This is a genomic window from Buttiauxella sp. (assembly GCF_049686335.1).
GTDB lineage: Bacteria > Pseudomonadota > Gammaproteobacteria > Enterobacterales > Enterobacteriaceae > Buttiauxella.
The window spans coordinates 230,687-346,029 of record NZ_JBAVHX010000010.1 but is presented as its reverse complement, the minus strand read 5'-3'; the positions used below and the strand labels follow the sequence as shown (position 1 = coordinate 346,029).

General features: G+C 50.9%; 104 protein-coding genes and 2 tRNA genes (2 of these 106 running past the window's edge). 57 read left to right on the top strand and 49 right to left on the bottom strand.

The genetic code is table 11. From position 1 onward, the window contains the following. The 3 genes in view from xdhB to guaD are tightly spaced (each overlapping or abutting the next) and all read right to left on the bottom strand, a layout consistent with a single transcriptional unit that may run on beyond the window. On the bottom strand, nucleotides 1-1,793 hold the 5' portion of the coding sequence (xdhB, locus tag WBL83_RS10420; RefSeq protein WP_424589070.1) for a xanthine dehydrogenase molybdopterin binding subunit. Its footprint begins 553 nt before the window's first position; 1,793 of the gene's 2,346 nt are visible here — the first part of the coding sequence; the start codon lies at nucleotides 1,791-1,793; its stop codon lies off the left edge, out of view. Further along, nucleotides 1,783-3,219: a xanthine dehydrogenase small subunit gene (gene xdhA / locus WBL83_RS10415; protein ID WP_424589069.1), complete on the bottom strand. Its 1,437-nt coding sequence runs from the start codon at nucleotides 3,217-3,219 to the stop codon at nucleotides 1,783-1,785. The genes xdhB and xdhA overlap by 11 nt, the downstream gene beginning before the upstream one ends. Next, nucleotides 3,216-4,547: a guanine deaminase gene (gene guaD / locus WBL83_RS10410; RefSeq protein WP_424589068.1), complete on the bottom strand. Its 1,332-nt coding sequence runs from the start codon at nucleotides 4,545-4,547 to the stop codon at nucleotides 3,216-3,218. Before guaD ends, xdhA begins: the two co-directional genes overlap by 4 nt. 366 nt (nucleotides 4,548-4,913) lie before the next feature. Between guaD and ydfG the strand changes: the two genes are divergently transcribed. Both ydfG and WBL83_RS10400 read left to right on the top strand, forming a co-directional pair. After that, the gene (gene ydfG / locus WBL83_RS10405) at nucleotides 4,914-5,663 is read left to right on the top strand and encodes a bifunctional NADP-dependent 3-hydroxy acid dehydrogenase/3-hydroxypropionate dehydrogenase YdfG (protein WP_424589067.1); all 750 of its coding nucleotides are present in this window, start codon (nucleotides 4,914-4,916) and stop codon (nucleotides 5,661-5,663) included. A 93-nt stretch (nucleotides 5,664-5,756) separates the two neighbouring features. Next, nucleotides 5,757-6,443 (top strand): GntR family transcriptional regulator, encoded by a 687-nt coding sequence (locus WBL83_RS10400; RefSeq protein ID WP_424589066.1) that lies wholly within the window; start codon nucleotides 5,757-5,759, stop codon nucleotides 6,441-6,443. Nucleotides 6,444-6,561: 118 nt separating this feature from the next. On the opposite strand, the gene WBL83_RS10395 is transcribed toward WBL83_RS10400, so the two are convergent. From WBL83_RS10395 to WBL83_RS10375, 5 genes are all read right to left on the bottom strand, one after another. Continuing rightward, nucleotides 6,562-8,013: a mannitol dehydrogenase family protein gene (locus WBL83_RS10395; protein ID WP_424589065.1), complete on the bottom strand. Its 1,452-nt coding sequence runs from the start codon at nucleotides 8,011-8,013 to the stop codon at nucleotides 6,562-6,564. A 171-nt stretch (nucleotides 8,014-8,184) separates the two neighbouring features. Further along, nucleotides 8,185-9,588 carry an MFS transporter gene (locus WBL83_RS10390; RefSeq protein WP_424589064.1) on the bottom strand — a complete coding sequence of 468 codons (1,404 nt, stop codon included), beginning with the start codon at nucleotides 9,586-9,588 and terminating at the stop codon, nucleotides 8,185-8,187. A 62-nt stretch (nucleotides 9,589-9,650) separates the two neighbouring features. Beyond that, the gene (locus WBL83_RS10385) at nucleotides 9,651-10,664 is read right to left on the bottom strand and encodes a Zn-dependent oxidoreductase (RefSeq protein WP_424589063.1); all 1,014 of its coding nucleotides are present in this window, start codon (nucleotides 10,662-10,664) and stop codon (nucleotides 9,651-9,653) included. 14 nt (nucleotides 10,665-10,678) lie between these two features. Continuing rightward, nucleotides 10,679-11,893 (bottom strand): starvation-sensing protein RspA, encoded by a 1,215-nt coding sequence (gene rspA / locus WBL83_RS10380; protein ID WP_424589062.1) that lies wholly within the window; start codon nucleotides 11,891-11,893, stop codon nucleotides 10,679-10,681. Nucleotides 11,894-12,089: 196 nt separating this feature from the next. Next, nucleotides 12,090-12,416 (bottom strand): YnfA family protein, encoded by a 327-nt coding sequence (locus tag WBL83_RS10375; RefSeq protein WP_424589061.1) that lies wholly within the window; start codon nucleotides 12,414-12,416, stop codon nucleotides 12,090-12,092. 108 nt (nucleotides 12,417-12,524) lie between these two features. Here WBL83_RS10375 and WBL83_RS10370 point away from each other — a divergent pair, with 108 nt between their 5' ends. Further along, nucleotides 12,525-12,875 (top strand): DUF1283 family protein, encoded by a 351-nt coding sequence (locus WBL83_RS10370; RefSeq protein WP_424589060.1) that lies wholly within the window; start codon nucleotides 12,525-12,527, stop codon nucleotides 12,873-12,875. A 61-nt stretch (nucleotides 12,876-12,936) separates the two neighbouring features. After that, nucleotides 12,937-13,494, top strand: coding sequence for a spermidine N1-acetyltransferase (gene speG / locus WBL83_RS10365; RefSeq protein ID WP_424589059.1), 558 nt, complete (start codon nucleotides 12,937-12,939; stop codon nucleotides 13,492-13,494). Nucleotides 13,495-13,549: 55 nt separating this feature from the next. Here speG and WBL83_RS10360 read toward each other — a convergent pair whose 3' ends face one another. Continuing rightward, nucleotides 13,550-14,590 (bottom strand): oxidoreductase, encoded by a 1,041-nt coding sequence (locus tag WBL83_RS10360; protein WP_424589058.1) that lies wholly within the window; start codon nucleotides 14,588-14,590, stop codon nucleotides 13,550-13,552. 279 nt (nucleotides 14,591-14,869) lie between these two features. Here WBL83_RS10360 and ydgT point away from each other — a divergent pair, with 279 nt between their 5' ends. The 11 genes from ydgT to gstA all read left to right on the top strand — a co-directional run bounded on the left by ydgT (nucleotide 14,870) and on the right by gstA (nucleotide 24,669). Beyond that, nucleotides 14,870-15,085 (top strand): transcription modulator YdgT, encoded by a 216-nt coding sequence (gene ydgT / locus WBL83_RS10355; RefSeq protein WP_034495755.1) that lies wholly within the window; start codon nucleotides 14,870-14,872, stop codon nucleotides 15,083-15,085. A 93-nt stretch (nucleotides 15,086-15,178) separates the two neighbouring features. Further along, nucleotides 15,179-15,631, top strand: a complete 453-nt coding sequence (locus WBL83_RS10350) for a DUF2569 domain-containing protein (protein WP_424589057.1) — start codon at nucleotides 15,179-15,181, stop codon at nucleotides 15,629-15,631. An 80-nt stretch (nucleotides 15,632-15,711) separates the two neighbouring features. Then, the gene (gene rsxA / locus WBL83_RS10345) at nucleotides 15,712-16,293 is read left to right on the top strand and encodes an electron transport complex subunit RsxA (protein ID WP_424589056.1); all 582 of its coding nucleotides are present in this window, start codon (nucleotides 15,712-15,714) and stop codon (nucleotides 16,291-16,293) included. After that, entirely contained in the window at nucleotides 16,293-16,871 is a 579-nt protein-coding gene (rsxB, locus tag WBL83_RS10340; RefSeq protein WP_424589055.1) for an electron transport complex subunit RsxB, read from the top strand. The genes rsxA and rsxB overlap by 1 nt, the downstream gene beginning before the upstream one ends. Continuing rightward, nucleotides 16,864-18,831 (top strand): electron transport complex subunit RsxC, encoded by a 1,968-nt coding sequence (rsxC, locus tag WBL83_RS10335; RefSeq protein ID WP_424589054.1) that lies wholly within the window; start codon nucleotides 16,864-16,866, stop codon nucleotides 18,829-18,831. Before rsxB ends, rsxC begins: the two co-directional genes overlap by 8 nt. Further along, nucleotides 18,832-19,881, top strand: coding sequence for an electron transport complex subunit RsxD (rsxD, locus tag WBL83_RS10330; protein WP_424589053.1), 1,050 nt, complete (start codon nucleotides 18,832-18,834; stop codon nucleotides 19,879-19,881). Between the two features lie 9 nt (nucleotides 19,882-19,890). Next, nucleotides 19,891-20,517: an electron transport complex subunit RsxG gene (gene rsxG / locus WBL83_RS10325; RefSeq protein ID WP_424589052.1), complete on the top strand. Its 627-nt coding sequence runs from the start codon at nucleotides 19,891-19,893 to the stop codon at nucleotides 20,515-20,517. Next, nucleotides 20,514-21,200 (top strand): electron transport complex subunit E, encoded by a 687-nt coding sequence (locus WBL83_RS10320; RefSeq protein ID WP_424589051.1) that lies wholly within the window; start codon nucleotides 20,514-20,516, stop codon nucleotides 21,198-21,200. Before rsxG ends, WBL83_RS10320 begins: the two co-directional genes overlap by 4 nt. Then, complete coding sequence (gene nth, locus WBL83_RS10315; RefSeq protein WP_424589050.1) at nucleotides 21,200-21,835, top strand: endonuclease III; 636 nt, start codon at nucleotides 21,200-21,202, stop codon at nucleotides 21,833-21,835. Before WBL83_RS10320 ends, nth begins: the two co-directional genes overlap by 1 nt. A gap of 616 nt (nucleotides 21,836-22,451) precedes the next feature. Beyond that, nucleotides 22,452-23,957, top strand: a complete 1,506-nt coding sequence (dtpA, locus tag WBL83_RS10310; protein WP_424589049.1) for a dipeptide/tripeptide permease DtpA — start codon at nucleotides 22,452-22,454, stop codon at nucleotides 23,955-23,957. A 109-nt stretch (nucleotides 23,958-24,066) separates the two neighbouring features. Continuing rightward, entirely contained in the window at nucleotides 24,067-24,669 is a 603-nt protein-coding gene (gstA, locus tag WBL83_RS10305) for a glutathione transferase GstA (protein ID WP_424589048.1), read from the top strand. A 92-nt stretch (nucleotides 24,670-24,761) separates the two neighbouring features. On the opposite strand, the gene pdxY is transcribed toward gstA, so the two are convergent. From pdxY to anmK, 5 genes are all read right to left on the bottom strand, one after another. Continuing rightward, nucleotides 24,762-25,622 carry a pyridoxal kinase PdxY gene (gene pdxY / locus WBL83_RS10300; RefSeq protein ID WP_424589047.1) on the bottom strand — a complete coding sequence of 287 codons (861 nt, stop codon included), beginning with the start codon at nucleotides 25,620-25,622 and terminating at the stop codon, nucleotides 24,762-24,764. Between the two features lie 100 nt (nucleotides 25,623-25,722). Continuing rightward, on the bottom strand, nucleotides 25,723-26,997 hold the full coding sequence (gene tyrS, locus WBL83_RS10295; protein WP_424589046.1) for a tyrosine--tRNA ligase: 1,275 nt from the start codon (nucleotides 26,995-26,997) through the stop codon (nucleotides 25,723-25,725). Nucleotides 26,998-27,139: 142 nt separating this feature from the next. Then, nucleotides 27,140-27,796 carry a pyridoxamine 5'-phosphate oxidase gene (gene pdxH / locus WBL83_RS10290; protein ID WP_424589045.1) on the bottom strand — a complete coding sequence of 219 codons (657 nt, stop codon included), beginning with the start codon at nucleotides 27,794-27,796 and terminating at the stop codon, nucleotides 27,140-27,142. Nucleotides 27,797-27,853: 57 nt separating this feature from the next. Beyond that, nucleotides 27,854-28,177, bottom strand: a complete 324-nt coding sequence (mliC, locus tag WBL83_RS10285) for a C-type lysozyme inhibitor (protein ID WP_424589044.1) — start codon at nucleotides 28,175-28,177, stop codon at nucleotides 27,854-27,856. Between the two features lie 111 nt (nucleotides 28,178-28,288). Beyond that, nucleotides 28,289-29,413 (bottom strand): anhydro-N-acetylmuramic acid kinase, encoded by a 1,125-nt coding sequence (gene anmK, locus WBL83_RS10280; protein WP_424589043.1) that lies wholly within the window; start codon nucleotides 29,411-29,413, stop codon nucleotides 28,289-28,291. A 284-nt stretch (nucleotides 29,414-29,697) separates the two neighbouring features. On the opposite strand from anmK, the gene slyB reads away from it, so the two are divergent. After that, nucleotides 29,698-30,165 carry an outer membrane lipoprotein SlyB gene (slyB, locus tag WBL83_RS10275; protein WP_424589042.1) on the top strand — a complete coding sequence of 156 codons (468 nt, stop codon included), beginning with the start codon at nucleotides 29,698-29,700 and terminating at the stop codon, nucleotides 30,163-30,165. Between the two features lie 105 nt (nucleotides 30,166-30,270). Here slyB and slyA read toward each other — a convergent pair whose 3' ends face one another. After that, entirely contained in the window at nucleotides 30,271-30,705 is a 435-nt protein-coding gene (gene slyA, locus WBL83_RS10270; RefSeq protein ID WP_424589041.1) for a transcriptional regulator SlyA, read from the bottom strand. Between the two features lie 181 nt (nucleotides 30,706-30,886). Between slyA and WBL83_RS10265 the strand changes: the two genes are divergently transcribed. Genes WBL83_RS10265 through WBL83_RS10255 form a run of 3 tightly spaced genes read left to right on the top strand, consistent with a single transcriptional unit; the run spans nucleotide 30,887 to nucleotide 34,008 of the window. Further along, the gene (locus WBL83_RS10265) at nucleotides 30,887-31,123 is read left to right on the top strand and encodes a DUF1656 domain-containing protein (RefSeq protein ID WP_424589040.1); all 237 of its coding nucleotides are present in this window, start codon (nucleotides 30,887-30,889) and stop codon (nucleotides 31,121-31,123) included. A 3-nt stretch (nucleotides 31,124-31,126) separates the two neighbouring features. After that, nucleotides 31,127-31,978 carry an efflux RND transporter periplasmic adaptor subunit gene (locus tag WBL83_RS10260; RefSeq protein WP_424589039.1) on the top strand — a complete coding sequence of 284 codons (852 nt, stop codon included), beginning with the start codon at nucleotides 31,127-31,129 and terminating at the stop codon, nucleotides 31,976-31,978. An 8-nt stretch (nucleotides 31,979-31,986) separates the two neighbouring features. Next, complete coding sequence (locus tag WBL83_RS10255) at nucleotides 31,987-34,008, top strand: FUSC family protein (RefSeq protein ID WP_424589038.1); 2,022 nt, start codon at nucleotides 31,987-31,989, stop codon at nucleotides 34,006-34,008. Nucleotides 34,009-34,010: 2 nt separating this feature from the next. Here the strand turns inward: WBL83_RS10255 and sodC are convergent, their stop codons facing one another. From sodC to WBL83_RS10240, 3 genes are all read right to left on the bottom strand, one after another. Further along, nucleotides 34,011-34,532, bottom strand: a complete 522-nt coding sequence (gene sodC / locus WBL83_RS10250) for a superoxide dismutase [Cu-Zn] SodC (RefSeq protein WP_424589037.1) — start codon at nucleotides 34,530-34,532, stop codon at nucleotides 34,011-34,013. A gap of 82 nt (nucleotides 34,533-34,614) precedes the next feature. After that, complete coding sequence (locus WBL83_RS10245; RefSeq protein ID WP_424589036.1) at nucleotides 34,615-35,511, bottom strand: aldo/keto reductase; 897 nt, start codon at nucleotides 35,509-35,511, stop codon at nucleotides 34,615-34,617. 57 nt (nucleotides 35,512-35,568) lie between these two features. Then, nucleotides 35,569-35,808, bottom strand: a complete 240-nt coding sequence (locus WBL83_RS10240) for a DUF1289 domain-containing protein (protein WP_424589035.1) — start codon at nucleotides 35,806-35,808, stop codon at nucleotides 35,569-35,571. Between the two features lie 176 nt (nucleotides 35,809-35,984). On the opposite strand from WBL83_RS10240, the gene eptA reads away from it, so the two are divergent. The 5 genes from eptA (at nucleotide 35,985) to rnt (ending at nucleotide 40,860) form a co-directional block, all read left to right on the top strand. Then, the gene (gene eptA, locus WBL83_RS10235; protein WP_424589034.1) at nucleotides 35,985-37,613 is read left to right on the top strand and encodes a phosphoethanolamine transferase EptA; all 1,629 of its coding nucleotides are present in this window, start codon (nucleotides 35,985-35,987) and stop codon (nucleotides 37,611-37,613) included. 71 nt (nucleotides 37,614-37,684) lie between these two features. After that, the gene (locus WBL83_RS10230) at nucleotides 37,685-38,284 is read left to right on the top strand and encodes a TetR/AcrR family transcriptional regulator (protein ID WP_424589033.1); all 600 of its coding nucleotides are present in this window, start codon (nucleotides 37,685-37,687) and stop codon (nucleotides 38,282-38,284) included. A 54-nt stretch (nucleotides 38,285-38,338) separates the two neighbouring features. Continuing rightward, nucleotides 38,339-39,436: an alkene reductase gene (locus WBL83_RS10225; RefSeq protein ID WP_424589032.1), complete on the top strand. Its 1,098-nt coding sequence runs from the start codon at nucleotides 38,339-38,341 to the stop codon at nucleotides 39,434-39,436. Nucleotides 39,437-39,686: 250 nt separating this feature from the next. Beyond that, nucleotides 39,687-40,094 carry a lactoylglutathione lyase gene (gene gloA / locus WBL83_RS10220; protein WP_424589031.1) on the top strand — a complete coding sequence of 136 codons (408 nt, stop codon included), beginning with the start codon at nucleotides 39,687-39,689 and terminating at the stop codon, nucleotides 40,092-40,094. A 106-nt stretch (nucleotides 40,095-40,200) separates the two neighbouring features. After that, nucleotides 40,201-40,860, top strand: coding sequence for a ribonuclease T (rnt, locus tag WBL83_RS10215; RefSeq protein WP_424589030.1), 660 nt, complete (start codon nucleotides 40,201-40,203; stop codon nucleotides 40,858-40,860). Nucleotides 40,861-40,909: 49 nt separating this feature from the next. Here rnt and WBL83_RS10210 read toward each other — a convergent pair whose 3' ends face one another. Then, nucleotides 40,910-41,254 (bottom strand): Grx4 family monothiol glutaredoxin, encoded by a 345-nt coding sequence (locus WBL83_RS10210; protein ID WP_034495790.1) that lies wholly within the window; start codon nucleotides 41,252-41,254, stop codon nucleotides 40,910-40,912. 361 nt (nucleotides 41,255-41,615) lie between these two features. Between WBL83_RS10210 and WBL83_RS10205 the strand changes: the two genes are divergently transcribed. Next, a complete protein-coding gene (locus WBL83_RS10205) occupies nucleotides 41,616-42,464 on the top strand; it encodes a C40 family peptidase (RefSeq protein WP_424589029.1) in 849 nt (282 codons plus the stop codon). A 238-nt stretch (nucleotides 42,465-42,702) separates the two neighbouring features. After that, complete coding sequence (gene sodB / locus WBL83_RS10200) at nucleotides 42,703-43,284, top strand: superoxide dismutase [Fe] (protein WP_424589028.1); 582 nt, start codon at nucleotides 42,703-42,705, stop codon at nucleotides 43,282-43,284. A 164-nt stretch (nucleotides 43,285-43,448) separates the two neighbouring features. Here sodB and WBL83_RS10195 read toward each other — a convergent pair whose 3' ends face one another. After that, nucleotides 43,449-43,538, bottom strand: a complete 90-nt coding sequence (locus tag WBL83_RS10195; protein ID WP_034495793.1) for a YnhF family membrane protein — start codon at nucleotides 43,536-43,538, stop codon at nucleotides 43,449-43,451. A 419-nt stretch (nucleotides 43,539-43,957) separates the two neighbouring features. Here WBL83_RS10195 and purR point away from each other — a divergent pair, with 419 nt between their 5' ends. After that, nucleotides 43,958-44,983 (top strand): HTH-type transcriptional repressor PurR, encoded by a 1,026-nt coding sequence (purR, locus tag WBL83_RS10190; protein WP_424589027.1) that lies wholly within the window; start codon nucleotides 43,958-43,960, stop codon nucleotides 44,981-44,983. A gap of 59 nt (nucleotides 44,984-45,042) precedes the next feature. Here the strand turns inward: purR and punR are convergent, their stop codons facing one another. After that, nucleotides 45,043-45,954, bottom strand: a complete 912-nt coding sequence (gene punR, locus WBL83_RS10185; protein WP_424589026.1) for a DNA-binding transcriptional activator PunR — start codon at nucleotides 45,952-45,954, stop codon at nucleotides 45,043-45,045. Between the two features lie 115 nt (nucleotides 45,955-46,069). Here punR and punC point away from each other — a divergent pair, with 115 nt between their 5' ends. The 5 genes from punC to WBL83_RS10160 all read left to right on the top strand — a co-directional run bounded on the left by punC (nucleotide 46,070) and on the right by WBL83_RS10160 (nucleotide 52,700). Next, complete coding sequence (gene punC, locus WBL83_RS10180; protein WP_424589025.1) at nucleotides 46,070-47,263, top strand: purine nucleoside transporter PunC; 1,194 nt, start codon at nucleotides 46,070-46,072, stop codon at nucleotides 47,261-47,263. Between the two features lie 298 nt (nucleotides 47,264-47,561). Beyond that, nucleotides 47,562-48,710, top strand: a complete 1,149-nt coding sequence (gene cfa / locus WBL83_RS10175; RefSeq protein WP_424589024.1) for a cyclopropane fatty acyl phospholipid synthase — start codon at nucleotides 47,562-47,564, stop codon at nucleotides 48,708-48,710. 208 nt (nucleotides 48,711-48,918) lie between these two features. Further along, a complete protein-coding gene (locus WBL83_RS10170; protein WP_424589023.1) occupies nucleotides 48,919-50,238 on the top strand; it encodes a PTS sugar transporter subunit IIC in 1,320 nt (439 codons plus the stop codon). Between the two features lie 48 nt (nucleotides 50,239-50,286). Next, nucleotides 50,287-51,678, top strand: coding sequence for a glycoside hydrolase family 1 protein (locus tag WBL83_RS10165; protein ID WP_424589022.1), 1,392 nt, complete (start codon nucleotides 50,287-50,289; stop codon nucleotides 51,676-51,678). A 98-nt stretch (nucleotides 51,679-51,776) separates the two neighbouring features. Beyond that, entirely contained in the window at nucleotides 51,777-52,700 is a 924-nt protein-coding gene (locus WBL83_RS10160) for a LacI family DNA-binding transcriptional regulator (RefSeq protein ID WP_424589021.1), read from the top strand. A gap of 115 nt (nucleotides 52,701-52,815) precedes the next feature. On the opposite strand, the gene WBL83_RS10155 is transcribed toward WBL83_RS10160, so the two are convergent. Further along, a complete protein-coding gene (locus WBL83_RS10155) occupies nucleotides 52,816-53,457 on the bottom strand; it encodes a riboflavin synthase subunit alpha (RefSeq protein WP_424589020.1) in 642 nt (213 codons plus the stop codon). 351 nt (nucleotides 53,458-53,808) lie between these two features. Here WBL83_RS10155 and mdtK point away from each other — a divergent pair, with 351 nt between their 5' ends. The 3 genes from mdtK to WBL83_RS10140 all read left to right on the top strand — a co-directional run bounded on the left by mdtK (nucleotide 53,809) and on the right by WBL83_RS10140 (nucleotide 55,588). Beyond that, the gene (gene mdtK, locus WBL83_RS10150; RefSeq protein ID WP_424589019.1) at nucleotides 53,809-55,182 is read left to right on the top strand and encodes an MdtK family multidrug efflux MATE transporter; all 1,374 of its coding nucleotides are present in this window, start codon (nucleotides 53,809-53,811) and stop codon (nucleotides 55,180-55,182) included. 211 nt (nucleotides 55,183-55,393) lie between these two features. Further along, nucleotides 55,394-55,470 (top strand) — tRNA-Val (locus WBL83_RS10145). A 41-nt stretch (nucleotides 55,471-55,511) separates the two neighbouring features. Then, a tRNA-Val gene (locus tag WBL83_RS10140) sits at nucleotides 55,512-55,588 on the top strand. Between the two features lie 88 nt (nucleotides 55,589-55,676). Here WBL83_RS10140 and uraH read toward each other — a convergent pair. Then, on the bottom strand, nucleotides 55,677-56,087 hold the full coding sequence (gene uraH / locus WBL83_RS10135; RefSeq protein WP_424589018.1) for a hydroxyisourate hydrolase: 411 nt from the start codon (nucleotides 56,085-56,087) through the stop codon (nucleotides 55,677-55,679). 191 nt (nucleotides 56,088-56,278) lie between these two features. After that, nucleotides 56,279-57,187 (bottom strand): SDR family oxidoreductase, encoded by a 909-nt coding sequence (locus WBL83_RS10130; RefSeq protein WP_424589017.1) that lies wholly within the window; start codon nucleotides 57,185-57,187, stop codon nucleotides 56,279-56,281. A gap of 410 nt (nucleotides 57,188-57,597) precedes the next feature. Here WBL83_RS10130 and paoA point away from each other — a divergent pair, with 410 nt between their 5' ends. The 3 genes from paoA to paoC are packed head-to-tail and all read left to right on the top strand — an operon-like array spanning nucleotide 57,598 to nucleotide 61,322. Continuing rightward, complete coding sequence (gene paoA / locus WBL83_RS10125) at nucleotides 57,598-58,173, top strand: aldehyde dehydrogenase iron-sulfur subunit PaoA (RefSeq protein WP_424589367.1); 576 nt, start codon at nucleotides 57,598-57,600, stop codon at nucleotides 58,171-58,173. Beyond that, a complete protein-coding gene (locus tag WBL83_RS10120) occupies nucleotides 58,170-59,120 on the top strand; it encodes an FAD binding domain-containing protein (protein WP_424589016.1) in 951 nt (316 codons plus the stop codon). Before paoA ends, WBL83_RS10120 begins: the two co-directional genes overlap by 4 nt. A 3-nt stretch (nucleotides 59,121-59,123) precedes the next feature. Next, nucleotides 59,124-61,322 (top strand): aldehyde oxidoreductase molybdenum-binding subunit PaoC, encoded by a 2,199-nt coding sequence (gene paoC, locus WBL83_RS10115; protein ID WP_424589015.1) that lies wholly within the window; start codon nucleotides 59,124-59,126, stop codon nucleotides 61,320-61,322. Between the two features lie 43 nt (nucleotides 61,323-61,365). Here paoC and melB read toward each other — a convergent pair whose 3' ends face one another. Next, complete coding sequence (gene melB, locus WBL83_RS10110) at nucleotides 61,366-62,793, bottom strand: melibiose:sodium transporter MelB (RefSeq protein ID WP_424589014.1); 1,428 nt, start codon at nucleotides 62,791-62,793, stop codon at nucleotides 61,366-61,368. 84 nt (nucleotides 62,794-62,877) lie between these two features. Then, nucleotides 62,878-64,233 (bottom strand): alpha-glucosidase/alpha-galactosidase, encoded by a 1,356-nt coding sequence (locus WBL83_RS10105; protein WP_424589013.1) that lies wholly within the window; start codon nucleotides 64,231-64,233, stop codon nucleotides 62,878-62,880. A gap of 271 nt (nucleotides 64,234-64,504) precedes the next feature. Here WBL83_RS10105 and melR point away from each other — a divergent pair, with 271 nt between their 5' ends. Further along, a complete protein-coding gene (gene melR, locus WBL83_RS10100; protein ID WP_424589012.1) occupies nucleotides 64,505-65,434 on the top strand; it encodes a transcriptional regulator MelR in 930 nt (309 codons plus the stop codon). On the opposite strand, the gene WBL83_RS10095 is transcribed toward melR, so the two are convergent. Further along, nucleotides 65,429-65,590 (bottom strand): hypothetical protein, encoded by a 162-nt coding sequence (locus tag WBL83_RS10095; RefSeq protein WP_424589011.1) that lies wholly within the window; start codon nucleotides 65,588-65,590, stop codon nucleotides 65,429-65,431. The genes melR and WBL83_RS10095 overlap by 6 nt on opposite strands. 130 nt (nucleotides 65,591-65,720) lie before the next feature. Between WBL83_RS10095 and WBL83_RS10090 the strand changes: the two genes are divergently transcribed. Both WBL83_RS10090 and WBL83_RS10085 read left to right on the top strand, forming a co-directional pair. After that, nucleotides 65,721-65,969: a CsbD family protein gene (locus tag WBL83_RS10090; RefSeq protein ID WP_424589010.1), complete on the top strand. Its 249-nt coding sequence runs from the start codon at nucleotides 65,721-65,723 to the stop codon at nucleotides 65,967-65,969. 494 nt (nucleotides 65,970-66,463) lie between these two features. Continuing rightward, nucleotides 66,464-68,083, top strand: a complete 1,620-nt coding sequence (locus WBL83_RS10085; protein ID WP_424589009.1) for a phosphoethanolamine transferase — start codon at nucleotides 66,464-66,466, stop codon at nucleotides 68,081-68,083. Between the two features lie 77 nt (nucleotides 68,084-68,160). Here the strand turns inward: WBL83_RS10085 and WBL83_RS10080 are convergent, their stop codons facing one another. The 5 genes from WBL83_RS10080 to WBL83_RS10060 all read right to left on the bottom strand — a co-directional run bounded on the left by WBL83_RS10080 (nucleotide 68,161) and on the right by WBL83_RS10060 (nucleotide 73,677). Then, nucleotides 68,161-68,400 (bottom strand): DUF2164 domain-containing protein, encoded by a 240-nt coding sequence (locus WBL83_RS10080; RefSeq protein ID WP_424589008.1) that lies wholly within the window; start codon nucleotides 68,398-68,400, stop codon nucleotides 68,161-68,163. Nucleotides 68,401-68,556: 156 nt separating this feature from the next. Next, nucleotides 68,557-69,756: a c-type cytochrome gene (locus WBL83_RS10075; protein WP_424589007.1), complete on the bottom strand. Its 1,200-nt coding sequence runs from the start codon at nucleotides 69,754-69,756 to the stop codon at nucleotides 68,557-68,559. 5 nt (nucleotides 69,757-69,761) lie between these two features. Next, a complete protein-coding gene (locus WBL83_RS10070; protein WP_424589006.1) occupies nucleotides 69,762-71,654 on the bottom strand; it encodes an NAD(P)-binding protein in 1,893 nt (630 codons plus the stop codon). Nucleotides 71,655-71,763: 109 nt separating this feature from the next. Then, nucleotides 71,764-72,240 (bottom strand): ester cyclase, encoded by a 477-nt coding sequence (locus tag WBL83_RS10065; RefSeq protein ID WP_424589005.1) that lies wholly within the window; start codon nucleotides 72,238-72,240, stop codon nucleotides 71,764-71,766. Nucleotides 72,241-72,249: 9 nt separating this feature from the next. After that, nucleotides 72,250-73,677 carry a gamma-aminobutyraldehyde dehydrogenase gene (locus tag WBL83_RS10060; protein ID WP_424589004.1) on the bottom strand — a complete coding sequence of 476 codons (1,428 nt, stop codon included), beginning with the start codon at nucleotides 73,675-73,677 and terminating at the stop codon, nucleotides 72,250-72,252. Nucleotides 73,678-73,977: 300 nt separating this feature from the next. On the opposite strand from WBL83_RS10060, the gene WBL83_RS10055 reads away from it, so the two are divergent. Together WBL83_RS10055 and WBL83_RS10050 are read left to right on the top strand one after the other, a co-directional pair. After that, nucleotides 73,978-74,712 (top strand): FadR/GntR family transcriptional regulator, encoded by a 735-nt coding sequence (locus tag WBL83_RS10055; RefSeq protein ID WP_424589003.1) that lies wholly within the window; start codon nucleotides 73,978-73,980, stop codon nucleotides 74,710-74,712. A 37-nt stretch (nucleotides 74,713-74,749) separates the two neighbouring features. Beyond that, nucleotides 74,750-75,445, top strand: coding sequence for a cache domain-containing protein (locus WBL83_RS10050; protein WP_424589002.1), 696 nt, complete (start codon nucleotides 74,750-74,752; stop codon nucleotides 75,443-75,445). A 142-nt stretch (nucleotides 75,446-75,587) separates the two neighbouring features. Here WBL83_RS10050 and WBL83_RS10045 read toward each other — a convergent pair whose 3' ends face one another. The 3 genes from WBL83_RS10045 to puuE all read right to left on the bottom strand — a co-directional run bounded on the left by WBL83_RS10045 (nucleotide 75,588) and on the right by puuE (nucleotide 80,071). Next, nucleotides 75,588-77,066 (bottom strand): APC family permease, encoded by a 1,479-nt coding sequence (locus tag WBL83_RS10045; RefSeq protein WP_424589001.1) that lies wholly within the window; start codon nucleotides 77,064-77,066, stop codon nucleotides 75,588-75,590. Nucleotides 77,067-77,345: 279 nt separating this feature from the next. After that, on the bottom strand, nucleotides 77,346-78,794 hold the full coding sequence (locus WBL83_RS10040; RefSeq protein ID WP_424589366.1) for an NAD-dependent succinate-semialdehyde dehydrogenase: 1,449 nt from the start codon (nucleotides 78,792-78,794) through the stop codon (nucleotides 77,346-77,348). 11 nt (nucleotides 78,795-78,805) lie between these two features. Next, the gene (gene puuE, locus WBL83_RS10035) at nucleotides 78,806-80,071 is read right to left on the bottom strand and encodes a 4-aminobutyrate transaminase (RefSeq protein ID WP_424589000.1); all 1,266 of its coding nucleotides are present in this window, start codon (nucleotides 80,069-80,071) and stop codon (nucleotides 78,806-78,808) included. Nucleotides 80,072-80,181: 110 nt separating this feature from the next. On the opposite strand from puuE, the gene WBL83_RS10030 reads away from it, so the two are divergent. Together WBL83_RS10030 and zinT are read left to right on the top strand one after the other, a co-directional pair. After that, the gene (locus WBL83_RS10030; RefSeq protein ID WP_424588999.1) at nucleotides 80,182-81,654 is read left to right on the top strand and encodes a PLP-dependent aminotransferase family protein; all 1,473 of its coding nucleotides are present in this window, start codon (nucleotides 80,182-80,184) and stop codon (nucleotides 81,652-81,654) included. A 103-nt stretch (nucleotides 81,655-81,757) separates the two neighbouring features. After that, a complete protein-coding gene (gene zinT / locus WBL83_RS10025; RefSeq protein ID WP_424588998.1) occupies nucleotides 81,758-82,405 on the top strand; it encodes a metal-binding protein ZinT in 648 nt (215 codons plus the stop codon). A gap of 11 nt (nucleotides 82,406-82,416) precedes the next feature. Here the strand turns inward: zinT and WBL83_RS10020 are convergent, their stop codons facing one another. Further along, nucleotides 82,417-82,776, bottom strand: coding sequence for an iron dicitrate ABC transporter ATP-binding protein (locus tag WBL83_RS10020; protein ID WP_424588997.1), 360 nt, complete (start codon nucleotides 82,774-82,776; stop codon nucleotides 82,417-82,419). Between the two features lie 244 nt (nucleotides 82,777-83,020). Between WBL83_RS10020 and WBL83_RS10015 the strand changes: the two genes are divergently transcribed. The 5 genes from WBL83_RS10015 to WBL83_RS09995 all read left to right on the top strand — a co-directional run bounded on the left by WBL83_RS10015 (nucleotide 83,021) and on the right by WBL83_RS09995 (nucleotide 90,321). Continuing rightward, entirely contained in the window at nucleotides 83,021-83,515 is a 495-nt protein-coding gene (locus tag WBL83_RS10015; protein WP_424588996.1) for an SH3 domain-containing protein, read from the top strand. Between the two features lie 59 nt (nucleotides 83,516-83,574). Next, the gene (locus WBL83_RS10010) at nucleotides 83,575-84,528 is read left to right on the top strand and encodes a hypothetical protein (protein ID WP_424588995.1); all 954 of its coding nucleotides are present in this window, start codon (nucleotides 83,575-83,577) and stop codon (nucleotides 84,526-84,528) included. Between the two features lie 39 nt (nucleotides 84,529-84,567). Further along, nucleotides 84,568-85,953, top strand: a complete 1,386-nt coding sequence (locus WBL83_RS10005) for a serine/threonine protein kinase (protein WP_424588994.1) — start codon at nucleotides 84,568-84,570, stop codon at nucleotides 85,951-85,953. Nucleotides 85,954-86,098: 145 nt separating this feature from the next. Continuing rightward, nucleotides 86,099-87,805, top strand: a complete 1,707-nt coding sequence (locus tag WBL83_RS10000) for an alpha,alpha-trehalase (RefSeq protein WP_424588993.1) — start codon at nucleotides 86,099-86,101, stop codon at nucleotides 87,803-87,805. A gap of 338 nt (nucleotides 87,806-88,143) precedes the next feature. Further along, nucleotides 88,144-90,321, top strand: a complete 2,178-nt coding sequence (locus WBL83_RS09995) for a TonB-dependent siderophore receptor (RefSeq protein ID WP_424588992.1) — start codon at nucleotides 88,144-88,146, stop codon at nucleotides 90,319-90,321. 104 nt (nucleotides 90,322-90,425) lie between these two features. Here the strand turns inward: WBL83_RS09995 and WBL83_RS09990 are convergent, their stop codons facing one another. From WBL83_RS09990 to ebgR, 4 genes are all read right to left on the bottom strand, one after another. Continuing rightward, nucleotides 90,426-91,913, bottom strand: coding sequence for an amino acid permease (locus WBL83_RS09990; RefSeq protein ID WP_424588991.1), 1,488 nt, complete (start codon nucleotides 91,911-91,913; stop codon nucleotides 90,426-90,428). A 95-nt stretch (nucleotides 91,914-92,008) separates the two neighbouring features. After that, nucleotides 92,009-92,461, bottom strand: a complete 453-nt coding sequence (locus WBL83_RS09985; protein WP_424588990.1) for a beta-galactosidase subunit beta — start codon at nucleotides 92,459-92,461, stop codon at nucleotides 92,009-92,011. A gap of 10 nt (nucleotides 92,462-92,471) precedes the next feature. Continuing rightward, on the bottom strand, nucleotides 92,472-95,543 hold the full coding sequence (gene ebgA / locus WBL83_RS09980; protein WP_424588989.1) for a beta-galactosidase subunit alpha: 3,072 nt from the start codon (nucleotides 95,541-95,543) through the stop codon (nucleotides 92,472-92,474). Nucleotides 95,544-95,702: 159 nt separating this feature from the next. Further along, on the bottom strand, nucleotides 95,703-96,689 hold the full coding sequence (gene ebgR / locus WBL83_RS09975) for a transcriptional regulator EbgR (protein WP_424588988.1): 987 nt from the start codon (nucleotides 96,687-96,689) through the stop codon (nucleotides 95,703-95,705). Between the two features lie 371 nt (nucleotides 96,690-97,060). Between ebgR and ygjK the strand changes: the two genes are divergently transcribed. Next, nucleotides 97,061-99,433, top strand: a complete 2,373-nt coding sequence (gene ygjK / locus WBL83_RS09970; RefSeq protein ID WP_424588987.1) for an alpha-glucosidase — start codon at nucleotides 97,061-97,063, stop codon at nucleotides 99,431-99,433. A 197-nt stretch (nucleotides 99,434-99,630) separates the two neighbouring features. Here the strand turns inward: ygjK and WBL83_RS09965 are convergent, their stop codons facing one another. Continuing rightward, nucleotides 99,631-99,882, bottom strand: a complete 252-nt coding sequence (locus tag WBL83_RS09965; RefSeq protein WP_424588986.1) for a GlsB/YeaQ/YmgE family stress response membrane protein — start codon at nucleotides 99,880-99,882, stop codon at nucleotides 99,631-99,633. 230 nt (nucleotides 99,883-100,112) lie between these two features. On the opposite strand from WBL83_RS09965, the gene ycgR reads away from it, so the two are divergent. Beyond that, a complete protein-coding gene (ycgR, locus tag WBL83_RS09960) occupies nucleotides 100,113-100,844 on the top strand; it encodes a flagellar brake protein YcgR (protein ID WP_424588985.1) in 732 nt (243 codons plus the stop codon). 131 nt (nucleotides 100,845-100,975) lie between these two features. On the opposite strand, the gene emtA is transcribed toward ycgR, so the two are convergent. Further along, the gene (gene emtA / locus WBL83_RS09955) at nucleotides 100,976-101,584 is read right to left on the bottom strand and encodes a membrane-bound lytic murein transglycosylase EmtA (RefSeq protein WP_424588984.1); all 609 of its coding nucleotides are present in this window, start codon (nucleotides 101,582-101,584) and stop codon (nucleotides 100,976-100,978) included. A 113-nt stretch (nucleotides 101,585-101,697) separates the two neighbouring features. Here emtA and ldcA point away from each other — a divergent pair, with 113 nt between their 5' ends. Further along, nucleotides 101,698-102,636 carry a muramoyltetrapeptide carboxypeptidase gene (gene ldcA, locus WBL83_RS09950; RefSeq protein WP_424588983.1) on the top strand — a complete coding sequence of 313 codons (939 nt, stop codon included), beginning with the start codon at nucleotides 101,698-101,700 and terminating at the stop codon, nucleotides 102,634-102,636. 70 nt (nucleotides 102,637-102,706) lie between these two features. Then, nucleotides 102,707-104,437: a potassium/proton antiporter gene (locus tag WBL83_RS09945; RefSeq protein WP_424588982.1), complete on the top strand. Its 1,731-nt coding sequence runs from the start codon at nucleotides 102,707-102,709 to the stop codon at nucleotides 104,435-104,437. Nucleotides 104,438-104,528: 91 nt separating this feature from the next. Here WBL83_RS09945 and dadX read toward each other — a convergent pair whose 3' ends face one another. Together dadX and WBL83_RS09935 are read right to left on the bottom strand one after the other, a co-directional pair. After that, complete coding sequence (dadX, locus tag WBL83_RS09940; RefSeq protein ID WP_424588981.1) at nucleotides 104,529-105,602, bottom strand: catabolic alanine racemase DadX; 1,074 nt, start codon at nucleotides 105,600-105,602, stop codon at nucleotides 104,529-104,531. 20 nt (nucleotides 105,603-105,622) lie between these two features. Further along, entirely contained in the window at nucleotides 105,623-106,921 is a 1,299-nt protein-coding gene (locus WBL83_RS09935) for a D-amino acid dehydrogenase (protein WP_424589365.1), read from the bottom strand. Nucleotides 106,922-107,247: 326 nt separating this feature from the next. Between WBL83_RS09935 and WBL83_RS09930 the strand changes: the two genes are divergently transcribed. Further along, nucleotides 107,248-108,783, top strand: coding sequence for a SpoVR family protein (locus tag WBL83_RS09930; protein ID WP_424588980.1), 1,536 nt, complete (start codon nucleotides 107,248-107,250; stop codon nucleotides 108,781-108,783). A gap of 80 nt (nucleotides 108,784-108,863) precedes the next feature. On the opposite strand, the gene fadR is transcribed toward WBL83_RS09930, so the two are convergent. Further along, nucleotides 108,864-109,583, bottom strand: a complete 720-nt coding sequence (gene fadR, locus WBL83_RS09925) for a fatty acid metabolism transcriptional regulator FadR (RefSeq protein WP_120066807.1) — start codon at nucleotides 109,581-109,583, stop codon at nucleotides 108,864-108,866. Nucleotides 109,584-109,878: 295 nt separating this feature from the next. Between fadR and nhaB the strand changes: the two genes are divergently transcribed. Both nhaB and dsbB read left to right on the top strand, forming a co-directional pair. After that, nucleotides 109,879-111,444 carry a sodium/proton antiporter NhaB gene (gene nhaB, locus WBL83_RS09920; RefSeq protein WP_424588979.1) on the top strand — a complete coding sequence of 522 codons (1,566 nt, stop codon included), beginning with the start codon at nucleotides 109,879-109,881 and terminating at the stop codon, nucleotides 111,442-111,444. Between the two features lie 143 nt (nucleotides 111,445-111,587). Next, nucleotides 111,588-112,118: a disulfide bond formation protein DsbB gene (gene dsbB / locus WBL83_RS09915; RefSeq protein WP_424588978.1), complete on the top strand. Its 531-nt coding sequence runs from the start codon at nucleotides 111,588-111,590 to the stop codon at nucleotides 112,116-112,118. 48 nt (nucleotides 112,119-112,166) lie between these two features. Here the strand turns inward: dsbB and WBL83_RS09910 are convergent, their stop codons facing one another. From WBL83_RS09910 to WBL83_RS09895, 4 genes are all read right to left on the bottom strand, one after another. After that, nucleotides 112,167-112,403: a DUF333 domain-containing protein gene (locus WBL83_RS09910; RefSeq protein ID WP_424588977.1), complete on the bottom strand. Its 237-nt coding sequence runs from the start codon at nucleotides 112,401-112,403 to the stop codon at nucleotides 112,167-112,169. A 71-nt stretch (nucleotides 112,404-112,474) separates the two neighbouring features. Further along, nucleotides 112,475-112,651, bottom strand: coding sequence for a cold-shock protein (locus WBL83_RS09905; RefSeq protein WP_424589364.1), 177 nt, complete (start codon nucleotides 112,649-112,651; stop codon nucleotides 112,475-112,477). 261 nt (nucleotides 112,652-112,912) lie between these two features. Continuing rightward, a complete protein-coding gene (locus tag WBL83_RS09900; RefSeq protein ID WP_424588976.1) occupies nucleotides 112,913-113,293 on the bottom strand; it encodes a S24 family peptidase in 381 nt (126 codons plus the stop codon). A 317-nt stretch (nucleotides 113,294-113,610) separates the two neighbouring features. Further along, nucleotides 113,611-115,343: the 3' portion of a phage tailspike protein gene (locus tag WBL83_RS09895; protein ID WP_424588975.1), read on the bottom strand. It continues 631 nt past the right edge of the window; 1,733 of the gene's 2,364 nt are visible here — the last part of the coding sequence; its start codon lies beyond the right edge, outside the window — the gene reads right to left on this strand; the stop codon is at nucleotides 113,611-113,613.

Here is a 115,343-nt window from a genome sequence, read left to right as displayed (position 1 = left end):
ACCTGATTAAGCCACGCCAGATTTGCGATTTCACTAAAGGTAAAATGCCGCCCCGGGACTTTCACCACGCCGTTGCGAAACTCCACTTGTTCGGCTTCACAACCGTGCAAACCGCAGAGCATTTCCACCAGCCGCTGCTTAATGGTAAGTGCGGCGATTTCAGCCGCTTTACCGTTAAGATCCGCACCCGATGACGCCGCCGTCGGCGAAGTATTCGGGACTTTGCCGGTATTGGTCGCCGTGACCTGAATCTGCTCGACAGGGATTTGCAGCACCTGCGCGACGACTTGTGCCACTTTGGTATTTAATCCCTGGCCCATTTCTGTGCCGCCATGATTAAGCTGCACGGTACCATCGGTGTAAATCAGGATTAACGCTCCCGCCTGATTCAGGAAACTGGACGTAAACGAGATGCCGAATTTCACCGGCGTCAGCGCCAGACCGCGTTTGAGTACCGGACTGGTGCGGTTAAATGCGCTGATTTCCTCGCGACGCTTAGCGTAATTGGCACTCGCCTCAAGCTGGCAGGTGATTCCCGGCATGATGTTGTGTTCAACGGTTTGATGGTAGTGCGTCACGTTACGCCCGGTGTCGCCATAGTAATTGCGCTTGCGCACTTCCAGCGGATCAAGTCCTGACTCGCGGGCAATGTGGTCCATAATCTGCTCAATGGCCACCATCCCCTGCGGCCCGCCAAATCCGCGGTAGGCAGTATTGGATGCCAGATTGGTGCGACAGCGGTATCCGGTAATCCGCGCATCGCCAAGGTAGTAGGCATTATCGGCGTGAAACATCGCGCGATCGCAGATCGATCCTGATAGATCCAGTGAATAACCGCAGTTTGCCGCCAGATCGATCTTCACGCCATTGAGCATGCCTTCGTCGGTAAACCCCACGTCATAACGGACAAAAAAGGGATGGCGTTTACCGGTAATGCGCATGTCGTCGCGCCGTGAAAGACGCATCTTAGCCGGGCGACCGGTTAATGCCGCGACCAGCGCCGCGTGGCAGGCAATCCCTGCGGCCTGGGTTTCTTTGCCGCCAAACCCGCCGCCCATGCGGCGCATATCCACCGTGACTTTGTTCATCGTGACGCCAAGCACCGAGGCTACCAGCTTTTGCACTTCTGTCGGATGTTGGGTTGATGACCAGACCGTCACACAGCCATCTTCACCGGGTTGTACGACAGCAATCTGTCCTTCCAGATAGAAGTGTTCCTGGCCGCCAATATGAAACTGCCCCTGAATACGGTGCGCTGCCGATGCAAGCGCGCTATCTGCATCGCCACGTTGATGCACATGTGGTTCCTGCACATAGAGTTCGCGTCGCAAAGCCTCTTCGACATCCAGCACCGGTTCGAGCACTTCATATTCGATGACAGCGTTCTGTGCCGCCGCGCGAGCCGCTTCCGCGGAATCGGCCGCCACCGTCAGCACAACCTGGCCGTGATATTCAACCTTGTCGCGGGCAAACAGCGGGTCGCCGGGAGCCAGCGGGCCGATATCCAGTTCCCCTGGAACATCCTGCCAGCTGAAAACACGCACCACGCCAGGTACGGCATAACACGCGGCAGTATCGATGTTTAAAATTTTCGCATGGGCGTGCTGGCTGAGAACCGGGCACAGATAGAGCATTCCCGGTAACGTCAGTTTGTCGTCGATATATTCCGCTTTGCCGCTGACATGCTTATCCGCACTTTCATGTTTGCGACTGTCCCCTGCGCCGCCCTGCATTTTGCGGGCGAATTGCTCGATTAAAGCCTGTTCTGACAAGCGCACTGGATTAGTTGACATAATGTTGTACCTCCAGCGCGTGAGTCGGTTCGCCGTGTTGAAGCATCAGGCGTCGCAACAGATTTTGTGCGAGTTTCAGGCGATAAGCTCCGGAACCGCGGAAATCGGTTAACGGCTGGAAATCAGTCGCCAGCGCTTCACGGGTCAGCTCGATCGTCTGCTCATTTAAAGGCTTTCCTGTTAATGCAAGTTCGGCACTTTTCGCCCGCGCCGGGATTGCCGCCATACCGCCAAATGCCAGTTTTGCAGATCCCACTATTCCGTCTTTTACATGCAGATTAAACGCGCCAAAGACCGTCGAAATATCGTCATCCATACGTTTAGAAATCTTCCACGCGTTAAACGTCGGCGATATCGCCTCGCGTTCAATCAGTACCGCACTGATAAACTCACCCGCCTGCAAAGCAGTTTTGCGATAGCTAAGGAAGAACTCATCGAGCGGCAAAACACGGGTAGCTTCGCCACAGCGCAGTTCGAGGCTGGCACCGAGCGCCAGTAGCATCGGAGCACCATCACCAATCGGCGAGGCATTCGCCAGGTTGCCAGCAAGTGTTGCGTGGTTGCGAATTTGCGTAGAGGCAAAGCGGTCCAGCATCTGGGCAAATGCGGGGAGCAAGGGTTGTATAACATCCTGACACGCCTGCAATGTCGCCATTGCGCCGATACGAATGTGGCTATCAGTCACGGTTATCATTTTGAGTTCATCTACCTGATGCAGCGCGATAATCAGCGGTAGCGTCTGGAATTGCTGGGTGATGGTCAGCGCCAGATCGGTTCCTCCCGCCAGTAAGCGAGCGTGCGGATGTTGCTGATACACAGACGCCAGTTGCTGAACGGTTTTTGGCAGCAGGCAACGGTTGGCTTTGATTAACTCAGCGACCTGCGGCTGTTGTAGTGACTTTAAGCGTGCCACGGTTTGCGGCTCGGCGCAGGTAAACTGGTCGGCATATTCGCCACTACTTTGCTGCATCGCCTGCATAATCGGGCGATAACCGGTACAGCGGCACAGGTTTCCGGCGAGATGTTTTTCGATTTCATGATGCTGTGGGTCGCGGGTATTTTTTTGCAACGCAAAACCAGACATCACAAAACCTGGAGTACAAAAACCGCATTGCGACGCATGGCAATCGACCATCGCCTGCTGCACCGGATGCAATTTGTCTCCTTCTGATAAATCCTCAACCGTCAGCAACTGTTTACCGTCAAGCTGGCTGATGAGCGTGATGCAGCTATTGGCGGTGTCATAACGCATTTTGTCGCCATCGACTTGCCCGAGCACCACCGTGCACGCGCCACAATCCCCCGATGCGCACCCTTCTTTACTGCCACAGCGATGTTCGCTGCCGCGCAGCCAGTTCAACACCGTGGTATTCGGGTCGACATCATCAAGCGTCTTTAAGGTTTGATTGAGCAAAAATTGAATCATGCCGCGACCTCCAGCGTGCCGCGAGTCCACACGCATTTGCCGTTAACCCAGGTGTGCCAGATGTTGCGGTCATCGCCAAGCGTCATCAGCACGAATAATTGTTCATAAATGTCCCGGCTGTTGGCGTGGCGCAATGTCTGCAGTGGCGTCACCGCTAAGTCCAGCACCACGAAATCCGCTTCTTTACCCGGCAAGAAGTTGCCAATTTTGTCATCCAGATCCAGTGCGTGTGCCCCACCCAACGTGGCGTGATAAAACGCTTCACTCGCGCAAAGACGGTAACCTTGCAACTGCGCGACTTTGTAAGCCTCCGCCAGGGTTTGCAGCATATTGAAGGTGGTGCCTGCACCCACGTCGGTGCCAATCCCCATGCGGATCCCGCGCTCATGGCACTGTTTCAGGTTAAACAGACCGCTGCCCAGAAACAGATTTGAAGTCGGGCAAAAGGCGATGGCCGATTCAGTACATTGCAGGCAATCCCACTCGCACTCCTGCAAATGAATGGCATGGGCAAACACACTGCGTTTGCCGGTGAGTTTGTAATGGTGATACACGCCAAGATAGCTTTCGGACTCCGGCCACAGGTTTTTCACCCATTCCACTTCGGCACTGTTTTCACTGAGATGGGTGTGCAGCCAGGTATCCGGAAACTCTTCGCGCAGGGTCTGTACCACTTTGAGCAGTTCAGGCGAAGATGTCGGGGCAAAGCGCGGCGTCAGCGCATAATTGAGACGCCCTTTTTTATGCCAGCGCTGAATCAGCTCGCGCGTTTGCTGGTAACTTTGCTCCGGCGTTTCCGTGAGGTATTCCGGCGCGTTGCGATCCATCATCACTTTGCCGGCGATGATGCGCATGGCGAGATGCTCTGCCGCGCTGAAAAGCGCTTCCACCGACTGAGGATGTACCGTGCCAAAAACCAACGCCGTAGTGGTGCCGTTACTCAAGAGCTGGCTGAGGAAAAAGGCCGACATTTTCGCGGCGTGGGAACTGTCCTGATACTGGCTCTCAACCGGGAAGGTGTAGGTTTGCAGCCATTCCAGCAACTGCTCGCCGTAGGCGCCAATCATTTCCGTTTGCGGATAATGCAGGTGGGTGTCGACAAATCCGGGAAGAATCAATTTGCCGCGATAATCGACATAATCACTTTCGTCTCGCAACTGTTTGCGCCCTTCTTCCCATGGCAACAACGCCACCACCGTACCGCCATCGATGAATAACAATGCATCTTCGTGATGACGCGCATTCGCCAGCAACTCGTCAGGACGGGTCCCGGTTTGGGTGATATCGAAAAACTGGCTGCGGAGCGCTTGCGTGTAATTAACTGTCATCGCGGTACCTGTAATGGTTTTGTGAAGAATGAGTTAACTATTGCAATGTTGATGCCATGTTGGGATTTGGGTTTAATCGGTTTTATAACAGTAGCTTAGATTATATTTATTACTATCGAGCAACATTTGCGCAACTTTTCTTGATGCAAACGGTTGCTTTTAACCGCAATCGGTTGCCTTTTGGTATCATAAGTTCGGAAGGGAAAATTCGTCGGATTTCGTGCACCAGAAAGTTGCACACCACAGACGTTGCTGCACCAGCAATGCGCAGGCACTTCAACTTTGGTTTTTGCAATAAGTTGAATTATCACAAATAGCCTTAGCGTGCTAAGGTAATACGACATAAAAGCGTTGAGGAACAGTGAGATGATTATTCTGGTAACCGGCGCCACCGCCGGATTTGGTGAGAGCATCACCCGTCGTTTCGTACAGCAAGGCCACAAAGTGATTGCCACTGGCCGCCGCAACGAACGTCTGCAAGAGCTCAAAGAAGAACTGGGTGATAGCATCATTACGCTGCAACTTGATGTACGTAACCGCGCGGCTATCGAACAAGCGATGGAACAGTTACCTGCTGACTGGCGAGATATTGATATTCTGGTGAACAACGCAGGTCTGGCACTGGGCATGGAACCGGCTCATAAAGCTGACCCGGACGACTGGGAAACCATGATTGATACCAATAACAAAGGCCTCGTGTATATGACTCGCGCCGTGCTGCCTGGGATGGTGGAGCGTAATCGCGGGCACATTATCAATATCGGTTCTACCGCTGGCAACTGGCCTTACGCGGGTGGCAATGTTTATGGCGCGACTAAAGCCTTTGTGCGCCAGTTCAGCCTGAACTTACGTACCGATCTGCATAAAACTGCAATCCGTGTGACGGATATTGAACCTGGTCTGGTGAGTGGGACTGAGTTCTCAAATGTGCGGTTCAAAGGTGATGACGGCAAAGTTGAGAAAACTTACGAAAACGCCAACGCATTAACGGCTGAAGATGTGAGTGAAGCGGTTTGGTGGGTGGCAACGCTGCCTAAACATGTCAACATCAATACCCTTGAGATGATGCCGGTTAGCCAGACGTTTGCTGGTTTAAGCATTCACCGCGAAGGTTAACCATATTGCCCATATCCAAAGGGATTTCGGGTATGGGCGACTGTGCAAATAAATGTTAAATTTGCATAGTTACTTCACGATAAGAAAATATTAATGCTACCGTCAACACTGCTTAATCCTACCCAGCCCGTTAACCAACAAATCTACCGCATTTTGCGTCGGGATATTGTTCGTTGCTTAATTCCGCCTGGAACCCCTCTGTCTGAAAAAGAAGTGTCGATGCGTTTTGACGTTTCTCGCCAGCCGGTACGTGAAGCCTTTATCAAACTGGCGGAAACTGGCCTGGTGCAAATTCGCCCGCAACGTGGCACTTACGTTAATAAGATTTCAGTCAGCCATGTCAAAAACGGCTGCTTTATCCGTGAAGCGATTGAACGTGCGGTAGCAAAGCGTGCAGCAAGTATGGCGACTGATGAGCACCTTTATATGCTCGAGCAATTGCTCAACCAGCAACGTATCGCCATTGAGCGTAACCAGTTAGACGACTTCTTCCAGCTTGATGATGAGTTTCACCAGCAGCTGGCCCTGGTTGCCGATTGCAGCCTCGCCTGGGACACGGTCGAAAACATCAAAGCGACGATGGATCGGGTGCGTTATATGAGCCTGGATCATGTTTCGCCACCAGAGATGTTGCTCGCTCAGCACTACGATATTTTTGAGGCATTAAAACGCCATGATGAAGACGGTGTGGATCAGGCGATGCATCGCCATCTGCATGAGATTAGCCAGTCAATATTATTGATTCGTAAAGAAAAACGCGACTGGTTTAGTGAAGAGTAATACACGAAACAAGCGTTCGCAGGTCGGATAAGCGCAGCGCCATCCGACATTTACATCTGTAACAACAGCGTAAAAGGTGGATGTCGCTCGCGCTAATCCACCCTACGAAACCACAAATTTAGAACTTAGCGACGGTTGCTTTCGCGCCGTTTTCACGTAACGCCAGATAACACTCAGTGACGCGCCGAACGAATTTCTCGTTCGCTGGCAGATCTTCACCAAAGATAGTTTTCAGCTCCAGCAGCGCTTTAACTCGGGTCTCCCCTTCTTTGCTTGCCGCCACCGCTTGCTGAATAGCTGGCAGCAGTGGGTCGCTCACTTCAATTGGCTCACCCTGCTCGTCTACACCACCGACATAACGCATCCAACCTGCAACGCCCAGCGCCAGCAGATCAAACTGACTGCCGTTTGCCAGATGCCAGCGAATGGAATCTAACCAACGTTGTGGCAGCTTCTGACTACCGTCCATCGCGATTTGCCAGGTACGGTGACGCAGCGCCGGGTTGGTGTAACGCGCTATCAATGAATCCGCATATTTAGCCAGATCAACGCCCTGCACTTTTAACGTTGGCGCCTGTTGTTGCAACATCAATGCATGGGCAGTACGACGATAATTCTCATCCTGCATACATTCAGAAATGTGCTGATAACCCGCCAGATAACCCAGGTAAGCCAGGAATGAGTGGCTACCGTTGAGCATGCGCAGTTTCATCTCTTCATATGGCAGAACGTCTTTCACCAGTTCAGCACCGGCTTTTTCCCACTCCGGACGGCCAGCCACGAAGTTATCTTCGATGACCCACTGACGGAAAGGCTCGCACGCCACCGCTGCTGGGTCAGCAACACCAGTCGCCTCAGCAACTTGTTCCAGTGTTTCGGCTGTTACGGCCGGTACGATACGGTCAACCATAGTGGATGGGAATGTCACATGAGTGCCAATCCAGGCCGCCAGTTCCGGGTTTAGTGCTTCGGCATAGGCAGTGATAACGTTACGGGTGACATGACCATTTTCCGGCATGTTGTCGCAGGACATCACGCTAAATGCCGCCAGACCCGCGGCTTTACGACGAGCCAGCGCTTCAACAATCACGCCAGGAGCAGATTTTGGTTGCTGTGGGTTGGCGAGATCGTGTGCAATTAAAGGATGGTCCAGCAAGATAGTGCCGGTTGCTGGAGTATGGCAGTAACCTTTTTCAGTCACGGTCAGGGAAACAATGGCAACTTCAGGTTGAGTCATTGCGCTAAACACCGCTTCCAGACCATCAACCTGCGCATGAATGGCGTCTTTCACCACACCCACTACGCGGCAATGCCAGGCGTCGGCAGACATTTCTGCCACGCTATAAAGGTTGTCTTGCTTTTTCAAATCAGCAATTTGCTGCTCGCCGCCAATCAAATTGACTTCGCAGTAACCCCAGTCGCTACCATGTTCATTCGCCAGAATGTCGGCATAAACCGCCTGATGTGCGCGATGGAAGGCGCCAAAACCAAGATGAACGATGCGGGAAACCAGTTTGCTACGGTCATATTTTGGGAGAATAGCTTTTGCAGATAAGAGCTTGTTTTCCATTTTTAAAACTCGCTGTGTAGGAACATGGGGACAGCTACAGACTACCTGCTATGGTAGTCTGCATTTTGATTTGAATTAAACTTTAGCCATTTGGTATGACACGAATTTAAAAGTTGTATGACAGGATCGCATTTTGCGATAGGGGTTATCGGTGAGCGGAGGGTTAATTCATTAATAGCTCCTGACACCCTGGATCGCCGCTGCCTTTTTTGGCGTCTCCGCCGCATCTTCCGCAAGGCTAAGATCCCGGTCTTTCACTTCTGGCATCAATACCGCTGCCAGTAAGCCAATTACTGAGTAGGTAATCATCATCACCACAATCGGCCACCAGGAACCTGTCATATTGACGAAAATGCCTGCCAGAACCGGACCAAATCCTACCGCGACCAACCCGCCTGCTTCTTTTGAAATTGCCATTCGGGTAAAGCGATTACGCGAGCCGAACATCTCTGCCATGGTAATATTTTCCAGGGCAAATAACCCCAGTACCGCAACGTTATGGATAATGATAATGGAGGCCATAATGACGTTCACATCCTGGCTTTTATCCACAATCATTGACAACATTGGGTAAGCAAGAATAATGGCGGAAATATTGACGATAATATAAGGAATACGGCGACCTATTTTATCTGACAGCCATCCTAAGAACGGAATAGTAATAAAACCAAGAATAGAGCTAATCATTAAGGCGTCAGTGGGAATACTTTTCTCAAATAATAATGTCTGAACCAAATATCCGGCGAGGAAGGTTTGAATCAAACCTGAATTGCCTGCCTGGCCAAAGCGCAGCCCAGTTGCCAGCCAGAATGATTTACTGGTAAACATCGCACCAAGTGAGTGAGTCTTATCGGCTACCGGTTTTGTCAGCGCAACGTTTTCAGTGTCGTCATTAACTTTTTCAAACACCGGACTTTCTTTGAGATTCATACGCAGCCAGATGGCAAAAATCATCACCACTACGCTTGCGAGGAAAGGCACACGCCAACCCCATGCCAGCAGCTCTTCTTTTGGAAGCAAGAAGAACATCACTGCCCAAATCGCTGTGGCCGATAGCGTTCCGCAGTTAGTGCCCATGGCCACCAGTGAAGAGATGATGCCGCGTTTACCTTTGGGGGCATACTCAGCAAGCATAGTACCGGCTCCAGAAATTTCAGCACCTGCCCCCAGCCCCTGAATAATACGTAACAACACCAGCAGCATTGGTGCAAAAATACCGATTTGCGCATAAGTGGGGAGCACACCAATTAAGGTGGTACAAATCCCCATCATGGTAATAGTGATAAACAGAACTTTCTTACGGCCAATAGTATCGCCCATACGACCAAAGAAAAAGGCGCCAGCGATACGTGCTATATAACCTGCGCCATAGGTTCCCATCGCCAGAATTAATGCCATCGCGGCAGATTGTTCAGGGAAAAATATTTCATGGAAAACTAAAGCGGCTCCAAGTGAATATAACTGGAAATCCATAAATTCCAGAGCAGTGCCGAGCCAACCGGAAACGGCGGCCTTAACTAAATCACCGGTACTTCTTTCCGGTTGATTATTTTTTATAGTAATAGAATTGTTCATATTTCTGTTCTCAGCAATTTGTCGTTGTAGGGACAGCAAATCTTCAGGTACAGATGGGCGAATCAGAATGTCAGCAATACCTTGCAGCATTGCTTTTGGTCTTTCTCGAATATCTCCATGGCATCAACTACTTGCATATAATTGAACTGGTGGGTAATTAACTTCTTCGGTTGTATTTTTTTCTCGGTCATCCAGTCAATCACCATGGGGAAGCGATTGCTGTTGAGTCGCGAGCTATATATAGAGAGCTCTTTACTGGTGATCGCTTGTTGATTCAACACGCAAGGGTCAGATGAAAAACCCATAATCCCGATGCGCGCCGCAGGAGAGGCAAGCGCGATGGCTTCCGGTAAAATGGCCGGATGACAGGCCGCATCGATGATAAGGGTTGGACGAGTCCCCAAACGCTCAAGTTCAGCACCTAAATCCAGGCTGGTGTTATTAATAACGCGATCGGCGCCGTTGGCTTTCGCCATCGCGAGGCGCTCGTCGATACGGTCGACGACAATGATCTCTTTTACGCCGTATACACCGCGCAATGCCTGAATGGACGTCAACCCCATCGGCCCCGCACCGTAAACCAGTGCCGTGTCAAGCGGGCCTGGATTCAGTTGGCTACAGATATTGGCTGCAATAGTGAAAGGCTCCACCATGGTGGCTTCATTATCAGGAATGCTTTGCGGTACGACGTGAGCATTCTTCGCAGGCAGGGTGATATATTCGCTAAATCCGCCATCGCGGTGCACCCCAATAACCTGGAGTTCTGCACACACATTAGGTCGCCCAACCAAACATGGATAGCAGTGACCACAGCTCACAACCGGGTCACCCACTACGCGCTCTCCGATGCGTGATGACTCAACACCTTCACCGACTTCATCAATATGACCAAAAAACTCATGGCCGATGACGCGTGGGTATTTCGCGAATGGGTTATGCCCGCGATAAATATGGACGTCAGAGCCGCAAATACCGGCGCTGCTTACACGAATACGCACTTCACCTGGCTGTGGTTGAGGAACAGGACGCTCCTCAATAACCAGTTTCTCTGGTTGTTGAATAGTAATGCTTTTCATCGTTTTATTTCCTTTTACCAGTTCCACAAAGTGCCATCTTCGAGGCGAGCAACCGGCAGATAGGCAGGTTCATAGGGATATTTCGCTGCCAGTTTTTCATCGAACTCGATGCCGATACCCGGTTTTTCACCTGGATGCATGTAGCCGTTATCAAACGTCCAGTTATGCGGGAAGACTTCCAGCATTTGCTCTGAATAACCCATATATTCCTGCACGCCGAAGTTTGGTACCCACAGGTCAAAGTGCAGCGCCGCCGCCATACACACTGGCGAAAGGTCTGATGGCCCATGCGAGCCGGTACGTACCTGATACAACGAGGCAAAATCGGCGATGCGGCGCATCCCGCTAATCCCGCCCGCGTGGGTAATGGTGGTGCGGATGTAATCGATAAGCTGTTCTTCGATAAGCTGTTTACAGTCCCAGATACTGTTGAACACTTCCCCTACCGCAATCGGCGTCACGGTGTGTTGGCGAATCAAACGGAAGCATTCCTGATTTTCTGCAGGAGTGGGATCTTCCATCCAGAACAAGCGGTGATCTTCGATGCTTTTACCGAAGCGCGCCGCTTCGACAGGCGTCAGACGGTGGTGCATGTCATGCAATAAATGCTCGTTGAAACCAAATTTGTTACGCACCGCTTCGAATAGCTTTGGTGTGAAATCAAGGTATTTTTCAGTTGACCACAACTGCTCTTCTGGCCAGTCACCTTTGGTTGCGGGTTCGTACGCCTGCCCTTTGCCTTTCGCCATGCCGTAAGTGGTTTTCATGCCCGGCACGCCGCACTGCACGCGAATCGCTTTGAAGCCCATCTCTTTATGACGAGCGTAGTCGTCGAGGACTTCATCAATAGAATGGCCGGTGGTATGGCAATAAACCATCACCCCTTCACGAGAAGCGCCGCCCAGCAATTGATACAGCGGCATGTTGGCGGCTTTAGCTTTGATATCCCACAACGCGACGTCGACGGCTGAAATTGCCGACATGGTAACGGGACCCCGACGCCAGTACGCGCCTTTGTAAAAGAATTGCCAGATATCTTCGATGCGATGCGCATCGCGGCCAATTAACTGCGGGCAGACATGGTCTTTAAGATATGAAGCAACCGACAGTTCGCGACCATTTAAGGTGGCATCGCCGAGTCCGGTAAGCCCTTCGTCGGTGGTGATTTTCAGCGTGACAAAGTTACGCCCGGGACACGTGACAAATACTTCTGCTTTTACAATCTTCATTCGGCTTCCCTTACTGCACATGAGATATACGGTGTTCAATGAGCATGAAATTACGCCCAACCCAACTACCATACAAGTATGCAAATATTGATTTAGTGCAGTCAGTCACAATTTACTTGTGACGTTTGCAACGAATTACAGCCGATTTGAGATGAAGAAGAAAAGAACAGAACAGACGATAAGCAAAGATGAAGGATCAGGTGCGTGACCAGCCTGCAACGATGATCAGCATGCCGCAAAACGCGACGCTTGCGCCCACCCAATCGTAAGCACTCAATTTGACGCCATCGACCCAGCGCAACCACAGCAATGCGGTAACAACGTAGACGCCACCATAGGCGGCATACACGCGCCCACTTGCCGCCGGATGCAAGGTGAGCAACCAGACAAACATCGCCAGGGAGAACGCAGCCGGGATCAACAACAACGGCGAACCGTCTCGTTTTAACCACAGCCAGGGTAAGAAGCAGCCGATGATTTCAGCCAGCGCTGTCGTAAAAAAAAGTAAGGTTGTTTTGATCATCTTTAACCTTGTCTGGATAATGGGGCTAACAAATGGTCGCGTTGGTCCGCGCCAGTCTCAATGGTACATTTACTTTAACAAATAGCGTCACCCTAAAAGGAAAATGCAATGAACACAAATCTTCGCAAACGTCTGTCCGTGGCAACCCTGCCGCTGGCGTTGTTGCTAAGTGCATTTGCGTTTGTTCAACCAGCCAATGCCCAGACGAACAAGCTGATTATTGAATCTGGTGACAATGCGCAGACTCGCCAGGATGCTGCGATGGATAAAGAGCAATGGAATGACACCCGTAATTTACGCCAGAAAGTGAACAAACGGACCGAAAAAGAGTGGGACAAAGAAGATACGGCTTTTGACGCGCGTGATAATTGCCAGAAAAGTGCCAATCTCAACGCCTACTGGGAACCTAACACCCTGCGTTGTCTGGATCGCCGCACCGGCCGTAACGTCGCACCGTAAGATTGTACTGTAGTCAACGAGGCTTCTGTCCAGAAGCCTTGAAACTTTGAAAGGAACTCACATGCCCGACGAGCTGCAAATCAAGCTTCGCCCCCTGGAACGCGAAGATCTCCGTTTCGTCCATCAACTGGACAACAACGCAAGCGTGATGCGCTACTGGTTTGAAGAACCCTACGAGGCGTTTGTCGAACTCTCTGACCTGTACGACAAACATATTCATGATCAAAGTGAGCGGCGTTTTGTTATTGAATGCAATGGCGAGAAAGCCGGTCTGGTTGAACTGGTCGAAATTAACCATGTTCACCGACGTGCCGAGTTCCAGATTATTATTTCGCCTGACTATCAAGGCAAAGGGCTGGCGTCACGCGCAGCAAAGCTGGCGATGGATTACGGGTTTATGGTGTTGAATCTTTATAAGTTATATTTAATCGTTGATAAAGAAAATGCCAAGGCCGTGCATATTTATAAGAAGCTGGGCTTTATGGTGGAAGGCGAATTAATCCACGAATTCTTTATTAATGGTGAGTATCGCAACACTATCCGTATGTGTATTTTCCAGCAGCAGTATCTGGCGGAGCACAAATCAAGCGGCAATATGTTAAAACCCACCGCGCAATAACGCGTGATGTTGTAGGCCGGGTTAGCGTAAGCGTCACCCGACCTACAAACCTCTGCTACGCCAGATTCAGCGTGGCGCGAAGCTTCGCAGATTCCATACCCAACTCGATCAGTTCCATGACCTGGATGGCTTGAGCCGCCGGTACTGGATTCTCGCCGTGTCCGGTGAGCGCATCGCGAATACCGGCATAGTAGGCAGGATAATTACCCGGCACAGTCAGCAGCGTCTGCTCGCTCATCACATCACCCTGCGCCAGAGTCAGAACACCATCACGCATGTCGTAGCCCCAGTCTTCCTGCGGTAAACGTTCACCCGCTTTCAGGCGGTCCTCCTGCGGATCCAGGCCATATTTGATATAGCTGCCGCGCGCGCCATGCACGATATAACGCGCGGTTTCTGCCGCCGCCAGCAAGGTGCCATGTAGCACAACTCGGCGTTGTGGATACGCCAGTACCGCATGGAAGTAGTCGGTCGCTTGTGCACCCGGGCGCAACTGGCCTAAATCTACGGTTAGGCTCACCGGCAAGCCGAAAAGATTCAGTGCCTGGTCAATCAGATGTGGGCCTAAGTCATACCAGATACCGCTACCAACACCGGCCTGCTCACGCCAGCGATTACGAACTTGCGGGCGGTAACGGTCAAAGTGCGATTCAAAGTAGGCAACTTCACCCAGAGTCCCGTCAGCCAGTAGTCCTTTCAGGGTTAAGAAATCACTGTCCCAACGGCGGTTATGGAACACCGAAAGTAACAAACCGCAGCTTTTTGCCAGTGCATCTAATTCACGCGCTTGTGACAACGTCACGGTAAACGGTTTGTCGACCACCACGTGTTTGCCCGCTTCCAGCGCCGCTTTGGCTAAGGGGAAGTGAGTATCGTTTGGTGTTGGGATGACAATCAGGTCGATATCAGGGTCATTGAACAGATGATGAGGATCAGACACGACCGGCATGTTTGGCCAGTCAGCATGAACTTTCGTGGCATCACTGCTGGAAACAGCAGCTAAAACCATGCCTGGTGTGCCGACAATTAATGGCGCATGAAAGGTTTTGCTGGCGTATCCATAACCAATTAGTCCGACACGAATGTTATCACTCATTTGCATTCCTCATTATTTTTGACGGTTCATTTGACACCATCCCAGTGATTGTAACAACAGGTAATTATATTGTTACGTGTTAGTTGCATACTCACCAGGCGACGGTCAATCAAACGGCTTTCTGGCGTGGTTCCTGGTCGTCACTTCAGGTTGAAAAATCCTAAAAAGCCAGACTCGGGAGATATATTGATTTTTAAAGCGTGGTTAGCGTTTATTATTCATGCAAAACAATCGCACTGTATATCATCTCCTCATCTATTGTATGGATAACATCCTCACATGACTGCTCTCGATTATTTAATGAAGTTTCGCAAAATCAGCTCATCTGAAAGTCTGGAAAAACTGTTCGACCATCTTAATTACACCCTGACAGATAACAATGAACTAATGAATATGTATCGCGCAGCCGACCATCGTCGGGCTGAATTAGTCTCAGGTGGACGTCTGTTTGATTTAGGCTGTGTGCCAAAATCAGTCTGGCGCTATGTGCTCTAACATCTCTCAGGTAGCAAAGCGCTGAAAAAACCTTATAATCCTCCCGCCTTATGATTCGCATAAGGAAAGTTTCAAACTTTTTCGGGAGGTAACATGACGACCTTGCAAGAACCTACGCAAGCACCCCGTATTGCAGGCTGGCTTCTGGCCCCTCTCGCCTGGCTTCTGATGACGCTTCTCAGCAGCTCAATTGCGCTGGCCATTTATCTTATGATGCTCATCTCACCAGAAAGCCATCGACTTATGAGCGCACAAGGCCCCAAAATGGTGATCTTTTGGTACACCTCGATTGCGTGTGCGATTGCCATGTGGGGTTATACCATGTGGTTGACGATTGCCTTCTTCAAACGTCGTAAGAATGTGGTACGTCATTATATTCTTTGGTTATTGTTGTCAGTACTGCTCGCGATTAAAACCTTCGCATTTTCCCCAGTAAGTGACACGCTGGCATTACGTCAGTTGATGTTTCCTTTATTGGCTGCCGCCTTGTTGGTTCCTTACCTCAAGCGCTCGCAGCGCGTGAAGCAAACATTTATTAAGCCGTAATAACCTTATAAACACCCCGTTGTCGTTATTGGTCAGTTGGCCGATAATAGGCGGCTTTTTTTTGGTTTCAGGTCTTATCCATGACAGATTATTTGCTGCTCTTTGTTGGTACGGTGCTGGTCAATAACTTCGTGTTAGTGAAGTTTCTTGGTCTGTGTCCGTTTATGGGGGTTTCCAAAAAACTGGAGACCGCCATCGGCATGGGGCTGGCGACCACTTTTGTACTGACGCTGGCTTCTATTTGCGCCTGGCTGGTCAATGAGTTGATCCTAATTCCTCTCGACTTAGTCTATTTGCGTACGCTGGCGTTTATTCTGGTGATTGCCGTCGTTGTGCAATTTACCGAAATGGTGGTTCGCAAGACCAGCCCGGCTCTCTATCGCTTGCTGGGTATCTTTTTGCCACTTATTACGACTAACTGTGCGGTGCTGGGTGTCGCGCTGCTCAACATCAATCTGGGCCATAACTTCCTGCAATCAGCACTGTATGGCTTCTCTGCCGCAGTCGGTTTTTCGTTGGTGATGGTGTTATTTGCGGCTATTCGCGAACGCATGGCCGTAGCCGATGTGCCCGCCCCTTTTCGCGGCAATGCTATCGCGCTTATCACCGCTGGTTTGATGTCATTAGCCTTCATGGGCTTTAGCGGATTGGTTAAGTTCTGATGAGTACTATCTGGATTGCTGTCATTGCATTGGGCCTGTTAGGCCTGGTGTTTGGGCTGATACTCGGTTACGCCTCACGCCGTTTTCTGGTCGAAGAAGACCCGATTGTCGATAAAATCGATGAGTTACTGCCGCAAAGCCAGTGTGGGCAATGTGGCTACCCTGGCTGTCGTCCGTATGCTGAAGCCGTAGGAAACCAGGGGGCGAATATCAATCTGTGCGCCCCTGGCGGCGAAGCGGTAATGCAAAAAATTGCCACGTTACTGAACGTTGACCCACAGCCTGTCGATGGCGATGGTCTGGCTCAGGAACCAGTGCGCATGCTGGCGGTTATCGACGAACCTAACTGTATTGGCTGCACAAAATGCATTCAGGCCTGTCCGGTTGACGCCATTGTCGGCGCAACCCGTGCCATGCATACCGTTATTAGTGACCTTTGCACCGGATGCAATTTATGTGTCGACCCGTGCCCAACCCGCTGTATTGAGTTGCGCCCGGTCGAAACCACCACAGAAAGCTGGAAGTGGGATCTGCAAACCATCCCGGTTCGACTTATTCCGGTGGAGCAACATGTTTAAGCTATTTACCCGTTTCAACAAAGATAAAATCTGGGATTTTGATGGTGGCATTCATCCACCAGAAATGAAAACTCAGTCTAACGGCACGCCGTTACGCCAGGTTCCTTTACCGCAAAAGCTGGTTATCCCGTTAAAGCAGCACATCGGTGCTGAGGGCGAACTGTGCGTGAAGCCCGGCGATTATGTGCTGCGCGGTCAACCCCTGACCCATGGCCGTGGGCGCATGCTGCCAGTTCATGCACCAACTTCCGGCACCGTTACCGCCATAGCGCCCCACTCCACGGCTCACCCTTCTGCGCTGGCTGAACTGAGTGTCATTATCGAAGCCGATGGTGAAGATAAGTGGATTGAACGCGATGGCTGGCATGACTATCACTCTCGCAGCCGCGAAGAGCTGATTGAGCGTATTCATCAGTTTGGTGTCGCCGGTTTAGGCGGCGCGGGTTTCCCTACCGGCAATAAATTGCACGGCGGCGGGGATAAAATCGACACGCTGATTATCAATGCTGCCGAATGCGAACCGTATATTACTGCCGACGATCGTCTGATGCAGGATTGCGCTGCGCAAATCGTCGAAGGCGTGCGCATCCTCGCGCATATTCTGAAACCACAGCGCGTATTCATCGGTATTGAAGACAACAAACCGCAGGCGATTTCGATGCTGCGTGCGGTGCTTTGCGATACTCATGGCATTCAGCTGCGTGTGATCCCGACGAAATATCCGTCCGGTGGCGCGAAGCAACTTACCCAGATTCTGACCGGTAAACAGGTTCCTCAGGGCGGACGTTCTTCCGATATCGGCGTGTTGATGCAAAACGTCGGGACCGCCTTTGCGGTGAAGCGCGCCATTATCGACGGTGAGCCATTAACCGAACGCGTCGTGACGTTAACCGGCGAGGCCGTTCAGCAGCCGGGTAATGTCTGGGCACGATTGGGGACGCCGGTTCGCCATCTGCTCGATTTCGCCGGTTTCCGTCCTGGTCATGATCAACAAGTGATTATGGGCGGGCCTTTGATGGGCTTTAGCCTGCCGTGGCTGGATGTGCCGGTAGTTAAGATTACCAACTGTTTGCTGGCTCCGTCGTCCAGTGAAATGGGTGAGCAGCAGGAAGAACAAGGTTGTATCCGTTGCAGCGCGTGCGCCGACTCTTGCCCGGCCGATTTATTGCCACAACAGCTTTACTGGTTCAGCCGCGGGCAGCAGCACGATAAAGCGCAGGCACATAACCTGAAAGATTGTATCGAGTGCGGTGCTTGCGCTTATGTCTGCCCAAGCAACATTCCGCTGGTGCAGTATTTCCGTCAGGAAAAGGCCGAGATCCGCGAAATCGAGCTCGAAGCAAAACGTACTGCTGAAGCGAAAATTCGTTTCGAAGCGCGTCAGGCACGACTTGAGCGTGAAAAAGCCGCCCGACTGGAGCGCCATAAAAAAGCAGCGGTTCAACCGACTGCAAAAGATAACGATGCGATTCAGGCAGCCCTGGTCCGCGTGAAAACCAAACAAGCCCAGAGTAGTGAACCGATTGTGATTCAGGCAGGCAGTTTGCCGGATAACCAACAGGTGATTGCTGCTCGTGAAGCGCGTAAAGCCCAGGCTCGTGCGCGTCAGGCAGAAAAAGAGTTACCAGCAAGCGAGACAAATACACCGGTCAGCGACCCGCGCAAAGCGGCAGTTGAGGCGGCTATCGCGCGTGCTAAAGCGCGTAAAGCGGCCCAGGCTGGCGAGTCCGCGCCGGTTGTTGAAACTGCTGAAGTGGCTAAACCTGATGCCGTTGACCCACGCAAAGCGGCGGTCGAAGCAGCTATCGCGCGCGCTAAAGCGCGTAAAGCTGCTCAGGCGGCTGCAGAATCTGTAGAAGAAGCTGACGAAGAACAAGATCCGCGCAAAGCCGCGGTTGCCGCAGCCATCGCCCGAGTTCAGGCGCGGAAAGCGGCGCAACAAATGGCATCAGAGGAATAGATGGTTTTCAAGATAGCAAGCTCCCCTTATACCCATAACCAACGCAGCACTTCCCGGATAATGCTGCTGGTAACCTGTGCGTGCGTGCCGGGAATGGCCATGCTGTGGTACTGGTTCGGTTGGGGCAGTCTGGTGCAAATCGCATTAGGGATCCTGACGGCACTTGCCGCAGAACTGCTGGTGCTCAAACTGCGCAAGCAACCGCTGAGGATCCTGAGTGACAATTCAGCGGCGTTAACCGGTTTGCTTTTAGGCATCAGTATTCCCCCGCTTGCCCCATGGTGGATGGTGATCCTCGGTACCGTATTTGCGGTAATTATCGCAAAACAGTTGTACGGCGGGCTGGGGCACAACCCTTTTAACCCGGCGATGGTCGGCTACGTGGTGTTGCTAATTGCCTTTCCGGTGCAGATGACCTCGTGGCTTCCCCCACAGTCACTGGCGGCCACGGTTCCAGGTTTTGCCGATTCGTTACACGTTATTTTCTCGGGTGCCACTGCCGCGGGTGACAGCATGTCGCAACTGCGCATGGGCATTGATGGGATAAGCCAGGCCACTCCGCTGGATACTTTTAAAACCGGGTTACGTGCCGGGCATTCCGCAACGACGCTGATGCAATCCCCTATCTATACGGGCGTGCTGGCGGGTGTCGGCTGGCAGTGGGTTAACCTGGCGTTCCTCGCAGGTGGCGTGTTCTTATTGTTGAAGGGCGCGATTCGCTGGCATATTCCGGCCAGTTTTCTGATTACACTGGCAGTGTGCGCGACGCTGGGCTGGATGTTCTCTCCCGAAAAATGTGCCTCGCCGGTGATTCACCTGTTCTCTGGCGCAACGATGCTGGGTGCGTTTTTCATTCTGACCGACCCTGTTACTGCCTCGACAACCAATCGTGGGCGTCTGATTTTTGGCGCGCTGGCTGGGATTTTGGTGTGGCTGATTCGTACTTACGGCGGTTATCCAGATGGTGTTGCGTTTGCCGTACTGCTGGCAAATATCACCGTCCCGTTGATTGATTACTACACCCGCCCTCGTGCTTACGGACACCGCTAAGGAAACGTCATGCTGAAAACAATGCAAAAACATGGCGTGACGCTGGCGCTGTTCGCCGTACTGGCAACAGCACTAACCGCAGTCGTCAATGCGTTAACCAAAGATACTATTGAGCAACAGGCCGTTGCTCAACAGAAGCTGTTGTTTGATCAGGTGATTTCCCCTGATAGCTACGACAATAATATTCAGGGTAGTTGCCTGGTGGTCAATGAGCCGCAGTTAGGTAAAGGTGAACGCCATATTTACGTTGCGCGTAAAGGGCAACAGCCCGTTGCCGTGGTGATGGAAGCGACGGCACCTGACGGTTATTCAGGCGCGATTCAGTTACTTATCGCCGCAGATTTTAATGGCAAAGTCCTGGGGTCTCGTGTCACTGAGCATCATGAAACTCCGGGGCTGGGTGATAAAATCGAAACCCGTCTGAGTGACTGGATTACCCATTTTGCCGGTAAAACCATTCAGGGTAGTGATGACCCAAGCTGGGCGGTGAAGAAAGATGGCGGCCAGTTTGATCAGTTTACCGGTGCCACTATCACCCCACGTGCGGTCGTTAACGCAGTTAAGCGTGCGGGACTGTTCGCAAAAACATTGCCATCGCAAATTGATAATCTTCCTGTTTGTGGAGCACAACCATGAGCGAAGTAAAAGATATTGTCGTTCAGGGGTTATGGAAAAATAACTCCGCACTGGTTCAGTTGTTGGGCCTGTGTCCGCTACTGGCGGTAACCTCGACCGCGACCAACGCCCTCGGGCTGGGTCTGGCCACCACGCTGGTGCTGGTGCTGACCAACAGCGCCGTGTCGGCATTGCGTAAGTGGGTTCCTTCGGAAATTCGTATCCCTATTTATGTGATGATCATTGCGTCGGTGGTGAGTACCGTACAAATGCTTATCAATGCCTATGCATACGGTTTGTATCAGTCGCTGGGGATTTTCATCCCTTTGATTGTGACTAACTGTATCGTCATTGGCCGCGCCGAAGCGTTTGCCGCTAAAAAAAGTGTCCCGCTTGCTGCCCTCGATGGACTCGCTATTGGCTTAGGCGCGACAAGCGCGATGTTTGTTTTAGGTTCGCTGCGAGAAATCATTGGCAACGGCACCTTGTTTGATGGCGCTGATTCACTGCTCGGCAGCTGGGCGAAAGTGCTGCGCATCGAAGTCTTCCACACCGACACCCCTTTCCTGCTGGCGATGTTGCCACCGGGTGCCTTCATCGGCCTGGGTTTAATGTTGGCGGTGAAGTATCTGATTGATGAAAAAATGAAAACGCGCCGCGCCGCGAAAGCAGCTGCACCGCAAGGGGATCCAGAGAAAGCGTAATGAATAAAACCAAACGGTTAGAGATCCTCACACGTCTGCGTGATAACAACCCTCACCCGACCACGGAGTTAAATTTTAACTCTCCGTTTGAATTGCTGATATCGGTATTGCTGTCAGCACAAGCTACCGATGTCAGCGTCAACAAAGCCACGGCGAAGTTGTATCCGGTGGCGAACACGCCACAAGCCATGCTTGCTTTAGGCGTGGATGGCGTGAAGTCGTACATCAAGACCATTGGCCTGTTTAACAGCAAAGCCGAAAACGTCATCAAGACCTGCCGGATGTTGATAGAACTACATAATGGTGAAGTCCCGGAAGACCGGGCGGCACTGGAAGCGTTACCGGGTGTGGGTCGCAAAACGGCAAACGTGGTGCTTAATACCGCGTTTGGTTGGCCCACTATCGCGGTAGATACCCATATCTTCCGCGTCTGTAACCGCACCAACTTCGCGCCGGGTAAGAATGTTGAGCAAGTTGAGGATAAACTGCTGAAGGTCGTTCCGGCAGAATTTAAAGTGGATTGCCATCATTGGCTCATTCTTCATGGGCGTTATACCTGCATCGCCCGCAAGCCGCGCTGTGGCTCATGTATCATCGAAGATCTTTGCGAATACAAAGAGAAAGTTGAACTCTGATTTGTTGCCTGCTTCTCGAGTGGCAGGCGATATTCTTTTACACCTCCCCCCATCTCTGTTAACCGCACCGAAATCATTGTTTTATTCTGCATATCATTACCGCTTCGTTTACATCGTCTGGTGTGTAATCACTCGAATAGGTTAATCGTTTTTTTACGATAAGAATTTTCCATAACTATGTGACAAAGATCACATTGATAACCTCGTGTTAAATTTTGGTCATCAAAATGAAACAATTAACCTCGCAATCCTCAGTGATAATCGATCTTAAGCAGTACAATAGCCTGCACAAATCTTTACACCCCGCCCATATCACTAGACATTTGGCTGTAGAGCAGAATATATAACTAAATCGCGTATATTTTATCATCCAAGAAGACAATAAATCGGCAAAGCGCATTTTGATAAAATTTAACGCTGAATAACAATTTGCTTTGCGGAGCTTTATCTTGCGCAGGATAAATGTAACAGCTTATTACAAACCTCTTGCCTGATGCCGCAGGATAGTGAACATTACCCGCCGTTTCCCCTTCCTTATAACTAAAAAAGCGAATGCCCGCCCGGCATGACGCTTAGAAAATTCCTGTTAAAGTGGGATGTAAAAAAAGAGGTATATGTGTCGACTGCAAACAAAAAACCAGCAGAAAGCGTGAGTCTGAACGCTTTCAAACAACCTAAATCGTTCTATCTGATTTTCTCTATCGAGTTGTGGGAGCGTTTTGGCTACTACGGCCTGCAAGGCATCATGGCCGTTTACCTGGTCAAAATGCTGGGTATGTCCGAAGCTGACTCCATCACCCTGTTCTCTTCCTTCAGCGCACTGGTCTACGGCATGGTCGCTATCGGTGGTTGGTTGGGCGATAAAGTTCTCGGCACCAAACGTGTCATTGTGCTCGGGACTATCGTACTGGCTATCGGTTACGCGCTGGTAGCTTATTCCGGCCACGATGTTGCTATCGTGTATATGGGTATGGCGACTATCGCTGTGGGTAACGGCTTGTTCAAGGCTAACCCATCTTCCCTGCTTTCCACTTGCTATGAAAAGGATGACCCACGTCTGGACGGTGCATTTACCATGTACTACATGTCCATCAACATCGGTTCATTTTTCTCCATGTTGGCCACTCCGTGGCTTGCCGCGAAGTATGGCTGGAGCGTTGCGTTCTCACTGAGCTTCGTGGGTATGCTGATCACCCTCGTGAACTTCATGTTCTGTAAGAAGTGGGTGAAAAACCACGGTTCCAAACCTGACTTCCAGCCTGTTCACCTCGGTAAACTGGCGACCACAATTGTCGGCGTTCTGGTGTTGGTTGCCGCAGCAACCTGGCTGCTGCACAACCAGGGTATCGCCCGTATGGTTCTGGGCGTAGTCGCTCTGGGCATCGTAGTTATCTTTGCTAAAGAAGCTTTCGCCATGCAGGGTGCAGCACGTCGTAAGATGATTGTTGCGTTCATCCTGATGGTTCAGGCCATTGTCTTCTTCGTGCTTTACAGCCAAATGCCTACTTCTCTGAACTTCTTTGCGATTCGTAACGTCGAGCACTCCATTCTGGGTGTGATGTTCGAACCAGAACAGTTCCAGGCGCTGAACCCATTCTGGATCATGATTGGTAGCCCGATTCTGGCTGCAATCTATAACAAGATGGGCGACCGCATGCCTATGCCGCACAAGTTCGCTTTCGGTATGGTTCTGTGTTCACTAGCCTTCCTGGTGCTGCCACTGGGTGCCAAGTTTGCCTCTGACGCGGGTATCGTTTCTGTTAGCTGGTTGATTCTGAGCTACGCACTGCAAAGTATCGGTGAGCTGATGATTTCAGGTCTGGGTCTGGCAATGGTTGCACAGCTGGTTCCACAGCGTCTGATGGGCTTCATCATGGGTAGCTGGTTCCTGACCACTGCTGGTGCTGCAATCATCGCAGGTAAAGTTGCAAACCTGATGGCTGTACCTGAAAACGTTACAGATCCGCTGGTGTCACTGGAAGTTTATGGCCGTGTATTCATGCAGATTGGTATTGCTACCGCAGTTATCGCAATTCTGATGATGATCACCGCACCAAAACTGAGCCGTATGGCACAGAGTGACGAAAAAGCTGAAGCCGCCAAGGAAACAGCTACCGCGTAATGTAGCGGGAAACATGATTTTTTCAGCCGTTAGCTTTTAGCTAACGGCTTTTTTTTTGCCCGTTTGCGCACTAACATAGGGTATCTTAGCGCCCCATAGGAGTTCAGAAATGAAACTGTATTATAAAGCTGGTGCCTGTTCCCTCTCCCCCCACATCATCCTGCGCGAAACCGGTGTAGATTTCTCCCTCGTCAAAGTCGATTTAGCGGCAAAGAAAACCGAAACGGGTGACGACTATCTTGAAGTTAATGCCAAAGGCCAGGTTCCGGCACTGGTACTTGATGACGGTTCGCTGCTGACTGAAGGGGTTGCGATTGTGCAGTTCCTCGCAGATAAAGTGCCTGACCGCCAGTTGCTCGCTCCCGCAGGTAGCATGACGCGCTACCACACGCTGGAATGGCTGAACTACATCGCAACCGAGTTACATAAAGGTTTCTCGCCGCTGTTTAATCCAGCAACGCCTGAAGAGTTCAAAACCATCACTCGTGCCGCTCTTGAGAAGAAATTCAAATACGTCAACGAAGAGCTAAATGACAAACAGTGGCTGATGGGTCTACGTTTTAGCGTGGCGGATGCGTATCTGTTTACCGTATTGCGCTGGGCGCAGGCATTGAAACTTAATCTGGAAGGGTTGAGCAACATCGACGCATTTATGGAACGAATGAAAGCGCGTCCGGCAGTGGCGGCGGCGTTAACGGCTGAAGGGATTTAATTCGCTATCAGTATGTCGGATAACGCTTACGCTTATCCGGCATAACTTTGTCGATACAGGCGGAATGGCGTAAACGTCATCCGCCTTTTTTATTACAATTTTACCGCAGTAAAATAGTGCTCAGGGCGTGCAATACCTTCCTGCGCCGCCACCAGTTGTAACTCATATTCTTCCATTTTCTTTGTCACAACCATGATGTCGTAAACCGCGGCGGTCACATGTTCTAATGCTTCGCGCAGCGTAGCGCCATGCAACAAATTCACCAGCAGCAGTCCGCTGGTGACATCACCCACACCGACAGGCTGGCGGTCACCAAAATCGACCAATGGACGATGGATATGCCAGGCTTCATCTGCGGTCACCAGTAGCATTTCAAAGCGATCATGTTGATAGGCGGCGCGCGCCAGGTGTTTCACCAACACAATTTCCGGGCCCAGAGCAATCAACTCTCTTGCCGCACTGACCGCCTCATCCACGGTATCCACCGCATGACCGCACAGAATTTCAAGCTCAATCAGGTTTGGCGCGATAATGTCACTGGCAGGCATTGCATAACGCGTATGGAACTCGGCGACACCTGGTGCGACGATACAGCCCTTTTCAGGATGCCCCATGACAGGGTCGCAGAAATACTTCGCTTTTGGGTTCGCTTCTTTCACTTTACGCACAATAGAAAGAATGTGTTCACCCTGTTCCGCTGAGCCAAGATAACCACTCAGAACCGCATCACAACGCTCTAACTGCCCAATATCTGCAATCCCCTGCACAATCTCGCTGAGGTGGCTGGCGGGCATGACGTTGCCTGTCCATTTGCCGTATTGGGTATGGTTGGAGAACTGCACTGTGTTCAGCGGCCATACGTTGGCGCCCAGACGTCGCATCGGGAATTCTGCTGCGCTATTACCTGCATGACCGAAAACTACATGGGATTGGATGGCAAGAATGTTTTTCATTTCTCTACTCAGAAACACCGATTTTTATAGGGGTTGCGAAATTACAACGAGTGGCAAAAATAAAGGGCGTGGTTTCCCACGCCCTTCTGTTGTTTCTTAATTACTTCCAGCAAACGAGGCAGTAATTTTTCTTACCCCGGCGCAGCAAGGTGTAGCGATTGAAAAGAATATCGCTATCCACAAAGGTATATTCCGGATCTGACTGCTTTTCGCCATTAATGGTAATAGCGTTCTGCGCGATGGTTTTACGTGCCTGACCGCGTGACGGTTGCAGTTCAGAATCAACCAACGCCTGTTGCAGGTCAGCGCCACGTTCCATTTCTACCATTGGTACGCCGTCTTGTGCCAGTTGCTCAAGGTCAGCTTCGGTCAAATCGCTCAGGTTGCCGTTGAACAGGCTGCTGGTGATACGTTTTGCCGCTTCCAGGCCTTCTTCACCGTGGACCAGACGCGTCACTTGCTCTGCCAGTACGTATTGCGCACGCGGGGCCGTACCGCTGTTCTTGTCTTCTTCTTCCAGCGCGTCGATTTCTTCGAGGCTCATAAAGGTGAAGAATTTCAGGAAGCGATAAACATCGGAATCTGCCGTGTTAATCCAGAACTGGTAGAACTTGTACGGACTGGTTTTCTTAGGATCCAGCCATACCGCGCCACCTTCGGTTTTACCAAACTTGGTGCCGTCAGATTTGGTGATCAACGGAACCGTCAGGCCAAAGGCTTGTTGCTGATGCAGACGACGGGTCAAATCGATACCGGAGGTGATGTTGCCCCACTGGTCAGAACCACCAATTTGTAGCACTACGCCATGCAGCTTGTTCAGGCACGCAAAGTCATAACCTTGCAGCAGGTTGTAGGAGAACTCCGTAAAGGAGATACCGACATCATCACGGTTCAGACGCTGCTTCACCGCTTCTTTGTTGATCATCTGGTTAACAGAGAAGTGCTTACCAATATCACGCAGGAAGGTCAGAACGTTCATTCCGCCAAACCAGTCGTAGTTATTAGCCGCAATCGCTGAGTTTTCGCCACAGTTGAAATCAAGGAACGGTGCAACCTGACGGCGGATTTTTTCCACCCATTCTTGCACGGTATCTTCGGTATTCAGTTTACGCTCAGAGGCTTTGAAACTCGGGTCGCCAATCAGACCTGTCGCACCACCCACCAGCGCAACCGGTTTGTGACCGGCTTCCTGGAAGCGTTTCAGGCACAGCAGTGGAACCAGATGGCCCAAATGCAAGCTGTCAGCGGTAGGATCAAAGCCGCAATACAGAGCAATTGGCCCTTGCGCCAGTCGCTGTGCTAACGCTTCTTCATCCGTTACCTGGGCGACTAAGCCCCGCTCTTGCAATTGTTTTATCAAATTGATGCTTGCCATCAAATTCTCCATCTATATACGACTGCACCTTGGCCGGTACACGGCTTTTCGCCTGTTGGCGAAAGGAGTTAATTTCTTAGGGGACATAGAATAAAGCGCCAGCAGCAGGAGTACCAGCGCTTAAAACGACAATTTCCCGATGTTATGGAGCCAGACGGTCTATTTTCCAGGCACTACCTTCACGCTGGTATAAAAAACGATCGTGTAGACGATGCTCGCCGCCCTGCCAGAATTCCATTTGTTCAATTGTTACGCGATAACCACCCCAGAAACTCGGTAATGGAATTTCGCCTTGCTGGAATTTCTGTTTCAGTTCGAGGAATTTACTTTCAAGAATACCGCGAGCGGAAATTCGGCTGGATTGTTTGGATACCCAGGCACCGATTTGGCTATCACGCGGCCGACTGTGGAAATACTTCATTACTTCAATCGTGGATAAACGCTCCGCAGTGCCTTGCACCATTACCTGGCGATCGAGCATATGCCACGGGAAATGCAGGCTGATACGCGGGTTGTTCTCCAGATGATGCGCCTTGCGCGAGCCCAGGTTGGTATAAAATACCAGGCCACGTTCATCAAAGTGTTTGAGCAAAACAATACGCTGATACGGCTGACCGTTCTCATCGACTGTCGCCACTACCATGGCGGTAGGATCCGCTAATTTTGCATCGCAAGCCTGGGCGAGCCAGCGCTCAAACAACGCTAACGGTTGTTCAGTAAGATCATTGCGTCGCAAGCCACCTTTAGTGTATTCGCGGCGCAGATGGGCAATTTGTTGCAAAGAGTCGTTATCAGACATGGCGTTACGTCAGGCTATCATCAGGTGGAGCTATTGTGCGCTCCACCCTGAGAAATCTCAACGTTTGGGATTTTGTAGCTGGCAATTATCTAATACAACCGTGTCTTTACGGTACACCGTCGCAGTATCCCCCTTCGACCAGAACACATAGACACCATCAGTATAACGCGCACCCGATGCAGACAGCCCCTGCGTCAGGGACAGGTTTTCGTTGTCATACACAAAGTGAACCATGGTTTTTTGGCTGTTTTGTGTCACTGTCAGGGGTTTGTCATCACATTGATATTGCAGCGTATCCGTCTGCATACGTTCAACAAAAGAGTTGTAGTAGCTACACCCGGCAAGCATGAAAGGAATAGTGGCAATAAGTCGTTTTTTCATCTGCATGTCCTGAAGTTCTTATTATTTCTTATAAAGGGGGAGCTTAACCTCCCCCATTAACTTCAGTTTAGAGATTTAGTGCGGAATATAATTTCAGTTAACTCTGATTATTTAGGGAATTTTGTGCAGTGGGTTGGCAGGAAAAATTGCCCCTATCACGCTAGCCGCGGAAGCACCCGTGACCGAAGGCAGGTTGCCCGGTAACCCCGATAAGGTACGAAAAGCAAGCCAGGCGAAAGCCAGCGCTTCCATATCATCGCCACTGATTCCTGCTTCGTCAGTGGTCGTAACTTCAATTCCTGGAAGCAACGCAGCCAGACGAGCCATTAACAGAGGATTGCGACAGCCGCCGCCACACACCATCAAACGTTCACAACCGCCACTCAACAGCACTTGCTCTGAAATCGTGACCGCAGTCAGTTCGGTAAGCGTTGCCTGGACATCTTCTCCACCAAGACCTGGGAATGCGGCGAGTTGCCGCTCAAGCCAGCCATAGTTGAAATACTCGCGCCCGGTGCTTTTTGGCGCGGGCATCGCAAAGTAAGGGTCACTCAGCATTTGTTGTAGCAATGGGATAATCACCTTGCCGCTGATCGCCCACTGCGCGTCTTTATCGTAGGCTTTTCCACGCTGACGCCAGATCCAGGCATCCATCAGCATGTTTCCTGGCCCGGTATCGAACCCGCGCACCGGCTGTTCGGGGTTCAGCAGCGAAAGATTCGCAATGCCACCGATGTTCAGCACCATGCGATGCTCAGTCGGATGGCCCAACAAAGCCTGATGGAAAGCTGGCACAAGCGGTGCGCCCTGCCCGCCAAGCGCCATATCACGGCGACGGAAGTCCCCCACAACGGTGACGCCGGTACGGGCAACAATGTGGTTATTGTCCCCAATTTGCAGGGTGTGCGGCGCCTCACCTTGTGGCTCATGCCACACCGTTTGCCCGTGGCAACCAATGGCGGTGACATCGGTATAGGACAGCCCTTGTTCATTCATCAGGGTTTGTACGGCTTCGGCAAACAATTTACCCAGCCGATTATCAAGCTGACCGAGTTGAGAAAGTGTAAGTGGCTGGCCCTGGCAAATAGCCAGAATAGCTTTTTTAATATCCAGCGGAATGGGATGGCAGTAACTGGCCTGTTGGGCAACAAGATGTTCATCGATCGCCGCCAGCACGACATCAATACCGTCAAGACTGGTCCCTGACATCACACCGATATAACGCCCTGATTTCATCTGTTACTCCTGAAGACTCGCCAAATGGGGGATTAATTTCCCAATAAACTAACATTCATTACCGTGTTTAATTAATAATTTTTAACAACATTGCGTCACAAAATGATATTGAAAGTCATCTGATGCTTTAAGTGCAACAGGTTTAATTCCGGTTGATAACCGCTTTTTTAGTATCAATGCCATAATGCGTCTGAACTAATATTAAATTCAGCACCTAAATACCATATAATTTAGGCACGATGGATGCTCGGTTGGGCGTTTCTAGATGATCAGGAGAGTCATAAATGATTTCACGTATACTGGCAGTCTCGTTAGTGGGTTTAACTTTGGCTGGTTGCGCCAACACCAGTACGCTTTCGGGCGACGTGTATAGCGCCTCAGAAGCCAAACAAGTTCAAAGCGTAACCTACGGCACATTGGTCTCCGCCCGCCCGGTTCAAATCCAGGCTGGTAACGACTCAAATGTGATGGGCGCGATTGGTGGTGCAGTGCTGGGTGGTTTCCTGGGTAACACTGTTGGCGGCGGTACGGGTCGTTCACTGGCAACTGCAGCAGGTGCAGTCGCAGGTGGCGTAGCAGGCCAGAGCGTTCAGGGTGCAATGAATAAAACTGATGGTGTTGAGCTAGAAATTCGTAAAGATGATGGCAACACTATTCTGGTCGTGCAGAAACAAGGCCAGACCAAATTCACTGCAGGTCAACGTGTAAGAATCGCCAGCAACGGTAGCCAGACGACGGTTTCGCCAAATTAAAAGTGTTTGGGGTGGCTTGATTGCAAGTCGCCCCACTTTATTACTGCGGCTACGAACGTTGCAAAATAGAAAGCCTCACCGACCGATGAGGCTTACTGAAAGGCATTACTCTTTTGTCTGTAGATGAACGATGTTTTGTTCCAGGCGATTAATCAGGTCAAGTAACTGATCTTGTTCTTCAGAACTGATCCCCAACAAAATCTCAGTACGTGTTTTTCTGATTACCGTTTCCATCTCATTAATGATTGGCTCAGCACGTTCAGTAAGCTTTATGCGTTTTGCTCTGCGGTCATTCGCGCAGGTTTGCCGTGAAATAAGCCCTTTCTCTTCAAGCTGATCTAACGTTCTCACCAGTGATGGTTGCTCGATACCAATCGCTTTAGCCAACTGAATCTGGGACTGCTCGGGCGGCAACTGGTGAATATTGTGCAGCGTAACCCAATGAGTCTGTGTCAACTCCAGCGGTTTCAGGCGATGGTCAATCAGAGCACGCCAAATGCGCACCAACCGTGCCAAATCTGATCCTAGTGGCGATTCCAATTTCATCTCCTTATAATTAGCTTGCTAACTTATTATACTGATTTTAAACTATTGTGCAGGCAATAATTGAAAAATTAAATTCCTTACTTTTGCTGACGTTAAGCAACCAGCTATACTTTTAGTTTACAACTAAGTCAGGGGAAACGGCAGTCATCCCTGTAAATTTAAAGGATTATCTGACGTGAGATTCGATTTTTTAACATCAGGTCTACCTCTCCAGGACTTGGTTGTAGGGGCTTCCGTCTACTTCCCCCCTATTTTTAAAGCGGTCATCCTTGGTTTTTTTATCTGGCTTATTCTTCATCATTTGTTGCGTGACTGGATGTATTCCGGCGATATCTGGCACCCGACATTAATGGATTTGTCGTTATTTTCGCTCTCCGTCTGTGCAGGACTTGCGTTTCTGGTGGTGTGGTAAAACATGAAAACAATAAAGTATTTTTCCACGCTGCTGATATTCGCGGTAGCCATCGTTGTTGGCTGGTTGTTATGGAATTATTACATGCAATCCCCGTGGACGCGAGATGGTAAAGTACGCGCCGAACAAGTGAGCATCACGCCGCAGGTTTCAGGGACCATTACTCAACTCAATATTAAAGATAACCAGTTTGTCAAAGCCGGTACGGTGCTGTTTACCATCGACCCCACGCCTTATCACATTGCCCAACTGAACGCCGAAGCACAGCTTGCTCAGGCGCAGTCTGAACTGGCAAAAGCCAGCAACGAAGCGCTGCGTCGCAGAAATCTACCCCGCAATTACATATCGGCTGAAGATATGGATACCGCGAATATTAATGTCAAAGCCGAGCAAGCCGCGGTCAAAGCGGCCGAAGCCACACTTGAGCAGGCAAAATGGCAAATTACCCAAACGACTGTCACCGCCCCCGTAGACGGCTGGGTAACCAATCTCTCTACACGTACCGGTAACTACGCCACCACAGGCCAGCCGGTGTTCGCCCTCGTCGACAGCCACTCTTTTTACGTCGTGGGCTACTTTGAAGAAACCAAACTGCGCCATATCCAACCGGGCGATGCCACACAGATAGTGCTGTATAGCGGCCATGTCCCGTTACGCGGCAAAGTCCAGAGCATTGGACGTGCGATTTACGATCAAAGCGTGGAAAGTAACAGTGATTTAGTACCGGATATTAAACCGAATGTGCCATGGGTACGGTTGGCGCAACGCGTTCCGGTGCGCATTCAGTTAGATGACATCCCGCAAGGCATTACGCTGGTTTCCGGCACCACCTGTACAGTCACCATTCAACACTGACGCCGCAGATGAAAATCTCCGCGTTGAGCTGGCGAAATACCCCCTGGGGAAAAGCAAATCCCGGACAATGGCGTTACGCACTGCGTAATGCTATTGCGATGTGTCTCGCACTGACCATCGCCTATTACCTCGATTTAGATGAACCCTACTGGGCGATGACCTCAGCGGCGGTAGTCAGTTTCCCAACAGTCGGCGGTGTAGTTAGTAAAAGTCTTGGCCGTGTGGCGGGCAGCCTGATTGGTGCCACGGCTTCGCTTATCATCGCGGGGAACACGCTCAACGATCCCTGGCTGTTCACGATTGCCATGGCGTCGTGGCTTGCGCTCTGTACCTGGAGTTCCAGCCATTATCAGAATAACGTGGCATACGCGTTTATGCTGGCGGGCTATACCGCTGCGATCATCGCTTTCCCGATGGTTAACACCGTCGATACCACGCAGCTTTGGGACATTACCCAGGCGCGTGTTTGCGAAGTCATCGTCGGTATTTTATGTGGTGCATTTATGATGATGGTGCTGCCCAGTACCTCAGATGGCACCACGCTGCTGACGGCGCTGCACAATATGCACGCACGCTTGCTCGAGCACGCCTCCCTGCTGTGGAAACCCGAAACCACTGATGCGATTCGAACCGCGCATGAAGGGGTGATTGGGCAAATCCTGACTATGAACCTGTTACGTATTCAGGCGTTCTGGAGTCATTATCGGTTCCGCCGTCAGAACAACCTGCTTAACTATCTCATTCATCAACAATTACGCCTGACGAGTGTCATCTCCAGCCTGCGCCGTATGCTGATGAACTGGCCTAATCCGCCAGAAAATTTGTGGCCAGTTCTGGAAGCGCTCATTAAAGAACTGGCGCGAGAAGATGTTCATAAGTACAACGTAGCGCGGCTGCTTGCGCAGATTGCTCCCGAAGCCAAAGATGATTACCGTCATCAGGCCTTCTGGCATCGACTGCGCTATTTCTGCTGGCTGTATCTCAACAGCAGCCGTTGGATGCGCGAACTGGAAAACGCCACGCCGGTTTCTGTCCTCACCCCACCAGCCACCGCACCGCTGGCACGTCATACCGACAGCACCGAAGCGATATGGAGTGCGCTGCGCACGTTTTGCGTCATCACCGTTACCGGTGCCTGGTGTATCAGCACTCAGTGGGATGCGGGAAGTGGCGCCTTGACCCTTGCGGCAATCAGTTGCGTGCTCTATTCGTCAGTGCCTTCACCGCTGAATTCACTTACCCTTCTGATGCGCACCTTGTTGTGGCTCTCCGTATTCAGCTTCCTGGTGAAATTTGGCCTGATGGTGCAAATCACCGATCTGTGGCAATTCCTGATTTTCTTATTGCCGCTACTGGCGACGATGCAATTATTGAAGCTGCAACAACCTAAACTTGCCGGGTTATGGGGGCAAATGATTGTCTTTATGGGCTCGTTTATTGCCGTAACAAATCCCCCAATTTACGACCTTGCCGATTTCCTTAACGACAATCTGGCAAAAGTCATCGGCGTAGGCCTTTCCTGGGTAGCATTTTCTGTTCTGCGCCCAGGCTCAGACTCGCGCAAAAGCCGTCGTCATATTCGCGCATTACGTCGCGGTTTCGTTGACCAGCTCAGCCGCAAGCCGCAGCATTCTGAGAACCAGTTCGAATCGCTGGTTTATCATCACATCAGCCAGCTAAGTAACAGCAAAGATGAGATCGCGCGTCGTTGGCTGTTACGTTGGGGGGTGGTGCTGCTGAACTGCTCACATGTGGTGTGGCAACTTCGGGGATGGGAGACGCGCTCAGACCCGCTTTCTCAGGTGCGTGATGTGTGTATTCATACTTTGAGAGACATCATGAGCGAACGCGGAGTTCAACAAAGTTCTCTGGCTAAAACGTTGCAAGAGTTGCAGCACATGTCGGATTCACTTTCGCACCATCATAATCCGGCGGCGCGTGAACTTGCCGGGATCATCTGGCGTCTCTACTGTTCGCTTTCACAATTAGAACAAGCGCCACCTGCTGAACACCCAGCAGGCAGCCACTGAGTTTACTTAATCACACCACATGCGTAGCGCGCCCCACCACCGCCCAGCGGTTTAGGTTGATCGGACATATTATCGCCTTCAACATGCACCATCAGCGCCTTGCCTTTGACTTCATCAAGGGTTTTCAGGCGCGGAGCAGTAACGGGTTGGGTTGCGCTGCCGTCATTATCGACCACCAGCACCGGTAAATCGCCCAGGTGGCCCACGCCCATCGGCCCCATATGTTTGCCTGTTTTATCAGGATCAAGATGTCCCCCTGCGGCTTCTGCAGCCGAAGGTTTGCCCTCTTTCATTGCGGGATCACAACTGCCGTTGGCATGAACATGGAAACCATGTTCACCTGGAGGAAGCGTGCGGAGATCGGGCGCGAAGACCAGCCCTTTATCGGTTTCGGTGATTTTGACGGTACCAAGAGAATGATCAATTCCCTTTGGCGTGACGAGATTCATTTGAACCTCGGTGCTCGCAGCCTGAACTGCCGCACAGCTAAATAGCGTTAGAAAAGCCAGACTTATTCGCTTCATCTTTACCTCCCGGATTAACTTTCAACCTGTTAAGCATAGGCCAAACCAGTCGATTGCTCCGGGAGATAACGGTTTTTGCGAGTTATGGCACGTCGTAACCGAGGGCTGCTTTACGAATGCGGAACCACTGCTGACGGCTCATATCAAGGCTCAGAGAGTGGATCGCTGAACGCACACGTTCAATTTTACCAGAGCCGATAATTGGCAGCGGTTTCGCAGGCAGACGCATTACCCAGGCATAAACTACTTGTTCGATAGTTTCCGCACCGATTTCTTCTGCCACTGCATGTAACTCATCACGTAGCGCCTGGAATGCTTCATCATTAAACAAGCTTCCGCCGCCCAGGCATGACCACGCCATTGGGTGAATGCGTAACTGCTGACACTGATCAAGCGTGCCATCAAGAATGGTTGGCTGATGTACCGGTGAGATCTCAACCTGGTTAGTAGCCAGCGTAAACGGCAGTCGCGATTGCAGCAGTGCAAATTGCGCAGGGGTGAAGTTCGACACACCAAAGTGACGCACTTTGCCGCTCTGATGCAGTGAGGTGAACGCTTCAGCGACTTCGTCTGCATCCATAAGCGGATCCGGACGGTGAATCAACAGCAAATCGAGGTAATCAGTCGCCAGTTTTTGCAACGACGCTTCAGCACTGCTGATGATGTGTGATTTGTCAGTAATGTAGTGACCCAGGGCGTGATCTGGATTGGCGGTAGTGGCAATTCCGCACTTGGTGACAATTTCCATTTTCTGACGAATATGTGGTACCAGACGCATCGCCTCGCCAAACGCGGCTTCACACTGATAACCGCCATAAATATCAGCGTGGTCAGCGGTGGTTATCCCCAAATCAACATGTTCTTCAATAAAGCTTGCCAGTTGACGAGCGGACATATTCCACTCCATCAAACGCCAATAACCCATAACCAGACGAGAAAACTCAGGTCCCTGCGGGGAAATCGTAATGCGCTGTACCATAAAGCCGATCCTCAGTGATAAACGAATTCTGCCAATGAGTATAACGGCATGAGCGAATTAAAATAGTGACGGTTGTTGCGGCTCTTCGGGAGGAACTGACTTGTTTGCGCGTAATTTGCGCATTAACCGCTGACGACATAAACGCAGCACATCTTGCTTCTGACCATCACTCATTTGCTGCCACTGAAAACGTTCATCACGGCTACGCATGCAACCACGGCAAAAACCGCGTTCATCTGACTGGCAGATACCGCGACACGGGCTTTGTATCGGGAAAAACTCTAACTGTTCAGACACCCTTATCCCCTTTTGCAGCATTATTTCAATTGAAGCCCGACATCGAAAATGTTGCAAGCGATGCGGTGAATATTCTTATCACGAGTCGCGAAGGATGAAGGTTTTGTTCAAATTAAGGTTCCCCTAATCTTCTTTCATTAGTCTGTGACCATTATTTATGATCAACTATGGCTGTTATGGAAACGTTAGAAAAGTTACAGTGTAACGATTCAAAATTTAATATTTACTGCGCACTCTTCTTCACATTAATTAATTTCCTGTTTATCAGACGTAGCTGGGAAATCATTGCGCCAGATTCTTTCCACAGCTGGATTTTTGCCATTTCCGTACCGGTGGTTTTGTTTAGCGCATGGTTAACCATATTCAGTCTGATCAACCTGCCCTGGCTGCGTAAACCGCTGCTGGTGATATTCGTGATTGGTTGTGCAGCCTGTAATTATTTTATGTATACCTTTGGCGCGGTTATCGACCAGAACATGATGATCAATGTCTTTGAAACCGACTCTCAGGAAGCGGTGGCATTGGTGACGCCGCAATTACTGATGTGGCTGGGGTTTGCCGGTATCGTACCTGCGATATTGTTAACCACCATTAAAATCAAGCCCTCGCGTTGGTGGTACTCACTGATGACGCGCATAGTCGGCGTTCTGGCGGGTTTGCTGATTATTATTCTGGTGGCTTCGGTATTTTATAAAGATTACGCCTCGCTGTTTCGTAACAACAAAAACATCGTGAAAATGGTGACTCCCGCCAACTACATTAGTGCGATTACCAGTTACAGCAAAGCCCGCTGGTTTGCTGGCGATCAGACATTGATAAAAATGGGTCAAGATGCCAAAAAAGGCACCGTGATTACCCATCAGGCAAAGAAAACGGTGGTGGTATTCGTGGTGGGTGAAGCATCTCGTGCAGAAAACTATTCTCTGAATGGTTACGTCCGGGAAACCAATCCAGAACTGAAAAAGCAGGACGTGATTTATTTCCCTAATGCCTCATCGTGTGGCACCGAAACCGCAGTCTCTGTCCCTTGCATGTTCTCCAATATGCCGCGTAAACAATATGATGCTGATCTCGCCCGTCATCAGGAAGGGTTGATGGATGTGATGGCTCATGCCGGTATCAACGTGTTATGGCGGGAAAATGACGGGGGTTGTAAAGGTGCCTGTGACCGCATTCCGCATACGGATATGACACAGTGGAAAATGGACGCCTTATGCAAAGATCAATCGTGTTGGGATGATGCGTTACTGCAACGCTTTAATAACGTGCTGGATGGTGTGCAACAGGATTCCGTAATTGTTCTGCACCTGATGGGTAGCCACGGCCCGGCTTACTATCGCCGTTATCCGGACAAATTCCGTAAATTCACACCAACGTGTGACAGTAACCAGATACAAGATTGCGACCGTCAGGCGCTTATCAACACCTATGACAATACGATTCTTTATACCGATGATATTGTCAGCCGCACGATTGATGAACTTAAGGTTCACAGCGACACACTGAATACCGCATTGGTTTATCTTTCTGACCACGGCGAGTCGCTGGGCGAAAACGGCATTTATCTACACGGAACACCGTATATGCTGGCACCTTCACAGCAGACGCACATTCCGTTCCTGTTCTGGTTATCGACTAATTACCAACAAAACTTTGCAGTCAATACTGACTGCCTGGGGAAAAAAGCCAGTTCAGAGCCAATTTCTCAGGATAATGTTTTCTCGACGCTTTTGGGAATGATGAACGTTCAAACCGCTGAATATCATAAAAATATGGATATTTTAGCCACCTGCCGTCACAGTTAAATCACAGGCGGCAGGAAAAATCCTGCTGCCTGACGCTTGCGCTAGACCGATTGGTCTATTACAGTAATCCCATGAACAGACATCCCGAACATGACACTCGTGAACATCTCCTTGCTACCGGCGAACAGCTTTGTCTGCAACGCGGGTTTACTGGCATGGGATTAAGCGAACTGTTAAGCACCGCGGAGGTTCCGAAAGGCTCCTTCTATCACTACTTTCGCTCAAAAGAGGCGTTTGGCGTGGCGATGCTGGAACGGTATTACACCGCTTATAACCTGCGATTACAGCAGCATTTTTCGCAAGGCGGCGGGACATACCGTGAAAAAATAGTGGCCTGGTATCAGGAAACCGTTAACTGGTTTTCGCAACACGGCAGCCTGATCAGTTGTTTGACGGTCAAGCTTTCGGCTGAGGTGTGTGACCTTTCAGAAGATATGCGTGCGGCGTTGAATAAAGGTGCATCGCAGATTGTTTCCCAACTCGCTGATGCACTGGAAAAAGGCAACGCCGAATCAAGCCTGAAATTGACCGACTCAGCGTTAAGCCAGGCGCAAGTGATTTATGCCCTGTGGCTCGGAGCCAGTTTGCAGGCCAAGATTTCCCGTAGTGCGATGCCGCTGGAATGCGCGCTTGCTCACGTCACTCAATTATTAGCGGAGCCTGTCTCCTGACAGGCTTTTTATTTAAACAAATACTAGTCGACCGGTCTACTCGAGGCGTTTTATATGTCAGCAGATAAATTATTTACTCCACTGAAAGTGGGTGCCATCACCACTCCAAACCGTATCTTTATGGCGCCGTTAACGCGTCTACGCAGCATTGTGCCGGGCGATATCCCTACCCCATTGATGGGTGAGTATTATCGTCAACGTGCAAGCTCCGGCCTGATCATCAGTGAAGCGACCCAGATTTCAGCGCAAGCGAAAGGTTATGAAGGTGCACCAGGCCTGCATAGCGATGAACAAATCGCAGCATGGAAGAAAATCACCGCTGGCGTTCACGCTGCAGAAGGTCGCATTGCTGTGCAACTGTGGCATACCGGCCGTATCTCTCATTCCAGCATTCAACCAGGTCAGCAGGCCCCTGTTGCGCCATCAGCCCTTTCTGCTGGTACGCGTACTTCGCTGCGTGACGAAAATGGCCATGCGATTCGCGTCGACACCTCAATGCCACGTGCGCTAGAACTTAATGAAATCCCGGGCATCGTGAATGACTTCCGCCAGGCGGTTGGCAATGCACGTGACGCCGGTTTTGATATGGTCGAGCTGCACTCAGCGCACGGCTACTTACTGCACCAGTTCCTCTCGCCTACCTCTAACCATCGTACGGACGAATACGGCGGTAGCCGTGAAAACCGCGCGCGTCTGGTGCTGGAAGTGGTTGATGCCGTGAGCAAAGAGTGGAGTGCTGACCGCATTGGTATCCGCGTTTCGCCAATCGGTTCATTCCAGAACGTGGATAACGGCCCGGATGAAGAAGCTGACGCGCTGTATCTGATTGAAGAGTTGAACAAACGCGGAATTGCTTATCTGCACATGTCTGAACCTGACTGGGCTGGCGGCAAACCGTATAGCGAAGAGTTCCGTCAGAAAGTGCGTGAGCGTTTCAACGGCGTGATCATTGGCGCGGGTGCTTATACCCCAGAGAAAGCAGAGTCGTTAATCGAAAAAGGTTTAATCGACGCCGTTGCTTTTGGCCGCGATTACATCGCGAACCCAGACCTGGTTGAACGTCTTCACCACAATGCAGAACTCAACGCCCAACGCCCGGAAACCTTCTATGGTGGCGGCGCTGAAGGTTACACCGATTACCCAACATTATAAGAACTGTCCATTGATAGCGGCGTGAATTCGCCGCTTACCCGTCATACTTCGGGTTGTAGATGCGTTGACTGCATCCGTGCGCCCCAGTCACATAGTTGACTATGCTCCTGGGGACTTACGGCCTGGTCGCCTTTCTTCAACGCGAATTATTTTGGGTATATACTTACCTCACATTGATAAATTAACCCTTTAATATTTACCCAAATAATTCGAGTTACGGCTTGATGCATCAACGGGGAAAGAGGATTTTATGCGCTTACTTCATACCATGCTGCGTGTTGGCGACCTGCAACGTTCAATTAATTTCTACACCAATGTTCTGGGCATGACCCTTCTGCGTACCAGTGAAAATCCTGAGTACAAATACTCTCTGGCGTTTGTTGGCTACGGCCCGGAAACCGAAGAAGCGGTTATCGAGCTGACCTATAACTGGGGCACCGAGAGCTACGATTTAGGCAATGCTTACGGTCATATCGCTCTGAGCGTTGATGACGCAGCACAAGCTTGCGAGCGTATTCGCAAAAACGGTGGCAATGTCACCCGCGAAGCCGGTCCAGTGAAAGGCGGTTCTACCGTTATCGCTTTCGTTGAAGATCCAGACGGCTACAAGATTGAGCTTATCGAAAGTAAAGATGCCGGCAAAGGCCTGGGTAACTAATATCCAACTAGATATCCAACTAACGGGTGCATGTCGCGCCCGTTAGCTTCCCTTCATAAAATTTGCCATAATGCGCGCTGCTTTTTCCCCGTATTAAGAGATCCTGATGTCTGACAACACGCAACTGCATGGCCTGTGCGACCGTTTTCGTGGTTTTTATCCGGTAGTAATTGACGTTGAAACCGCCGGGTTTAACGCTAAAACCGATGCTTTACTGGAAGTCGCAGCCATCACTTTAAAGATGGATCAAGACGGCTGGTTAGTGCCTGATGAAACTCTGCATTTCCATGTCGAACCTTTTGAAGGCGCAATCCTTCAGCCAGAAGCGCTGGCCTTTAATGGTATCGACCCGCACAACCCGTTGCGTGGTGCCGTTAGTGAGTATGATGCGCTGCATGCGATTTTTAAAATGGTGCGCAAAGGCATCAAAGACAGCGGTTGTAACCGTGCGATCATGGTGGCTCACAACGCGACCTTCGATCATAGTTTTATGATGGCGGCTGCTGAGCGCGCCTCATTAAAACGTAACCCGTTCCATCCGTTTGTTACCTTTGACACGGCAGCACTCAGCGGGCTGGCATTAGGCCAAACCGTGCTGGCGAAAGCCTGTATTGCCGCAGGTATGCCATTTGACAGCAGCCAGGCGCACTCCGCGCTGTATGACACAGAACAAACGGCTCAGCTGTTTTGCGAGATAGTGAATCGCTGGAAGCGCTTAGGTGGTTGGCCACTCCCACTGCCTGAAGAACCCGAATCCAAAGCATAAAAAAAGCGACCGTAACAGGTCGCTTTTTTGTTTCTGATAAAACTGCTAATTACTCAGCGTCAGACTCTTCAGACTTGTGCTTCGCCGCAGTTTCTTTAATCAAGGACTGCAGTTCGCCACGCTGATACATCTCAATAATGATATCGCAGCCGCCAACCAGTTCGCCATCAACCCACAGTTGTGGGAAAGTCGGCCAGTTAGCATATTTCGGCAGCTCAGCACGGATGTCCGGGTTCTGTAAAATATCGACATAAGCGAAACGCTCGCCACAGGCAGACAGCGCCTGCACAGCCTGGGCAGAGAAACCGCAGCTAGGCAGTTTCGGAGAACCTTTCATATAAAGAAGGATTGGGTTCTCAGTAATCTGTTGTTGGATTTTTTCAATTGTGCTCATTGCTTGCTTCCTCAAACCTGGTCTTGGCAGTAGCCTGCCATTGTAGCGATTGACACCCTCTCCAGAAAACACCATTTTTTACAGGGTCTCTGTTTCACGGCGATGGAGGGACAACATGCATCAAGAATAACACTTTTCCCGCAGCAGCAAATCACGAAATAACTATAAGCCCGATCAATAAATAGCCTGACAACCATTAGTTTGGTCATTTTTTTTGCGTCCGGTAACGAAACAACAAGACGAATAGAAAAAGGTTATTAACTTTATTACGTCTTATAGATTAGAATCGGCGGGTTTCGCAAAATCATACACGGGCATGATGGTATTCATCGTGCATTCATTTTAACCAGGGGATTGTCGAGTGGCGCGGATAACAAAAATTTCTATCACGCTCTGTGCTCTGCTATTTACCTTGCCGTATACACCATTGACGCAGGCGTCTGAGCACGCTCGTCCCGTGGCTGCGCAAAAAGCGCACGTTGTGAAAAGCACAACGAAGAGCACAGAAAAGAGCAGTAAAAGTAAAACCACTACCGCCAGCAAGAAAACGAACACCACAGCAAAAACGGCCAGCAAGAAAAAAGAAACAACTGCCTCGAAGAGTAAAACCGCTAAGAACTCCAGCAGTGCCAGAACAAAGACTCTTGCCAAAAATGACCGCAAAAAATCCTCCCAGCTCGCGAAAGTCCAGCCTGTTACTTTTACCGAAAAATGCAGTAAGCCACGTAAGGGCTACAAAACGCGTTGTGTGAAAGTTAAGTCAGAGCAGCCAACCACGATTGCTTCGGCGCATAAAGTCCGGGTGCAAAAAGCACAGAAAACGGCGATGAACAAATTGATGGGCCAGATTGGCAAACCGTATCGCTGGGGCGGCACGTCACCGCGTACTGGCTTCGATTGCAGCGGTCTGGTTTATTACGCATATAAAGATTTGGTGAAGTTCCGTATTCCACGTACCGCTAACGAAATGTATCACCTGCGTGATGCTTCGTCGGTCGATCGCGGAGAGCTCGAAACGGGCGACCTGGTGTTCTTCCGCACCCAGGGTCGTGGCACCGCAGATCACGTGGGTGTTTATGTGGGTAATGGAAAATTCATCCAGTCACCACGTACCGGCCAGGATATTCAAATCACCTCGTTGAGCGAAGACTATTGGCAACGCCACTATGTTGGCGCTAAACGCGTCATGACACCAAAAACCATTCGTTAAAACCCTCGCCTGCCCTTCAATGGGCAGGTAAGTTCCTCTTTTGCTTATCCTTTCAATTTGTTACCCTAACCACGCACTAAATGTGGCTATTTAACAATAGATACCCAAAGTAATTCGAGTCGCATCGCGGCGGCAAAAAAATGATTCCTGAAGAGCTTACTTAAGTAAGTGATTTGGGTGAATGAACGCAGCCAACAAAGAGGTGGCTCGAAGTATTACGGGTAATAAGGAGTCAGCAATGTCGTTCGAACTACCTGCATTACCGTACGCGAAAGATGCTTTAGTCCCGCATATCTCCGTCGAAACCCTGGAATACCATTACGGCAAACACCATCAAACTTATGTCACTAACCTGAATAATCTGGTTAAAGGCACCGCGTTTGAAGGTAAAACTCTCGAAGAGATCGTGCGTACTTCCGAAGGTGGTGTCTTTAACAATGCCGCTCAGGTCTGGAACCACACATTCTACTGGAACTGCCTGGCACCTAACGCAGGCGGCGAACCAACTGGCGAGCTTCTGGAAGCGATCAACAAGTCCTTCGGGAGCTTTGCTGAGTTTAAACAGCAGTTTACTGATGCTGCTATCAAGAACTTTGGCGCAGGCTGGACATGGTTAGTTAAACAGGAAGATGGCGCATTAGCGATCGTTTCTACTTCCAACGCGGGCACCCCACTGACTACAGCGGCTAAACCACTGCTGACGGTTGATGTGTGGGAACATGCGTATTACATCGACTACCGTAATGCTCGTCCTAACTACCTCGAGCATTTCTGGGCGCTGGTGAACTGGGCGTTTGTTGCGAAGAATCTGGCTATCTAATCGCATACCCCCTAAATAATTCGAGTTGCTGGAAGGCGGTAAGCGCATGAATCCCCGGGAGCTTACTGGAGTAAGTGACCAGGGTGAATGAGCGCAGCCAACGCACCTGAAGCTCGAAGTATGACGGGGGAAATGATATGGGCCGCGATTGCGGCCCATTTTAATCAGTGCAGAACGGCAGTCAGTGCGCCGCAAACAATCAAAGCCAAAACAATAACCGTGGTCGTGATTGAAAATTTCAGATCGGTACTCATCACTAAACTCCTTTTATTCCCCATGCCCTTCTCACTTCAATTTGCAGGGTTGTTGGCTTCACTCTCTCACCCGAATCACTTACTTGAGTAAGTTCATCGGGATTCGTTCATTTGCCACCTACCTGCAAATCGAACTGATTTGGGCATACAATCGGTGTGTCCGGGTGATTTTCCCACAATCAGAGATAAAAATCCTCCAGGTTTTAACCTGATATCCATTTTCCCTCTTCCACTTTTCCCCTGGATAGGCCAAAATCCCTCGCTAATTTATTGCGTATCGTCAATTCAATGCCCTCCTCCCGTTTTATGTCGCAATCCCGGCATACCCGCAACCACCATGTTGCCTTTGGAGTCAGCGTACGCAAACGTTTAACACATTAGTAATCAGGGGTTTACGATATGGCCCGGAGTGAAATTTAATGGCGACAATCAAGGACGTGGCGAAGCGCGCAAACGTTTCCACTACAACCGTATCACATGTGATTAACAAAACCCGTTTTGTGGCGGAAGAGACACGCAACGCGGTTTGGGCTGCAATTAAAGAATTGCACTACTCGCCAAGCGCGGTAGCACGAAGCCTGAAAGTTAATCACACCAAAACGATTGGTCTGCTTGCCACTTCCAGCGAAGCACCTTATTTTGCCGAGATCATCGAAGCGGTGGAAAATAGCTGCTTTGAAAAAGGCTACACCCTGATTTTGGGTAACGCACACAATAACTTTGAAAAACAGCGCGCTTACTTATCAATGATGGCGCAAAAACGTGTCGATGGCCTGTTGGTGATGTGCTCTGAATATCCAGAATCCTTGCTCTCCATGCTTGAAGAGTACCGTCACATCCCGATGGTGGTGATGGACTGGGGCGAAGCGCGGGCCGATTTCACCGACTCGGTAGTGGATAATGCCTTCCACGGTGGTTACCTGGCGGGTCGTTATCTGATTGAACGCGGTCACCGCGAAATTGGTGCGATCCCAGGTCAGATGGAACGTAACACTGGCGGCGGTCGCCACGCAGGCTTTATGAAAGCGCTGGAAGAAGCGGGTATTTCTATTCCAGATAACTGGATTGTTCAGGGTGACTTTGAACCTGAATCGGGTTACCGCGCGATGCAGCAGATCATCGGCCAGCCTCAACGCCCTACCGCCGTCTTCTGTGGAGGCGATATCATGGCGATGGGCGCAATTTGTGCCGCTGATGAAATGGGACTGCGCGTGCCGCAGGATATTTCCATTATCGGTTATGACAACGTGCGTAACGCGCGTTTCTTCTCACCGGCACTAACCACCATCCACCAGCCGAAAGATTCGCTGGGTGAAACAGCGTTTAACATGCTGTTGGACAGGATCGTCAACAAACGCGAAGAGTCGCAGTCCATTGAAGTGCATCCACGTCTGATTGAACGCCGTTCAGTGGCCGACGGTCCGTTCCGCGACTATCGCCGTTAAGTTAATGTCGGATGACGCTGCGCTTATCCGACCTGAGAAATCCGTTCGTGGAGCCTGATTTATTCAGGCTCCTGCAACCATTCCTGATTCATCGTCTCGCTATCCCCAAGATAATCTAACAACCAGGCCAATGCGGGCGATGCATCGTTTTGCCGCCAGGTCAGGCAGCATGCTGCGTCAGGAAAAGGATTATCGAGCGTTAACTCGCTCCATTGCCCGGAAGCCAGCCACGGTCTGGCGATATGCAGTGGCACCATGCCGATACACAAACCCGCGCTCAAACAATCCGAACCGGACTGCCAGTCAGGCACCACCACCCGGCGTTGGTTATCCAAAAGCCAGGTAATGCGTTTAGGCAATGAACGCGAAGTATCTTCAAGCACCAGCGATGGCCAGTCACGCAGGTCATCATCGCTTAGCGTCCCACCGCGCTGTGCTAGTGGATGTGTGGAAGCCACCACACAACGCCAGCTCAAGGTTCCCATATCGCGGAAAGCATAACGCCCCCCAACAGGAATCGCCTGAGTCGCCCCAATCGCCACTTCGACACGCCCATCCGCCAGCGCATCCCACACACCGTTGAACACTTCCTGGAAGATACGCAGTTCGATGTCCGGAAAATGGCGATAAAAATCCAGCACCAGTTGCCGCGTTCGCTCCGGTTTAACAATGTTATCAACCGCAATAGCCAGGTGTCCGCGCCATCCATTTGCGATCTGCTGGCACTGTTGCCGTGTCGTCATCATTTTTTTGATAACAGAGCGGCCTTCTTTGAGAAAAAAGACGCCAGCGGGGGTTAATTCCACATCGCGGTGCCGCCGTTCGAACAGCGGAACGGCTAACCAGTCTTCAAGTTGCCGCACCGTATAACTAATGGCAGACGGAACGCGGTGTAACTCCTGGGCTGCACCACTAAAGCTACCATTGCGCGCCACCGCATCTATGACTTCCAGCGAGTATTCTGACCACATTTCTTTGCTCACAAAATTTTTGAACGCAACCTACAAATATTAGCGTTTCACAAGCGTAATTGCACTCCGTACACTCTCGCCGTAATTAACCTGCACGTTAAATCAAGAGAATAATATGCAACCTTCAAAAGGATTTCTTATCTGGCTGGCTGGATTAAGTGTGCTGGGCTTCCTCGCCACAGACATGTATCTGCCTGCTTTCGCTGCCATTCAGCAAGATTTACAAACTGATGCCTCGGCGGTCAGTGCCAGCCTGAGTCTGTTCCTGGCGGGATTTGCGTTTGCCCAGTTAATGTGGGGCCCGCTGTCCGATCACTTCGGCCGTAAACCGGTGTTACTGGCAGGTTTAAGTCTGTTCGCCGTGGGTTGTATTGGCATGCTGTGGGTCGAAAGTGCCACCGCGCTGTTGGTGCTGCGTTTTGTTCAGGCGGTCGGCGTCTGTTCTGCGGCAGTCAGCTGGCAGGCTCTGGTAACCGATTACTATCCGGCGAATCGCGCGAATCGTATTTTCGCCACGATAATGCCGCTGGTTGGCCTGTCTCCTGCACTGGCACCGCTGTTGGGTAGCTGGATTTTGACCCACTTTGACTGGCAGGCGATTTTCGCCACGCTATTTGTCATTACGCTTGTGCTGATGATCCCGACCTTCCGTCTGAAGCCACGCACCCAGCATCATCCACAAACTGAAGACAATAAAGTCAGCTTCCTGTCCTTGCTCAGTTCGCGAGTCTACAGCGGTAACGTGTTGATCTATGCCGCCTGCTCCGCCAGCTTCTTTGCCTGGCTTACCGGTTCCCCATTTATTCTTCACGACATGGGTTACAGCCCTGCGGCTATCGGCCTGAGCTATGTTCCGCAAACTATCGCGTTCCTGATTGGCGGTTATGGTTGCCGTAGCGCGCTACAAAAATGGCAAGGTCAGCAGATGCTGCCGTGGTTATTAGCGCTGTATGCCGTGAGCGTATTTGCGACGTGGGCCGTTGCAGTGAGCGGGCAAGCTAATCTCACCTTGTTGCTGATCCCATTCTGTGTGATGGCCATCGCCAACGGGGCAATTTATCCAATCGTTGTGGCATCAGCACTGCTGCCATTCCCGCAAGCCACCGGTAAAGCCGCTGCGCTGCAAAATACCCTGCAATTAGGCCTGTGCTTCCTGGCAAGCCTGATGGTCTCCTGGTTGGTGGTCACGCCACTGTTGACTACCACCACGGTGATGTTAGTGACCATTGTGTTGTCGATAATGGGCTACTTACTGCAACGCAGTAAAAAAGCCGAAGCATGGCAAGCTGCTGAATCTGATGCACATTAAGTGGCAAATCAGCGTGACAAAAATGTCATTAGCAGGCTAACAATGTTTTATTGAATCACCGCTTCGGCGAGCCTATACTTAAAAACGGCTCGATCGTCAGCATAATAATAATGAAGTTTTGACGGGAGCCTTTGTGCTCCCGTTTGTTGTTTTATGAAGTCAGGTTTTATGGGCACTCGCCCTTTCTCTGTTCTACGTCGGATATCAGGCTCGCGGATTTTTCCGTGACATTTCTCACATGCCCAAAATAGCGTCTACGCTGTTTTAAGGTTCCTCACGCAAAGGTGCTGGAGAAGCTATGAGTTCATCGTGTATAGAAGAAGTCAGTATAAGAAATAACCCGTGGTATCGAATCGTCAGCGAAATGCTTACGCAGGCTGGGGTGGAAATAAATGGCCCGCGTCCTTTCGATCTCCAGGTTAAGCATCCCGATTTTTTTAAACGCGTCCTGCAAGAAGGCACCCTCGGGCTGGGTGAAAGTTATATGGACGGTTGGTGGGATTGCGAACGACTGGATATTTTTTTCCATAATGCCATTCGCGCCGGACTGGAAAACCAACTCCCTCACCATTTAAAAGACACCCTGCGTGTTGCTGCCGCCCGCATTATCAACCTGCAATCTAAAAAACGCGCCTGGATTGTCGGCAAAGAGCATTATGACCTTGGCAATGATCTCTTCAGCCGTATGCTCGATGAGCATATGCAATATTCCTGCGGCTACTGGAAAGACGCCACTACTCTTAGTGACGCGCAAAATGCCAAGTTGAAAATGATCTGCGATAAGCTGCAACTCGAGCCAGGCATGACGTTGCTGGATATTGGATGCGGCTGGGGCGGGCTTGCTGAATATGCCGCACGTCATTATGGTGCCGTGGTTCATGGGGTCACGATTTCTGCTGAGCAGCAAAAAATGGCTCAGGATCGCTGCATTGGCCTGGATGTCACTATCTTGCTGCAAGACTATCGTGACCTGGATATGCAGTTTGACCGCATTGTTTCGGTCGGCATGTTTGAGCACGTTGGTCCCAAAAACTACCGCACCTATTTTGATGTCGCTGACCGCAATCTAAAACCCGAAGGTATTTTCCTGCTGCACACCATCGGCTCCAATAAAACCGATAACACCGTCGACCCGTGGATAAACAAATATATCTTCCCGAACGGCTGTTTACCTTCGGTAAGCCAGATTGCTCAAGCCAGCGAAGGTCATTTCGTGATGGAAGACTGGCATAACTTTGGTGCTGACTACGACAAAACATTGATGGCGTGGCATGAGAGATTCCAGAATACCTGGCCGGAAATTGCTAATAACTATTCAGAACGATTCAAACGCATGTTCAGTTATTACCTCAATGCCTGTGCCGGTGCGTTCCGCGCCCGCGACATACAGCTGTGGCAAATCGTCTTTACCCGTGGCGTCGAACACGGTTTACGCGTTCCTCGTTAAATCTCTGATACCCCGACGTGGTCGGGGTAGTCGCTTCCCTGTCTTATCCGTAGCAATTTCTTAACAAAATGTGGGGTCCCTCACGTTTCCCGCTCTCCATTCTTCACGAGTTTGATCTCGCTAACACTTATCCATTTATGCGATGGAAACCGGTTTCCGGTTTGTTTCACAATCAGCCAACTTCCAAAACAATAACAAGGATCCCGCCATGAGCATGTACCAAAAAATGGTCAATGTGATTGAGCAAAAAGTCACCCCCATGGCCGGAGCGATGGGCTCTCAGCGCCATGTAATCGCCATCCGCGACGGTTTTATCTCTGCCCTGCCGTTTATGATTATCGGTTCGTTCTTGTTAGTGTTTATTTTCCCCCCTTTCTCCCCGGACAGCTCCTGGGGCTTTGCGCGTTCATGGTTGAAATTCTCTCTTACCTACCGCGAACAGCTGATGTTGCCGTTTAATCTCAGCATGGGTGTGATGACCTTCTTTATTTCTGTTGGTATCGGTGCAAGCCTCGGGAAGCACTATAAGCTCGACCCGATAATGACCGGCTTACTGGCGTTTATGGCATTTTTACTGGTTGCCGCCCCGTATAAAGACGGCCACATCTCAACGCAATACTTCTCGGGTCAGGGCATCTTTACCTCCCTTCTGACCGCCATCTACGCCAGCGAAATGTACGCTTTCCTTAAACGTCACAACATCACCATCCGCTTGCCAAAGGAAGTGCCAACCGGTGTGGCGCGTTCGTTTGAAATTCTTATCCCGGTGGTAGTCATTGTCGCGACTCTGCACCCACTGAATCTGTTTATTGAATCCACCACCGGTATGATTATTCCCGAAGCGATTATGCACCTGCTGGCGCCACTGGTTTCCGCCTCTGACTCCTTGCCTGCGATTCTGATTTCGGTGTTTATCTGCCAGATCCTGTGGTTTGCCGGTATTCACGGTGCGCTGATTGTCACCGGGATCATGAACCCGTTCTGGATGGCCAACCTATCCGCAAACCAGACCGCACTCGCCGCAGGCAATGTGCTGCCGCATATTTATCTGCAAGGTTTCTGGGATCACTATTTGCTGATTGGTGGCGTCGGCTCCACATTGCCACTCGCCTTCCTGCTGTTACGCAGCCGCGCTATTCACTTGCGCACGATTGGTAAAATGGGCGTGGTGCCAAGCTTCTTTAACATCAACGAACCGATTTTGTTCGGTACACCAATCATCATGAACCCGCTGTTCTTCTTACCCTTTACCTTAGTGCCGATGATTAACGCAACGCTTGCTTACATCGCGACCAAACTGGGTTGGGTGGCGCAGGTCGTGTCATTAACACCATGGACCACACCCGCTCCGATTGGCGCATCCTGGGCCGCAAACTGGGCGGTAAGTCCCGTAATCATGTGTCTGATTTGTATGGTCATGTCGGCTGTGATGTATTACCCATTCCTGAAGGCTTACGAGCGCACCCTGTTGAAACAGGACGAAGAGCGCAATATGCAGGAAAGCAGTAATCCCGTCGCCGCAAATTAACTATTTTTTGCCTGCCCGGATGGCAGGCACGTCAAACGAGGAACGAAAATGAAATATGTATTCCCTGATAACTTCTGGTGGGGCAGCGCGAGTTCAGCACCGCAAACGGAAGGCGAAACGCTCTCTTTTGGCAAAACTGCCACCATTTGGGATCAGTGGTATCAAGAGCAGCCGACCCGTTTCCATAACGGCGTAGGCCCTGCGGACACATCGACCTTTTATAAAAACTGGAAAGAAGATATCGCGCTGCTTAAGGCGCTTAACCACAACACCTTCCGTACCTCGATTTCCTGGGCAAGACTGATCCCTGAAGGTCGCGGTGCCGTCAATCAGGAAGCGGTGGCCTTCTACAATCAGGTTATCGACGAATTAGTGGCGCAAGGCATCAAGCCGTTTATCAACCTGTTCCACTTTGATATGCCGATGGTTATGCAGCAGCAAGGCGGCTGGGAAAGTCGTGACGTTGTCACCGCCTACGCTGAGTTTGCTACAGTTTGCTTCGAGTTGTTTGGCGATCGCGTGAAGCACTGGTTTACCTTCAACGAGCCGGTTGTGCCTGTTGAAGGCGGCTATCTGTATGATTTCCATTACCCGAATGTGGTGGATTTCAAACGCGCGGCCACAGTGGCTTACCACACCATGATTGCCCACTCGCTGGCGGTGAAGGCTTACCATGCGCGTAACGACGGCGGTGAAATCGGCATTATCCTTAACCTCACGCCATCCTACCCACGCTCGCAAAACCCGGCCGATGTGAAAGCAGCAAATATTGCTGACCTGATGTTTAACCGCAGCTTCCTCGACCCGGCTTTGCGTGGTGAATACCCGCAGGAACTGGTGGCGCTGTTAAAAGAGCACGGCCAACTGCCGGTGTGCCAGCCAGAAGATAAAGCCCTGCTGGCCGCAGGTGTCGTCGATTTACTGGGCATCAACTATTACCAGCCACGCCGCATCAAATGCCGCGACTCGCTGGTGAATCCTGATAGTCCGTTTATGCCAGAGTGGTTCTTCGAGGCTTACGAGATGCCGGGCCGCAAAATGAACCCATACCGTGGCTGGGAAATCTACGAGCAAGGGATCTACGATATTCTTACCAACCTGCGTGAGAACTACGGCAACCCGAACTGCTACATTTCCGAGAATGGCATGGGTGTTGAGAACGAACAGCGTTTCGATGAAAACGGCCAGATTCAGGATGATTACCGCATTGATTTTGTGCGCGACCACCTGAAGTGGCTGCATAAAGGCATCAGCGAAGGCAGCAACTGCCTCGGTTATCATATGTGGACGTTTATTGATAACTGGTCCTGGTGTAACGCCTATAAAAACCGTTACGGTTTTGTCTCGTTAAACCTTGAGACTCAGCAGCGCACCATCAAGAAAAGCGGCGAGTGGTATCGCGCGACCGCAGCAGAAAACGGCTTTAACGATCGCTCGTAATCTCAGCACAGTACGGCGGGTAAGCGCATCGCCCCCGCCAAAACACGCAAAACCGGTGGATGGCGATTTGCGCATCCACCCTACTAAGCCAGCAGACCATGTCGAATATTAATGATGTAGCTCGTCTCGCGCAGGTATCCAAAGCCACTGTTTCGCGCGTATTAAGTGGCAGTCGCGGTGTCAAAGAAGAGAGTCGTCTCGCGGTGTTGCGCGCAGCCGAAATTCTGAATTACACCCCCAATGCCATTGCGCAATCCTTGAGCAGCCAGTCGACAAACTGTATCGGGGTGATTTGTGCTACGGAGCATATTCAGCAGTCCACGGGCTATCTGCAAGCGTTAGAAAAACAGCTCAAACAGCACCATAAACATTTATTACTGCGCTTTGCTAACGAACCCGACAGCGTGGCGCAAGCGGCGCAGGAGTTATCTAACGGATTATGTGATGCGCTGGTGGTGGTCGGCGCGCGTTTTCCGCTGCCAGCACTCGCCGACGATATCATGCTGATTGATTGCCTCAGTGCCTCGCATAACTTCAGCATTCAGTGCGATCATATTTTTGCGGCTGAAACCGCGGTGCACTATTTGTGTAACCAGCAACGGCGGCAGATTGCGCTGATTAACTTTGCCAGCGGTGAAGCGGCGGCGTTGACGCTCGAGGGTTATCATCAGGCTTTGCATAACCATGTCGTGCCGTTTAACCGCCAGCTCGTGATTGAAGATGAGTCTTCCGTCCGCATTGCGTTGCAACGCCTGATCAACCGTGGCGTAAAGTTCTCTGCCCTGTTAGTGACCGACGATACCCAGGCGCAGGAAGCCGTGATGATGCTTAACCAGTATCAATTAAACGTGCCGGAAAAGGTGATGGTCTTTAGCCTCGACGGTTCGACCCGCATGCCAGGCTCGAATGCGATCCCGGCCATCAAATACCCGTTAGAAAGCATTGCCCGTCGGGCCGTGGAGTTGCTATTAGGGGAGCGCCAGACCAGCGATGTGGTGCGAGGGAGTTTATTAATTGCGTAATAGTGATTGCGTAATACGGATGACGTCATAACGTCCGCTGTCGCTTACGCTAATTCGACCAACGCCTTGAAACGATAAGGTGGATAAGCCGCAAGCGTCATCCACCTTTTAAACTTTACTCTTTCGGTAACAACGCATCCAAAGTCGCTTCACGTTGTGCAAGCACACGTTCAACGGTATCAACAATCGCCTGGGTTTGCGGGTCAATCTCGATATTAATGCGGTTACCCAGTTTCTTGCTGCCAAGCGTAGTGCGCTGGAGCGTTTCTGGAATCAAATGCACACAGAAACGTGTTGCCGTCACTTCGCCCACCGTCAGACTAATACCATCGATGCCGATATATCCTTTATGCAGGATATATTTCATCAAAGTTTTGTCCTGAATTTTAAACCAAATCTGGCGGTTATTTTCCGAGGTGAGAATTTTCGACACCTCAGCCGTGGTCATAATATGACCGGACATAAGATGCCCGCCGATTTCATCATTAAATTTTGCCGCACGTTCGACGTTAACACTATCTCCCACGACTAACTCGCCGAGGTTGGTGATGCGCAGCGTCTCTTTCATTAAATCAAAGCTGACGTGGTTGCCATTGATTTCCGTCACCGTCAGGCAACAGCCGTTATGCGCAACCGACGCGCCTGTTTCAAGGCCGGGTAACATCGCGTCTGGCATCGCGACGACATGCGTGCGGAAGTTCGGTTTCTCATCAATGGAGACCAGGGTTGCTGTGCCCTGCACAATACCTGTAAACATCGTAAAGCTCCTGGTAATTATTTGGGTATGAACATACCCGTTAGCATTCGAGTTACAGAAAGGCGGCCAGGGAGCAAATCCCCAGGAGCTTACTTGAGTAAGTGACTGGGGTTTGTAAATGCAGCCAATACCCCTGTAGCTCGAAGGATGACGGGTATTATAAATAATGAAGCACTTTAACAGTTGGCAAAAAGGCTTGCCAGCTATCCAGACTACCCCACCATTATTTGGCTGGCGTATTCGTTTTCTGCCGCTACAATAGTCAGGTTATTTCCCCTGCAATTCCTATTTCCCTGCCAATTCTGGCGGTCTTGTTTGTCTTTCTAATAACTAAAATAATCAGGTGTAAAAATGCAGAAGTACATAGTTGAAGCCCGCCAGCTACTCGCGCTGGCGATACCCGTGATCCTCGCGCAGATTGCACAAACCTCAATGGGTTTTGTCGATACCGTGATGGCCGGTGGCTACAGCGCAACCGATATGGCCGCTGTGGCAATCGGTACCTCTATCTGGCTCCCCGCCATCCTGTTCGGCCATGGCTTATTGATGGCACTGACGCCAACCGTTGCACAACTCAATGGTTCAGGCCGTCGTGAGCGTATCGCTCACCAGATTCGCCAGGGCTTTTGGCTGGCGGGCATTGTTTCAGTCCTCATCATGATTGTGCTGTGGAACGCGGGCCATATTATCCACGCGACGAAAAATATCGATCCGCAACTTGCCGATAAAGCGGTGGGCTATTTACGCGCGCTGTTGTGGGGCGTGCCGGGTTATTTATTCTTCCAGGTGGCGCGTAACCAGTGCGAAGGCCTGGCGAAAACCAAACCTGGCATGGTGATGGGGTTTATCGGCCTGTTAGTTAATATTCCGGTTAACTACATCTTTATTTATGGCCATTTTGGGATGCCTGAACTCGGTGGCGTGGGCTGTGGTGTTGCTACCGCAGCAGTGTACTGGGTGATGTTCTTTAGCATGATTTCTTATGTGAAGAACTCACGCTCAATGCGCGATATCCGCAACCCTAAAGGTTTTGTCCAGCCCGACTGGAAAGTGATGAAACGCTTGACGCAGCTTGGGCTGCCGATTGCCCTGGCGCTGTTCTTTGAAGTCACGCTGTTTGCGGTCGTGGCTTTGCTGGTTGCACCGTTAGGCATTATTAACGTCGCCGGTCACCAGATTGCCCTGAACTTCAGCTCTCTGATGTTCGTTTTGCCATTGTCGCTGTCAGCGGCAGTCACAATTCGCGTCGGCTTCCGTTTGGGCCAGGGTTCAACGCTTGATGCCCAAACCGCAGCATGGACGGGGATTGGCGTGGCGATGTGTATGGCGACTCTTACCGCTATTTTCACTATCGTGATGCGCGAACATATTGCCCTGCTCTATAACAACAATCCGGAAGTGGTGGCGCTTGCGGCACATCTGATGTTGCTGGCGGCGATTTATCAGCTTTCTGACTCCGTTCAGGTGGTGGGGAGCGGCGTTCTGCGTGGCTATAAAGATACGCGTTCGATTTTCTTTATTACGTTTATCGCCTACTGGGTGCTGGGTTTGCCGAGCGGTTATATTCTTGCCTTGACCGACTGGGTAGTGGAACCGATGGGTCCGGCAGGATTCTGGACTGGATTTATCATCGGCCTGACCTCAGCGGCAATCATGATGATGCTGCGGATGCGGATGTTGCAACGTCAGCCATCCGTCACCATTTTGCAGCGCGCCGCGCGATAAAACCGCTCAGGTTTATTTTGGCTTTTGTAGGTCAGTTAAGCGCAGCGTCATCCGACAACAGCTTATAGCCGCCATTCTGGCGGCTATTTTTCCATCGAGTTGCGCAGATGCTCAGCAAACAAGTGAATTATGGAAGAAAATTACGGTTTAGCGCTTGCAAGGTTTGAGAGCTGCCGCTAATATTCGTCCCCGTTGTCCCAGACAACACAGTGCGTCCGTAGCTCAGTTGGTTAGAGCACCACCTTGACATGGTGGGGGTCGGTGGTTCGAGTCCACTCGGACGCACCATTTTCTTGTTGTACCGCAGTAAGTATTACCGCAAAAACAGTGCGTCCGTAGCTCAGTTGGTTAGAGCACCACCTTGACATGGTGGGGGTCGGTGGTTCGAGTCCACTCGGACGCACCATTCTTAAAGAAACATTCTAAGCTTCATCCCTCTCTTCAAAATAAACAAACAACCCTAAGCACGCATTCACAAAACGCAGAATAATAAATTAACTTCCTTTATACGTCGAATAACCATACTGGCTCAGTAATAACGGAATATGCAGTTTTTGATTGGTTTTGGTTACTGTAAATAGCACCGGTATCTCAGGGAAGAATGATTCCATTTTTTGAGCGCTGAAATACTCATGGGTTTTAAAGGTCACTTTATAAACGCCCGGTTCCATATCGCCATTTTGCGGATAAAAAGATGAGATGCGCCCATCACGATCGGTTTTTCCCTCAGCCAGTGTTTTCCAGCCGCTTTGTTGCTGTTTCTCAAGGGTGACATCAACATCAGACGAAGGTAAACCCGTCTGCTGATTTAAAATATGCACACTCAGCGTTCCGGTGGGTGCACTGAATACCGGCGGTACCATTGCCAGCGAAGATAATAAAATAATAGCTGTCATTTTTTTCATGGTGTTTTCCTGTTAGTGAGAAAATATCCAACAGATATTAGCAGTGGCATTTCAAAAATATATTAAACGTTTTGTGATAAATAAATGTTAAAGCCACACATGGTCTCGATTTGCTCCATGAAATAAACTCTCATCTCAATAACAAAAAAGCCACCCGATACAGGGTGGCTTTCATACGCTCTATTTAAATATTACAGCGTGCCCGTACCGCCATCAGAGCACCACACCTGCCCCGAAGTGAAACTCGACTCCGGTGATGCGAGGGTGACATACAATCCAGCAATTTCTGCCGGCTGGCCTGGGCGGCCCAGTGGGGCTGATGCACCAAACTTTTCAACTTTTTCCTGCGGCTGTCCCCCACTCACCTGCAACACCGTCCAGTATGGACCTGGGGCAACGGCGTTGACGCGGATACCATCCGGTGCCAGTTGTTTGGCCAGTGATTTGGTGAAAGCCACGATTGCAGCTTTGGTCTGGGAATAATCCAGCAAATTGTCGCTTGGCAAAAATGCCTGCACCGAAGAGGTGTTGATGATGGAGGCTCCGCTTTTCAAATGCTCTAATGCTGCTTTGGTTATCCAGAACATCGCATAGACATTGGTTTTAAACGTGGCGTCAAAATCTTCGGTGGTGAGCTCTTTGATGGAGTTCCGGAATTGTTGGCGACCCGCATTGTTGACCAGCAAATCCAGCCCACCCAATTCGTTTACCGCGTGCTTCACCAATTTTTGGCAAAACGCCTCATCGCGAATATCACCCGGGATGGCAATCGCCTTGCGCCCTTCTGCCTCAATCAGAGCAATCACCTGTTTTGCATCTTCCTCTTCTTCTGGAAGATAGTTGATGGCGACATCGGCACCTTCCCGGGCAAATGCGATGGCAACAGCACGGCCAATCCCGGAATCACCGCCCGTAATCAATGCCTTGCTCCCTTTTAGCCTGTCGCTACCCTTGTACGACGTTTCCCCATGATCCGGTACGGGGATCATTTTGCTGGCCAGGCCCGGGAAAGGCTGCTTTTGACGTTCAAAGGGTGGCTTCGGATAGCTATCAGAGTGGGGTTGATTGCGTGGCTCGGTTTTCCCAGTCTTATTTGGCATATTTTGCTCCTGTGAAGTTCATTAGCAGAGCATAAAGCTTAGAACAAAAATCGCGTCGGGTTGACGCAGGGCTGACGAACCAGAATTATCTTGCATCCACTCCCTTCCTATTCATTAACCTCCTTCATGACCCTTTGCGGAATTCAGGAATAATCTCAGCGCAACTGCAGACTATGCTTAATAGTTCGTATTAAAAATTTAAACAACCAAGAAGCCACAGCACCCCCTTTTCCTGGTTCAACGTTCAGAACACTGGAGGCGGTATGAGCGACCCAAACCCTGAAACTGACAAAGGGCACCTGCAGGACACAGGCAGCCACTGGATCCCAAATCACAGCACCAATATTGAATATTACGGTTTTAGTCTGACACGGCGTGAACTGTTAAAAGTCGGTGCGGCATCGGCGGCCATGGCGATGACACCCTCCCACGCGCTGGGTGCAAGCGATAGCGCCCCGACACCGCCACCGGAAATGATGCCCGTCACCTTAAAAGTTAACGGTGAAACCCGGCAACTGAATGTAGACACCCGCACCACGCTGCTGGATGCACTGCGCGAGGATCTGCATCTTACCGGCACCAAAAAAGGGTGCGATCACGGTCAGTGCGGCGCGTGTACGGTGATCGTCGATGGCCGCCGCATCAACTCCTGCCTGACGCTGGCGGTGATGCAGCAAGAGGCAGACATCACCACCATCGAAGGTCTGGGTACACCGGACCATTTACACCCGATGCAAGCCGCCTTCATTAAGCATGACGGCTACCAGTGCGGTTACTGCACGCCGGGGCAAATTTGTTCGTCCGTCGCCGTACTCAAAGAGATCGAAATGGGTATTCCAAGCCACGTCACCGTCGATTTGGTCTCACCGCCGCAAGCAACGGCTGACGAAATTCGTGAGCGCATGAGCGGTAACATTTGTCGATGCGGTGCGTATTCCAACATTCTTGCAGCGATTGAGGATGTCGCGGGAGGCGTGAAATCATGAAGGCTTTTACCTACGAACGCGTTAAGACTCCTGCCGAGGCGGCTGCCAGCGCTAAACGTACCCCGAATGCCAAATTTATTGCCGGTGGGACTAATCTCCTCGATTTGATGAAACTGGAGATTGAAACCCCTTCTCATCTGATAGATGTCAACGACCTCGCACTGGATAAAATTGAGCCAACCGATAATGGCGGTCTGCGAATCGGTGCGCTGGTGCGCAACACCGATCTGGCCTCCGATGAGCGAGTGCGCCGTGATTACGCCGTGCTTTCGCGCGCGCTACTTGCTGGTGCCTCAGGCCAGTTACGCAACCAGGCCACCACCGCCGGTAATCTGCTCCAGCGCACCCGTTGCCCCTACTTCTACGACACCAATCAGCCTTGCAACAAGCGGCTTCCCGGCAGTGGGTGTGCCGCTTTAGAGGGCTTCAGCCGCCAGCACGCCGTCGTGGGTGCAAGCCAGGCGTGTATCGCCACCCATCCGAGCGATATGGCGGTGGCGATGCGCCTGCTTGATGCTGAAATTGAAACTATCAATCCTGACGGACAGGTGCGCAAAATCCCGGTGGCCGACTTTTATCGCGCGCCAGGGAAGACGCCACATCTGGAAAACGCGCTGAATGCGGGGGAATTGATAACCTCCGTCACGCTCCCGCCCCCCATTGCTGGCACGCATATTTATCGCAAAGTCCGAGACCGCGCCTCCTACGCCTTTGCCCTGGTTTCCGTCGCCACTATCGTGCAAAGCGACGGTAGCGGACGCGTGGCGTTAGGGGGGGTGGCCTACAAACCGTGGCGTGTTGAAGATGCCGATGCGCAAGTGGGCAGCAGCAGCCAGGGGGTTTATGAACGACTCTTCGCCACAGCGCACCCGACGGCGGAAAACGAATTCAAGCTTACCCTGGCGAAGCGCATGCTCGCCTCGGTACTGACGCAAGCGAGGGGATAACCGATGAAATTTGACACTCCTGCCAAAGATAATCCCATCGACCAGCTTAAAGTCGTCGGCCATCCTCTGGACAGAATTGATGGCCCGCGCAAAACCACTGGCACGGCGCATTATGCTTACGAATGGCATGACGAAGTGCCCAATGTCGCTTATGGATACGTCCTTGGTTCCGCCGTAGCAAAAGGAAAAATCAGCACGATTGATGTCACCACGGCACGCAACGCCGCAGGCGTGCTGGCGATTGTTACCGCTGACAACGCAGGTCAGCTGGGCAAAGGAGAAAAGAACACCGCTAAACTGCTGGCTGGCCCTGAAATCGAGCACTACCATCAGGCGATCGCCGTGGTGGTCGCCGAAACCTTCGAGCAAGCGCGGGCAGCGGCGGTGTTAATCGAGGTGGATTATCATCGCGAGCGCGGTATTTACGATTTGGCCAGCCAGAAAGATTCTGTCACCACACCGCCTGAAAGCGAGCCGGACGCCTCCGTTGGCGATTTCGAACGCGCATTTTCTGCCGCCGAAGTGCAGCTTGATGCCACCTACACCACGCCGGATCAAAGCCATATGGCGATGGAACCCCACGCCACCATGGCTGCCTGGGAAGGCGATAAACTCACGGTCTGGACATCCAATCAGATGATTGACTGGTGTCGAACCGATCTCGCCACTACCCTGAAAATCCCCAAAGACCATATTCATGTGCGCTCGCCTTACATCGGCGGCGGATTTGGCGGGAAGTTGTTCTTGCGCAGCGATACGTTACTGGCAGCGCTCGGGGCACGGGCGGCGAAACGCCCGGTGAAAATTGCCCTGCAAAGACCGTTTATCGCCAACAATACTACCCACCGCCCCGCCACTCTCCAGCACATTCGTATTGGCACTGACAAAAGCGGCAAGATTAGCGCCATCTCCCATGAAAGCTGGTCCGGTAACCTGCCAGATGGCCAGCCGGAAACCGCCGTTCAGCAGACACAGTTGCTGTATGCAGGGGCCAACCGCTTTACCGGATTACGTCTCGCAAGGCTTGATTTACCCGAAGGCAATGCGATGCGTGCGCCCGGAGAAGCGCCGGGCTTGATGGCGCTGGAAATCGCTATTGACGAGATAGCCGAGAAAGTCGGAATCGACCCGGTTGAGTTTCGTATTCTCAACGATACGCAAGTCGACCCCGCCCATCCCGAACGCTTCTTTTCGCGACGCCAGTTAGTGGAATGCTTACGTACGGGTGCTGAGCAGTTTGGCTGGAAAGCACGCAACGCTACGCCCGCTCAAATACGGGATAAGCAATGGTTAATCGGCCTGGGAGTGGCGGCAGGGTTTCGTAACAACCTGGTGATGAAGTCTGGCGCGCGCGTTCATCTGGACGCCCAGGGCATCGTCACTGTCGAAACCGATATGACGGATATCGGCACCGGCAGCTATACCATCATTGCCCAGACCGCAGCAGAAATGCTCGGGGTGCCGCTGGAAAAAGTGGTGGTAAACCTTGGCGATTCCAGCTTCCCGGTTTCCGCCGGCTCCGGCGGACAATGGGGGGCGAATAGCTCTACCGCCGGGGTTTACGCGGCCTGTGTGAAATTGCGCGAAGCGGTGGCACAAAAGCTCGGTTTTGATCCTGCGAACGCGGTATTTGCTGATGAGCAGATTAGCGACGGTAATCGCCATGCGGGTCTGAAAGAAGCCGCGGCTGACGGCAAGTTAACCGTTGAAGACACCATCGAATTTGGCGCTCTGGAAAAGCAGTACCAGCAATCTACCTTCGCGGCGCATTTTGTTGAAGTGGCCGTCGACATGGCGAGCGGTGAAACACGCATTCGACGCATGCTGGCGGTCTGTGCCGCAGGCCGAATTTTGAATCCCAAAACCGCCAGGAGCCAGGTGATTGGCGCCATGACCATGGGCGTTGGTGCGGCATTGATGGAAGAATTAAGCATTGATACGCGGCTGGGATATTTCGTTAATCACGACCTCGCCGGCTATGAAGTGCCGGTACACGCCGACATCCCGCTGCAAGAAGTCATTTTCCTCGATGACACTGACCCTGTTTCTTCACCGATGAAAGCCAAAGGCGTGGGTGAGCTGGGTTTGTGTGGCGTAAGTGCTGCGATTGCGAATGCGATTTATAACGCGACGGGCGTGCGGGTCAGGGATTATCCCGTTAAGCTCGATAAGTTACTGCATGGGTTGCCCGAGTTGATTTAGAAGTCGGGGGAAACAAAAGACAGGGCCTCCGTGCCCTGTTTTATTACGCCTTCACGTCGGATGTTTTTGTGAGAACGATGCTGGCATGTTTGTGCCTCTCAGGCTCCACCGGCTTGCGGTATTTATCCAACAAATGTATCTGGATCCTGCGCAACAGATCGCCGTTCAGCTTGTAGAGGCGGAAGTAGAACACCAGCGTTATCAGGAAGAACACCGCAGGCAACGCAATCATGATGAATTGCATGCCCACCACGGTGCTTTGGGTTTGTGGCACATTCGGTACGTAACCGATAATCCCCAGCACCAGAGCAATGAAAAAGGCTGCAAAGGCCGAACCGCCTTTCACCACCATGGTTTGCACCGAATAGGCAATGCTTTCGCAGCGCACGTTGAGTTTGTACTCCCCGTAATCCACCGTGTCCGCCACCATTATCACCTGCAAGACCCAGAAAAGTGCTGTCCCGACATTAAGCAAAATCCCGGCCAGCGAAATCAGCCAGACATTGTGATATCCCGCCAACGCTATCCATAGCAGCACCCCGCCCCCCAGAATCGGTAATATCGAGGCACCCGCCCACAGCAATCGCCGTGACAGCGCTTTTACCAACCGTGGGAACAGGATCAGCGTTAACAAGTTTGCCGCGCCTGCATAAGACATGTAGTACGGGAAGAGACTGGCGTCGCCGATCACATAGGTGAAGTAATAGATGGCAAAGCCCGCGATGATATTGGAGGCAATGTTGTAGGCCAGCGCCATTCCCAACACGCAGGAGAGCTGATCGTTTTTATAGATCAACGCAACAATAGCTTTTAATGTCAGGCGGCTGCTGTCGGCTGTCGCGTCACTGCCCGACGAATAAACCTCTTTAACATTACGCAGCGTGATAATGGTAGAGGCGATGAAGAAGGCAATCAGGATCAGGGTGAACATCTGGAAGCCGAATCCGCGGTCCCCGCCACCGACATAATTCACGAACGGCAGGGTGATCCCGGCGGTGATAAACCCGGACAGACTGGCAAAAAAGCGCGGGAAAGGCACCAGTTCTTCACGTTCGCGTTTATCCAGCGTAATGGTCGGCACCATCGACCAGAAGGGAATATCCATGATGGTGTAGGTCATGCCCCACAAGATATAGGTCACCCAGACGAACACTATCTGTGTCGTTCCCTCAAACAGATGCGCGCTGAACAGCAAAAACAGGATCGCGGAGTTGGCAAGGGTGCCCACCAAAATCCACGGTTTAAATTTCCCCCATCGCGAGCGGGTACTGTTGACTATCCAGCCCATGATCGGGTCGTTGATGGCATCCCAGATCCTTGCCACCAAAAACAGCGTACCCACCAGCCCCACCGACAAACCTACGACGTCGGTGTAGTAATACATCAGGTACATGTAAACGATACCGATAGCGAAATCTTTACCAAATGCCCCAAATCCATAACTGAGTTTTGTTTTAATCGATATGCTCATATAGGGTACAGGGTCGCTGTTTCCAGCGCCCTCCTTCTGTTATTAGACTCGTCAGGTGCCGGGAATGACTCCCGGCATTCGCTGTTATGCGCGATGCAGCCACGCCGGTAACCAGTCACCATGGGAGGCAATCAAATCGTCCACCAGCGCATAAATCTCCTCGATACCCAATACCGCTGCGGTGTGGGGATCAAGCATCGCGGCGTGATAAACACGGTCGCGATTCTCGGTCAACATCGCTTCGGTCAGCAGTGTCTGGACATTGACATTAGTTTGCATCAACGCCGCGAGATGGGACGGCAGCATACCGATATGCGTAGGTTGAATGCCGTTAGCATCCACCAGACACGGCACCTCTACACAACATCCCTGCGGCAGGTTCTCGATAAGATTATCGTTGCGCACGTTGCCATAAATCACGCTCGGCTCACCGGTCCATAACGCATTCATGATAGTGCTCGCGTATTCCCGCGACGGTTTTATATCGATTCTGTCGGCGGTTTTATACTCCTCAAGCTCTTTGCGCCAGTTGGCCAGTTGCTCAACACAGCGCTTCGGATATTCATCCAGCGGCACTTTATAACGCTCAATTAAATCTTCGCGCCCAGGCTTGATAAACCACGGCGTATATTCCGCAAAGTGCTCAGAAGATTCCGTCACGAAATAGCCGAGTTTTTTGAACATCTCATACCGCACGATATTTTCACATCGCGCGTTGCCATGGTGATTGGGTTTCGGCGCCAGCCCGGATTCATAAGCTTGCAGCAATTCAGGGTAAATATTGACGTATTCGCCGTCGGCGGTTTTACGCTCAAGCGACAGATAAAACGCCATATGGTTGATCCCGGCACTGCGATAACGCAGCGAGGCTGGGTCAATGGCGAGATCGCACGCCAGCTCTTCCGCCGTTCCCTGCACCGAGTGGCACAATCCCACCTGCTTGATATGCGGATAACGTGCGTACATTGCCCAGGTATTCATCGCCATTGGGTTAACGTAATTGAGCATCGTGGCTTGCGGGCAAACTTCCGTCATATCCTCACAGATTTGCCATAAATGCGGGATAGTACGCAGCGCACGCATGATGCCGCCTGGGCCTAAGGTATCAGCAATGGTTTGCTCAAGGCCGTGGCGTTTACAGACTTCAAAGTCGGTAACCGTACAAGGCTCATAACCGCCAATCTGGAACGCGACGACCACGAAATCTGCATCCTGAAGCGCAGCTTTCTGACTGAGATGGCAGGTGATTTTGCCGCAGGCACCCGCTGAATCCATCAGCTTACGCACCACAATATGCGACTCTTCAAGGCGGGTTTCATCAATATCCATCAGGGCGATATGGGCGGACTTCAGAGCCTGGCGATGGAAAACATCACCGAGGATATTTTTGACAAAAATCGTCGAGCCCGCGCCGATAAAGGTAATTTTAGGTGCTGACATTGTGCTTCTCCGTGGCGTAATTGAACCCTTTCAGAGTGGCACGCAGATTACCGCTTCTCCTCCCTCTTCCCGGCGGAGCATTCCGGAAAACTCAGATTTATTTCCCCCTGGCGTTAAAACTGAGTTTTCAGGAGTTTTTAGCCAGGAAAGCAGAGATTTCGGGGAAGTCACTACTGATTTTGTGCCTGAGCATGACAAATTCGCGGGGCTTCACATTCGCTTTTCCAGGTTTGTGCCACAATTTCTGATAAATCAGGAACCGGAGTAAGACATGCATTCTAGCCAGGCAAGCCTGCCACCCGACCCGCATATGTGCAGCAGTACCGATAAAAAGACCCTCAGCCCGCTGTCGCTCTATTCAGAATACCAGCGCCTGGACATCGAGCTTCGCAAACCGCACTCCATGGGCTCCTGCCACTGGCACGGCCAGGTCGAGGTGAATGTCCCGTTCGACGGGGATGTGGAATATCTGTTCAACAACGAAGCGGTGCAGATTAAACAGGGGCATATCACGCTGTTCTGGGCCTGTACGCCACATCAACTGACCCGCCCCGGTGACTGTTCAAATATGGCGATTTTTAATCTGCCGATGCATCTGTTTCTCTCGTGGCCGCTGGACAGGCAGCTCATTAACCATGTCACCCACGGAATGGTGATCAAATCACTAAACGCTCAACAGATTAGTGCTTTTGAGGTCGCGCGTTGGCAGCAGGAGATAAACAGCCCTAACGAGCAAATTCGGCAACTGGCGATCGACGAAATTGGCCTGATGCTAAAGCGTTTTAGTCTGTCAGGCTGGCAGCCGATTCTGGTGAATAAGACGCCGCGCACCCAGAGCAGCGGCAATAACGTCTCACGCCACGCGCAGTTTTATGTCAGCCAGATGCTGGAGTTTATCGGGGCGAATTACGATCAGGCGCTGACCATTGAACGGGTCGCCGGGCATGCCAAACTCAACCCGAATTATGCGATGGGCATTTTTCAGCGGGTGATGCAGTTGACGATGAAACAATACATTACCGCGATGCGCGTGAACCATGTGCGTGCGCTACTAAGCGATACGGACAAGTCGATTCTCGATATTGCCCTCACCGCCGGGTTCCATTCCAGCAGCAGTTTCTACAGTACGTTTAATAAGTATGTTGGCATGTCACCCCAGAACTATCGCAAGCTCAGCCATTTACGCAGTGCATCGTTATGAACAGCTAAAGACTTCCGTCCAGTTGTAATTGGTGAAAGCTAATTTCACTTCCGCTGAGACATCGCCGTAATGGTGGGTTTGTTGCTGCTCGGAAAGTGTCTGAAACGCACGCCAGGAATTGCGCCACGGCGGCGCTAATTCTCCAGGATTCAACACATCATCCCCCTCTCTCTTTGTGTATCAAAAGTAACCAATTTCTTCACATTGTCCGAATTATCCGGCAAAAACTTTTGCCCGCTGTCACTCAACTATACTTAGTTCTGTATTTACTTATCAGGAGTTCAGAATGTTTGATAAAACAGCAGACAAAGTTAACGAAGCAGCAGGTACAGCACGTGAATTTTATGGCAAGCATACCCAGCGCCCTGATGAAGAATTAAAGGGAGCAGCACGCAAGTATGCATCTCAAGCCAGTTATGCCGTACGAGACGCAGCAGATAATGTGCGGGATCAGGTATCGACCAACCCGGTTGCGGGTATCGCGATTGCCGCAGCAGTAGGTGTGGTGTTTGGTTTCTTGCTGGGCCGTAAATAACAGCAGTCTGGCGGGTGACGCATTGCTTACCCGCCAGTCGTCCACAAACTATCATTTTATCGATGGCAGTTGATCAAAAGCAGTTTAATTAAATTTCAGCAAAACAACTCCGAATAAAAACCCTGCAAGTTAAACCGATATTAAATTCAAACAACTTAACAGAGAATTCTTAGCTCAATATTAAGACTGAGTCCGACGGTGTTAAAAAACCTCATTATTTGAATAACTCCCCCATTGATATCCACCCTGCCAAAACCATCAGATAACCTTCTGAATAAACAGCTGTTTCTATTACATCCCCCCTGAGAAATACCGTTCATTTCGACTGTACGCATTCGATTAAGGTTAAATTAAGGTTTGCAGGCGCAAAATAACCTCTCTCACTACTGATTAAATAGTTCACACAGACATGTGTGACATGTGCCGTCTCGTTTGCAAACGGGATCATTCGGCCAGCTGTAACTATTGGAATCAATGACCTCACGGAGATGTTAATGCCCGTACTTTTCAGGATTAAGCTTATCCCACTGGTTTTACTGTTGGCGGTGGTTTTTGCCTTCTTGCTTAACTGGCCAGTATTACTGCATTTTTACGATATTTTGACCCACCTCGAACACGTCAAAATGGGCTTTGTTATCTCCATACCCTTTGTTCTGGTAGCGGCACTCAATTTCGTCTTCCTGCCCTTTTCTATTCGCTACCTGATGAAGCCGTTCTTCGCGCTGATGTTAATCACCGGGTCGATGGTCAGCTACTCGACACTGAAATATAAAGTGATGTTTGATCAATCGATGATCGAAAACATCCTCGAAACCAATCCGCAAGAAGCCCATTCGTATCTCAATGGTTCTATCATTTTATGGATCCTGCTAACGGGTGTTTTACCCGCTATCTTGCTGTTCTTATTGAAGATTGAATATCCAGCGAAGTGGTACAAAGGGGTTGCTTACCGCTTGTTGTCGATGGCGGCATCGTTGCTGTTGGTCGCAGGCGTTGCCGCACTTTACTATCAGGATTACGCCTCTGTCGGGCGCAATAACTCGACGCTAAATAAAGAGATTATCCCGGCAAACTACGTCTACAGCACCGTTCGTGACCTGCAAGCGACGTACTTCACCACCAAAGAGCCTTTCCAGACATTAGGTAATGACGCCAGACGCGCTGCCGGTAAAGATAAACCGACCTTGATGTTCCTCGTCATTGGTGAAACCGCCCGTAGCCAGAACTTCGCCATGAACGGCTATTCACGCGACACCAATGCTTTCACCAGTCAGGCGGGGAATGTTATCTCGTTTAAGGATGTCCATTCGTGTGGCACCGCCACCGCTATTTCCGTGCCGTGCATGTTCTCAGATATGAACCGCACCGAGTACGATGCCCACAAAGCTTCCAACAGTGAAAACTTCCTCGATGTGGTGCAAAAAACCGGTGTTTCTCTGTTGTGGAAAGATAACGATGGCGGCTGTAAAGGCGTGTGTAACCGCATTCCGACTATCGAAATCAAACCGACCGATAACGCGAAGCTGTGTAATGGCGACACCTGTTACGACGAGGTGATGCTGGATAATCTCGATGAGGAAGTGGCCAAAATGGGCGGTGATAAACTTATCGCCTTCCATATGATTGGCAGTCATGGGCCGACTTATTATCAGCGTTATCCGGCTGAAGACCGCCACTTTATGCCAGAGTGCGCGCGAAGCGATATTGAAAACTGTAGCCAGCAACAACTGGTCAACACCTATGACAATACCCTTCGCCATACCGACCATGTGCTGGCGCAAATGATCGATAAACTCAAAACTTACAGCGACCAGTACAACACGGTGCTGCTGTATGTTTCCGATCATGGTGAGTCGTTAGGAGAAAGTGGCCTGTATCTGCATGGCACACCGTACAAACTGGCACCAGACCAGCAAACACATATTCCGATGCAGGTGTGGATGTCACCGGGCTTTATCGCCGACAAACATCTTAATATGACCTGTCTGAAAAACAATGCGGGTAAAAACAGCTACTCTCACGACAACCTGTTCTCATCGGTGTTGGGGCTGTGGGATATCACCTCGAGCGTCTATAACCCTGACCTTGATCTGTTCCGCGAATGTCGGAGTTAATCCACGCTTGTTAGCGGTGTAAACCTTTGCGGCAGCCTGTTATGGCTGCCGCAATGTATTTGCATCCTGTACAGACACTAGAGGATTTTCTTCAAATCCATCTCTTCCTGGATACGGTCGCAATAAGCAACATGGGTTTTGATGGCCTCATCGACACCGGCGTTAAACAGAGCAGTTCCCAACTCTTTGATGACGAAATCGGTGAAAAAATCGGCATCGAACTGTTCAAGCGTTAAATCGAAATTCGCCTCACAGTAATCCACCAGCTTCTGGCGAATATCTTCCTTTTCATTGAGGCTCAGTTTAATTTCACTCATCACGTTTCCAGATAGCTAAAGGGGTTGGCGTAATTTAACTCCCTCGCGCACCTGCATCAACCGCTGCGCTCACAACCGTTCGCCTTTGTGCCGTGCTTAATGCTTGCAGCCGGATAAGTGTGTGCCTACCCGGCAAGTTGCGTTAATCAGGTTTTTTTATTTTTCCGCACCACTGACTTTTTTAATATCACCCTTTGTCGCCTGTGGCGCGCCATTGCCCCAGTTGCCTCTGACATAATTAACTACGTTGGTCAGTTCATCGTCAGACATCACTTCTTTATAGGCTGGCATTTTAAAAGAGATATTGCCCTGGGTTTGCGGTGTTTCAGCGCCATGGTAAATAACCGAGATTAATGACGACGGATCTTTGGCGGTAATTAAGGAATTATTCGCCAGAGAGGGAACGGTGAAATCTTTGCCCTTTCCATCATCACCGTGGCAGGTCGAGCAATACATGGAATAAAGCGTTTTACCATCCGTCGGTTTATAGACAATAGAACCGTCAGGTGAAACCGGTGCGGTGGCTTTGCGATTAAAACTCAGCAAATAAAATGAGATAGCATTCAAATCGCTTTCGGTCAGATATTGCGTGCTCTGTGTGACGACTTCGCTCATTGGCCCGGATATCGCGTTATGCTGGCTCCGCCCCATACGTAATAAATCTTTTAATTCATCCTGGGACATCGAGATGTTTCTTAACGAAGGCGCATACCAGCCATCAATTGTCGCGCCGCTAAGATAAACATCGCTGGAGGCGTCATACCCTTTTTCCTGCATCGTCACCCCTCTCGGAGTATGACACGCACCGCAATGGCCCGGTCCTTCAACCAGATATGCGCCACGGCTGAGTAATTCTTTATGGTTATCGTCTTTTATAACCGGCGTCTCCGGCTTCACCTCGTCGACAAATAACCAGTTCCACACATGCAGAGGCCATCTGGCAGACAGCAGCAAAGGAATGTCATTCTCTTTGTTTTTTTCCGGCGAGGCCGGCACTTCATGCATGAAATAATCGTAAAGCGCGTGGATGTCTTTATCGCTCATTCTGGCATACGACGGATACGGCATCGCGGGATAAAGCGCATGGCCATCTTTTGCAACGCCGTGCCGGACGGCTTTTTCAAAATCTTCGTAGCGGTAATTACCAATACCGGAGCTTTTATCGGGGGTAATATTGGTGGCGTAAATATCGCCGACCGGCGTGGAGAACTTTTTCCCACCCGCCATCGGTTGGCCGCCCTCTGCGGTATGACACGCCACACAGTCTGATGCGCGCGCCATATATTCGCCCGCTGACGTCGCCGCAGCATTGCCTGTCACTAATAAGCAGCCGATGGCCAGTAAAGTCTGTTTCATGTCGCTCATCCCATCGCCTTCAGTTCGTTGACCGCACGCCACGCCTGGTCAATCGCGGTATGCGCGTAGGCGTCCCAGTCTGAGTCAGAGTTGGCTATTGCGATGCGTCCAATCGGCTTACGCGCCCGCTCGACGATCGCGGGGATTTTGTCCATATCATCAAACAACGCACTGGCGTAATAGGCATACCCGTGCGCCCAGCGGTTAACGGTAATGGCGGTGATATCTCGTTCATGGTCAAAGCCGGTCTGGCCGAGCATTTCCTGCAATTGCGAACGGATCATTTTTTCATGCGTGTCGAACGGCGTGCCGAGTAAATACGCTCGCCCCTGACGGAACTGCTCGCGTGCGCTCAGTTTGCTACCGGGATAGGTCGGCACGTAAACCATATGCAGGCACATCGGTTCATCGGCGTTTTGCGGATGCTGATAATTTCCCATGCTCACCGGATAATCGAGCTTCACACGGCTATAAGGTGCGGCGGGAGAATAGAATTCGTGGATGCCTAATTTCGTGAAGGCCTGCCAGTTTTTTACCACCACATTGGTGTACACCAGTGGCGCTTTGACGTTCAGCCGCAGGTCGGCTTTTTGGTCTTCCGGCGTTTCAGGCACCAGATACGGGATCATCATATTGTATCCCGCCATGATGGCTTTTCGCCCTTTCACCCGATGGGCTTTGCCGTCGTTCACGTAGGTCAGCACCACTCCGTCTTCGGTGTTTGCAGCATTAATCACGATGCTGTTAAGGCGCAGGCGCGTGGTGTTTTGCGGCAGATCCAGCTTGTCATACTGAAGCCTGGCGGTAACGGAATCTTCCATGGTGTTGCCAGGTAGCGCATCAGGGATCAGGTGGCGGACAATCAAACGCGCAAGCCCGGCATTACCATCAGGGAAATGATAAACATAGGGTTCGTCGAGATCGGCCTGCGCCTCTTCATCGAGCGGCGGTAACGCCATGGCATCCATCCCCGGAAGTGCACAGGTTCTGGCATCGCTACAACTCACGCCTTCGATACCGATGGCAAAAAAGTCGTTGGTCCGTTGCTGGAAATACATCACCGCCGTGTTGCTCAGGCCGACTTTTTCCACCAGGAAATCCCGGTAACTGTGGGTGTCCATCCACGCTGTTTTTTCGTCGACTGACATGCCTTTCAGGTAATCCACCGGATTCACATGCAAATCCAGAATCGCTTTTCGGTCGCTTTCACTGAGTGGGAAATCATTAATAAACGCCTCAAGGCTGCGGCCATTAATTTTATCGCGCGGGATATCATCGGCGACAGCGTGGCCTGGGTCACCACTCACAATTTTGGTTTCACCAAAGTTCTTTTTATCAAAGAAAACGCCGCGGCTCAGTTTCAAATCGGGGTAGAAATTAACCTGAAAATCCTGCTTCATTCTGACGACACTGACACCGACAGTAGACATCAGCTTATTTACCACCGGGCTAAAATTACGACCCGGCGATTGAAACGCTTCACTGCCACCGTAGCCGATGACCTTTTTACCGCCCGCTTTAAATTCATTGCGTTTCGCGTGGCCGCCAAAGTCATCGTGATTATCAAGCACCAGAACTTTGCTATTCTTACCCGCCAAATCGTGCCAGAAGCTGGCGGCAGATAATCCACTTAGCCCACCACCGACAATCACCAGGTCATATTCTTCTTCGATGGGCAGATGGTCAGTACTGAATTTTTCATGATCGCGTCCAATCGCATGCGCCATTTCAAACGAACCGGGATGATTCCCACGCAGCCCGGTAAGCTGCGGAGGATAATAGTCCTCGCCAATAATTGCGCTGGCTTTACCGGCCGCTTTTGCAAGGTCGAGTGGAGTCACCCCTGCGGCAATAGTAATGGCAACTCCATTGAGAAAATCACGTCTGGTAATCGACATAAAAAACCTTAATGTCAAAACTCTTTCGTAGGGTGGATAAGCGACAGCGCCATCCACCAGTCATGCCCATATTGTCGGATGGCGCTGCGCTTATCCGACCTGGAAAATCTTATTTCGCCTGGGGCTTTAACTCTTCATCCAGTTTTTTAGAGTCGTAATAATCGCCCTGCCAGGTAATTTTCCCATTATTGACGGTGATATAACTGACGCCTTCAAATTTTATCTGGTTATGGGTTGCCGGGCTTCCCGCCCATTCACCGCTATTTTTCCCGCTAAATTCCCAGCGAAAAGCGATAGTGTCGTGGTCGTAGACCGGCTTGCTGGTCATTTTCCACGTCAAGTCCGGAACGGCTTTAATAAACGCACCAATCACCTCTTTCTCGGCATTATTCTTACCTTTCACCGGCGCGCCGCTGGCCGCATCGTAATAAACCACATCACTGGACAAATATTGCGCGGCTTTCGCCGGGTCATGCGCATTCCAGGCCGACATATAATCTTTGACGACCGATAATGGCGACACGTCCGCCAGAGCAAAATGTGAAAATAGCGCAAGGGATATAACAGCAAGTTTCATGGATTTCATTGCAGCACCTTATTCAGAGATATCGCACATGATGTGCTTCACACGGGTATATTCGTCCAGGGAGTAGGAAGACAAATCCTTGCCGTAGCCTGATTTCTTAAAGCCACCGTGGGGCATCTCCGCACAAAGTGGGATGTGGTTGTTAATCCACACGGTGCCGAAGTCCAGGCGAATACTGAAACGCTGAGCGCGGCCATGATTACTGGTCCAGATACTCGCCGCCAGGCCATATTCCACGTCGTTGGCTTTATCCAGCGCTTCCTCCTCAGAGGTAAACGACTGCACGGTCATCACCGGGCCAAATACTTCGTGCTGGATGGCCTCGTCACGCTGTTCCAGTCCGGAAATGATCGTCGGCGCAAAATAGAAGCCAGGACCCTCACCTGCAATCCCCCCCGTTTCAATCACCGCATGTGGCGGAAGACGGCTGATAAAGCCTTTAACCTGTTCAAGTTGATTGCGGCTGTTTAACGCGCCGTACAGCGCATCTTTATCTTCAGGAACACCAAACTTGATTTGGCGGGTTTTGTTGACCAGTTTTTCGAGGAATGCGTCATAGATGGAGGCTTCAATCAAAATGCGCGTCGCCGAGGTGCAGTCTTGTCCGGCATTAAAGAAACCCGCCGTGGTGATGACATCCACCGCTTTTCCAATGTCGGCATCCGCAAACACGATAACCGGTGCTTTGCCGCCCAGTTCGAGGTGTGCTTTGGTGAGGTTCGCCGCCGCCGAGGCTGCGACTTGCAATCCTGCACGCACTGAACCGGTAATGGAGACCAGCGAGGCTTCGGTGCTGGAAACCACCAGCGAGCCGGTCTCCGCTTTACCGAGCACCACGTTAAATGCGCCCTGCGGGAAAATCGGCGCCGCCAGTTCTGCCAGAATCAAGGTGCTGATCGGGGTGGTATCGCTGGGCTTTAACACCACAGTGTTACCTGCCGCCAGTGCCGGAGCGATTTTCCACACCGCCATCATGAAAGGATAGTTCCACGGCGTCACCTGCCCGACAATGCCCAACGGTTCGCGGCGAATGGTGGAAGTTAAGCCCTCGGTATATTCGTACGAGGCTTTCCCTTCCAGGCAACGTGCCGCACCGGCAAAAAATCGTAGTGCATCACAGGATGCCGCAATCTCTTCTTTTTCAATGAAATGGCGCAATTGACCGGTTTCTTCGCTCTGCGCCTGCGTCAGCCGCTCAACATTGCGTTCAATTTCGTCAGCCAGTTTTAACAGCGCGCGCTGCCTTTGCGACGGAGTAGAATTTTTCCACACCGCAAAGGCACTTTTCGCCGCGTCATAGGCTTGTTCGACCTCAGCACGACCCGCACTTGGCGACAAGGCGTAAGTTTCTCCATTTACCGGGCTGACCAACTCAAAAAGGTTCTCTTCCGATCCCGACACATATTGCCCGTTGATAAAGTGCTTAAGAATTTTCATCGTGCTCTCCGACCATTTAAACATAAATTATATTATGTAATATGTTTGATGGAGGTTAAATTCAATAACATTTTACTAACAACATGATATGCATCCCATTTCGAAGTGATTTTTTACTGTGCAATCGGCTCAGGAGAATTAAGTGTTGTGAAAGGCTATCTTCCCTTTGCCTTTTGAGTGGCGGCCACATGCCTGCCACCTGAAAGATGACGGTCAGATACTTAAGCCTTCCTTCATAAACAAGGGGTTGTATGCTATGTTCAATGGCTCATTTAAAGGATTATCTCACCAGGGAATATTATGATTACGCATGCGGTGATATTCGCGCCAATCGGTCAGGCCAGCCGTTCCGATCAGATAGTTCAACGACTTTCAAATGCCATTATTACCGGCTTGCTTGAGGCAAATGAGCAGCTGCCTAATGAAGCCGACCTTGCAAAAATGATGGGTGTTTCGCACATCACGATTCGGGAAGCGTTAAATACGCTGCGCGCCAACAACCTGATCCATACGGTTCGTGGGCGTAAGGGCGGGAGTTTTGTCTGCGAGCAAACCTGGGAATTCAGCAATATTCTTAATCCATTTAAGATGTTGAGTACTGATTACCTGTCTGATTTGGGTGAGATGCATTGTGCGATTATCAGCCACAGCGCAAGGCTTGCGTCCCGCCGAATGACTCATGCGGATATGACTCGCCTGCGCGATTTTGTAGAGGTGCTCAACACCTCTGACACCCCCGAGTCTCGCACTCAGGCAGACATGCGTTGTTTGTTAGCCATTGCCGCATGTTCTCAGTCAGCCCGCCTGGCAAACCAGGAGCTGATTTTGCAGTCTGAATGGTCGTCACTGGTGGCAATTCTGTTCCGTTCCGACGATATTCATCGCGAGATTGTCGAGCTGTATACCTCGTTAATTGACACACTGGCATCACACAATGAAGGTGAGTCAGTGAGCATTGCCAGGAATTTAATCGATACGTTTACTTTCTATCTGATAGAAAATAAATTGAAGCACAATGCAAACAGCACTCCGTAACTATCTGGAATGCATATAAATAAAAATAGGCATACCTATGCTACAAACAACATCACTCCGTAAGCTTAGCGACAAAATTGATAGCATCATTAACTCCACCATTGAGTCCACCGGTTTACTTGCCCGAGCCATTGAAACGTCTCTGGCTGAGATTAAGGACGTTAATCTGGAGCATCTTCTTGAACCGTCAGTCAGAAATATTATTCAGGGCCATATTAAGCAGACTCTGAATAGTCATGTTTACTGTTCTGGTGCCGGTTTTGCCAGCCATATTGAAAGCAGCTGGAGCAATAAGGAATTCTGGCTACTGGAGTGGTGGTATAAAAAAGCTGATGGCGTTAAACAGGTTAATCTTGATTTAGACCAGGCGACGCAACAGCGGCTGGATTTCAGAACCTTTGAATGGTTTAAACAGGCACCCTCAGTGGATAATGCCTTTTTGCATGGCCCCTACGTCGACTATATTTGTAATACTTCATATACCCTCACCTCTGCCGTTCCGGTGCATTTTCAGGATCGGTTCCTGGGGGTTGCTGCCATTGATTTACTGGTGAGTCGTGTCGAGGATGAATTATTACCTTTCGCTGCGAATGACAAAGTTATCCTGACCAATAAAGAGCGAAGAATTGTTTTCTCAACACATCCTAAATTTCGCGTTGGTGATTTGTTGAATACCGATTTGGTCGCGGTTTTTTATCAGAATGATTACTTTAATTTTTATCAGTCGATATAGTTTTGGCGGGTTGGATGGATAAAAAAAGTCGGATAGCGCTTTGCTTATCCGACTTACAAGTCATGTTGTCGTAAGTGCCGTTATCGTTGCAGTTGTAGGGTGGATAAGCGCTAAGCGCCATCCACCGTTTACATCAACGCTATTAATTCTGTTCAGCATTCAGTTTGCGGGCATACTCAATCGCATCATTTTCCGGTGCACTCGAGCGGCCAAACGGTTTGCTTACCAGCATATAAATCAAACCTGAACCGATAACAATAGCCAGCCCGACCAGTACCGTCCAGCGGTCCATAAAGTTCGCACTGTCAGCCGGTTGAGCCAGCAACCAAATACCGCACAAACCATAAGCTAACGCCAGAATATTGACGATAAGTCCCCATGAACCGACTGTCCATTCCCCTGCAGGCTTCCACCCTTTAAAGCGTTGGCGCAATGCCGCCAGTACCACCATCTGGAAAGAAATATAGATACCGATAACCGCAAATGCCGTAATACGCGCCAGACTATCAGGCTGGAAATAGACCCACACGCAAATAATCACCGGTAATAAACAACTCACCATCATGGCGTTATCCGGCACGCTGTGTCTGGAAATCTTCGACATCCACTCGCTACCAGGCAGCATGTTATCGCGTGAGAATGAGAAGATCAGGCGGCTTAATGCAGCTTGCAGCGAAAGAATACACGACAGCATCGCGATAACTGCCACCACAATAAACACCGTGGCACCCGTTGGCCCCAACGCTTCGTTAAGAATGGCGGGAATTGGGTCGGAGATTTTGCCGTTTACAATATTGACTAAATCCGGGGACGATAACAGATAACCCATAATCGAAATAACGGCTGAGATGGCACCAAACACAATACTTAAAATCATCGCGACGGGAATTTTCTTACCGGGATTTTTCACTTCTTCCGCCACATTACCGCAGGCTTCAAAACCGAAGAACATAAACAGACCCATCAATGATGCAGACATAAAGGCAGTGGTGTAATTGCCGTCTTTAGCCAGCACACCCATCGAATCGAATACCACAGAGAAAGGTTGTGAGCGATGGAATATCAACAGATAAATACCCAGCGCGATAACGCTTACGATTTCGCACCAGAAACCAATACGCGCCACACGTGCCAGGTTTTTAGTCCCTGACATGTTCACTACCATCATGATCAACAGCAGGATGACAGACGTCACCATCATGTTGCCGGCACTGGTGGCGTAGTGGAATAAAGAGGCGACAAAAGTTGAAGTATATTCAGCAATAGAAGTAATGGTGACGACTAACGCCCAAAGATAAATCCAGGCCGCAATCCATGCATATTTTTTGCCCCACAGTCTTCTCGCCCATGGATATAAACCGCCAGTAATCGGATATTGCGATGCCACTTCACCGAAGACTAACGCCACCAGTAATTGCCCACACGCCACAATCAGGATCCACCAAATGGCGGGAGGCCCTGCGAGAGTGACGGCCAGCGCAAACAGCGAATAGACCGCCGTCAGAGGCGAAAGATAAGTAAATCCCAATGCGAAATTAGACATCAACCCTATCGAGCGATTGAACTGCTCGCCGTTAACTGGCTGATGTTGGTCATGTTGTTTGTCTGTCGTCTGTTCCATATCTTTTCTCTTTATGTGGCATAAGGGCAGGCAGTGTTCATATTTTATAAAACATAATATGTTATATGTATACGCGCAATGTCACATAATTGTTAAGATTGTGTATGGAGTTTTAACAGGAGGGGTTTTGTCGGATGACGCTGCGCTTATCCGACCTACGAAAGGCAATAACGGCAGTGGCTGGATGAATGTAGGGTGGATAAGCGCAGCGTCATCCACCATTTTACAAAGTCAGAATGTAGGGTGGATAAGCGCAGCGTCATCCACCATTTTACAAAGTCAGAGTTTCACGCAGACGTACTTCATCTCCAGATACTCCTCAATCCCAAAGCGCGAACCTTCACGGCCAAGCCCCGATTGCTTGATGCCGCCGAATGGCGCGACTTCATTGGAAATCAGCCCGGTGTTGACCCCAACCATGCCATATTCCAGCGCCTCAGGAATTTGCCACTGGCGTTTAGCATCCTGGGTGAAAATATACGCGGCGAGGCCAAACTCGGTATCGTTGGCGTAATTCACCACTTCTTCATCGCGCTCGAATTTAAACAGCGGTGCCACAGGTCCGAAGGTTTCTTCGCGGGCAAATCGCATCTCTTGCGTGACATTGGCCACCACGGTTGGGGCGAAGAAGTTGCCGCCAAGTGCGTGTTTGTGGCCGCCGGTTAACAGCCTGGCGCCCTTTTGCAACGCGTCGTTCAAATGCTGTTCAACTTTTTCAATCGCTTTGGCATTAATCAGCGGCCCCTGGGTCACGCCGTCCTCCATACCGTTGCCAACTTTAAGGCCATCGACGGCTTTCACCAGTGCATCGCACAGCTTTTGATAAATGCCGCTCTGCACGTAAATGCGGTTTGCGCACACGCAAGTCTGCCCGCTATTACGGAATTTCGACGCCATAATCCCTTTTACCGCCAGCTCCAGATCGGCATCATCGAAGACGATAACCGGCGCATTTCCGCCCAGTTCCAGCGACAGCTTTTTAATCGTCGGCGCGCACTGTGCCATTAATAAACGTCCGGTCTGGGTTGAGCCGGTGAAGCTCAGTTTGCGCACCGTGGCATTGCCACACAGTTCGTCACCAATTTGTTTCGCATCACCCGTAATCACCTGCAACAGCGCTTTCGGCAGGCCTGCCATCTCGGCCAGTTTGGCTAGCGCCAGTGCGGTGAGCGGCGTTTGTTCCGCCGGTTTAACGATAATCGCACAGCCTGCGGCTAATGCCGGTGCCACTTTACGGGTGATCATGGCCGCCGGGAAATTCCACGGCGTGATAGCGGCACAAACACCAATGGGTTGTTTAGACACGATAAAACGTTGATCGGGGTCAGTCGGTTGCAACAACACCCCATCGACTCTTTTCGCTTCTTCCGCAAACCAGGTAATAAACGAGGCGGCATAGTTCACTTCCCCACGCGCCTCAGCCAGCGGCTTCCCGCCTTCAAGGGTAATCAGCCGTGCCAGGTCTTCGCTATTTTCATGGATAAGACTCACCCAGCGATGGAGGATTTTCGCCCGCGTCGCCGCGGCCTGCTTCTTCCACTCTTTCTGCGCAATGTCAGCCGCGGCAATCGCCCGCAGGGTTTCCGCCTGCCCCATCAAAGGCACGTCGGCTATTTTCTCCCCGGAGGCGGCATTGACCACCGCCATAGTCTTGCCCGACAGCGCATAGCTCCATTCACCATCCACCGGACAACTGTCGAGCAGCAGGCCAGTATTGTTTAAATTGATCATCTCGGGCCTCACATTTGCGTTGCAGATTTAATGATATCCAGGGCTTTGTCGAACTGCGCATCCGGGATAGTCAGCGGGTAGAGGAAGCGGATGACGTTCCCGTTTTGACCGCATGTGAGTAGCAGCAAGCCTTGTTCCAGCGCACGTTTTTGAACCTGTTGGGCGACGGCGGCAGAAGGCTCGCCGGTGGTGGTGTCGTAAAACTCAGCCGCAATCATCGAGCCCAGTCCACGCACTTCCGCTAACGCTGGACAACTTTGTTTAATATCACGCAGCGCTGAAGTCAGTCGCTCACCTAACGCTGCCGCGCGTTGGCACAGTTTTTCGTCTTCGATGATGTCCAGAACCGCCAGCGCGGCGGCCACAGAAAGCGGGTTACCGGCGTACGTTCCGCCCAGTCCGCCCGGTGCTGGCGCATCCATAATGTCTGCTTTACCCACTACGCCGGATAACGGCATGCCGCCCGCCAGGCTTTTCGCCATGGTCATCAGATCAGGTTGATGGGTGTAATGATTCATGGCGAACATTTTGCCGGTACGGGCAAAACCACTTTGCACTTCGTCGGCAATCATCACGATGCCATGGGTATCGCAAATCTGGCGAATCGCCGCGACAAACGCCGGAGGCGCAACATTAAAACCGCCCTCGCCCTGAACCGGTTCGAAGATAATCGCCGCCACCTGGCTGGCTTCGATATCGGACTTGAACAGGCGTTCGATGGATTTCACCGCCTCTTCGGTAGTGATCCCGTTGAGTTCTGACGGATATGGCGCGTGGAATACTGAGCCCGGGAATGGGCCAAAGCCGATTTTGTAAGGAGCCACTTTGCCGGTTAACGCCATCGTCATATAGGTGCGGCCATGGAAGCCACCGCTAAAGGCAATCACGCCAGGACGACCAGTATGAGCGCGGGCAATTTTCACCGCGTTTTCTACCGCTTCAGCGCCAGTGGTAAAAAACGCTGTTTTCTTCTCTCCAACAACTGGCGCGGAGGCGTTAATTTTTTCCGCCAGGGCAACGTAACTTTCGTAAGGGACAATCTGATACGCGGTGTGAGTAAATGCCTGAAGTTGCAGCTCAACCGCCTTGACCAGACGTGAGTGGCGATGGCCGGTATTTAACACGGCAATCCCGGCGGCAAAATCAATATATTCCTTGCCTTCAACATCGGTGATAGTGCTGTTCTGCGCCGTTTGTGCAAAGAAATTACACATCACACCGACACCACGGGGAGTAGCAGCCAGACGACGTTGATGGAGTTCGTTATTACTCATTTTTTTATCCCTCACACATTTATCAAATAGACAGGTTGTATTCACGGATTCATTTAGACAGTATCTGGTACCTTAATCGAGAGCCAAATCGTTTTAATAACAGGATCCAAATGCGTTCACTTGCCGTAGATGTGATCAAGCAGGCATTTATTCAGACGCCTGGCGAGAAACTTCATAAGAAACTCTATCTCGCGGTATGCGGCTGTATTCTTGAGGGAAGTTTACGCCCAGCCGCGCGTATGCCGCCGACCCGGGACCTGGCGAATGAGCTGGCGTTATCACGCAATACCGTGCTGCGGGTGTATGAACAGTTGCAGGCCGAGGGTTATATCTCGACGCGAACCAGTAGCGGGACATTTGTTACCGAAAGCGTGCTGGATAATCTCAATACTCAGGTCGCCAGGACGGCAATCACCTCACTGCCCGATGCGCCTCCTAATCTGTCTGGTCGCTGTCTTGAGTTGCTGGAAAACGCCAGCGCCAGCCCGGCGCAATGGGGCGACTTTATCCCGGGCGTGCCTGACGTCAACAGCTTCCCGCACCGTACCTTTAAGAAAATCTATGACCGCATTGCCAGACGTCCCGAACCCGAACATCTGACGTATGACGCTGACGGCGGGCTTGAGGTGTTGAAATCTGCACTGTCTGATTATTTGCGCACTGCGCGTGGGGTAAAGTGTTCAACCGACCAGATTTTAATTACCGAAGGCATTCATCAGGCGCTGGATTTAGTCACCCGTACGTTATGTAACCCAGGCGACCACGCGTGGATAGAAGAACCGGGTTACTGGGGAATTAAGAATATCCTGCGCATGAATGCCGTGAATATGACGGCGTGCGGAGTCGACGATCAGGGTCTGGTTCCCGTTCCGTCTCCCGACGTGCCGCCAAAGTTAATATTCGTCACCCCTTCCCATCAATATCCGCTCGGTTCGGTGATGAGTCTTCCGCGTCGCCAGTTAATGCTTTCACTGGCACGGGAATATAACAGCTGGATTGTGGAAGATGATTACGACAGTGAATTTCGTTTCTCCGGCCAGCCTATTCCTTCACTTCAAGGGCTTGAAGATGACAGCCCGGTCATTTACATCGGGACGTTCAGTAAAACGCTCTACCCCGCGCTGCGTCTGGGTTATGTCGTGTTGCCCAGGCCGTTAGCTGCTCCGCTTAAAAAGGTACATAACGAACTGTATCGCAGCGGGCATCAGATAATTCAGGCCGCATTAGCCGAGTTTATCCGCGAAGGTTATTACGCCGCACACATCCGCAAAATGCGCCAGTTATATAGCAAGCGCCGGACATTACTGGTCGAGTTAATTAAGCAGCATTTAGGCGAAGAGTATCTCGGTTATTTCAATAGCAACGCCGGGCTACATCTGATTATTCAGCTTCCGGATCTTGCGGATGATATTCACATTGCCAGGCTCGCCAATGCCGAAAACATCCTGGTCAGGCCGTTGTCGCGTTATTACTTTAATCAGCAAAAGCTCAAAGGGTTATTAGTCGGATTCGCCAGTATTCAGGACAGCGACATGATCCCCTCTTTTGTGCGTCTGGCGAGGATCATTAAGCAAAACCTCTGACGCAAATGCATTCGCCAACCGGTTTCTCTGCACAATGGTTGAAGTTAGATATTGTTATGTTATAACATCCAAATCAATTTCAAACCTACCACTGGAGAGATTCATGACTAAACGCATTCCCACTTTGCTTCTGGGCGTGGGCATTTTACTGAGCAGTGCCCCTGTCCTTGCGCATGGCCACTCCCACGGCAAGCCATTAACCGAAGCAGAAAAGAAAGCCAGCGAAGGGATTTTCGACAATAAAGACGTGAAGGATCGCGCGCTTAGCGATTGGGATGGCATGTGGCAGTCGGTGAACCCCTACCTGTTAAACGGCGACTTAGATCCGGTGATGGAGAAAAAAGCCAGTCAGGATGGCAGCAAAACGGTGGCGCAATATAAAGCGTATTATAAGAAAGGTTACGCGACGGATATCGACACGATTGGCATAGAAAACAACATTATGGAGTTCCACGTCGGTAAAACGGTCAACGCCTGCCAGTACACCTATTCCGGCTTTAAGATCCTGACTTATACCTCCGGTAAAAAAGGGGTACGCTACCTGTTTGAGTGCCAGGATAGCCAGTCAAAAGCGCCTAAATATGTTCAATTCAGCGATCATATTATCGGCCCGCGCAAATCCGAACACTTCCATATCTTCATGGGCAATGATTCCCAGGAAAAGTTACTCAAAGAGATGGATAACTGGCCGACGTTTTATGAATACTCGCTGAGCAAAGAGCAAGTGGTCCACGACATGCTGCACCACTGATTTCGCCCTTTCTACGCCACCACGGACATCGGTTTTCCCGATACCGGGTCGGGGTGAATTTGCGCCTCGATATGAAATACCCGATCCACCAGCGCCGGAGTCATAATGGCTTCCGGCGCTCCTTGCGCAACGATAGTGCCTTGCGACATTAACACCAGAGGGTCGCAGATCTCACGCAACGCTTTTTCCACGCCATACTTATCTTGCGCTCCAAGCCTGCCCCATAAATTCAGCCACAGCAAAGCACTGTTAATTTCCATCGGACGGGAGAGCATCACATAGTCGGTGAGGCCTGGGTAAAACGCCGTCAGCGCCACCCCGGTGAGCGCAAGCTTGAGCGGGCAAATGTGATTGAGCGCGAAGACTGTCACAAGGCCTGAGCGTGAGGAATAATTGACCCTGTGAATCATTCATCTGAGCGTAGTTCTTGAGCTGATTAACACTTAATAATGTCAATCAGTTACATCCGTATTGAATTGTTAATCAAGCGATGTAAAATTAACGTTAATATGTATTGCTATTGTGAATCATTCTTCAGATTCCTGGATTTCTTCTTCGCCACTTCAACTCCTTCTCGGCGACCAGGTTTGAACCATTTTTTCAGGGAACGTTACGATGAAATTGCGCAATCTGTTGATCCTTGCCGTTGTTGCCACTGTTGTAGGTTGTAAAGCTCCACCGCCAAAAATGACGGACGATACTATCGTGACTAGCGAGATCAACGGTGTCACGCTGACGCACCGTTACGCCGTTACTGCACCTCAAGAGTTCACTCCCGTTAACGCCAGTTATCGGGCGCTGTATCCTGGGTCCATTATGAGCAAACCGGACTTCGGCGGGAAAGTCATCAGCACCCTTGAGAACGGGCAAAGCTACACCGTTTTAGGTCAGGTCGAGAATAACTGGCTGGCCGTTGCCGAGCAGGATAAGCAGGAAATGTTAGGTTATGTCCCGGCGCGGGCACTGGTAAAAAGTGAACTGTATGCGCAGACGCTGAAAAAAGACCGTCCACGTCCACGTCGTGCAGCTAAAAAATCCACCTGTGTTGCGGTGGATGGCGGCAGCAAAGCCTGTCAGAACGCTAACAGCGGAACCTGGATCATTGATTAATTGTCGACGTTTTACGTCATGCCTTTGTGTTTAAATTTGTACGCCTAACAAGGATTTATATGAAACTCTGGCTTTCGGGTCTGACGCTATTGCTGGCCTCAAGCTCAGTGTGGGCTGCTGGTAACTATCGTATCGTCCAGTCTCCTTCGCAAAAGCTGGATGTCTGGATTGACGATGTGCAAAACAACACCCCGCAAAGTTGGTGTGCGCAGGAACTTCCCCTGCGCATCGTAGCTAATGGCGATAAAAACCCGGCGCTACTGAACGTCTTTATGCCGCGTCTTGGGTCGCTGCTGGAAAACCAATGTAGCAGCGTGCAAGTCGTCAGCTGGCGCATGGAAGATCCACAAGGTCAAACCCTCGCGGTCGGTACGGCGAGCAAAAGCAGTGACTGGGCGGTGATTATTGCCCCTGTGGTTTCCAGTGAACCCAACACCCAACCGGTTCGCGAAGCCAACTCACCGTTAGCCGACCGCACACCCTGGCAGGAATTTACCCTGCAAGACGGCTGCCATCTGCGCACCTTCTGGCAAGGTGATGCCAATGCCTCAGCGATGTTTATCCCAAATGGTAAATGCGAAAAAGGGGGTTGGTTAAACGGTCGCAGCGAAATCATTCAGACTGGCGTCAAAGGCGAAACCCGCAATGAGATGACCTTTGTGCATGGTTTCCCGGTCAGTGGTTTAAGCACCGATGCAAGCTCCGACAGCCTGCTGATTACCAGCCTCAATAACGAGCGTATGGTGGTGAGTAATGAACATGCGCCGCAAAGCTGGATGATTTTGCCGTATCACCCGGAAATGAATGGCTGGAAAGCGACGGGGATGGTTGCCGTTGAAGTCCCACGCGATATGACGGTGGATGAAGCCGCCATTCAGAAGCGCTTAAATGTGGTACGCAAAGTGTGGTCGGCATGGCTTGCACCCGATACGCCAGTCACGCTGTTGTTGATTGATTCCCTGCGTCCGCAATTGCGTGACCCGGCGGTTGGTGCATGGCGCACCCAGAAGTAACCCTGAAGTTTCGTCGATTTCGAGCAGAGTAAGGCCATCATGACTGATAAAGATTACAACACTGAGATTCCTGACGCTCTGCCGCCTGGTTTCCGCTTCGACGAGTTTGAAATTCAGCAAGTGACTGAATCGACCCATACCAACGTGGTCTATAAAGCCTGGGACCACCAGCTGGAACGTCCGGTCACTATCCGTGAATTTATGCCGCGCGCGCTGACCGTGCGCAGCGATAACATGCAACTGGTGTTACGTAGCAAACAAGACAGCCAGGCATTTAATGTGGGCATGAATCGTTTTGTGCAGTCCGCCCGCCAGCTTGCGCAATTCAACCATCCGAATTTGCTGCAAGTTTTAAGCTTCTGGACGCAAAACGAAACTGCCTATGCGGCGACGCGCTATTCCAACGGCGTTACGCTGGCTGAACTGCATCAGCATCAACCTGAAATCATTAATGAAGCCTGGATCCGCCGCATGTTGCCGATGTTGTGCGGGGCGCTTGCGACCTTACACGATGAAGGTTTTATCCATCGCGATTTGTCCCTGAGAAGTATTCAGATTCAGGATAACGGCGCACCGTTGCTGCTGAATGCGGGGGCACCTCGCCCGGGGCAATCTGAGAATGGCGATGAGATTAAAACTCCACTTAACCCTGGTTTTGCGCCACTTGAACAATACGCGGAAGACCTTGAAAGCCAGCTCGGCCCATGGACGGATATTTACGCGCTTGGCGCCGTACTGTACACGCTGATTACCGGCACCTGTCCGCCAGCCAGCGTCACGCGCACCATTCAAGACCCCTGCGTGAAGCTTGCGAAAAATCGACCGGAAGGCTATTCCCATAGCCTGTTGCAAGCGGTAGATAGCGCTCTGGCACTCAAACCCGAAGACCGCCCGCAATCTATTGCAGAATTTGCCGCGCTGGCTGAAATCCCATTAAGTGGTATCAATGGCCTGGCACCGTCAAAGCAGCCTGGCACGATGCTGGTGGCGGTGGAAGATGCCGAAATCTCACCACTTTTACCTATCAAAAAACGCTACAAACTCCCGCTGCAGATTGCTGCCAGTGTGCTGGTTGGCGTGGCGATAGGCGGTCTGATATTTAGCGGTCGTTCCCCTTCTGTTTCTGCTCCACAAACCGCCAAAGTCGAAAAATCCACGCTGGAAAAAGACCAGGCTGTCGGGACGAAAGCCGCGGTGCCGGTCGTTGAAGGAACGATGGCGCGCATTTATGTGCGCATGAACGACGGCGAACAACTGGATATCAACGGCAAGACCGAAAAAGTCACGCCAGGCGCCAATGGCTATGGTTTCCTGCAATTGCCTGCGGGCAAATACGACATCACCTTGCGCGGAAAAAATCAGTCGCGCAGCGTAACGTTATCGGTCGAAAAAGAAGGGACATGGTTGGTTAACCCGCAAGGATAAAATGGCGGTTCGCAGGGCGGTAAATTATCTGCAATATCCGATTATGAGACATCTCCCCTTTCACCGGCCGGAAATTCGGCTAAGGTTTTCATAGGGTTGATCGCGGAAAACTTTCGCTGCTGTAGCCTGAAAAGGAGAATGATTAATGATAAATCCTGCTTTGCGCCGTCCTCGCACGTTATTATTTGCGATTAAAATAGCTATCGGTTGTACTTTCGTCACTTTCACTTTGCCCTCTTCGGCCGCTGACGGTCAACAACCGCTCCCCCAGCCGCCTGATGTCCTGCTTGGACCGCTGTTTACCGATGTACAAACAGCGAAACTCTTCCCCGATCAGAAGACATTTGCTGATGCCGTTCCGAAGAACGATCCGCTGATGATCCTTGCGGATTACCGCATGCAGCGTAATCAGTCAGGCTTCGATTTACGTCATTTCGTTAACGTTAATTTTACCCTGCCAAAAGAGGGTGAAAAGTATGTCCCGCCTGAAGGACAGACGTTACGCGAACACATCGACAGTTTATGGCCGGTGCTGACGCGCACCACGGAGAGCGTCAATAAATGGGACTCGCTGTTACCGCTGCCGAAACCGTATGTGGTGCCGGGTGGGCGCTTCCGGGAAGTCTATTACTGGGATAGCTACTTCACCATGCTGGGGCTTGCGGAAAGCGGGCACTGGGACAAAGTACAGGACATGGTCGATAACTTTGCCCATGAAATCGACGCCTGGGGGCATATTCCTAACGGCAACCGCAGCTATTATTTGAGCCGTTCTCAGCCACCGTTCTTTGCCTTTATGGTCGAACTGCTGGCCAGCCACAAGGGCGACGAAACCTACACCACCTATTTACCGCAGCTAAAACAAGAGTATGCCTGGTGGATGCAAGGCAGCGAGGCGCTGGAAGCGGGTGCTGAAACTGAGCGGGTAGTGAAACTCAAAGATGGCTCGGTGTTAAACCGGTACTGGGATGACCGTGACACGCCACGCACCGAATCGTATCTGGATGACGTGACCACCGCGAAGAACAATCCTAATCGCCCGGCGACTGAAATTTACCGCGACCTACGAGCGGCAGCGGCATCGGGCTGGGACTTTAGTTCGCGCTGGATGGATAACCCCGAGCAACTGGGCTCGATTCGTACCACCTCTATCGTGCCCGTCGATTTAAACGCCCTGCTGTTCCAGATGGAAAAAACCCTGGCACACGCCAGCACTGTGGCAAAAGACAGCGCTGCGGCCACGCAATATCAGCACCTGGCGGATGCCCGTCAAAAAGCCATGGAAAAATACCTGTGGAACGATAAGCAGGGCTTCTATGCGGATTACGATCTGAAAACTCATGCCGCGCGTTCGCAGCTGACTGCTGCGGCACTGTTCCCACTTTATGTGCATGCCGCGTCCAACGATCGTGCGGAGAAAATGGCGACCATCACGCGCTCTCAATTGCTGAAAGCGGGAGGGCTTGCCACCACCAACCTGAAAACGGGCCAGCAGTGGGATGCCCCGAATGGCTGGGCACCGCTACAGTGGGTAGCAACCGAAGGCCTGCAAAATTACGGGCATAAGGATCTGGCGATGGAAGTATCCTGGCGCTTCCTGACCAACGTGCAGCAAACCTATAACCGCGAGCAAAAACTGGTGGAGAAATATGACGTTTCCACCACCGGTACTGGCGGTGGCGGCGGGGAATATCCGCTACAGGATGGGTTCGGCTGGACGAACGGCGTCACATTGAAAATGCTCGATATGCTGTGTGCTAAAGAGAAACCGTGTGATTCCGCTCCGGATAAATTGCCTTCTGCCACTCCAGGGCCGGTTAAAGATACCTCCACTAAAACTGCATCTCAGTAAATCCTGTTGCCCTCCTCTCCTGAATTGGGAGAGGTTGGGTACGTTTTTATTCGTTACACTTTGAAATAAAATCCCCAACAGTCTCAAATAGTTACACATCAAATTTGTCGTTGCCCATAACGCTTTATCTGAAGAAATCCCCTTCCCTGAGTTAAAAACAATAGCCTTTTCATGGGCTTTCAGCGTACCCCTGCCAAAATTTGCACTTGAATCATCAAATAATAACGATAATAATTCGCATTCTAATAACGCAGTGGTATCACCTGTATTGACATTTACGTTGCTGACAAAGATCGGCAGTCCAGGTGATTAAAATAAGAACTCCTCGGGAAAACTCAATGAAACTGGCATTTACAGTAAAGCGTTCGGCTTTACTCTGCGCGCTTGCACTCGCGGCACCGGCTTATGCACTGGCAGAAGACACCGTTGTCGTCACCGCCAAACCCTCTCAATCGTCCACCAGCCAAACTGAAGGTTACAGCGCAACGGTCAGCCGTGGAGCGACTAAAACCGATGAGCCACTGATCACCACTGGCCAGTCGATTTCCGTCGTGACCCGCCAGCAAATCGAAGACCAGGGCGCATTGACCGTCAACAGCGCGCTGAACTACACACCGGGTGTGTTTACTGGCTTTGCGGGTGGCGCAACACGTTATGACACCGTGGCCCTGCGCGGCTTCCACGGCGGTGACGTCAATAACACCTTCCTCGATGGCCTGCGCCTGATGAGCGACGGCGGCAGCTACAACGTGATTCAGGTTGATCCCTGGTTCCTTGAGCGCATAGACGTCATCAAAGGACCCTCTTCAGCACTTTACGGCCAGACCATTCCTGGCGGCCTGGTGATGGAAACCTCCAAGCGCCCACAGTTTGTTAAAGAAGGCCATGTCCGTGCGATGTACGGGACAGACAATACCAACGGCACCGCATTTGATTACACCGATGCGATTAACGACGAGTGGGCGTATCGCATTACTGGTTTAACCAAAAACAGCGACACTCAGTACGAGAAAACCCGCGACGAACGTTATGCAATCTCCCCGTCCCTGCTGTGGCAGCCGGGTGATAATACCTCGTTGGTGCTGCGTGCTTATCTGGAGAAAGATCCGTCAGGCGGATTCCACGGCTCTGTTCCGGCTGATGGCAGTATCTACTCTTCTACCGGGCGCAAAATCAGCACCGGTTTCTCGGACGTAGAGCCTGGCAATGACGAATTCAAACGCCACGAGCAAATTTACAGCTACGAATTTGCCCACAGCTTTAACGACGTCTGGGCGTTCCGCTCGAACGCCAGCTATACCCACTCGAACGTGAGCCTGAAACAGGCTTATCAGATTGGTTGGGCGGATGTGGCGCACGACGAACTGATGCGTTATTACAGCGGTGAAACCTCATCTCTCGACGCTTACGCCATCGATAACCAACTGGAAGCGGATTTTGCGACCGGCGATCTGGACCACAAAGTGGTGCTCGGTGGTGAATTCCACAAATTCACCAACAATTTGTCCGACGACTCGGCGTACACCACTAACCTCAACCCGTGGACGGGTGAGTCTGGCGGCCCTGGCGGTTTCTATTATTACGATCCGCGTGATCCGACCTACGCCACTATCAACCAGGGTCTGCTGACCAAAGCCGGTAAACGCCAGTACGAACAATCGGGTGTTTATCTGCAAGATGATATGCAGTGGGATCAATGGCATATGACACTGTCTGGCCGTTACGACCATATCGTCACCAAGAGCCATATCGTAGCCGACGCTGTGGATAGCGAAGTCACCGATAACCGCACCGATGACCACTTCAGTGGCCGTGCATCTGTGTTGTACGCATTCACCAACGGTATTTCTCCGTACATCAGCTACAGCCAGGCGATTACGCCGCAGGTTCTGCCGGATGCCGAAGGCAAATTGCTGAAACCGACTACCGCAGAACAGTATGAAGCCGGGATGAAATACCAGCCGGTCGGTACCGCGGATATGTACACCGTTGCGCTGTATGACCTGACGCAGAAAGATGTGGGCAACCGCGTGGTGCAAGGCAGTTACTATGAGCCTGCCGGTAAAGTGCATTCTCAGGGTGTTGAGCTGGAAGCGCGTTCTCAGTGGAACTCCCGTTTCTCAACTATTGCTGGGTACACTTACAACAAAGTACGCTTTAAAGATGCTATCGACGGTAACGATGGCAACACGCCATACGTCACGCCTGACCAGATGGCAAGCCTGTGGGGAATGTTCAAGGCCGACTTCGGTATTAGCCTGGGTTCGGGTATCCGTTATATCGGCAAGCAATGGGCGGATAATGAAAACACCCTGCGCGTGCCGTCTGTCACGCTGCTTGATGCGATGGTGCGTGCGGATATGGGCGCGTGGACTCCTTCGCTGAAAGGGGCTTTCGTGCAAGTTAACGCCACTAACCTGACGGGCCGTGATTACGTTGCGGGTTGTTATGGCACGGGTTATTGCTACTGGGGCGCGGAGCGTTCTGTGATTGCCACCGTAGGATATGATTTTTAATCTGTAAGTGGGGTGTCGGATGGCGCTTGCGCTTATCCGACATACCCAACCTTTAAGCTGTTGTAGAGCGGATAAGCGCAAGCGTCATCCGCCATTCATTTGACCTACAAAGTCACTTGTCTCACCTCAACGGTCTTTTCGCCACCCTGCTGTTGTTCCAGAACGATTTGCGCCAGTGGCGTATCCGCTTCATAACGCTCTTTCGCATCCAGCGTTTTCTCGTACTTATTGTATTTCCACCACGCATAGCCGAGGAAGATAACCAGCCCGCCAACGTTATAAAACACGATGGTCATAATGCTGGCTCCGGTCGGGAAGGTAGAAGCAATAAACCCGATGGTGAAAATCACAATCAGCACGCTGACAATGGCGATGCCCTGCATCCGTGATCCCATCCGGAAATCGCGGGTTACTGCGTCGTATTTCAGGCGCAGGTTCAGGTAAGCCAACATGATAAACAGCGGTGGTAACATCGACGCTGCGGCTGTCATGTTAATCAGGGTGTTCATCAACTCCTGCACGTTACCCGAACCAATGGTTGGGATAAGCATCAATGGGATCACTATCAGGAACTGGATCCATGCCGCACGAGTTGGTACCCCGTGCTGGTTAAGGCGCACGGTTTTCTCACCAAAGATACCTTTCGGGATCTCGGTAAAGAAGATTTTGACCGGTGCCGCAGTCCACATCAGCAAAGAGCCAAACATCGCAGTGAAAGAGACAATGCCGACAAAGCGATTCATTAGCACCGTTGGTAAACCAAAGTGTTCCGCCAGCCCGCCAAAGACCTGAACTGTACCGCCGGTGTAGTGCAAATCAGCCTGGTGAACAAAGACGTTGATCAGCAGTGATGAAACGGTATACAGCACGCCGATAAACAGTCCCGACAGAATGATGACTTTTACAAACGCTTTGCTGCCGCCTTTGACATCGTTGACGTACACCGCAACCGACTCAGCGCCACCCGCCGCCTGGAAAATCCAGGCAATAATGCCGAGGAACGCCCAACTGAATTGCGGAGTAATCGCCTGCACGTTAATCGGGTCTGCCGGTTCAACACCGCCCACAACCGCGGCACCCGCCAGAATGATGTAGGAGAAAGTGAGTAATAACATCAGCGTCGAGGTCACTGACGTCATCGGCCCGAGCAGTTTCGCGCCGTGGTTGGAAATCCAGGTCGAGAACGCGAACAGTACAATACTGATAATGGCCGTGGTTAATGGCGTGAAAATATAGTCATAACCGAGGAAGGCGTACGACGCGTAGGCAATAACCCTCGGCAATAACGAGGTGAAGAAAAACAGATTCACAAACCAATAGGTGTAGGCGGTGATAAATGCCCAACGCCCCCCTAATGCGCTTTTTACCCAGGCATATACCCCGGCTTCTGAATTACGGTTAAGCGAAACGAATTCCGCAATGATTAAACAGAACGGGATAAAGTAAATAAGCGTAGCCACCAGGAAAACCGGTGCCGATGCGATGCCAAGCTGAACGTTATTATTAATGACGTTATTGAAGCTAAAAACTGCCGCAAATGTCATTGCCAGTAATCCAAACTTGCCAATGGTATTTCTACTAGTTGAAGCCATACAAACTCCACATTGTGTAGGGTATTTTTTTATCTATGTTTTTCCAGGTCGGATAAGCGCAAGCGCCATCCGACACCGGGCAGGCGTACAACACTTTATTTATTAAGGAAATACGTTTCTTCGATTGTCACTTTTAGAATCACTTTCCTGACGTCTTTCGGGTGCGAGAACCGGTGTGCTTCGTGGTTTTCGCAGATGATGACGTTTCCCGGCTTAAGCTGATGTTTAACGCCCTGCCCGCTGAAAAATTCCCGGTCGCTTTCATCGCGATAAGCCATTTCTGGGGTTAAGGTATTTTTAGCGGCAACGTCAACCTGCTCTTCACCGGCAAGGTAATAATGCACATCGAAATAACGACGATGTCCTTCGAATAATTCCGTCCTTTCGGCTTCGCCTTCTGCAAGGCGATATACCAGCGAATCACCAATGGAATAAAAAATATTCGGCTGGATATTATTCAGGTTATTGATCGCTTCCATGCAGCGTTGCCATTTCTTTCCCGCATGATAAATGCGCTTAAAATCTTCTAAGGTGTTTAAAATAATCATGACCGGTACCTCAACAAGAATGCGCGCATGCAGAACGCGGCTGGAAATCATAATTTGCCAGAGATGAAGCCGCTTGCCCCGGACGTAACGGCACCATGGTGAAGCCGTAGCTAAACGGTTTGAGATACACCCGGAACGAATCCAGCACTTCTGACCCCCAGGAGTTGGAACCCAGGCCGAGGATTTGGTCATCAAGATTCAGCGTCAGGTAATCACTTTCTTCAAGCTCATTAATGTGTTGCGCCTGTTGCAGCATTTCGGCGCTGTACGGCCAGACACTGAAGTTGATCGGTTTACGCGGCTGAATGAAAAGACCATTCCCCTTTTCGTCCTCAACGGTTAGCCAGCGTACCTGCTGACGGTTGCCGTTATCTTGCGGGAACGGGTAATTCTCAAACAAGCTGTCGACAGACTGGCGATAACGGCCAATCAGATTGCTCTGGCAGCTATCGCCGTAGTTTTCACCCGGCCCACGGCCATAAAATTCCACCTGGCTGAAACGTTTGCTGATACCAAAATCGAGGCCGATCTTTGGAATGATTGCCTGATAATTTCCGTAAGGCGTGCCCGACAGTTCAAGGGAGACATGACCCGCTGGGGTAATTCGCCACTGGTAAGTGCAGCGCATACCAAAATCGAAAACAGGCGGTGCCATCACGGTATCCACTTCGATGACCAGATCATTTCCGTGCGCGGTTTGTCGCATAGCGCGGAAATGCTGCTGCATCAGGTGAATGTGATACGGCTGCCATAGCCCTTCAAATTCCTGCTTATGGTTATCAATGGTCGGCTTAAAGAATGTGAGATGCGGCGCGCGACCGACGATCTCTTCGCCATTCACCCGCCATGAAGTCAGCTCGCCACTCAGACGGCAGAAGGTCAGAGAAAAATCGTTGCCACTGACGACTTGCTGGTGCCCGCGTGTTTCGCTGTGCAGCGGCGAGGAATGTTCAACTGGCGGCACATCACGCGCTGTCGCCGCCTGACGCAGAATTTGATAGTGACCTAGCGGATGCATCGCCTCGCTATAAGGCGTGGCCTGGCGTTTGAAGACATCGACATTAATAAATACTTCACCCGCAGGTAGCGATGGCGGGTTCAGGCGCAGTTCTTCTTTTTCACCCGGTTGCAAACAAGGTGCCGCCAGGGTTTGTTGCGCGAGGATCTCGCCATCGACCTGATACGTGACGCGTAATTCGATATCGTTCAGGGCGCTGAACCAGTAACGGTTCTCCACCAGCAAAACATCGTTCAACTCAGTCTGATGAACCGCAACCGGACACAAAACCTGCTTATATTCGCGAAGCCCTGGGCCTGGGCGCTGATCCGGGTAAATCAGCCCATCCATGCAGAAGTTATAGTTGTTTGGGAAGTCGCCATAATCGCCACCATATTGATAACGCTCGCGCCCCTGCTCGTCGTGCACCAGCAAACCATGGTCGCACCATTCCCAAATGTAATGCCCTTGCAGACTTTTATGTTGATTGAATACCGCCTGATACTCCGCAAGCCCGCCGGGTCCATTCCCCATCGCATGGGCGTATTCGCACAGGATGCGCGGTTTTGGGTGCGGATATTCACCAAAGGCATTCATCATTGAAACGCGTGAATACATGGTGCTGATAACGTCGACCACTTCCGCATCACGATCTTCTTCGTAATGCACCAGGCGGGTGGGGTCGAGCGCTTTACAGCGCGCGGTCATGGCGCGGATGTTGCAGCCGTAACCGGATTCATTGCCCAGCGACCAGATGATGATCGACGGATGGTTTTTCTGTGCCAGAACATGGCGTTCAATGCGTTCGACGTACGCCTTCTCCCAAGCCGGATCGTCGGTGATGCGGCTGATATCGCCGACGTTGGCAAATCCATGACTTTCCAGGTCCGTTTCTGCCATCACAAATAAACCGTACTGGTCACAAAGCGCGTAAAAACGCGGATCGTTTGGATAGTGGGCAGTGCGAACCGAGTTAATGTTGTGCTGCTTCATCAGAATGATATCGCGCTCAGCACGCGCCATATCTATGGCTCGGCCTTTTTGATGGTCATGATCGTGGCGGTTGACGCCATGCAGTTTGAGGTAGCGACCATTCACATAAAACAGCCCATCGCGAACGACGATATCGCGGAATCCAACCTGCTGCGGTACCACTTCTACGATGTCGCCATGGTTATCGCGAAGCGTGATGAGCAACAAATAGAGATTCGGATGCTCTGCGTTCCACTGCTTAGGTTGTTTCACCGGCATCACAAACTGGCATTGCGAATCGCTGTGGACAGACAGCGCAGCGTGTTGCTGTTGAGCGACGCAGGTTTCGCCATCAAATAACTGAGCCAGCAATTGATAGCCTTCGGCAGGTGTCGTCGTCAGGTTGCGTAACTCGCAGGAAAGCTGAAGTTCGGCGTCAAAGTAGTTTTCATCAAACTCAGTCACCACTGTGACATCATGAAGATGCACTTGAGGCTGACCAGTCAGGTAAACGTCGCGGAAAATCCCTGCCATCCACCACATATCCTGATCTTCAATATAAGTGGAATCGGCCCATTGCATAACTCGCACGCAGAGCAGGTTCTCACCCGCTTGCACGTAAGGGCTGATGTCGAATTCAGCGCTCAGGCGGCTGCCTTTGCTAAATCCGACGTAATGACCGTTAACGTAAACTTCAAAGTAGGTTTCGACTCCATCAAACTTGATGATGATCTGGCGTTGTAGCCATTCAGGAGTCAGTGAGAACTGGCGCTGATAGGCACCGGTTGGGTTGTTGGTGGGAACAAAAGGCACATCAATCGGGAACGGGAATCCTTCGTCGGTGTACTGCAAATTACCGTGACCTTCCATTTGCCACATGCCTGGAACGCTAATCTCGCCCCATTCTGGCATTGCCTGGCGGTAAAACTCCGACGGGACCTTTTCAGGATGGTCAAAATAGTTAAACGTCCATTTACCGCTAAGCAGCATAAAGCCCAGACTTGCCTCGCGATTCAAGGTTCTGGCCTGCGTTTCACTTGCGTAGCCATGGAACCAGGCGCGCGCTGGCAGCCGGTTCTCAGATTGCTTGTCTATGTTTTCCCAGTTATTCACGCCAACATCCTCATTACGTGTGTATGAGGCAACAATAGTAAATATTTACTAAAATATAAAATCGGATTTTACTAAATGGCGATGGGATCACAATAAATTAACAGGGGACGGAGATATGAAGGTGGATGTCGCTTCGCTAATCCACCTTAAAACAATCAGTTAGCTGGAGGTTGTCGTGTCACGCAGTTGCAGAGAGCCCGGGACGTAAACCGAGAGTGGAATGCTGCGATCATCACGCAGCCGCTCCATTAAGAGATTGACTGCCTGGGCGCCTATGGTTTCAGAATGGATACGCACGGTAGATAACGCAGGGAAGACAAAGCGTGCGGTAGGAATATCATTCACGCTAATCAATGCCATCTGGTCAGGCACTTTGATGCCGTGTTCATGCAAAGCACGCAGCACACCAATGGCAATCGAGTCGGTCGCAACGAACAATGCAGGCGGGTAATCGTCTGATGTCGCAAGCATTTTTAACGCGCACTGGTAACCCGACTGGCTGCTAAAGTCGCCGTAATAAACGTCCTGCGCTTTGACCACTTTCTTGCTGCGCCCGTATTCAACGAACGCCTCTTCACGTTGATCGGCATACGCGGGATCATCTCGTCCACCAATGAAACCAATGCGCATATAGCCGCGAGAGATAAAGTAATCGATGACTTTGCGGCTGATTTTGTACAAATCGACGTTGACGCAGTCAAAACGTGGATCGTCAATGACCCCATCAAGATACACCAGCGGCAGCTCTTGTTGCTCAAGCCATGCCTGCGCTGCTGGCTGAGGTTTACCAATTATTAGTAAACCATCGACGGCGGCGATAACCGGGCGTTCACTTTTAAAGTCGTAATAAGAAACCAGAGTGATGCCCAATTTTTCGCATTGAGTTTCAATGCCATAGCGCATCGACAGATAGTAGGGATCGTTAATTTCCAGTTCTTGCCCATGAGTATAAAGTGCGGCAAACGTCAGCCGCTGACTGGCCTGCCGTTTCGCGCTTGGGACCTTATACTCCAGCCTTTCTGCCGCCTCGAGGATCTTCTGACGTGTCTGCGTTTTGACGCTCAGACTCGGATCGTCATTGAGCACTCGAGAAACTGTCGCCACAGAGACCTGGGCCGCCTGGGCAATTTCCTTCAATGTAGCCATAACTTCCCAATAATCACCTGATTAAAATAACTTATCCTACATAATTCGAGTCACAGCCTGGCAGCAAGAGAGTGAACCTCAGGAGCTTACTTGAGAAAGTGACCGGGGTGCGGGAGTGCAGCCAACGCCCCTGTGGCTCGAACTATGACGAATAACAGCTTAATGTCATAACTGACCGGTGTACACCCTTAGATTTGCCCGTATTGCTGCGATGACAAGTTGTGACCCAGCTATCGCTTTCCTGTTTTAAGTGTATTTTTTAGTAAAATATTATCTAAGATAACTCATATTACGCTGCCGTCATCATCATCCAGGCAAGCGGCATAACAACGCGCTATCCCGCTGTACTCTTTTATCGGTAAGGAAACGACATGCAACCATTACTTCGACTTGCCCCGCTCGCCGTGCTACTCGCGTTGGCGGGGTGTCAGTCATCACATCATGATGCGACGGCGCTCAAAGCCAGCCAGTTTCAAAATGTTATTGACCGCACAGGCGCGCCACAAGCGATGCTTGATTATGATTTTGATGAGCATCAGCGCTTTAACCCGCTGTTTGATGATGGGGCATGGCACGGGCATTTACTGCCAGCAAACAGTGAAGGTATGGGCGGGTTCCCGGGCCCTGCGCTGCTGACCGAAGAGTACATCAACTTTATGGCGAATAATTTCGACCGTCTTAGCGTGTATAAAGACGGGAAGAAAGTGGCATTCACCATGCAGACTTACAGCATTCCGGGTGCGCTGATTCAAACGCTTACCGCACCAGGTGTCACGGTAAAAATGACGCTGCGTTTTGTCACGTCGCGCTCATCCCTTCTGGCAACAGAAATCAACACCGACGCACCTCTTGAGCTGGTGTGGGACGGCGAGTTGCTGGAGAAATACCATCTGCAGGAACAAAAACCGCAGTCCAACCAGACGATTGATCAGGCGTTCCCTGACTACACCCGTTCACTGCACGCCACAAAAGATGGCCTGAGCGTGAGCTTTGGTAAAGTTCGATCCGACTCGAACCTGATGACTTCTGGCGAGTCGCAATATCAAATCCACAAAACGCTGCCGATGAGCACCCAAATCAACGGGCATAGTTTTGTGGCCAGGGCGACGATTACGGGTTCGACCACAATCTATACCACTTATTCGCATCTGCTGACCGCAGCCGAAGTGCAAAAAGAACAAGCCAAAATCAGCGATATTCTTAAACATCCGCAACCTTATCTCAGCGCGTCTGAGCAACGCTGGGAAGGCTATCTGGCAAAAGGATTAAACAATCCGGATGCCACAGCGGCGCAGACTCGGGTGGCAGTGAAATCAATCGAGACACTGAACGGCAACTGGCGCGGAGTCGCTGGGGCAATGAAGTTTGACTCCGTCACGCCGTCAGTGACCGGACGCTGGTTCTCTGGCAACCAGACCTGGCCGTGGGATACCTGGAAACAGGCTTATGCGATGGCGCATTTCAATCCGGACGTGGCCAAAGATAACATTCGTGCGGTGTTCGCCTGGCAAATACCTGTCGATGACCCGGTTCGTCCGTGGGATGCAGGTTTTGTACCTGACCTTCTCGCCTATAACACTAATGCAGAGCGCGGCGGTGATGGCAGCAACTGGAACGAGCGTAACACCAAGCCAAGCCTCGCCGCCTGGTCGGTAATGGAAGTGTATAAAACCACCGGGGATAAAGCCTGGCTCGAAGAGATGTATCCGCATCTGGTGGCGTATCACGACTGGTGGTTACGCAACCGCGACCACAACCGCAATGGTGTACCAGAATATGGCGCAACCCGCGACAAAGCCCATAACACGGCGAAAGGTGAGATGATCTTTACCGTTAAGCGCGGCAATAAAGAACAAAAAATGGTCGGCCTCGATAACTACACCCGCGTTTTACGCAGCGGAAAATATGACAGCATTGATATTCCGGCGCAGGTAGCAGCGGCCTGGGAATCTGGACGCGATGGCGCGGCAGTATTTGGTTTTATCGAACCCGACCAGCTACAACGATATCGGGATAACGGCGGTAAACGCGAAGACTGGCAGGTATTGTTCGCTGAAAATCGTGCCCCGGATGGCACCTTGCTAGGCTATTCATTGCTGCAAGAGTCAGTCGATCAGGCAAGTTACCTGTACAGCGACAGCAGCTATCTGGCGCAAATGGCCGATATTCTGGGTAAGCAGGCTGACGCACAGACATTCCGCAGTCATGCCAAAAAACTCGCCGATTACATCAACACCTGTATGTTCGACGACACAACCGGCTTCTACTACGACATCCGCATTGAAGATAAACCGCTGTCCAATGGCTGTGCGGGTAAACCTATCGTTGCGCGTGGCAGAGGGCCAGAGGGCTGGTCACCCTTATTTAATGGCGCCGCGACTCAGCAGCATGCCGACGCCGTCGTGAAGGTGATGAAAGACCCGAAAGAGTTCAACACATATGTGCCATTGGGTACCGCTGCTCTCACCAACCCGGCATTCGGTCCGGATATTTACTGGCGTGGACGCGTCTGGGTTGATCAGTTCTATTTCGGGCTCAAAGGAATGGAGCGTTACGGCTACCGTGCTGATGCTGTCGAGATGGCGAATCGCTTCTTTGCTCATGCGAACGGGTTGATTACCGACGGGCCGATTCGTGAGAACTACAACCCGTTAACCGGCGAACAGCAAGGTGCACCGAACTTCTCATGGAGTGCCGCGCACCTCTATATGTTGTACAACGATTTCTTCACCCAGAAACAGTAAAAGTAAAAGTAAAAGTAAAACGGCCCCTGCAATGGGGCCGTCAGGAATGTTGAAAAACCGGAATTAACATTCATACCCTAAATAATTCGAGTGGCAGAAAGGCGATCAGGCCGTAAGTCCCCAGGAGCATAGATTAACTATGTGACTGGGGCGAACGGGTGCAGTCAACGCATCTGCGGCTCGAAGTATGACGGGTATCAGCGTCGCAACATTCGGTAAATGATCAACACAATAATCGCGCCCGCGACTGCCACCAGGAAACTTGGAAAATTAAAGCCCGTCACACTGCCACCGATATGGAGAAACGTGGCAATCCACCCACCTACAACGGCACCGATGATCCCTAAAATACAGGTCAGGATAAATCCGCCGCCGTCTCTACCCGGCATAAGAAGTTTTGCGATAATACCTGCTATCAAACCGAAAATAATCCAGGCCAGAATACCCATGTTAAACGTCCTCTTAATTATTGTGTGTGGTAACAAGTCAGAATTCACATCAACGTGACCGCGACTTCTGTCCGTCGGTACGCTAAGTATAATCAAGTGTTAGGAAAATGTGACCGACATCACCAACTTATTGAATTTACGACGTTAAAACCCTAAGATTTATCTCAAGTTTTTTACTTTTCTGCCGATAAAATTTCTTACAGCTTTCAAAACCCAACATGGACCTGGCCTTGAGTAACTATAACGAGCATTTTCTGAAACAAAGTCCTCTGGCAGTATTAGGCGTGTTACGTGATCTGCATAAAAACCAGGTGCCGATTCGACTCAGTTGGCAATCAGGGCAATTCATCACCAAAATCCTCGAGGTCACCGCAACAGGTTTGATTGTGGATTATGGTAGCCAGTCGCATGAAAACCACTCAGCGCAAAAAGCAACCAATATTCATTTCACCGCTGAAACGGAAGGCGCAAAAGTAGAATTTACATTGCCTGAACTCAAGCCGGTGAGTTACCTGAATTTACCGGCATTCCATACCCCTATTCCATCGGCTTTGTGGTTTGTTCAGCGCCGCGAATATTTCCGAATTCCCGCCCCACTGCATCCCTATTATTTGTGCAACACCACGCTGCAAAATGGCGATCCCTTTCAGTTCAGGCTGTGTGATTTATCGTTGGGGGGAATGGGTGCGTTAGTCGACGGACCTCTGCCGGAAGGGCTGAAGGAGGGAATGCGTTTTTCTCAGGTTGAAATCGATTTAGTGCAGTGGGGGAAATTCCATTTTGATATGCAGTTGATCACCCTGTCTGAACGTAAAGTTATCGACAGTAAAAACCAGACTATCAGCACCCCGCGCCTGAGTTTCCGCTTCCTTAACGTAAACCCAGCTGTAGAGCGTGAATTGCAACGTATTATCTTCTCGCTGGAGCGTTCGGCTCGCGAAAAAGCAGGCCGGGTCAAATAAAATATAAACCCTGATAATTCGAGTTGCAGCCAGGCGGCAAAGGAGGGGATCCCCGGGAGCTTACTGAAGTAAGTGACTGGGGTGAATGAGTGCAGCCAACACCCCAGCAACTTGAAGTATGACGGGTTTAGTTACATCGCGTTTAGTGCTTTTGAAACCTTATACAAATAACGCGGAGCTTGTGGTGCCGGGTGATTCTTAGCGATGTATTCATAGAACTCGTCCGGGCTCAGGTCATTGATCTCATCAATGGCCTTTTTTCGATCCGATGAGAACGTCCTGAGCAGTGCACCCGCACCGTTTGCGTACGAGGCCAGTAACGCATACTGCATGGTTTGCGGATCTTCAATGCCCGCCAGAATACCGTGTTCGAGAATGCTCAAATACGCGGTACCAATCGAGATATTACGCGCGGGGTCTTTCAGCTCGCTAGTTGATGGCTGCCCGCCCCAACCCAGATGGCGATACACATCTTTGCCCGCCGTTGACGCTTTAATCTGCATCAGACCAACGGCGTTAGATTTACTGACCAGTGCCGGATTACCGCCGGATTCCACCGCAATAATCGCCGTCACCACACGCGGACTTACGCCCCACTCTTTTCCCGCTTGCTCGGTTATTGGCATCCAGGTTAATGCGCGTTGTACCGGCTTTGTTGCATCCCACTCAGGTTGTTTGCTGGTATGGCTTGAACAGCCCGCTAATAACAGAACCAACACAATCAGCCATCTTTTATTCACGCATCTATCCTTATATTACTGAGCCGTAATTACCGCGATTCGTCGTTACCGGCGGGTGACAACCACTGTTTCAAGCGGCATGATAACCAATTCACTTTACGCAAGGAAATGCCATGTCCACGATTCGTTTGATTGCCCCCTCAGGATTCTGTGTTAATCAGGCTGCGGCTGCCCGCGGTATTGAGCGCCTGAAAGCCTCGGGACACAGGGTTGAGAACCAATCCGTGGTGCCCCGGCGCTTCCAGCGTTTTGCCGGAACGGACGAACAGCGGCTCAATGATATTCAGGATTTATCTGCACTGCCGCCGGAATGTGACATCGTGCTGGCGGTGCGTGGCGGTTACGGTGCCACTCGTCTGCTTGAAAAGATTGACTATTCGAGCCTCGGACGTGCTTTTGCTGATCGGACACCGATAATTTGCGGGCATAGCGATTTCACGGCAATCCAGTTAGCCCTGCTTTCGCAAACCGGGACGATAACCTTCAGCGGCCCGATGCTTGCCGGGAATTTTGGTGCAGAAGAGTTAAACAGCTTCACCTGGCAGCATTTCTGGCAGGCGATTACCGAACCCCAATTTACCGTGAGCTGGCAGAGCGCTACACCCGCCTGTTCGGCGAGCGGTAAGCTGTGGGGCGGGAATCTGGCGATGCTGGTGTCGATGATAGGCTCGCCGTGGCTCACGGTTGTTGATGGTGGGATTTTAGTGGTTGAAGATATTAACGAGCATCCGTTCCGCGTTGAGCGCTTATTGCTACAACTTCATCACGCGGGAATTTTAGCGCGCCAAAAAGCGCTGATTTTGGGAAGTTTTAACGGGGCCACGTTAAGTGATTATGACGGCGGGTATGACTTCAACGAAATGTGCCAGATGTTGCAGCAGCGCCTGTCTATCCCGGTTCTGCGCGGCTTACCTTTCGGGCATGAACCCGAAACCGTCACCTTGCCACTGGGTGCGTATGGAGAACTGCACCACGATGGAGAAACGGCCAGTCTGACAGTCAGTGGTCATCCTGTTATCAGCCAAAAAAAGTCACATCCGGCGCTCAGATAGCACAATTAATCAATGCTTTCCGTGTTAACATTTGGCAACGAATGGCACAGTCAAAAGGAGAAAGATAATTTTGGACGCAGGGGCGATAGTCAGTCTTTTTATTTTAGGTTCCGTATTGGTAACTTGTAGCATCTTATTGAGTTCTTTTTCCTCTCGTCTTGGTATCCCCATCCTGGTTATTTTCCTCGCAATCGGCATGTTGGCGGGGATCGATGGTGTGGGTGGCATTCCGTTTGATAATTATCCATTTGCTTATCTCGTCAGTAACCTTGCGCTGGCCGTTATCCTGCTTGATGGCGGGATGCGCACCCAGGCGAGTTCCTTTCGCGTCGCTCTAGGCCCTGCGCTTTCTCTTGCCACAGTCGGCGTGTTGGTGACCTCCGGATTAACCGGTATGGCCGCCGCGTGGCTGTTTAATCTCAACTTAATTGAAGGCTTGTTGATTGGCGCAATCGTTGGTTCAACCGATGCGGCAGCGGTGTTCTCGTTGCTGGGCGGCAAGGGGCTGAACGAACGTGTCGGAGCCACACTTGAGATTGAATCTGGCAGTAACGACCCGATGGCGGTGTTTCTGACCATCACGCTTATTGAGATGATTCAGCATGGGCAAACCGGCCTGAGCTGGATGTTCCTCATGGATATCATTCAGCAGTTTGGCCTCGGTATTGTGCTCGGCCTCGGCGGCGGTTATCTGCTGCTGCAAATGATCAACCGTATTACGCTGCCGCAAGGTTTGTATCCGCTGCTGGCATTGAGCGGCGGCATTATGGTGTTCGGTATCACCACCGCACTGAATGGCAGTGGGATTCTCGCGGTCTATCTTTGTGGTTTCCTGCTGGGCAACCGTCCGATTCGCAGCCGCTTTGGTATTCTGCAAAACTTTGATGGGCTGGCGTGGTTTGCGCAAATTGGCATGTTCCTGGTGCTGGGGCTGTTGGTGAATCCGTCAGATTTGCTGCCGATTGCCATACCTGCATTGCTGTTGTCCATCTGGATGATTTTCTTCGCTCGTCCGCTGTCGGTGTTCCTCGGCCTGCTGCCGTTCCGTGGCTTTAATTTGCGGGAGCGTGTGTTTATCAGTTGGGTGGGATTACGTGGTGCGGTGCCGATCATTCTCGCCGTCTTCCCGATGATGGCAGGCCTTGATAATGCCCGTCTGTTCTTTAATGTGGCGTTCTTCGTGGTGTTGGTGTCGCTGTTATTACAGGGTACGTCACTGGGTTGGGCGGCTAAAAAAGCCAAAGTCGTGGTGCCACCGGTCGGCTGGCCGGTTTCCCGCGTGGGGCTGGATATTCATCCGGAAAACCCATGGGAACAGTTTGTGTATCAACTAAGCGAAGATAAATGGTGCATTGGCGCTTCCCTGCGCGACCTGAAAATGCCGAAAGACACACGTATTGCCGCCCTGTTCCGTGACAATGTGCTGATGAATCCGGGCGACCGCACACGGTTACAAGTCGGCGATGTTCTGTGTGTTATTGGGCGCGAGCGTGACCTACCGGCACTGGGTAAAATGTTTAGCCAGACGCCACCAGTGGCACTCGATCAGCGTTTCTTTGGTGACTTTATTCTCGAAGCCAGCGCGCAGTTTGCCGATGTCGCGACTATCTATGGTCTTGAGTTAGATGACAGCGTCAATACGCAGCAAACGCTCGGTGAGTTTGTGGTCGGCATGCTGGGTGCTGCACCGGTCGTCGGTGACCAGGTGGAGTTTGCAGGCATGATTTGGACGGTTGCCGAGAAAGAAGATAACCAGGTGCGAAAAATCGGTGTCCGCGTAGAAAGCGACGAAACTGAATAAGTGGGATTGTGTCGGATGGCGCTAACGCTTTTCTGACCTGCAACACTTAAACGAAGGGTGGATTAGCGCAAGCGAATCCACCCTTCGTTTTTTAAAACTGCGTCACAACCGGCACGCGTGGCGCCAGTGCACACATCAGTTCGTACCCTACCGTTCCCGCCGCATGGGCGACATCATCAATTTTAACCTCGTTACCCCATAACTCTACCGGACTGCCAATGCCGGCATGCGGGCAAGACGTGAGGTCGACTGTCAGCATATCCATCGAAATCGCCCCCACGGTGTGAGTAAACACGCCATCGACGCGGACCGGTGTTCCGTCTGGAGCATGACGAGGATAACCGTCGGCGTAACCGCAGGCGACAACCCCAATACGCTGCTCGGCTTGAGTCCGGTAGCGGCTACCGTAGCCCACTGCGTCACCGGGTTTGAGATTCTGCACAGCTATGATTTCGCTTTGCAGACTCATGACCGGCTGCAAGCCACTGGTGGCGACATCACACCACTGCCCCGTCGGAGATGCCCCATACAGGACTATTCCCGGTCGAACCCAGTCGAAATGCGCTTCAGGATGCCATAAAGTGGCTGCAGAGTTAGAAAGTGAACGCGGGCAGTCTACACCTTCCGCTGCCTGCTCAACGCGTTTCATCGGTTCTATGATGCCATCAGGCTGCTCGGCATCGGCAAAATGTGCCATCAGCGTCAACTGACCGACGTTGGTTATCGCCCGCAGTTGTTGCCAGATAGAATGCACGCGATCCGGACTGAATCCGAGACGGTTCATGCCACTGTTTATTTTCAGGTAAACATCCAGCGGGGCTTTAAGTCTGGCATTCGCCAGCGCCTTCACTTGCCAGTTACTGTGCAAGCTGGTGGTGAGGCGATACTGATCAAACAGCGGCAATTCATCCGCATGGAAAAAGCCTTCGAGCATCAGAATCGGCCCTTTCCAGCCCCGTTCACGCAGCAAAATCGCTTCTTCAAGATTGAGCATCGCGAAACCATCGGTTTCACGTAATGACGACCAGATGCGCTCCAGACCGTGACCATAGGCATTTGCTTTCACCACTGACCAGACGCGCGAATGCGGTGCCGCCTTGCGAACCACCTGTAAATTATTACGCAGCGCGCTGAGTTTCAGCGTCGCAACAACAGGACGGGACATTGTCCACTCCTTTTTTAGTATTAATTATGAGCGTTATGCAGACGCTGTGAACCTGTCGGAGTGAATCCTGGGGAGTAACGTGCCACCGCGAGATCGTCGAACGGAATCGCAGGTGTTCTTCCAGAGATTAAATCACTTAACATCTGGCCCGAGCCGCAGGCCATCGTCCAGCCCAGTGTTCCATGCCCGGTGTTAAGCCATAAATTCTTGAAGGGTGTGCGCCCGACAATCGGTGTGCCATCTGGCGTCATCGGACGTAAACCCGTCCAGAACGTCGCCTGCTCAACATGTCCACCGCGAGGATAGAGATCGCGCACCACCATTTCCAGGGTTTCACGGCGAGGTTGCAACAACTCAGTATTAAACCCGACGATTTCCGCCATCCCGCCGACACGAATACGTTGGTCAAAACGGGTAATAGCGATTTTGTATGTCTCATCGAGAATAGTCGAAACCGGAGCGCCTTGCTCGTCGGCAATGGGGATGGTCAGAGAGTATCCTTTGAGCGGATAGACAGGAATATCAACGATATTTTTCAATAAACCGGTGGAGTACGAACCGAAAGCGACCACATAGGCGTCCGCTTTCACCACCTCTTTACCGCACTGCACACCATAAATATTTTTGCCTTCATACAGCAGGCGATCGACAGGCGTATTGTAACGGAACACCACGCCAGCCTCTGCCGCCATACGCGCCAGATTCTGCGTGAACAGTTGGCAGTCACCGGTTTCATCATTCGGTAAGCGTAAGCCACCCGTCAGTTTATGGGCCACATCTGCCAAGGCAGGTTCGACTTCCGCTAAGCGGCTGGATTCCAGCAATTGGTAGGGCACACCGGCGTCTTCGAGTACCGCAATGTCCTTCGCGGCGTTTTCAAACTGCTGCGCGGTACGGAACAGTTGCAATGTCCCGCCCTGCCGGCCTTCGTACTGAATGTTAGTGTTATGGCGCAGCTCTTTCAGACAATCCCGGCTGTACTCTGCGAGGCGCACCATGCGGCCTTTGTTTTCCATATAGTGGCGCATGTCGCAGTTACGTAGCATTTGCAGCATCCACTTCAGCTGAAATTGCGTGCCATCAAGGCTGATGGCCAGTGGCGCGTGGCGCTGGAACATCCATTTAATGGCTTTGAGCGGCACGCCAGGAGCGGCCCAGGGTGCGGCGTAACCCGGTGAGATTTGCCCGGCATTTGCCGCACTGGTTTCCATGGCAGGCCCCGCTTCCCTGTCGATAACCGTGACATCATGCCCAGCCTGGCGCAAATACCAGGCACTGCTGACACCGACAACACCACTTCCCAGCACCACAACATGCATATCCATTCCACCATTTAGCTAAAAGAATAATCTTCTGATTACAAATTGATAACCCAGATGAAAATGTTATTCAACATATGGCTTTATTATAGTGACTTTCCTCACATCCCGACCTGATATAGCGGGATAGTGATAATTAGGATCTCCTGCGAACGATTATATTTTCCACAGAATAATATTCTGTATTAATCACATAAAACGGGGTGGGCAGATGAGTAAATCGTTAGGAAATAATTTTGCTTGCAGCGGCTAAGTTTCAGGAGTTGTCTATTCTTGAAAGTGAGGCTTTCCATTCAGAGAGAGCCGCCAACAATGAGGGCGCGCTGATGGCTATTGTTACTGATTCCGCCACAAAGGATTCCAAACGTCTAAGTGATGGACCGGACTGGACGTTCGAGCTGCTCGATGTCTATCTCGCCGAGATTGACCGGGTCGCCAAACTCTATCGGCTGGACACATATCCTCATCAAATCGAAGTGATCACCTCCGAGCAAATGATGGACGCTTATTCGAGCGTCGGGATGCCGATTAACTATCCACACTGGTCATTTGGTAAGAAATTCATCGAAACCGAGCGGCTTTATAAGCATGGGCAGCAAGGCCTGGCCTATGAAATTGTCATTAACTCGAATCCATGTATTGCTTATCTGATGGAAGAAAACACCATAACCATGCAGGCGCTGGTTATTGCCCATGCTTGTTACGGGCATAACTCATTCTTCAAGAATAACTATTTGTTCCGCAGCTGGACGGATGCCAGCTCGATCATTGATTACTTAATCTTTGCGCGTAAATACATTACCGAGTGCGAAGAACGCTATGGCGTGGATGAAGTAGAGCGTTTGCTCGACTCCTGCCATGCACTGATGAACTACGGCGTTGACCGCTACAAACGCCCACAAAAAATTTCGCTTCAAGAAGAGAAAGCCCGGCAGAAAAGCCGTGAAGAGTATCTGCAGAGTCAGGTGAACACGCTGTGGCGCACGCTACCACGCCGTGAAGAGGAAAAAACGGTTGCCGAAGCGCGCCGTTATCCTTCTGAACCCCAGGAAAACCTGCTCTATTTTATGGAGAAGAATGCTCCGTTGCTGGAGTCCTGGCAGCGCGAAATTTTGCGTATCGTGCGTAAGGTGAGCCAGTATTTCTATCCGCAGAAACAGACTCAGGTGATGAACGAAGGTTGGGCAACGTTCTGGCACTACACCATTCTTAACCATCTGTATGATGAAGGGAAAGTAACAGACCGCTTTATGCTGGAGTTCCTGCATAGCCACACGAACGTGGTGTTCCAGCCGCCTTACAACAGCCCGTGGTATAGCGGCATTAACCCGTATGCGCTCGGTTTTGCCATGTTCCAGGATATCAAACGGATTTGTCAGACACCGACCGAAGAAGATCGTTACTGGTTCCCGGACATTGCTGGAAAAGACTGGCTGGATACGCTGCATTTCGCGATGCGTGATTTTAAAGATGAAAGTTTCATCAGCCAGTTCCTGTCGCCAAAACTGATGCGCGATTTCCGTTTGTTTACGGTTCTGGATGACGATCGCAATAATTACCTGGAAATTGCCGCCATTCACAACGAAGAAGGTTACCGGAAGATCCGTGCTGAACTGTCCGCTCAATACAATCTCAGCAATCTTGAGCCTAATATTCAGGTGTGGAATGTCGATTTGCGCGGCGACCGTTCGCTTACGCTGCGTTACATCCCGCATAACCGCGCACCGCTGGATAAAGGGCGTCGGGAAGTGCTCAAGCATGTCCATCGTCTGTGGGGCTTTGACGTGACGTTAGAGCAGCAAAATGAAGATGGTAGCGTTGAGTTGCTTGAACGTTGCCCTCCACGCCTTAATAGCCTGTAGCGAACCTTTCGCAGCCATAAAAAAACGCTTCCCTCGGGAAGCGTTTTTCGTATTACAGAGGTTGAAATGAAAATGCCAGCTTAACGGCTGTGCATTGCCAAATCGCCCGGTAAATTTTTCTGCATCCGATGCCAGATTTCACCACTTTCACGCCCGTAAGTACGAACGGTATCAAATACCTGATCGTGCAAACCTTGTTGGCAAATTTCTGCCAGACGGTGGTAGAAACCTAACGCCAGGCTGCGCGCTTCTGGACTGGAGAAATAGTGACGCCCGATGCGGGTATACAATCCTTTCATTCCATTGAGGATCAGTCCGTAAATCGGGTTCCCGGAAGCGAATGCCAGGCCACGGAAAATGTTGTAGTCCAGCTTCGCAAACGCATCAGCGTGGTCTTCAACACTGTTCGCCGTCGCCAGAACTTCTTGTGCTTTATCCGGATGCTGACGAACAGCGGTGCGAATAAAGATAGTCGAAATGTTGGTTCGAACAGATAACAGGTTATCAATCAACTGCGGCACACTGTCGTGATCGAGACGTGCCAGCGTTTCCAGAATGTTTAACCCTGAGGTTTCCCAGAAGTTATTCACTTTGGTCGGTTTGCCATGCTGAATGGTTAACCAGCCATCACGCGCCAGACGCTGAAGCACCTCGCGCAATGTGGTACGGGTGACGCCGATTAGCTCGGATAACTCACGTTCAGCCGGAAGAATGGTTCCCGGCGCGAAGCGGTTATTCCAGATACTTTCGATGATATATTCTTCCGCGAAACCCGCTGGGCTCTGCGCCTTAATGACCATAGTATGCTTTCCATTACACAGGTTTTGCTAAAGAGACTCATCATACCAGATGCCTTGCGGCGCAGGTAGCAGCGACAACCGTCAAAAGTGGAATCATGGTTTAATTTTGCACATAATCACACTCCGGAAGTATTTCCCTATGCCTTGATTGATATCTTGCGCACGAGTAACCTGAAACCACTTATTTAATCGCAACTTTATATTTATCCGATGTATTTCAATTTTGTTAGAGGCAGGTGATCCCTTCTTCTATCCTTTGAGATGTGACGGGTAACGGGAGCATGAAAAATTCACGATGGAAATGTCTATTGGTCGTGCGCTGTATCGCAACTTTCTAGGTCAGTCTCCGAACTGGTATAAACTGACTTTACTGACTTTTTTAGTCGTTAACCCATTGGTTTTTTGGTTTGTCAGCCCCTTTATTGCCGGCTGGCTATTAGTGGCAGAGTTTATCTTTACCCTCGCCATGGCGCTAAAATGCTATCCGCTCCTGCCCGGCGGCTTGTTAGCGATTGAAGCAGTGTTTATCGGTATGACCCGCGCCGAGCATGTACGCGAAGAAATCGCATCTAACCTTGAAGTATTGCTGCTACTGATGTTTATGGTGGCAGGCATCTATTTCATGAAACAGCTGTTGCTCTTGGTGTTTACCAAATTACTGCTTGGCATCCGCTCGAAGATATTAATTTCCCTCGCCTTTTGTGTCGCAGCAGCATTTTTGTCGGCCTTCCTGGATGCGCTGACCGTGGTTGCCGTTGTTATCAGCGTGGCGGTGGGTTTCTACGATATCTACCACCGCGTCGCATCCACCGGCGATCTTGAGAGTGATATACAAGATGACACCCTGCTTGATGCTGATCATCGCAGCACCCTTGAGCAATTCCGGGCGTTTTTACGCAGTCTGATGATGCATGCGGGCGTTGGGACCGCGCTGGGTGGTGTGATGACCATGGTTGGCGAGCCACAAAATCTGATTATTGCGAAAAATGCTGGCTGGCATTTTGGCGATTTCTTCCTGCGTATGGCCCCCGTCACTATTCCGGTTCTCATTTGCGGGTTGTTCACCTGCGTGCTCCTCGAATCGACAAAAATCCTCGGTTACGGCGAAAAGCTGCCGGAAAAAGTCCGTGGGATTTTGCAAGATTTCGACACCAAAAGTGCGCAAAAACGCACACGTCAGGACCGCATGAAACTCATTGTTCAGGCTCTGATTGGCATATGGCTGGTGATTGCGCTGGCGCTGCATTTGGCCGAAGTGGGGTTAATCGGGTTATCGGTGATTATCTTTGCCACCGCACTGTGCGGCGTAACCGATGAACATCAGATTGGTAAAGCGTTTACCGAAGCGCTGCCCTTCACTGCCCTGTTAACCGTGTTCTTTGCCGTCGTCGCGGTGATCATAGACCAGCAACTGTTCAGGCCAGTGATTCAATATGTGTTGCAGGCCGAACCGCATTCGCAGCTGGCGCTGTTCTATTTGTTCAACGGGATCTTGTCATCGATTTCCGATAACGTGTTTGTGGGTACTGTTTATATCAACGAAGCAAAAACCGCGCTGACCAATGGCATTATCGATATCAAACAGTTCGAGTTACTGGCGGTGGCGATTAACACCGGGACAAATCTACCATCGGTGGCAACACCGAATGGCCAGGCCGCATTCTTGTTCCTGCTCACCTCGGCGCTGGCACCACTGATCCGTCTGTCTTATGGCCGAATGGTACTGATGGCGCTGCCGTATACGCTGGTTCTGACGGTGGTCGGATTATTGTGCGTGCAGTTCACTCTGGTGCCAGCAACGGACTGGATGATGCAAGCCGGTTGGATCTCCTCACCCGTTATGAACGCTTTACCCCATTAAGCTAAATTGACGGGCAGGTTACTGCCCGTTCGCTTATTTGCCTGATAAACATTCAATTAGCGTGTTATTTTGATGTGCCTACTGGCGCGAAAAGCGAATTCGTTTACACTGCCGACTTAACGCATGCTGCAGGGATACTGATTATGTTGCGATATTTAAACCAATGCTCCCGCGGGCGAGGTGCCTGGTTGCTTCTGGCAATCACAGCCTTTGCTCTGGAAATGGTGGCATTGTGGTTCCAGCACGTGATGCTGCTGAAGCCTTGTGTAATGTGTATTTATGAACGCTGCGCTTTGTTCGGCGTAATGGGTGCAGGAATTGTCGGGGCAATTGCACCGAAATCACCGTTGCGTTATGCCGGGATTGCGCTGTGGATTTACAGTGCCGGGAAAGGTCTGCAGTTGGCATGGGAACACACTATGCTTCAGCTTCATCCCTCACCGTTTGTGACCTGTGATTTTGCTGCCCGTTTCCCAGGCTGGTTACCACTTGATAAATGGTTGCCGCAAGTGTTTGTGGCGACAGGCGACTGCGCCGAACGTCAGTGGGTTTTCCTGTCGCTGGATATGGTGCAATGGCTGGTAGGGATTTTTGCCATTTTCCTGGTGATTGCCGTATTGGTATTGATAGCTCAACCTTTCAAACCAAAGCGTCGTGATCTGTTCGGCCGTTAAGCTCAGGTTTCAGAAAAACAAAAACCCGCCTCGGCGGGTTTTTTATTATTAGTGGTCGCGACGATAAAGCTCCCACTGGTCCATGCGTTCACCACTCGGCAATAAGCAATCACCGCGTTCACCCAAATCGGTTTTCACCGTTCTCAATTCACCGCCTTTATCTATGCAGTAAACTGACGCCGGGTTCGGCATGCCGATAACCTTAGGCGGTTTGGGAGAAACAGGTTCGGGCGATGAACAGCCACTGAGTATGAGTGCCCCGATTAGTAGTGTTATTTTTTTCATTATTCCTCCGTTATGGAGGCTGAATGTTAACAGTGCAGAACTGGGGAAAGCAAAATCAGCGGCATACGCTCTTATCGAGCAGACACGTTATGTTGATGAATCGCACTCATCGGACGATGATGGAGGTGCATCCCTGATTTACAGAAGATACAAACAGCGCCATGGGGATTTGTTTCTCGGACATCGTAGGGGGAGGTGCGATACTGTGAACCGCCACATGACGGACACTTAAATGTTAAATATTGGATAAAAACCTACTTTTACTTGTTATTGAAAGAACACCGTATCACAAAGATATCACTCTGTACGATTTATTTTCGTGTTCTTCGATGAGGCTAGTGATTTAGTCTGCCCATTCCGGTTTGTTCAAGATAGGGTCCCGTTAAAAACGGATGTGCGACGAAGCGAGATGGAAGTAGTCATATAGCAATGCATTAGCGCAAGACGAATCGACGCCTTAAGTGGTTTTGAGTTGTTTTGCGCTAATTTTTTGCCCCTTATATGCCCCATCACATAACCGGCACATCGTCGAACTCACCAGAACGCGCATCGTTCAGTATCCACGTCACCACGCCAAACACCCCATCGTCTTCAAAATCATCCAGCAGCGAAAACTTATTCTCCGGCTTGTCGATTTCCTCCAGGTGAGGCTCGGGGAACTTTCGGTACCGCAAAACTCTGAACTCGGCATGCACGGTTCCAACAACGATTGATCCGTCGCATGGTGTCTTGCTGCTATCGACGACAAGATATGCGCCACACATGATGCCTGCTTTCCAGTGTGAGTCAGCCGAGCGAAGTACGTATGTGGCACTTGGCTCGCTGATAAGCTTTTGATCAAGACTGATGCATTGCTCTGTGAAGTCGAGCGCTGGAGATGGGAAGCCCATGGTGATCACCTCAATTTATACTGTGTATATATACAGTATTTCATCAAGGAGAATTGATCAAGTGAACCGATAGTCTTGCTTGAGATATGAGCTGGACGTAAACCGAGCAAGCTATCCGTGAATTATCTTAAATATATGCCTTACCTACCAGTTTCACTACGGAAAAACCATGCGTTCTGTACCATTACCTAACCTTATAAAATTTCACGCCAAAACTAAGAGGGCACAGATATGAAGATAGCACTCATCGCTTTGGCGATCGTTTTCGGGATTATTTTTTGGGTGGTAAAATCAAAAATGGATGATATGGATGACGACTATTGATACTTAGCTCTCCCCTCTAACGCCTCTATACGTTCCAGCACTCTCTGATAGTTTCTGCGTTGTAATGCCGCCTCAAGCACTAAAGCTTCTTCGTAACGGATGCCATATCGAGAACCGGCTGGAACTTGGAGAACGCTCTCATACTCAGGTTCTGCTTGTTCTGTATAGGACTCTTCAATTTCAGTTGGCACTCGCTCCGTGTAAGACTCCTCAACATCCTCAAATACGGGCTCCCATGAATATAAATGTTCACCGAATTCATCTGTGTGTGGCGAGCCGTCTTCATTGAAGATAAATACTTTTGTAACTTCTGGTACCTGGTAAGGCATTTTAACTACTCGCTTAATAGGCGTACCATCTTCCAACTTAGCGTCAACCAAAGTATCACGTAACTCAGTTGTCATTACAGTGCGTTTAACAGTGCGAGTTTTTTTAGTAAGCACATCTTCAATGATCGTACGAGTCTTAGTAACCAATACATCTACATTAGTTTGTACCTGTATATACTGGTCCTCCCACTCGTCATAACAGATGAAACCAAAACGATGGGCATCCAAGCCATGACAATTGAATGCTTCAACATAGCGCTGTGCAATTGCACCAAAGTGCCAGCGAGCACCATCTGGCCCTTTCGCTTCCACGCGTTCGAGATACTGGTATTGCACCCACTCGACCTCAGCCGCCGCATCAAGCATGGCGTCAGTGATTACCAGTGGCTCTGTCTTACACTTTTCATCAGACGTGACGGTGAAGGCCGTTTGAGTGAACCCGCCTGACCATGGGAAGGTTGAAGTACCACATAGCAGAGCATTGGCGGCGTTAGGGCGAATCGCTTTGTTAACAATAATATTCCCGGAACCACGCCCCTCAAGGCTAACTGAAGCATCAGTCAACCCTTCTACAGTTAATCGCACAGTCTGGTTAACCGCGTCCGATGAATACGTTCTGATATATCCTGTATCTCCAACAACGCCTGACGCTCTGAAGGCAATTGCTGTAGGGCCGACTATATCAAATACTCCATTTTGGAACTGAATACCCATTCGTCGGGTATTGTCGGACACGGAGGACGTTATAAAGGCGCGCGTTCCTCCCGCAGAGTCTTCCCAACCAATACGCTGCCCACCACGAAGAGTCATGGCCCTGCCATAATCTGGAAGTCCCGCTTCTGATATGACTCTCAATGCAGAAGTTGAGAAAGTAAGCCCTGTACCAAAACGAGATCCGTTGTTTGCTATAGATAGCGCAACTGTAACATCATTGGTGGTTCCATTTATTGCAGGGTCTCCACCTGAAAATAGCGCTATCCCGTAAGTCTTTTGTCTGGTTGAGGAGTATTCATCAATAAAGGTCCCAAGGTTAGCTATTTGCATTTCTGCTGAATAGGCAGGACCAACTGAATTTGCGTAGCGCTTGGCGTCTAAGTACATCCCACGGCATGATGTCAGTACAGTCTCGTTGTCATTTACACCAACGCCGATAAGTGCCTGAGATGATCCGCCAGTTAATTGTTTAGTATGAGCAGCACCGACTATGGCTCCGCCACCTAGTGAGGTAAAGGATGCGAACTGCGCATTTCGCTCAGGCCAGGTCAGGCCAGGTTGTAGACTACCGTTTGGTGCGATGTCATTTTTCAACCCTAACCATGTTGTTGCACCACCGCTGTAACCGTCACTTTGCGCCGCAGCATCACCTATGAACATACGGTTATGCCGGGCGATCTCCA

Bases quoted from the DNA above. Each gene is read 5' to 3' on its own strand.
- xdhA (WP_424589069.1), bottom strand. From the start codon at position 3,219: ATGATTCAATTTTTGCTCAATCAAACCTTAAAGACGCTTGATGATGTC.
- guaD (WP_424589068.1), bottom strand. From the start codon at position 4,547: ATGACAGTTAATTACACGCAAGCGCTCCGCAGCCAGTTTTTCGATATC.
- ydfG (WP_424589067.1), top strand. From the start codon at position 4,914: ATGATTATTCTGGTAACCGGCGCCACCGCCGGATTTGGTGAGAGCATC.
- WBL83_RS10400 (WP_424589066.1), top strand. From the start codon at position 5,757: ATGCTACCGTCAACACTGCTTAATCCTACCCAGCCCGTTAACCAACAA.
- WBL83_RS10395 (WP_424589065.1), bottom strand. From the start codon at position 8,013: ATGGAAAACAAGCTCTTATCTGCAAAAGCTATTCTCCCAAAATATGAC.
- WBL83_RS10390 (WP_424589064.1), bottom strand. From the start codon at position 9,588: ATGAACAATTCTATTACTATAAAAAATAATCAACCGGAAAGAAGTACC.
- WBL83_RS10385 (WP_424589063.1), bottom strand. From the start codon at position 10,664: ATGAAAAGCATTACTATTCAACAACCAGAGAAACTGGTTATTGAGGAG.
- rspA (WP_424589062.1), bottom strand. From the start codon at position 11,893: ATGAAGATTGTAAAAGCAGAAGTATTTGTCACGTGTCCCGGGCGTAAC.
- WBL83_RS10375 (WP_424589061.1), bottom strand. From the start codon at position 12,416: ATGATCAAAACAACCTTACTTTTTTTTACGACAGCGCTGGCTGAAATC.
- WBL83_RS10370 (WP_424589060.1), top strand. From the start codon at position 12,525: ATGAACACAAATCTTCGCAAACGTCTGTCCGTGGCAACCCTGCCGCTG.
- speG (WP_424589059.1), top strand. From the start codon at position 12,937: ATGCCCGACGAGCTGCAAATCAAGCTTCGCCCCCTGGAACGCGAAGAT.
- WBL83_RS10360 (WP_424589058.1), bottom strand. From the start codon at position 14,590: ATGAGTGATAACATTCGTGTCGGACTAATTGGTTATGGATACGCCAGC.
- ydgT (WP_034495755.1), top strand. From the start codon at position 14,870: ATGACTGCTCTCGATTATTTAATGAAGTTTCGCAAAATCAGCTCATCT.
- WBL83_RS10350 (WP_424589057.1), top strand. From the start codon at position 15,179: ATGACGACCTTGCAAGAACCTACGCAAGCACCCCGTATTGCAGGCTGG.
- rsxA (WP_424589056.1), top strand. From the start codon at position 15,712: ATGACAGATTATTTGCTGCTCTTTGTTGGTACGGTGCTGGTCAATAAC.
- rsxB (WP_424589055.1), top strand. From the start codon at position 16,293: ATGAGTACTATCTGGATTGCTGTCATTGCATTGGGCCTGTTAGGCCTG.
- rsxC (WP_424589054.1), top strand. From the start codon at position 16,864: ATGTTTAAGCTATTTACCCGTTTCAACAAAGATAAAATCTGGGATTTT.
- rsxD (WP_424589053.1), top strand. From the start codon at position 18,832: ATGGTTTTCAAGATAGCAAGCTCCCCTTATACCCATAACCAACGCAGC.
- rsxG (WP_424589052.1), top strand. From the start codon at position 19,891: ATGCTGAAAACAATGCAAAAACATGGCGTGACGCTGGCGCTGTTCGCC.
- WBL83_RS10320 (WP_424589051.1), top strand. From the start codon at position 20,514: ATGAGCGAAGTAAAAGATATTGTCGTTCAGGGGTTATGGAAAAATAAC.
- nth (WP_424589050.1), top strand. From the start codon at position 21,200: ATGAATAAAACCAAACGGTTAGAGATCCTCACACGTCTGCGTGATAAC.
- gstA (WP_424589048.1), top strand. From the start codon at position 24,067: ATGAAACTGTATTATAAAGCTGGTGCCTGTTCCCTCTCCCCCCACATC.
- pdxY (WP_424589047.1), bottom strand. From the start codon at position 25,622: ATGAAAAACATTCTTGCCATCCAATCCCATGTAGTTTTCGGTCATGCA.
- tyrS (WP_424589046.1), bottom strand. From the start codon at position 26,997: ATGGCAAGCATCAATTTGATAAAACAATTGCAAGAGCGGGGCTTAGTC.
- pdxH (WP_424589045.1), bottom strand. From the start codon at position 27,796: ATGTCTGATAACGACTCTTTGCAACAAATTGCCCATCTGCGCCGCGAA.
- mliC (WP_424589044.1), bottom strand. From the start codon at position 28,177: ATGAAAAAACGACTTATTGCCACTATTCCTTTCATGCTTGCCGGGTGT.
- anmK (WP_424589043.1), bottom strand. From the start codon at position 29,413: ATGAAATCAGGGCGTTATATCGGTGTGATGTCAGGGACCAGTCTTGAC.
- slyB (WP_424589042.1), top strand. From the start codon at position 29,698: ATGATTTCACGTATACTGGCAGTCTCGTTAGTGGGTTTAACTTTGGCT.
- WBL83_RS10260 (WP_424589039.1), top strand. From the start codon at position 31,127: ATGAAAACAATAAAGTATTTTTCCACGCTGCTGATATTCGCGGTAGCC.
- WBL83_RS10255 (WP_424589038.1), top strand. From the start codon at position 31,987: ATGAAAATCTCCGCGTTGAGCTGGCGAAATACCCCCTGGGGAAAAGCA.
- sodC (WP_424589037.1), bottom strand. From the start codon at position 34,532: ATGAAGCGAATAAGTCTGGCTTTTCTAACGCTATTTAGCTGTGCGGCA.
- WBL83_RS10245 (WP_424589036.1), bottom strand. From the start codon at position 35,511: ATGGTACAGCGCATTACGATTTCCCCGCAGGGACCTGAGTTTTCTCGT.
- eptA (WP_424589034.1), top strand. From the start codon at position 35,985: ATGGAAACGTTAGAAAAGTTACAGTGTAACGATTCAAAATTTAATATT.
- WBL83_RS10230 (WP_424589033.1), top strand. From the start codon at position 37,685: ATGAACAGACATCCCGAACATGACACTCGTGAACATCTCCTTGCTACC.
- WBL83_RS10225 (WP_424589032.1), top strand. From the start codon at position 38,339: ATGTCAGCAGATAAATTATTTACTCCACTGAAAGTGGGTGCCATCACC.
- gloA (WP_424589031.1), top strand. From the start codon at position 39,687: ATGCGCTTACTTCATACCATGCTGCGTGTTGGCGACCTGCAACGTTCA.
- rnt (WP_424589030.1), top strand. From the start codon at position 40,201: ATGTCTGACAACACGCAACTGCATGGCCTGTGCGACCGTTTTCGTGGT.
- WBL83_RS10210 (WP_034495790.1), bottom strand. From the start codon at position 41,254: ATGAGCACAATTGAAAAAATCCAACAACAGATTACTGAGAACCCAATC.
- sodB (WP_424589028.1), top strand. From the start codon at position 42,703: ATGTCGTTCGAACTACCTGCATTACCGTACGCGAAAGATGCTTTAGTC.
- WBL83_RS10195 (WP_034495793.1), bottom strand. From the start codon at position 43,538: ATGAGTACCGATCTGAAATTTTCAATCACGACCACGGTTATTGTTTTG.
- purR (WP_424589027.1), top strand. From the start codon at position 43,958: ATGGCGACAATCAAGGACGTGGCGAAGCGCGCAAACGTTTCCACTACA.
- punR (WP_424589026.1), bottom strand. From the start codon at position 45,954: ATGTGGTCAGAATACTCGCTGGAAGTCATAGATGCGGTGGCGCGCAAT.
- punC (WP_424589025.1), top strand. From the start codon at position 46,070: ATGCAACCTTCAAAAGGATTTCTTATCTGGCTGGCTGGATTAAGTGTG.
- cfa (WP_424589024.1), top strand. From the start codon at position 47,562: ATGAGTTCATCGTGTATAGAAGAAGTCAGTATAAGAAATAACCCGTGG.
- WBL83_RS10170 (WP_424589023.1), top strand. From the start codon at position 48,919: ATGAGCATGTACCAAAAAATGGTCAATGTGATTGAGCAAAAAGTCACC.
- WBL83_RS10165 (WP_424589022.1), top strand. From the start codon at position 50,287: ATGAAATATGTATTCCCTGATAACTTCTGGTGGGGCAGCGCGAGTTCA.
- WBL83_RS10160 (WP_424589021.1), top strand. From the start codon at position 51,777: ATGTCGAATATTAATGATGTAGCTCGTCTCGCGCAGGTATCCAAAGCC.
- WBL83_RS10155 (WP_424589020.1), bottom strand. From the start codon at position 53,457: ATGTTTACAGGTATTGTGCAGGGCACAGCAACCCTGGTCTCCATTGAT.
- mdtK (WP_424589019.1), top strand. From the start codon at position 53,809: ATGCAGAAGTACATAGTTGAAGCCCGCCAGCTACTCGCGCTGGCGATA.
- uraH (WP_424589018.1), bottom strand. From the start codon at position 56,087: ATGAAAAAAATGACAGCTATTATTTTATTATCTTCGCTGGCAATGGTA.
- WBL83_RS10130 (WP_424589017.1), bottom strand. From the start codon at position 57,187: ATGCCAAATAAGACTGGGAAAACCGAGCCACGCAATCAACCCCACTCT.
- paoA (WP_424589367.1), top strand. From the start codon at position 57,598: ATGGCGATGACACCCTCCCACGCGCTGGGTGCAAGCGATAGCGCCCCG.
- WBL83_RS10120 (WP_424589016.1), top strand. From the start codon at position 58,170: ATGAAGGCTTTTACCTACGAACGCGTTAAGACTCCTGCCGAGGCGGCT.
- paoC (WP_424589015.1), top strand. From the start codon at position 59,124: ATGAAATTTGACACTCCTGCCAAAGATAATCCCATCGACCAGCTTAAA.
- melB (WP_424589014.1), bottom strand. From the start codon at position 62,793: ATGAGCATATCGATTAAAACAAAACTCAGTTATGGATTTGGGGCATTT.
- WBL83_RS10105 (WP_424589013.1), bottom strand. From the start codon at position 64,233: ATGTCAGCACCTAAAATTACCTTTATCGGCGCGGGCTCGACGATTTTT.
- melR (WP_424589012.1), top strand. From the start codon at position 64,505: ATGCATTCTAGCCAGGCAAGCCTGCCACCCGACCCGCATATGTGCAGC.
- WBL83_RS10090 (WP_424589010.1), top strand. From the start codon at position 65,721: ATGTTTGATAAAACAGCAGACAAAGTTAACGAAGCAGCAGGTACAGCA.
- WBL83_RS10085 (WP_424589009.1), top strand. From the start codon at position 66,464: ATGCCCGTACTTTTCAGGATTAAGCTTATCCCACTGGTTTTACTGTTG.
- WBL83_RS10080 (WP_424589008.1), bottom strand. From the start codon at position 68,400: ATGAGTGAAATTAAACTGAGCCTCAATGAAAAGGAAGATATTCGCCAG.
- WBL83_RS10075 (WP_424589007.1), bottom strand. From the start codon at position 69,756: ATGAAACAGACTTTACTGGCCATCGGCTGCTTATTAGTGACAGGCAAT.
- WBL83_RS10070 (WP_424589006.1), bottom strand. From the start codon at position 71,654: ATGTCGATTACCAGACGTGATTTTCTCAATGGAGTTGCCATTACTATT.
- WBL83_RS10065 (WP_424589005.1), bottom strand. From the start codon at position 72,240: ATGAAATCCATGAAACTTGCTGTTATATCCCTTGCGCTATTTTCACAT.
- WBL83_RS10060 (WP_424589004.1), bottom strand. From the start codon at position 73,677: ATGAAAATTCTTAAGCACTTTATCAACGGGCAATATGTGTCGGGATCG.
- WBL83_RS10055 (WP_424589003.1), top strand. From the start codon at position 73,978: ATGATTACGCATGCGGTGATATTCGCGCCAATCGGTCAGGCCAGCCGT.
- WBL83_RS10050 (WP_424589002.1), top strand. From the start codon at position 74,750: ATGCTACAAACAACATCACTCCGTAAGCTTAGCGACAAAATTGATAGC.
- WBL83_RS10045 (WP_424589001.1), bottom strand. From the start codon at position 77,066: ATGGAACAGACGACAGACAAACAACATGACCAACATCAGCCAGTTAAC.
- puuE (WP_424589000.1), bottom strand. From the start codon at position 80,071: ATGAGTAATAACGAACTCCATCAACGTCGTCTGGCTGCTACTCCCCGT.
- WBL83_RS10030 (WP_424588999.1), top strand. From the start codon at position 80,182: ATGCGTTCACTTGCCGTAGATGTGATCAAGCAGGCATTTATTCAGACG.
- zinT (WP_424588998.1), top strand. From the start codon at position 81,758: ATGACTAAACGCATTCCCACTTTGCTTCTGGGCGTGGGCATTTTACTG.
- WBL83_RS10015 (WP_424588996.1), top strand. From the start codon at position 83,021: ATGAAATTGCGCAATCTGTTGATCCTTGCCGTTGTTGCCACTGTTGTA.
- WBL83_RS10010 (WP_424588995.1), top strand. From the start codon at position 83,575: ATGAAACTCTGGCTTTCGGGTCTGACGCTATTGCTGGCCTCAAGCTCA.
- WBL83_RS10005 (WP_424588994.1), top strand. From the start codon at position 84,568: ATGACTGATAAAGATTACAACACTGAGATTCCTGACGCTCTGCCGCCT.
- WBL83_RS10000 (WP_424588993.1), top strand. From the start codon at position 86,099: ATGATAAATCCTGCTTTGCGCCGTCCTCGCACGTTATTATTTGCGATT.
- WBL83_RS09995 (WP_424588992.1), top strand. From the start codon at position 88,144: ATGAAACTGGCATTTACAGTAAAGCGTTCGGCTTTACTCTGCGCGCTT.
- WBL83_RS09990 (WP_424588991.1), bottom strand. From the start codon at position 91,913: ATGGCTTCAACTAGTAGAAATACCATTGGCAAGTTTGGATTACTGGCA.
- WBL83_RS09985 (WP_424588990.1), bottom strand. From the start codon at position 92,461: ATGATTATTTTAAACACCTTAGAAGATTTTAAGCGCATTTATCATGCG.
- ebgR (WP_424588988.1), bottom strand. From the start codon at position 96,689: ATGGCTACATTGAAGGAAATTGCCCAGGCGGCCCAGGTCTCTGTGGCG.
- ygjK (WP_424588987.1), top strand. From the start codon at position 97,061: ATGCAACCATTACTTCGACTTGCCCCGCTCGCCGTGCTACTCGCGTTG.
- WBL83_RS09965 (WP_424588986.1), bottom strand. From the start codon at position 99,882: ATGGGTATTCTGGCCTGGATTATTTTCGGTTTGATAGCAGGTATTATC.
- ldcA (WP_424588983.1), top strand. From the start codon at position 101,698: ATGTCCACGATTCGTTTGATTGCCCCCTCAGGATTCTGTGTTAATCAG.
- dadX (WP_424588981.1), bottom strand. From the start codon at position 105,602: ATGTCCCGTCCTGTTGTTGCGACGCTGAAACTCAGCGCGCTGCGTAAT.
- WBL83_RS09935 (WP_424589365.1), bottom strand. From the start codon at position 106,921: ATGCATGTTGTGGTGCTGGGAAGTGGTGTTGTCGGTGTCAGCAGTGCC.
- WBL83_RS09930 (WP_424588980.1), top strand. From the start codon at position 107,248: ATGGCTATTGTTACTGATTCCGCCACAAAGGATTCCAAACGTCTAAGT.
- fadR (WP_120066807.1), bottom strand. From the start codon at position 109,583: ATGGTCATTAAGGCGCAGAGCCCAGCGGGTTTCGCGGAAGAATATATC.
- nhaB (WP_424588979.1), top strand. From the start codon at position 109,879: ATGGAAATGTCTATTGGTCGTGCGCTGTATCGCAACTTTCTAGGTCAG.
- dsbB (WP_424588978.1), top strand. From the start codon at position 111,588: ATGTTGCGATATTTAAACCAATGCTCCCGCGGGCGAGGTGCCTGGTTG.
- WBL83_RS09910 (WP_424588977.1), bottom strand. From the start codon at position 112,403: ATGAAAAAAATAACACTACTAATCGGGGCACTCATACTCAGTGGCTGT.
- WBL83_RS09900 (WP_424588976.1), bottom strand. From the start codon at position 113,293: ATGGGCTTCCCATCTCCAGCGCTCGACTTCACAGAGCAATGCATCAGT.